This is a genomic window from Undibacterium sp. Ji83W (assembly GCF_049340385.1).
Classification (GTDB): Bacteria; Pseudomonadota; Gammaproteobacteria; order Burkholderiales; family Burkholderiaceae_D; genus Undibacterium.
Map to the genome: position 1 here is coordinate 170,896 of NZ_JBMPOZ010000006.1, position 115,343 is coordinate 286,238.

Consider the following 115,343-nt stretch of genomic DNA (forward strand, 5'->3'; position numbering starts at 1 on the left):
TTTGAACCAGACCCTGGAGGCCGCAAATATCGATGATGTCGGTGGTCTCTCATCCACAGAAAAACAGGCCAGGGTGCGCGACCTGTTGACGGCACGCTCAGGTGTTTTCCATGCTGCAGCCAACAGTGGTGACGACCTGGCAAATGCACCGGCACGTGGTTCACAAACGCCAGGCAGCTATTTTTTGTATAACAACTGGGACTTCAATGTCGCTGGCACCATACTGGAAAACGCCACCCACAAAAGTGTCTATCAACTCTTTGATGAAGACATCGCACAAAGCCTGCAATTACAGGACTACAAACTCAGCGCGCAAAAGAAATTTGGCGACAGCAGTAAATCCATACACCTGCCCTACCACTTTCTCTTGTCCACCAGGGACATGGCACGCATAGGTTTGCTGGCCTTGCATGAAGGCAACTGGAATGGCAGGCAATTGATACCAGCAGACTGGATGCGTTTAACGACCAGTGTTTTCACCCCGTCATCCGACATGCACCCGGCCAGCACCGCAGCACGCCATGTCGCATATGGCTATATGTGGTGGGTACTGGAAGAACCCGGCGAATCACCGCTGCACGGAGGCTATATGGCCTGGGGTTTGCATGGGCAATATTTGCTGCTTATCCCCAGGCTGGATATGGTGATCGCCCACCAGCGCCGCGTGCCTGTGGATGGTAAATGGGATGTGCCTAAAGTGGATAAAAATGCGTTTATCCACATGGCGAAAATTCTTGCGCAGAGTTGTTCGTGATATCAATTAATGTGAGCCTGATATGAATTTAAAACTTGAACCTGGCACGCTGGACGATGCGGCGCATCTGGCTGAACTGCGCGCCCTCGCCATGCGCCCAAGTCTTGAGCGCGTAGGGCGCTTTGATGCAGAAAGGGCGCGGCAACGGCTCCTGCAAAATTTCACAGCGGAGTACACCAGGTTAATCAAGCAAGATGGATTACTTGCCGGGTTTTTAGTGCTGCGTCCGCAGGACAAGGATCTCTTGCTTGACCACTTTTACCTGCACCCGGATTTCCAGCAACGTGGTCTGGGCAGTGCAACTATGGAGCTAGTACTGGCAGAAGCTGACACACTGGGGAAGATCATCCACGTTGGCGCCTTGCGTGACAGTGATGCCAATCGTTTTTACCTTCGCCATGGTTTCGTTTTGCGTGAAGTAGCGGAGTTTGATAATTACTATTTGAGGTATCCACAGCATGTACCACTTAGGGGTGTATAGCCTTGCGTATTCGCACGCTTCATTTTAAGGTAGTTATTGATATTTTTCAGCCTCGGGTGTGCGTGCGATTACGTTGCACTAATCGCACCTACGCAGGCATAATGCACTCAATTCAACTCACGAGTATCAAGGAAAATATGATTCGTTCCCTTATCGGAATTTATATATTGTTGGCGACGTTTTCTGTCCAAGCCGACACACTAAAATCAAAAGCCGAACTTAAGCCGTTATCTGAAAAAATCATGGTGCAACTTGCAAAGGGCGACGCTGCAAATGCCTTTAAAGTGATTGAACAATTTATGTCTATTCCAAGCAAGGAAATATTGACCAGTTCTCTTGAGTCACTATCACAGCGGAAAAAAAACGATTCACGGTATGGCGCGCCAGTTGGCTATGAATTGATTAAGGAAACCAACATGGGCGATTCGATCATACGACACCAATACATCGAAAAGCGAGAGCTCCACGTAATTGTATGGACGTTCTATTACTATAAAACACCTAAAGGCTGGATCTTAGATACGTATACCTGGAATGACGGAATTCAAACTTTGTTTCAACAATAGTTTCGGTATTGATTTTTCAATTTTTCTACATGCGTAGCTGCGAATAGCCACGCATATTCGCAAGCATGATTTTAAGAGGGCCAGTAGTATTTGTGGACTAGACATGCGTGCGATTACGTTGCACTAATCGCACGCAACAAGCTTTCAAAGGACCTATTCTCAATAGCAGATGGTGAAACTGTTTGTCCAGTCTTGCTCGTGAAGTGAATTATGGTTTTCACAGATAATGGACGACACCCAAATGCGTATCCAGCTTTGCTTGTTCTTCTGCATCCAGCGTTGCCCTGTGTACCCTGATGGTATAGCCGCCATGCATGGCGCCATCGTGATTAATCATCCAGTCTATGATTGCTGCATTTTCGACACTGAAAGTGTCGCCAATTTCATGATCACGTAGTTCTGCGGGTACTTCAAATAACTCGCCTGTGAAGCCTGTATCGCTGCTTTCAACTACTCTCAACCACACATACATATTGCCATTGGCAAGCGCGAATTTGGTTTTGATCAGGGGAAAGAATTCTGCAGCAGTATTGCTGTCGATAAGTTTGCGGAAGTGTGGCAATGATTGCCGGGCATCTGCAAAAGCTTGCTGCATGCTTGCATCATTTGAGTTAGTCATGGAGATTTTTGCGCCGGGGTCGAGATCGGGCTTGCGGCCCATTTCTCTTCTGCACATTTGCCAGTCATACCAGCAATTTTCTGGATCGATATCATCATAGCCGCGAGATTCGGCAAGTGCGTCAGCATGGGGTTTTTCCATCATCATGGCGCTGGCATTGTCTCGAATTTTTATCACTTGCTCATACGTTAAAGGACTGCCTTTCTTGTCTTCAGCATTGACCAGAATCGCGACCAGTGCCGGGATAAAAACGGGAACTAATTTTTCTTCACTCATGTTGATTCCATCGCACGCAGGATTGCCAGAATGGGAAATTCTACTCTGGCAATCCTGCGTGCATGGAAATTATCTATGCAAAGAAAAATTTTATTGTGACAAATTATTTCTTGGGCGGTGGATTATTGTCCTTGCCTTCCGGTGGGCGAGGTGGATGTTCGGGGCGGGCAAACAGGCCTTTGGGTGATGTGGTGCAAGTGGCAGAAATCTTGCCTTCGCGCGGTGTGGTGATTTGCACGACAGCGCCCTCTTTCTTGCCTTTGCAATCTTCATAGGCTTGCGGTGGCGGTTCGCGGGGTGGCCTGTCATCTTTGCCCGCTTCAGGCGGCTTTTTCTGATCGCCGCCTGGAGGTTGGGCGTGGGCGAGCAGGCTGGCACCTAATGCAGCCATGAAGATACTGGCACGGGCCAGGTTTAGTAAGTTTTTCATCCTGTTTCCTTTTAAGGGTGTTGGTGACAGGATAGATCTTAAGCAAAAACTATGAAGGAAAAGTGAAGATAAGCGCTTCTTTACATAGCTTTACCTTGTTACGCTAACACTTATCCTGTCGTATCTCCCGTAAGCATCAAAAGCAGTAATGTCATAACGCCCGGCTTCAGGGAATTCTATGATCTGCGACTGGTTCGCCAGCTTGTTGGCTACCAGATGACCATTTACCATCCAGCTAACTTCTGCCTGAGAGCCACGGATTTCCAGTCTGGCTTTGGGCACTTCCTTGCCGCTGGCCCTGTGCAGGATTTCGCCATCGCTGAGGCCGACTATCTTGATGATTTCATCGGCATTGTAGATCGCTGCACACTCTGCTGCCCAGGCTGGTGGCAGGGCGACTTTGCGCAGGCCGGCGTCCAGCCAGGGTTCGAGGGCGGAGGGCCAGCGGGCCGCTTGCAATTTATCCATGGGGCGCTTGCTGCATTCTGGCGCTACCCGCAGGCCGCTCTGGTTATCGACAAAGTAAGTGAAAATCGGTGAGGCGGTTTTCAGGCGGTCAGCAAAACTTGGTGGTGCTGCACCATTCAAGACCCAGGCAGTGCGTTGCAGCGGGCAGAGTTTTTCTGGTTGTTCACTAGCGCGCGTGCCCAGTGGCCAGCAGATTTTTTCCTGGCTGACAGTGGCTGGTGGCGCAGCCGGGCTGGTGCTGCGGCCATCGGGTATGGCGGTGAATATATCCACCAGCAAGGGTGCAGCCACATTCGCGCCAAAGAAGCCGGGATTGGGTGTGCCATCTGGCCGCCCTACCCAGACGCCTATGCTGTAACGATTGCTGACGCCGACTGCCCAGGCATCGCGAAAACCAAAGCTGGTGCCAGTCTTCCAGGCGATGCCGCGGTAGCTGCCATTGCCTTCGACGGCGCGTGCCACTGGCCCGCCAGTTTCCAGTATGTCGCGCACGATGAAGGCTGCACCTTCACTCATCATCCTTTGTTCCTTGCGTGCTGCCGCTGGTGTCATGCGTGGCACGGCGGCCATGCCCTTGCGTGCGAGGGAAGAATAGGCACCGACCATGTCTTCGAGTTTGGCTCCTGCGCCACCAAGTATCACGCTCAGGTTGGGTGTTGCGCCACGCGGGAATTCCAGCTTAAGGCCACCACGCCTGAGCATGGAGACAAAATTCGATGAGCCCAGTTGTTCCAATACTTCGACCGCCGGGACATTCAGGGATTTCACCAAGGCTTCAGAAACGCTGACCGGGCCGTGGAAGTTTTGCTGGAAATTGCCAGGCTGGTAGCCAGAAAAAGATTGCGGTGTATCGGACAATAAAGATTCTGAATGGATCAGACCTTCATCGAGTGCAAATGCATACAGGAAGGGTTTCAGGGCAGAACCTGGTGAGCGCGCAGCCCGCACCATATCAACGTCGCTGAAACGCTCACGATCACTGAAGTCTGCTGAACCGGCATAACCCAGCACTTCAAACGTGGCATTGTCCATCACCATCGCAGCCATCGACACATGCGGTGGCAATTGCCGTATGCGGTCGGCCAGCAGGGTTTCCACGGTTTGCTGGATTGCTGTATCGACCGTGGTCTGGATGACGGTTTGCTGGTTTTTGCTGCGCCTGGCCTGCTGCTTCATGCGCAGTGCCAGCAAGGGCGCAAGTAAAGGTTCACGCACCACCTGCGCCGTAACAGGCTCGGTCAGAGCGTCGGCAATGATGTCCTTGCTCCAGTTGCCCTCCATTCGACGTATCACCTTGTCACGCGCCACCTGGGCACGTTGTGGATAACGGTCAGGGCGCAAGATGGACGGTAATTGCGGCAACACCGTCAGCAGTGCTGCCTCAGCATGTGTGAGGCGGCTGGCGGGCTTGCCGAGGTAGGCGCGGCTGGCAGCCTCTACACCTTCGAGCACGCCACCCATGGGGGCATAGTTGAGGTACAGGTTCAGGATTTCTTTTTTCGAATAATGCGCTTCGAGTTGCAGCGCGCGGGCAATCTGTTTCAGCTTGCCACGCACGGTATGCGGGGTGGGATCAATAATGCGCGCCACCTGCATGGTGATGGTGGAACCACCGGACACGATCTTGCCATTGTGCAGCCATTGCCATGCTGCCCGCGTTAATGCCAGCGGGTTGACACCAGGGTGCCACCAGAATGCGCGGTCTTCATACTGCGTCAGTGCATCGACATAATAGGGCGAAACTTCTTGCAGGCTGATGGCGTGACGCCAGATGTGGTCCTTGTCAGGAAAGGCCCGCAGGGGCGTGCCGTCGCGGGCCAGGACTACCATGGCGTAGGGGGAATCGCGACCGGGTTTAGGAAGGGGGAAGCTTAGGTCGGCGATGATGAAAGTCAGGGCGATGGTGATGATTGCTGCGCATTTCTTTTTATGAATGAGCAGAGTTTTACGCAGGGAAGTGAAGTTGGCGTACTTCTTGAAATTGAGCGTCATGCGGTGGAAATTTTTTATTAATCTCGGATATGGAGAAATCAAATAGACGACAAGTGAGTAATGTGGATGTTGGTCAAATTGATCTTGTTTTGCTGTTGCTGCTGTTTTTGACTTTGATTTTTCTCTTGATCTTCAACCGCTTGGGACGTAGCAATTTGTGCTGGAGCGCAGCGCAAGCACCCGAAGGGCAAGTCTGCGGTCGCCTTTCTTTGATTCCTTTCTTTGGCGAAGCAAAGAAAGGAATTCGGCCGCGGGCCGAGACCCGGCTGGTATCTGCGAAGGGCAATCGCTTTAATCGAAGTACGGTAATGCAACGAACGCCGCTGGGCTCCAGCCTTCGCTGGAGCGACGTCTTTATAATTGCCGTTCATAGACGAGCGTTTCTCCGTTTTTCCTCTGTGTCTCGGTGCCTCTGTGGTGAGGGGTTTTAGGTCTAACCATAATGAACGAATACGCTATTCAAAAGCCCAGTGTTGGGCTGGTGAAGCGTAGCCCAACCTACGTTCCTCAATGTTGGCTACTTCCCACTCTCCACCACAGTCAACACATCCGTCCCACCCGTTTGCCCATACAAATCCGGCCTGTACATATCTTCTGCATACAGTGGCGGGATGACGAATTTACCTGGGGTCACTACCCGCACGCGGTAGAACAGGTTTAACACATTCCAGTCCATGCGTACTGCTGCCACAAACCTGTCATCACGGAACTCTACATGCTTGATGTGCGGGTCTTGCATGGCTTCTGCGGGGTTCAGTTTGTCTATCGTGACCACACCCATCTGTTCACCCTGGACGATGTTGGTGTTTTCGATTTCCAGGCCAGCCGGGATACGATCGACGATCATGCCTGTGCCCATGGCGTTGCGGCTGCGGGCTGTTATGCGCATGATGATGGTTTCGCCTACTTTCAAAGGACGGTTACCGATTTCTGAACCATCTGGTGCATACATCTTGCGGCTCAGTTCTATGACGTCGTTCTTCGCAGGTGGCAGCTTGACCGGGTTGCCGTTCATGGACAATTCCACATACAGATTGTCCTTGCTGTTGTTGCTCAGTTTGACACCGGATGACAATTCACTGGCCTGCAATTCACGGAACAGTGTGGCCTTTGCTGACAATTCATCGGTCTTGCCAGCAATCGCCAAAGTGCCTGTCCATGGCGCCGTTTCACCAGTGCTGTAAGTACGGCCAACCAGGAACAGGGCGAGTTTTTCCTGGGTGCTGTAGTAGCGGTGTTTTTCCATCTCGTTGGCGATGACACCGATCAGGTTATCGCGACCATCCAGCTTGATCTGGTGCCTGTCCAGCAAGGCATAGGACAGGGCAGCGTCACGCAGGTTGCTGCCATAGTCATACCACCAGTAACCATTGTCACGGCCTTTCTTGACACCTTCAGCCAGGGCCACATCGCTGCGTGCCTTGTCACCCATTTGTTTGAGGGCGATGCCCAGTTGTATCAGGGCCAGGCCAGACTGTGCATTACCACGCGCATCATGCATCTGGCGCAGTGTTGCCAGCGGTGCCTTGTTCTGACGTGACAGCACATATGCACCTGCTACCAGTACACCAAAGTGGCTATTGTCACGCACACGGTTTTCTTCCCACAAGTTACTGGTGCCAGTAGTAGTCGTTGTTGCTGCTACCGGTTTGGGACTCGCAGGCATGCGTGCTACCCCGTCCTGCAAACCACGCAGCAAAAAGTCGAGTGCCTTGTTATACATGGCATCCGGCACACCAAAGCCCTGCTCACGTGCATCCACCAAAAAGCCGGTGACATAGGCAGACAGCCAGTACTCATACTCCGACACATTACCCCACAGGCTGAAGCCGCCATTCGGTGCCTGCATGGTTGCCAGGCGGGCGATAGCCTTGTCCAGCATTTCTACCCTTTGCTCGCGGGTATAAGGCTTGAGTCCAAAGCGTTTGGCGGCTTCTTCATCAATGAATACATGCGGGTAAGCGGTGCTGGTGGTTTGCTCGGCACAGCCGTAAGGGTAAGTCAGCAAACCCTGGATGGCAGCGCGGATGTCGATAGGTGCCTTGTTCGAGACCACCATGTGCGCCAGTAGAGATGCCTTGTGCAAGCCTGCCAGATCAGCCTCTTTGATATCCAGAGATTCACCGGCTTTCACCGTAAAGCGTTTGGTGATCTGGGTCTGAGGCGTTGGTGCCTGCACCGTCAGGGCAAAGCTGCGCTCCATCTTGATGCCAGAGCCGCTGATGTTGACGGTGATGGTATGCAAACCCGGCACAGGTTTGGCTTCAATAGGGAAGCGCAGGGTTTGTTTTTGCTGATCCTTGAGGCTCAGGCTGCGTTCAGCCTCAGTCAGTTTCAGGGCTTCGCCGCCATTGATGCTGACTTTCAGGTTTTGTCCTGCACCTGAGAGATTATGCAAATCCAGCGCGACGATGGCAGTGTCACCAAAAGACAGGAAGCGTGGCGTCGCCAGCTCGGCTATCAGCGGTGCTGCGACTGTCATCTCGGCGTTCTTGGCACCAAAACGTTCGCCACCAGCTACCACGGCCATCAGGCGCAAGGTGCCGTTGAAGTCGGGAATGGCCAGCGGTATCTCGGCTTCACCCTGCTCATTCAGCTGCACAGGTCCACTGAAGATGTCGATGAGTTTGACCTTCTTAGGCAAGCTCTTGGTTGCCTTCGGCGTGTTATCACCACCAAATTTTAGCTTGCCTTTCTGGCCCTGCATTTTTTCTATGAGACGGCCATAGATATCATGCTGGTCCGGGCCATAACGCAATTTGGCAAAGAAGAAGGCATGCGGGTCAGGAGAGACAAACTTGGTGATGTTCAAAATGCCCACATCCACTGCCGACAAGGTCACCATGGTTTTCTGGCCCTTGGCTTCTGGTACCTTGATTTTTACCTTGACGGTGCTGTCAGGCAGCACTTTGACTGGTGCTTCCATGGTCACGGCAAATTTGCGGTCTGCCCTGTCCAGCGGGATATGTGCGACACCCAGTGCACGTGCCGGTGTCACCTTGTCACCTTCATTGCCAGGGCGCAGAACCACGGCAGAGACATACAGGTCGTGGCGTTTCCAATCTTTGTTGAGCGGGATATCAATCGTCGTTGCATCTGCACCGACAGACATGCGTTTTATCCACAGGGTCTTGTCACCTTCTACCGTGATCAGGGCTTCGCCTTTATGCGGTGGGGTAATCGTCAGGCGTGCAGTGTCGCCATCCTTATAGACGGGCTTATCGAGCTTCATGGCAACCTTGTCGGGACGCACGCCCTGGCTTTCATCACTGCGCGCGCTCCAGCCTACATAGAAGCGATACACAGCTTGCATCTTGGTGTCCGGGTCCAGCACTTCGAGGCGATAGCGGCCATAGCGTACCGGCAGGCGCAATTTGCCACGGCCATTGGCAGGTACGGCAACGGCACTGGTTTCTACCAATTCATCGGTTTCGGTAAAGCCAGATTGCCAGCCGCGCTGGTCTTCAAAGCGCCAGTAGTAATTGCGGTCTTCACGGAACAGGCGTACCGGCAGGGTCGGTGATGCCTGCAATTTGCCATCCCTGTCTGAACGTATGACTTCAAACTCTACCGGGCTGCCTTCAGGCGCATATTCACCTGTGAACATGGGGCGCAGGCCAACCAGTACGGGGGCTGGCCAGACTACGCGTTCCATACTGCGTACAACAGGACGGCCACCGCTTTCCAGCAAGCTCAGGGTAGTGCGCACGGTGAAAGGTGAGCGGCGTTTGGCGATGGGTGACAGATCAACATCGACGGAGGCCTTGCCTTCATCATCCAGTTTGCTTTCGTCGAGTTCAGTACGGGTCTTGGCTTCGTTTTCAGTGACGTCACCAAATTCAAAACCTGGGTATTGCTTGGCCAGCGGATTCTTATTGCGTTCAAACTGGGCTACACCCAGCAGGCGGTTACCTGCTGCCGGTGCGCCATACAGGTAATTACCAACCACATCAACACTATAGTCACTGTCAGCAGCCAGCGTTGCCAGCTTGCTGCTCAGGTCCAGCTTCATGCGTTCTGGCAGGAATTCTTCTACACCGAAGCGGAATACTGTGCCCGGTACCTTGTCGGCAGGATCTGCGCGTAATTCCAGAGTCCAGAAACCGGTAGGTGCATCGGCCGGTAATTCTATGCGCTTGACGAGGTAGCCGCCAAAGCGCTGGTCTGGCCGCCAGGTGGCGGTGAACTGGTCCTTGCCATCCGGGCGTTTCAGCCTGGCTTGTATCGCTTTGGCAGGCACGGTGCGGCCATCGGCATCGCGGGCGAGTACCGATAAATCAAATTGTTCGCCGGGGCGATACAGATTACGGCCAGAATAGGCAAACAGGCGCGTCGCCTTGAATGGTGAACCGGTGATGTCGTATTCAGACAAGTCGAGTGCAGGCTCTTTCAGGGCCAGTACAGAAATCTGATCCCCCTTGCGTGCCATCAAGACCTTGGCTGTCTTGGGTTGCTCGGCAAAAGTGACGTGACCATCACCATCGGTATCAGACTTGGCCAGCACCTTGCCTGCTTCATCCATCCAGGATACTTCGACACCGCTGACGGCTTTGCCATCAGTCAAAGAACTGACAAAGGCGTCCGCTGACTTGTCATACAAACGCGTATGCAGGCCAAGGTCGGACACATAGAAATACGTGGTCTGGTATTCATACCTGAAGCGGCCTGGCTGGCTCATGACGGCGACGTAAACACCGGGGTCCTTGAGTTCCTTGATGTCTTCTACCGAGATATAAGTAACGCTGCGTTTATTGGCTTTTTGCTCGGTCATGAAGCGACCCAGATACACGCTCTCTGACATCTTGCGCAATTCATCAAGCTGGTAAACCTGGACAGCACCTTTCAGACTGCTGCGCCGCCAGTCGTAGTTATAATCGCTTTCACCTTCGCCCTCTTCGCCTTCGTTTTTTGCCGCATCGGCTTTTTTGGGTTTGCCATTGATGACGCTGTCGAGGAAGCGTGGCAGCTGGTCATTTTTCACGCGCAGGAATTGCACATCCACTTCCGGTACATTCACTGTAACTACAGGCAAGCCACCATTTTGCTTGGCTGGCAAAACCATGCCATTACTGGCGAAATAATAGGACGGGGACACCGGCGCAGAGACTATCGAATAGCGTGCTTCGCTACCAAGGGTCTTGCCATTGCGGGCAGGCAGGCCCAGTTGCACCTGGACTACATAGCGGGTTTGCGGCTTGATATGCGGGAAGTACAAGAGGCGCGGGTTTTCACCAACCACCCAGGCACCGGCTACTGGCTTGCCACCCTTGCTGTCAGTATCTTCTGCGGTGGTACTGACGGTGCTGACTTTGCCCTTTTTGGGTTGGCCATCATCGTCATAGCCATTGTCTTCATCGTTGTTATTGGTCTCGGCTTTTTTCAGGTCAGCTGCCGAGGGCGGCATCTCAAATACCTGCAGGTATTTTTCATAGGTCTTGCTGCTGTCGAGAGGAATGCTGAAGGTCAGCGCCAGGGCGGGTGCACCATCAAGGCCACGGTCTGCTGCATCGACCAGGGTGAGCGGGGCATTCGGATCATCATTGATCACCAGGCCGCCCACAGCATCAGGTGCGCCGGGGCTCTTGTTCTTGTACCAGTATGCGCCGCCTATGATAGCGATGAATAAGGCGAACAACATCGCCATTTTGAACGATTTGCTTTGCATGTGGCTTCCCTGAAGTATCGGTGCGAATTGCACATTTGTGCACAAATTTTGCACAATGATTATGACATGGGCATTGTCAATAATTTCACTTGTTACGATATCTTCCGGTGTTACGATTTCTTCCGTGGGGGTAAATGCAACAGCCTATCTCGAAATTTGATTTACCAGAATTTCCATCTGGTTTTGAACTTGGCTTTGATATTTCCATGCGTGTCTGCGATGTAAGGAGCTGCTCCATCTCTTAGCCAGGTTCGATAATCCTTTCTGTAGTACCCAAAAAGCCCTTTGCGCATAAGAACCTGAGCTCCTTGCAAGCCGTCTTTTTTCAGGGTTTCGCAAATAGCGGTACGCTCAAGCTCATACCAAGGCATTTGTTCCGATGTCAGCGCGGTGCGTAAAGGAACAGAAAAATCTGGTATTTCATCAAGCATGCTACGTACATTTGATAGATACGCGAATTCTTTTTCTCGTTCGGGTAAGACATGTCCATCTATTGCAGCCAAAGCCAGTGTTAAGCTGCTTTCAGCATGTGGCTGATTGGGCAGCATTCTTTCGAGCAACTCCTTGTACTCCAGCTTGGGGGCCAGCAAAGCTAGCCAGACACCGCAATTTGCCTCACGCCAGGACGCAGTAAACAGCAAGTCACTTAAGAGCTGCTTGTCCAATGCCATGATCCCACGTTTGCATTCATAGAAAAAATCCAGAGGCTCGCACCGCACAGTCGGATATTGAGAAAGAAATTTGCGGTAAGCCAGTCCGGCAGCATCCATTTGTTTGAGTATACGCACGGGATAATTTGCGACACGCATGTAAGGGATAGCTCTGATGATGTGCCATGCGTCATCAGGGTGATAATGGTGGTTTCCCTTCATGGTCTACGGGCAGATTCTCAGTAAGGGTCAAAAGCTATCTTATGCTTTTGCAAGACATCCAGCATCAGTTGCTTCCATGGTCCGCTCGGTGTCCAGACCTTGCTGACTGATTCATAGGCTAAGGACGGATCTTCCTTGCCGACCACCACTCGGTACAAAAAGACCATGGTGGAGGCGCGCATGTTCACCTGGCAGTGCACCAGCACCTTTTTATTTCCCAGGCCTTGCAGGATGGCGGCAAAGGTTTCGTAATCGCTGACGGCTGGCTTGTTGAAAACTATCGGGATATTCACAAACAACATGTTCTGCCGACCGACGATGATGTTCTCTTCACGCACCGCATCAGAGACATGCGGTGGAGCCAGGTAGATGACGGCTTCATAGCCTTGCGCAGCCAGACCTTCCAGCGCTTTGGCAGTGGGCTGGCCTGAGCTGGTCAGTTGTGCGGTGATGGGGACAACATTCGGTGCATCAATGTTTTGAGCATGGGCGCTTGTGGACAAGCCTGTACATAAGGCTGTGGACAAGCCCAGAAAAGCGGTGCATAAGTATGTAGATAAGTATGTTGACAAGCCTGTGGATATGCCTGTGCACAACATCCTGTATCGCACGCCCAGCCTGCTTATTCCTTCGGAGGCTTGCTTCCATCTTCCTTGAATATGTTGCGTTGTGTTGTGAACCATACCCAAGTCCCCCATGCTCCGTATATCATGCCTATCGGCAATAAAACCCATTCCCACCATGCGAGGTGCTTGTCGCTTATTAGCATGCCAATACCAGCAATGACCAAGAATGGTCCAATCAGCCAAGGTGGCAGCCATTTTTCCCAAGGTAACAGGGCTGGTCCCATGTTGATCTCCTTTGCGTTTAAAGTTGCTCATGCGGGATTGTCCTGCACCAGGCTCAGCAAATTCGCATCACGGCTGATACGCCATTTGCCATCGGCCTGCAAGCGCCAGATACTCAGCACATTACCGGCACGCCGCATTTGCGGGCCAGCCTGCTTCGGGATGATCTCGACTTGCAGGTAAGACCAGGTATAGGCAAGATCAGCCTGCACGACAATTTCCTGTATCTGCGAACTGGAAGCGATGTGATGTGTCTGCAATATGTTGCGCAGGTTCTGGGTAAATTGTTCGCGCCCCTTCATGGGCGGATTGCCTGCTACCAGGAATACCACTTCTTCATCCATCAGATCGAGCAACTTATCCACATCCCCGGCAGCCGTGGCTTCCTGCCATAGCTGGATATTGTTGAGTATGGTGGTGGCTGCTTCACTGGCTTGCCCAGTTCCTTCATTGTGCATGGCTATCCTTTTGATGTTTTGGGCTGAGGCAAGCGCAGATCTGGCTTATTTGGGCGGCGGCACCTGGGTTTGTATGATTTGCCCCAGGTCCTTGCCTTGCTGCGCCAGCAGGCTTTCCAGTGCCGGCATCAGCGGCCCCAGGGTTTCTGCCAGCATATTGCGTACTGTATCGACCACGACTTGTGTGGTTCGTTCAATTTCTATATTCAGGCTGGCACCGGTTTTTTTCTCGGCAAAGACGGTCATGCGCAGGGTCTCGGGGATCAGCCAGACTTCAAACCAGCCTTCCTGGCGATTGACTTCGGCTATCGTCAGGCTGGCACCGTTGATGGCGATATAGCCTTTGGCAAAGATATAGCGCAGCCATTCTGGTGGTACAGCGATGCGTATCACGTAATTGTTTTCCAGCTCGCGTATCTGGGCGATATGGGCTTTGAAGTCGATGTGGCCAGACAGCGGGTGGCCACCGATCTCGGCACCATCTTTGGCGGCGCGCTCTACATTGACGCGGCCATCCTGTGCATATTCACCAAGGGTGGTAATCGCCAGGCTTTGCTGCATGACATCAAATTCTGCGGCATTGTCGCCGTGCAGGGCAGTCACGGTCAGGCAAACACCATCGACGGCGACGCTGGCACCGATTTCCAGGTCTTTGCAAAAACCGCCAGGGAATTCCAGCTGATAAGTGCGCAAACCGGTCTTGTCATTGAGTGCTGCGATGCGGGCTATGCCCTGTACTATGCCTGTGAACATATTTTATCTTGTTGAGGTACTTGGAATGACTATGATTGTAAGCCATTCGTGCTCTGGCGATATTTTTATGCCGCCAGCGGTAATTCCACCATGAAGTTGCAACCCTGGCCGACCACGCTTTCACAATCGACCTTGCCGCCGCAGGCTTCACTGAGTTTCTTGACGATGGACAGGCCCAGGCCGCTGGAATGTTCGCCTGCTGTCGGCAGGCTGGACAGCTTGGAGAATTTTTCAAACAAATGCTGTTGGTCAGCTGTGGATAAGCCCGGCCCTTCATCCCTGACCTGGAAAACACCAAATCCTGCAGTGCTGGTGACATTCAGCCAGATGCGCTTGCCCAGCGGTGAATACTTGACCGCATTCGACAACAGGTTATCAATGATTTGTACACAGGCATCAAAGTCTGCCCTGATCATGACGCCATCCTGTATGTCGAGTATCACCTGCAAGTCTTTGGCTTTCAGCATCTCGGTATATTGCTGGGCCACGTCCTGCAAGATCTGGCTCAAGTCCAGGCTTTGTAATTTCAGGTGCAGATGGCCAGAGTCGAGGGCATTCACATCCAGCAAATTGCTGATGATGCGCATCATGCGCTGGCCGCTATTGCTGATGCGTTCCAGATAATGCTGGCGCTGCTGTTCCGGCATGTCTTGCTGCAATTTGCGCAGCAAATCGCTCATGCCTATGATGCTGGTCAGGGGATTTTTCAAATCATGGGCAGCAATGCCAAGGAAATCATTCTTGTCCTTGTCCAGTTTTTGCAGGCTGGCCACGGCTTCTGCCAGTTCAGCAGTGCGCTGCCTGACTTTGGCATCGAGCTCCTGTTCAGTACGCTGGGATATTTCCAGCAGTGTGGCCTGGGTCTGGGCATGTTCTATCTTCATCAGGCTGATGTGATAAGCCTGGGCCAGCGCCAGCAAGATGGCTTCGACTGCTGAACCTATCTGGAAACCATATTCAGTTGCCCAGCTTGGCTCCAGTACACCCATATTGCGTAGTGCCACCAGCGAAAGCCCGGTAATCCAGGTGGCCGATGCCAGGAAGACGATGTAGCCAGGACGATAACCGCGCAAGCCCACCAGCAGACACACAGGCAAGATCACCATCATCAGGGCGAAGCCTGTCAACTGCATGAGCGGCGCGACCAGCTGGTAATAACCCGCCAGTACGGCCAGTGAAACACAGGCGCAAATGATCTGGGTGAAAATGAACAGGCGATTGATGCGCGGCATTTTTTCATGCAGGCGCAAAAAGCTGGCGATGAACATGGTAGAACTCATGACCACCAGCGGCGAGAGAAAGCTGGGCAGTATATCCACCAGTTCTGGCCAGTCAGGCAGGATGTACATGGCAACATGGCCGTTCAGGCTCATCCCCGCCAATAAGGCTACGCAAGACAAAAACAGGTAATAGCGCAGCGCAACATCACGGTAAGAGATGGCCAGCAACAGGTTATACACAATCATGGCCAGCAAGACGCCATAATAAATGCCCATGAAAATGGACACCTGGTTCGAACTCTCTACAAAGGCATGTGATTCCCACAGGCTGGCGCGCAAAAAGACTGCGCTGCTACTTTGTATGCGCAGGTACAAGTGGTGTACCTGGGTATCCGGCAATTGCAGCATGAACAGCGGGTAGCGGTGACGCAGTTCCAGGCTGGAAAAAGGCAGGCGATCACCGGCACGGTGCACTGTCATGCTGCCGTCAGGGCTGACATGGTACAGGCGGATATCGTCGAGTATGACGGGTGATAACTCCATTAGCCATTGCTGGGCACTATTAGCGCCGCTGCGCTGCACGTCCAGCTTGAGCCAGAATGCGGATGTTGAAAACGAGGCACTCAAATTGCCGTGCAAGGGCCGGAACTCTGTCGTGCTGGCCGGTTTGAGGATGTCTGCTATCTGAAGTTGTGCGCTTTTGTCTTCATAGATCTGGAAGGCAGAGCGTAAGGGAATTTCATTTTTGCCATTGTCCAGCTTTAAAATTGCCGCGTGTGCACCCGTTCCGCAGATGCCCAGGCAAAATGCGAGCAAAAACAAGAGTCGGAAGCAAGTGTTACGGACTTCGGTCATATCTAAAGCTGAAATGTCATGCTGCTAAACTCCTGGACTGGCCAGTTTAATAAAGTCAACACCAGGCTTGAAAGCCAGTCTTAAAAACCGGATTTCAGACTAGCAAGTTTTTCAAGCTGCCGCAATAGTAAGCAAATTCGTGCTTTTTCTCTATCCTTGTTTTTCGACTCTGATTTTCGACCCTGATGTAAGGATGAAATTCTTTCCACGCTTCAGGTGTCGAGTTTCAGGTGTCAAGTTTTACTTCATGTTCCAACTCGGTAATCAGATTGGAGTGTGTCATATCCACCAGATTGCGGCGTATCCATTGATGTGCGGGGTTGCGGCTATCGCGTTCATGCCACAGCATGTCTACGTGTACATCCGGCATGGCGAAAGGTAATTCTTTCCAAACCAGGGCTTCGGTCATGCCTGTGGCAGCGACCAGATGGCGCGGCAACACCGTCAGCAAATCAGAATTTGACACCACGCGACCACTGGTAAAGAATTGATTAACTGTTAATACGATGCGTCTTTCACGTCCCATCTGGCTCAGGGCTTCATCCACCAGGCCATGGGCGCGGCCAGAAAAACTCACCAGTAAATGTTTGGCATTGCAGTAGTCATCCAGCGTCAGTTTTTTATTGGCCAGGGGATGATTGTGACGCATGACAACAACATAGTGGCCGGAATACAGTCTTTCATGGCGAATCGCACTATTGGCTGCACCTTGCCCACCCGTAAGCTGGGCGACAACGCCAGGGAAAAAACCAATAGCGATATCAATATCGCCACGCATCAGCATAGGGCGCGGTTCACGCGTGGTCAGCGGCACCATGCGTACATTCACGCGAGGCGCTTCTTTTTCCAGGACATTCACCAGTGTGGGCATCCACAAGGCAGCGGTAGCGTCCGACATCGCCATCCTGAAGGTAGTTTGTGCTTGTGATACATCAAAGCTGGTCGGGGCAATCGCACTTTCCAGGGCGGACAGTGCCTGGCGTATCGCCGGCCACAGGGTTTCAGCGCGCGGCGTCGGCTTCACGCCATAGGCTGTGCGTATCAATAACTCATCTCCCAGCGAATGACGCAGGCGTTTCAGGGCATTGGAGACGGCGGGCTGGGTCATGGCCAGCTTGTCTGCCGCACGGGTCAGGTTTTGCTCGATCATGACGGCATCAAAAACACGCAGGAGATTCAAATCCAATGTCAGAAAATTCACGTTATTTGCTCCGATTAATAAATTACCAATATTTACCAACAGTTATTCATGAACAGCATAATTGATATGGTAAATCAAAATTAGAATTATATGATGCACTGCAATATTATGACGTCATTACAAAGTGTTTTAAGTGTTTAAAAAGAGTGGAGTAAATCATGACTTTCCTAAATATCGCATTCCCGGCAGCCAGTGCCCTGCCAGTTTCACAAATCGCTATCAGTGCTGTTGTTGGTGCTGCCCGTCCATTGCTGGGTCTGGGCATCCTGGCCACCATGCTCATCGTATTCAAGCCTATGTTGATGGGCATGTTGCGCGCTGCCTTGCTTGTAATCAGCCCAAAACAGTCCCGTGAAGAAAAAACAGCTTCACGTAATCTGCGCAATATGCTGACTATCCGTCGTATCGCCAATGACCTGGATCGTAGTTCGCCAAACATGGCAGCTGAATTGCGTGCCCTGGCTGCGCGTGGCTAACCGCCCGTGGCTAACCGCCCGTGGCTAACCGCCCGTGGCTAACCGCCCGTGGCTAACCGCCCGTGGCTAAACAGTATCACGATTAATTTATTGTCGCTATGCAACAATCATCTGTATATTCTCTGGCTGCTGCTTCAGTCCAGGCTCAGGCAGCAGGGCAGAACCTGCGCCAGCCACGTGTAGTGGCTGGTTCCAGAAGTCTGGCGTCCATGTTGCCTACCATCCTGACCACAGGTTTGGTGAGCCTGGTGGCAACAGCGGTCTTGCGCCTGATGTGGATGGGCTGGGGCCATGATTTTGTTGCTGCCTGGATGGAAGCATGGCTGACTGTATGGCCTATCGCATTTCCGGCAGCCTATATCAGCAAGCCCCTGGTGAATAAATTGTCGCGCATGCTGAGCAAGCCTGTGCCAACTGAACATGTGCTGGGTACCAATGCCATCATGCAGGCGTCTGAGCAGGCAACTGCAAAAAGTGGTTTGAAACGCAAGCCTGTCTTGTTGCCCGTACATCGCTGATTGATCGTTGACCCATAGTTGACCGTGCGTAGTGCATTGAAAAGCCGCAGCTAGCCTGTGGCTTTTTTGCTTTTGGTGTCTGAGGGCCCAAAAAACAAGAACGCGACCGTAGTCGCGTTCTTGTTATTACCCGCAGCTTAAAACTCAGGCTGCCAGACGTTTTTCCAGGGCGATTCGGGTCGCTTCCAGGTCGGCTGGCAAATGGTAAGCCAGTTTTTCAAACAGCTCGGCATGCAATTTCAATTCTGCATCCCAGGCGGCTTTGTCGATGGAAGTGATGGTATCGAACTGCGCTTGCGTGAAGTTCAGGCCTTCCCAGTTCAGGTCGGCAAAAGTTGGTGTCACGCCAAAGATGTTTTCCACACCATTGGCCTGGCCTTCTATGCGCTCCAGCATCCATTTCAAAACGCGCATATTGTCGCCAAAACCTGGCCAGACAAACTTGCCGTTTTCATCCGTACGGAACCAGTTGACGCAGAAAATGGCTGGTTGTGTTGCGCCCGCGGCTTCTATCTTCTTGCCCATGTCCAGCCAGTGCTGGAAATAGTCGCTCATGTTGTAGCCCATGAAAGGCAACATGGCAAAAGGATCACGGCGCACCACGCCTTGCTGGCCAACGGCAGCAGCCGTGGTTTCAGAACCCATGGTCGCAGCCATGTAGACGCCTTCTACCCAGTTGCGGGCTTCTGTCACCAATGGCACGGTCGTTGAGCGGCGGCCACCAAAGATGAAGGCCGAGATAGGCACGCCAGCCGGGTCATCCCAGGCTGCATCAATGACAGGGTTCTGCGTTGCCGCCACCGTGAAACGCGCATTGGGATGGGCGGCTTTACGGCCTGTCTCTTTGGCGATTTCCGGGGTCCAGTCCTTGCCTTGCCAGTCTATCAGGTGCGCTGGTGCTTCCTTGCTCATGCCTTCCCACCAGACGTCGCCATCATCGGTCAGGCCGACATTGGTGAAGATGGTGTTGGCTGTCAAAGACGCCATGCAGTTGGAATTGGTGGCGGTATTGGTGCCAGGTGCCACGCCAAAATAACCAGCCTCCGGGTTGATCGCATACAAACGGCCATCCTGGCCAGGTTTGATCCAGGCAATATCGTCACCGATGGTGGTGACTTTCCAGCCCTTGATGGCGGGGATCAGCATGGCGAAATTGGTCTTGCCGCAGGCAGACGGGAAAGCCGCTGCCACATAATGCTTCTTGCCTTCTGGGGATTCGACACCGAGGATCAGCATATGTTCAGCCAGCCAGCCCTGGTCACGGCCCATGGTTGAGGCGATACGCAGTGCAAAGCATTTCTTGCCCAGCAATGCATTGCCACCGTAGCCAGAACCAAAAGACCAGATTTCGCGGGTCTCTGGATAATGCACGATGTATTTGGTGTTATTGCAAGGCCATGCCACATCAGCCTGGCCTTCAGCCAAAGGTGCGCCTACAGTATGTACGCAAGGGACAAAATCGCCATCCGTGCCCAGTACGTCATACACAGCCTGGCCCATGCGCGTCATGATGCGCATATTGACGGCAACGTAAGGAGAATCAGACAACTCTACGCCGATATGAGCGATGGGCGAACCCAGCGGACCCATGGAAAAAGGCACGACATACATGGTGCGGCCACGCATGCAACCATCAAACAGCGGGTTCAGGGTGGCGCGCATTTCTGCCGGTGCCATCCAGTTATTGGTCGGGCCTGCATCTTCCTTGTTGGCTGAACAGATATAGGTGCGGTCTTCGACACGGGCGACGTCCGAAGGGTCAGAACAGGCCAGGTAACTGTTGGGGCGCTTGGCTTCGTTCAGCTTTTTCATGGTGCCAGCGGCAACCATTTGTGCGCACAGACGGTCATACTCTTCTTGCGAGCCGTCACACCAATAGATATTGTCAGGTTTGGTCAAAGCCGCCATTTCGGCGATCCAGTTGATCAATTTCTGATGTTTCACGTAAGCGGGTGCGTTTAATGCAGCCACACCTTGCATGATGGGTTGATTCACGATACTACCTCCAATGCCATTTCAATAAAAAAATCGGTGTAGCGGCACGGCAGGATCGTCGTTAGATTGTGGCGATGCGATCGCAGGAGCGCTCAAGCAAGGCGAACACCATAGCGGCGGTTCTGTCGGATAATACGAAGACAAGAGGGTGTCTTGGCTCCTGGCTTGCGCCCGGCAGGATGGCGCGGGGCGGAAGAATCAAAAAGCTACGTAGGCGAACATTGTACACGCGAGTCTGGCAGGAAGCGAATTTTGCGTCAGTTTCATTATCATTGTTTTACGTTTTATGAAAGTGAAGATTTTTCAACTGAGGCATGAATGAAAACAAGAATAAAGATTTTCCCTGATTTTAGAGAATGAATAAGGATGAACCATGAAAATAGCCATACTTGATGATTACCAGGACGTAGTCCGGCAACTGCCTTGCTTTGACTTATTGAAGGATCATGAAGTCAAAGTCTTCAATAATACTGCCGTGGGCATAGGCCAACTGGCGATACGTCTGCAGCCGTTTGATGCCGTGGTACTGATACGTGAACGCACGCGCCTGACCCGCGCCCTGATGCAAAAATTGCCAAATTTGAAGCTCATATCACAAACCGGCAAGGTGGCAGGCAATATTGATATGGAAGCAGCGGCTGAACTGGGTATTACGGTGCTGGAAGGTATCGGTGACCCAACCGCACCAGCCGAGTTGACCTGGACCCTGATCATGGCCGCTTCGCGCCGCCTGACCAGTTATGCACAGCTCTTGCAGGAAGGTGCCTGGCAAACCGCATCCCTTAATCCTGCGCATAACCAACTGGGACGGGTTTTGAAGAAGCGTACCCTGGGTATCTGGGGCTACGGCAAGATCGGCAAGATGATCGCAGGCTATGCCCAGGCCTTTGGCATGCAAGTCATGGTCTGGGGACGTGAACCCAGCCGTGCACAGGCAGCCACGGATGGTTTGCTGGCGGCGGCATCCAAAGAGGCTTTTTTTGCTGAGTGCGACATCATCAGCATGCATCTGCGTTTGAATGATGCCACCCGCGACATCGTCAGCCCGGCTGATCTGGCCCTGATGAAGCCCGATGCCTTGTTCGTCAACACCAGCCGCGCAGAACTCGTACAGGCAGGCGCGCTGGAAGCTGCGCTGGACGCCGGTTGCCCTGGCTTTGCCGCAATTGATGTTTTCGAAAGTGAACCTGTTGCCATTGATCATCCACTGCTGCACAGGGAAAATGTATTGGCCACCCCGCACCTGGGTTATGTAGAGCAAAGCAGTTATGAATTGTATTTCCGCATCGCCTTTCAGAACATCCTCGACCATGCTGCAGCATCCTGATCTTTAATGTAAGACATTGCACGGGCAGCATGCGCTGCCTGTGCAAGTCCAGCGACTCAATCGCCGGTTTCCCACATCTCCAGCAGCCCCACGCCTGGCAAACGCCATGTTCCAGAATGTATGCCTATTGTAGCTTTAGCTTGCTACACGGTTACCGACTTGTAGTCTGTGTAATCTCTGGTAACAGCCTCTTTGTAGCCAAAAAAACAAAGCTAGAATCAATACGCTTTACATCATCAGAAGAAATCACAAGAAAAAATCAGAAGAAGAAATACAGGCATGCTTTCAGCGTCTGGTCCAGGCCGGGGCTGCGATGTTGCGTGTCTTACCGTAATCCCCCGAATGACGATTCTATCCAGCTCAACAAGTAGCAAACTCCAGGGAGCATTTCATGAAGTCCGTATTCAAAGCAGCCGTGCAACTCGTATTTTCATTCCTGTTTCTTTTTGCCGGTAACAGTTTTGCGCAAAGCCCTGCGCTGCCAGCACCCGACTGTGCAAGCAAACTGCCAGTCGCCAAAAGCCACACCATTGCTTACGTTAATCAGAATCAATCAGGGCAGATTACGTTCTGGGAAAGTGATAATTTCTGTTATGCCGACAAGGCAGTTTGGTGGGAACCGGGTTCCGCTGCCTACCTGACCCAACGCGCTTCTGTCTACAGCCCGGTTGATCCAGCGACTGATCCGGTGGGTACCAAACGACCGGTCATTATTTTTACCCATCCTAACGGCCAGACAGAAAAGTTCATATTCAAGGACAGCAGTACACCTAGCGACAACCCTTATGCGAAGTCGACATTATTCCAGAGTGTGCTGGTGCAGGCATTGAATGCTGGTTACACCGTGATCACACTGGAATTCAGGCATCCGGTTGCATCCTATGACGTCAACATCAATCCCGCTCCTGGTAATACCGACATTCGCGACGGCATACAATTCATGCGCTACAACGCAGAACAGTTGCATATAGACCCTGACAACCTCTTTTTGGTAGGCCAGTCACGCGGTTCATTGAATATGCTGTGGGGTATCAAGGATAATGCGGCCAGCAGCGATGCCCAACGTCCATGGCGTTCAGCGTCTTCAAAAGCCAGTGCCATCTGGGACTACCAGGCACAGACTTGTTATGACCGTGCCACAGTTGAAAATACTTTTGTGCTGCCCTCTTCTTATGCCGTCTTTGAAGCGGATCCAAAGTTCCCGCAACCACCGGGCTACAAGGCTGGCTGCTCACTGGGTGCAGTGGGAAATTCTTCTTCCATTCCACCCATGGTGCTGATGTACGACGAAGCACCGGCGAGTGTCAGTGCAGTGAGCTTGCAGAATTATTGTTCTACTGACTGGCCCAATCAGTATTGCTGGAAAAAATTGAAATGGCATGATGCAGATAACATCTGGAATACCTGGTTTGATGAACATGACGCCAACTTTGGCGTGGCGATGAACCAGGCATATGGCAGCGCTGGTGCCAGTACAAAAATACAGGCTTGCTATGGCGTTGCCATCACCTACGATGATCCCTCAGGTCCATGGAATGGCTATCGCGGTTTCACCAATTTCTTTGATCAACACCGGACTGTGCCAGTATTGAATGCTGCTGCTCCTTTCCAATGTCCGCAGGTAAAGCATACACCGCCCAATGCATGAGTTACTACTCCAGGCTTGCCCCAGTCCAGGGAGCAAGCCTGGGGAGGCTGCAACAAATGAACTTGCAGTCTGGCCGCCATTTCGCATCAGTCATAACGCCCTGGCCAGGGGGCTTCGTACCAAGGCAAATGCAAACATCTTTAAGCTTTAACGGCTCGCGGGAGCTGCGAGAATCGGAAGTCGCAGTGGCTCGCGCCGCCAGCCAGGGTTTGTGTCCTTTCCAGGTGGATGCCTCGCGCTGCATAGGCAACGAAATCCAGCCCACAAATGTTCGGCAAGATTTCTTTATCTCCATGACAAGCGGCGAATTTGCAAAAGCCGCAAGCTTTGTAGTTGATGCCAAATTCAAAGTCGTCACCCGGACCCGGTTCGACGAAATCGTAAACAAAATCTCCCGGAAACTCTTCCTGATGGTTTTTTGTCGCGCTTTGTGTGGCATGTTCGCGCAGCAAAGCCTGATTCTCTGACGACATGAATTGACGTCCTGCGGCGAGACGTTCCGCTTGGGGCACGGTGAGCAACTGCGCCTTGTAGGTTTCTCGCTCGATGTCGCCGATCACGGACAGCGACACGCCGTGTCGCCGCAGCACCCGGCTGATGGCCATAAAGCCCATGAGCCGCATGAAGAAATCGCTCATACGACTTGCTGCACCGCCGACATAGGGCATTTGGGTGAGCACGATGTCGAATTCGCCCATCACCTCCTGCTTGATCCCATCAATATTGACCAGATGCGTGCGCTCGCACAACATCGCTTCAGCAAGGTCAAGGCGATGGCGCATGGCGGCCTCCATTGCTACGCGATGCGACTCGTAAAAGGGATGGATGATTTCAGACATCGGACGCCTTTCTGACACAATTAGCCTATGACATACTTACTGGACAACCCATCACCATATTATCACCAAAAAAATTTGCCAGGACCGACTCCCCGATGGTTCTCTTTTCCCTCTACCAGACAGGTTTTATGAGATTCAATGATCGTCAAGCGGGTCAGCCTGTCCATTTGCTTTTCTTGCAAAAAGGGATGGCCGATGTGAACGTATGCCCTCACCCGCATTGCTTGCATATCGTGTTGACGGTTGATTGCCGGGAGATACTGAGCTTTTCATATGCGCACCAAGGGTGCAATCTGATTCTACACTTGCCAGCCCGATCCGGTCCCGCCGATGATCCGCGGAACAACCTTGCGAAGGTGGTTGGCAAATTCAAGCAAGTGAGGTGACTGGTGGCCAGTGCGCGACCAGGTTGCTTCAAAGCTGATCGTGACCTTGTGGCCAGATTTGTCGGTGATCGGAGATGAAGCCTGCCCGCTTGCTGTCACTTTCGATTGTGGCAGTATCGCTGATCCGATACCCAATGCAGCCCACTCCTCCAGCACCTGGTAGCTCATGGCTTCGCCAGAGTATTCCTGGAGCTTGCGACGCTGGCTGCGAAACAAGGCGCGGGTCGCGCGCGACAATCCGCAGGCGTCTGGCACCATGACATAGGTTTCATTTGCAATGTCTTTGAGTTGTACCGAATGCGGGGCTCGCCCGCCCGACCACACTGCGCATCGGGGGATGAAGATCAGCGGTTCTTCATACAGGAATGTAGCGACCCACGCTCCTTTGTGAACATTTGCCACGCCAAAAACAAAATCCAGGAGACCTTCACCCAGCATGCGGTAAAGGTCCGTCATGTTCATCTCGCGCAGCACCACGTCAACGTCAGGGTTGCGCAGACGGAACGGCTCTATCATCAGGCCCAAGAGGTTTGCACTGATCAGCGGCGACGTGCCGATGCGTATCAAACGCTTGTCTGGATTGAGGAAAACCTGAGTCTGCTGAACCAGGCTGGCCTGCGCGCTCAGCACTTCATTAATGTAGGGCAAGACGTGCAGCCCAAAGGGTGTCAGCGCGACCTTTCGGGTCGTGCGAACGAACAAGCGTTCTCCCAACTCGTTTTCCAGTTGCGCGATGCCGTTCGACAGCGTTGGTTGGGTCACGCAACATTCCGCCGCAGCGGCCGTGAACGAACCGGTGGAAGCGATGGCACTGGCAAAGCGAAGTTGGCTGAGATTCATTGATCATTTATAGCATATATGAATGAATTATATGCGAAAAGACAATTTCCGAATGAATCTGGGAATCAGTAAGCTTCATGCATGTCGGCATCCTGCTGGCGGAAATCTCAAGGAGAATGAAGATGGTTTATTTGCAAATCGGTCTGGATGTCGCGGCGAAGGATAGGCCCGCGGCTGCTGCGATCTACACACAATTCAAAGGCTTGTTCCTGGATCAGGTGAAGGGTGCTTTTTCCAAGGACCTGTTGATCCGGGATGAGGACGTGCAGGTCTTGCACAGTTTCGATTCGGTCGAGAGCACCAGGGCCTACCTTTCCAGCACACTCTTTAACGAAGACGTGGTGACGGCACTGAAACCGCTGTTGCAAAGTCCTCCTGATGTGCGTATCTACGCTGCAGCCTGAGTCACCGAAAACTGCCCCCGCATCATTTCACCAGGAGAACCTCATGACGAACAGCTTCCAATACGCGATGATCAAATCTTTATCTGCCATACTTGTCGCATCAGCCTTCGCGGTACCAGGCTTTGCATTTGCCGAAAAGGCCTACCTCGAAATCACGCTCAAGGTCGATCCAAAAGACCGGGCTGCTGCCGCAGCGATCTACTCGAAACTCAAGCAGCCATTCCTTGGCAAAATTCCGGGTGCGAAGTCGAAGGAGCTTCTGGTCCGTGATGACGACGTCCAGGTGCTGCATGGGTTCACCACCCGAAAGCAAGCCGAAGCTTACCTAAGTAGCGACCTTTTCACGAAGGATGTTGTAGTCAGCCTCAAGCCTTTGCTAAAAGCGGACCCCGAGGTCCGGATTTATTCGGCTGACTGACGCGCACTCGTAATGAGACGGAACGATGACACATCCAAAGGCATCGTACTACACTCGGCTGGGTTGCATTGGTAGCCCAGTCCAGTGACCGGTGTCTTGTGGCATTTGCTTGCAATGACGTCGGCGAACATGCCCGGGCCACCGCTATCTTTCGTTCTGAGCCAGGCGAGGTGTTTCCGTCCTATGCGCTTTTGCAGACGAGGAGATCATGGTGCTTGATGAAGAGTTCGCGGATCAGCGCGGCATCGATCCTGGGATGACGAGTTTTGATGCAGTCAGGTGAATACGCCCTGATTTTGACGGTTTTCCAACATGTAGCAAAATATTTCAAAATTAACATTGCAAATACTTTAATTTTGTAAAAAATGCACTAAACTCTAGCATCAAAGCCAGCGCACAGGGGCTAGCACTCGTGAGTAATCAATTTCTAGCATTTGGAATATTTTTTATGATTGCTGCCGATCAATAATTCCTGAAACTGGCTATTGCCTCTGCACCTCTGCGAACACCGAGCTGCGTCCATATCAATTGATGTTGGGAGAGCCTTGCGATGAGACTATTGATGCCACATTCTGCAATATTAAAGGGCGTGCTCGGCATGCTGGCCCGGCATGAGCTTAGCGCCAATCAGCGCAAGCCTCATGTCAGGCTGCTTATCTATGTGGCCTTGCCGTGTGCACTGTTGCTGGCGCTGGCAAATTATTTGCAGTCTGGTTATCCCCTGCCTGGCATGATCGTCGCCATCACGGCCCTGCTCATGTTGGGAACCGCTTTTTTCCTCTCCAGCCAGGAAAAATTGCTGGCATTGGCCGAATCCCTGCTCTTGCTGTTTGCCCTGCTAGCCAGTGTTGCCCTGGGTTTGCTGGGCGGCATTGCAGGTAGTGGTATCTTGTGGATTTATGCTTTCCCCTTCCTGGCATTGTGGCTTAAAGGCCAGAAACAGGGCGCGCAATGGAGCCTGGTATGGCTGCTCGCCATGGCATTCAGCATGCTGGCGGGTAGCAGCATTTTCCCTTTTGCCTATGCCTACGATGAAAAGTTCGTGCTGCAAGCCAGTGCGGCACTGCTGTTTTATTCGGGCATTGCGCTGGCCTATAATTTTAGCCGTAGCCAGCTGGAAGAAAAACTGTATGTCAGCGAGCAAGGCATACAGGCCAAGACCCGTGACTACATGGCCAAACTGGAACAGGCTGCCTATCAGGATGGGGTAACTGGTTTGCCCAACCGCCTGCGTTTGCTGGATATTCTGGGCAGGGAAATCAGCGCCGCCCAAGAGCGTGGTCATACCCTGCTGGTGGCACATATACGCCTGAAAAAGATGTTCGAGACGGCCAACATCATAGGTACAGATGCCAGCGATAAACTGATACGCAATATAGCTGCAACCATGACAGCCACGGTGGGTTCACGCGGTATATTTGCCCGCATCAGGCGCGACGAATTCGTCTGTATCTACCGCAAGCATTCAGAAGATATCAGTGCGACGGAAATCATCAAGGACGTGCTGGCCTTTCGTCTCGAATACAAAATCAATGATTATGCAATTCATATAGACCATACCATCGGTGTTGCCAGCTTCCCCAGCCATGCAGGCGACGCTGAAAGCCTGTTGCGAAAGGCGGCGCAGGCCATGTTGCAGGCGCAGTTTGCCAATCAGGGCCTGGCTTTTTACGATGAAAGGCTGGATCAACAATTCAGCAGGCAGCAACTACTCTTTGCGCAATTGCATGAAGCCCTGCAAAAAGGCGGACTTAGCCTGCATTACCAGGGCCTGATTGATTTACAAAGCGGTGCCGTCATCGGTGCTGAAGCTTTGGCGCGATGGATAGATCCGGTATCCGGCCCGATAGCTCCCTCAGAATTCATCCCCATTGCAGAAAAATCTGGCCTCATCAAACCATTCACGCTGTGGGTCATGCGTGAAGCCTTTGGCCAGCTTGCCAGATGGCGTGCCGAAGGTCTGGACCTGTTTGTCTCTATCAACCTGTCATCACGGTCAATACTGGACAAGCAACTCGTCGATGATTTGTGCGGCTTGCTCAAGGAATTCAATTTACCTGCCGAATACGTAGTGCTGGAACTGACCGAGGCCAGCTTTGCCGATTCACCAGAAACTGCACTGCAAACCATTTTGAGCCTGCACAAACTGGGCTTCCGCCAGTCTATTGATGATTTTGGTACAGGTTACTCTTCACTGTCCTACCTCAAAAACCTGAAGATAGATGAACTCAAGATAGACCAGAGCTTCATGCGCAGCATGGCAACAGATGCCAGCAGCCGTGCCATTGTGCAGTCGACCATACAACTGGCGCATAACCTTAATCTCAAGGTAGTGGCCGAGGGCATAGAAAACGCCAAAACCGAGCAACAACTAAAAGACATGGGCTGCGACATCGCCCAGGGCTACTATTATTGCAAGCCCATGCCTGCCGATGTATTCAACCAGTGGGCACGCTCATGGCAAATTAATCGCAGGGCAGTGTTGTCGGCTTGAGAGCTTCTTTTTGCAATCCCCTGTGAAAAGGCTTAGCATGCGGGTTCGTCTCCATTATTTGCCATTCCCATGCCCTATTCACTGCAAAAGAAAATCAAACAATTCAGCCTTGGTTTGCTGATCTGCCTCATGTTCATGGCGGCTGCCATTTCTACCCTGGGTTTGCGGGACCAGGTCGTGGTAGCAGATGTAGTGGTGGTGCCGGGCAATACCGTTAATCCTGATGGCAAGCCATCAGAGCGCCTGCGTGGCCGTCTGGACGCGGCGCTGCGTTTGTATGCTACGCAGCAATGCAAAGCCATCCTCGTCAGTGGCGGTGTTGGTGAAGAGGGGCATGATGAAGCCGCCGTCATGAAAAAATACCTGGTCGATCATGGGGTGCCAGACGCAGCTGTCTACACCGATAATCAGGGCATCACCACTTTTGCCACGGCAAAAGCTGCAGCAGCCCTGATGAAGGAGAAAAACTGGAAAACCAGCATGCTGGCCAGCCAGTTTTTTCATATAGCCCGTTTTCAGCTGGCGATGAAGAAGTATGGCGTGACGCCAGTAGGGCATGTGCATTCTACGCATTACGAAGTGCGGGATGCCTATTCGCTGGCACGCGAGGTGCTGGCGTATTTTGAGTATACGTTCAGTAATCCGCAGGTGCAGTGAGCTTGCGGGGATACAGACTTAGTATCTGTTGAAAGCCATATTGTCAGATTCAGGGTAATCGTAGTAACGTCATTCTACAGGGGGGCGTTAATACGATTTCAGGGGGAAGAAAAATACTTTCTAGGCATGCCTTGCCAATAGTTTCCCAATCTTCGCATCCTTTGTCAGGTGCATCCCAAAATACTCCAGCAACATCGCCCTGTATTCATCTTCACCATGAATAGTATGTACGTGCCGCCCCACCCCATCCGTGACTATGCACTTGTTATTAGAGATACTGACGCGCCCCGCTAAAGTAGCAATAGAACAAATCGATTTTTGCGTAAAATGCGATAAAGGTGAAGTCTGCTGATACTCACACATTTCAAAAAAATCTTCTATCGCATGAGCCTGCAAACTGAAGCGGTATTGTGCATGCCCTGTACCATCATCCTTAGCCTGCATGAGTACATAATGACTCTCACCATCCGCAAGCAGATAATAATGCAGGCCAAGTTCATGCACACCCTCACTACCTAATCGCAGGGGCCTACGGAAGCAATCGCCAAAGCCCACATCGGCCAGATAGTCTTGCCCATCCAGATGCACCAGCAAAAGCATGTGGTCAAAGTCTGGCCCATACTCCTTGCCGTTATGGACGCGCGCCGCCAAGCGGCTGACGGTAAATCCTAATGTTTCCAGTAACAGGGCAAAAGCCTGATTCAATTCATAGCAAAAACCGCCACGGCCCTGGAGCAATAATTTACCCAGCAAGGCATCCGTCGATAAATCCAGTTTCTTGCCAAGGCTGATATCGAGGTTTTCAAAAGCAATCTGTTGCAGATGTGCCTGATGCAAAGCTGTCAGCGTCACCAGATCCACGGCGCGTGAACCATGATATTCCAGTCTGCGCAGATAAGCATCGACTTGCGTTTCATTCAGCATGCAGAGCCCCCGTGAACCTGTCCAAGACAAGCGCATGCTCGGCATGAATGAATTCATCCTGACAGCTTGCATACAACATGCCTTCATATCCCATGCCGAGATAATCAAAAGTATGCTGAAACACTTGTTCAAAACAGGCAGCAGGTATGGCATCGTAACCGGTGCTTAGCACTGCGGCTTTCTTTGTGCGCAATTGCCGCCCCAGGTCTTTTTCAATTTTCAACAAGTCGGAAATCCTGTCCATGAAAGTTTTCATGACAGCACTGGGTGCATACCAATAGATGGGCGTTGCCAGTATGACGCGGTCAAAGCTGAGTACCTGTTTCATCAGCGTCAGGAAATCATCGTCGCGGTTCTTGAATTCATAATCAAAAGGGGCGATCTGATATTGATTAAGATCGATGATGCTGGCTTTGAGTTTGCTGGCAACGGCGATGGCGAGTTCAGCAGTATTACCTGTGCTTCTGGAGCTGCCAACGATAATGACGGTGCGGGTTTCAGGCATGGTTGTAATACACAATCAACAAGAAAGAAACCTGAATATACTCCGGTATGGCAATCCTTGCATTTCTTGCAGACCAGGCCCCTGCCGCAACTAAGCAAGTGACCTGTATCCATCGAAAGCAGTTTCATTTACTTATGCTTTTCTCTGCCAAGAAATCAGTTAATGGTTTGTGGTTTATTCACATAGCCACGCAAGGCATCCTGCAAACTGCTGGTCGATATCTTGCCGAGTAAATGCTCCAGTTTATCGCCATGCAATTGATGCGGACGTTGCCACAGATAGCGCATTTTGATAGCGGCACGCAGCATGGGAGAAAACCAGCCTATGCCCTGCATCAACAACCAGGGCATGGCTTTGGCTTTCAAAGAACGGCCACTCAATTGCTCCAGTGCGACATGCACGTCCTTGCCAGTAGCAGTAATACCGGGGTAATGCATGGTGTCAAATGCGGGCAGGCGCTCACGCTGCTCGGCAACGCGTACAAATGTCGTGGCCAGATCAGGCAGGTAGGCCCAGGCATGTGGCAAATCATCTGGCCCCATGTGGGTAACCACGCCTTTGGTGAGTGACTTGGTGATAGCCATGTCCAGCCAGGTGCCAGTGCCACCGATAAAATCACCCGCGCGTAAAATCACGCAGCGCAACCCTTGCTGGGTGGCAGCAGCCAGGGTTTCTTCCATGGCGACGCGTTGTGCCGCCTTGGAAGTATTGGCGACAAAGGGAGTATCTTCCGCCAGCACCGCTGGCAAATCAGCCCCGAAGTTATATACATTGCCAGGCACCATCAACAAAGCCTGGGTGGCGGTGGCGATGCGTATGACAGCATCTGTGGTTGGCGGCAACAGAGTGTCCCAGCGGGTATAGTCGGGATTAACAGCATGTATCACCACATCCACGCTGGGTACGGCAGTCAGTATGCGGGCAGTATCAAGTACATCGCATTGCAGGAACTCTATATTTTGTACTGGCTTGTCATAGCCAACTGAACGTGCCTGGGCTATCACGCGCCAGCCTGCTGCGGCAAAAGCCTCAACCGCAGCCTGTCCCAGGCGGCCTTTGGCACCGAGTACCAGTACTGAGGGTGATTGAGCATTGCTCGTTTTAGATGCAAGATTCATGAAAGGCTCCGGTGATGCGCTTGTTGGCAAAAATAAGTAATGCAGGCATTCTCAATCTGGCAGGATGTATTTACAATCGACATAAATACATAAGTTCTATTCAAATTTGAATGCCTTGATTTGCATTTTTTCGCCGTTTTTTGCGTATCTTTTGCCTGTCCTCATGATGGAGTAACATGTCCAAGCACACTTTCGACCCAAGCCAGACTGACTGGAACCTGATACGCAGCTTTGTCGCGGTCGTAGAGCAAGGCTCGCTGACACGGGCTGCCGAGGTGCTGGGCCTGAGTCAGCCCACGCTGTCTCGTCAGATTGCAGAACTGGAAGGCAGCATAGGTGCGGCCTTGTTCGAGAGAGTGGCGCGTGGCCTGAAATTGACCAGTATCGGTGAAAACCTGGTCGAACCTGCCCGTTACATGATGGCGGCAGCGCGCTCACTGGGCATGGCTGCGGCAACCCAGGATAATGGCTTGCGCGGTACGGTCAGGATCACCGCGAGCGAGATGGTTTCCGGCTTTGTCTTGCCAGTCTTGCTACGCCAACTGGCTCAGTTGCATCCGGAAATCCAGATAGAACTCGTCGCCAGCAACCAGGTCAGCAATTTGCTGGAACGTGAAGCCGATATCGCCATACGCATGATACGGCCAGCACAGTCTGCCCTGATTGCCCGTCATCTGACAGACTGGCCTATAGGCATGTATGGACACAAAGATTATCTGGCAGGCTTGCCAGTCTTGCCATCAAAAAACCAGACAGCTACACTGGCGCTGATGCAAAAATTTCGCTGGCTGGGGCTGGATCAATCCGACCAGTTTATCGCTGGCTTTCGTGCGGCTGGCATACAGATAGACCGCAGTTTCTTCGACTTCCGTTGCGATAACTATCTGGTCAACTGGCAAGCCATACAGCAAGGCCTGGGTATAGGTATTGCCATGCGCTGGCTGGCAGAGCGAAATGCTGACCTGGAACAGGTATTGGTAGAACAGGAACTGCCATCCCTGCCGGTATGGCTGACTACGCATAGGGAACTCAAATCCAGCAAGCGCATACGGACGGTATTTGATTTTCTGGCGGAAGGTCTGTTACAACACCGGTTTTAGCAACCACACATCAAGTACTGATCAATATCGAATAAATACCAGCGCCCGCCTGCATTGACGAATATCACTCGGTATGCGGGCTGATGGGTGACGCTGTCGAGCATTACCCCTCGGTGCCAGGCTTCGGCGATGACAAAATCTGCGATACCATCCTTGTCTATATCTATGGTCGTGATGCTGGCCTGCGAAAAATGCTCGAAGGTATTCGACTTCGCTTTACTATCGTATTGCAGTTTGAATGGTGCTTGTGTCGTCACTTTCGCTGAACCATGCAATGGTGGCAGATCGGTGCGAGTATAGAAATACAGAATCGCTTCATCTTTGGTACTGGGTTTCAAACTTTCCAGCTTTCTTTGCGCCAGACTCTTTACAGGTTCAGCTTGATCTTCAGATCCTATGAAGCGAAAACCCTGTTTGCAGCTATCCACACCCAGGCTATATTTCAAATCCGAGCTTGCCGATTTGATGCGGCCATCCAACATCAGCATATTTTTTATAACGGGCTTTTGCAGGAATACATCGACCTTGCCCAGATCCCACCAACCGATCACATTGATGCCTGCAGGCTCATAGTTATCCCAGTAAGGGCCGCTGACAGGCTTGATCGCATACGGTATCTGATATTGCCTGGATATTTCTTCGGGGTTGGCAGAAGGCCTGCCCAGTTCATCCAGTGATTTGAAATACGAGGGCGCAGCTGCTGGCAAATCCAGCTGCCGCAACATGACCAGCACCCCAGTATAAAACAGGGATGAATGCAAACGAACGGTAGCGTCTGTCGTTTTTTTACCTGGTATTTCTTCCGACTTTGCCAGTTTCAATAATTCTTCCCATGGAGCCGGTGGTTTGAAATAGGGTGAAGCTGGTTCGATGACACCCGCCATCATTCGCTGCTTCATGGCTTCAAATTCAGGGATAGGGAAACGCTTTAGCTCTGGCCGTTTGTCCCAGACAAACTTGCTGTCTACTGTCTCCAGCAACTTTTGCTGTGGACTGAGCATGGTTTCCTGGAAATAGGAACCGGCATCTTGCAAGCGCCTGAAGCTGGGGGCCATCCAGAAAGTGCGCGCCGGGAAGTAATTCGTGCTTTCGCTGCTGCGGTTATAGCTATCGACAAAATCTTCTAGCCGCAAAGCCTTGTCTCCCAATAAATTACAGGCAATAAACCCCTGTTGCCCCTCACCCCAGGTGATGGCACAGAATTTCGCGCTGGATGCAGCGGCATCCATTTGCACCTGCGTATTTGCGACCAGATGCGTCAGCACTTCAGCATTCGCTTCTGGTTTTGCGCGCACATTGACCCAGGAGCCATGTACCCAGCGTGTTTCACCGGCTTGTGCCTGCCCGAAATTACAGAGCAGGCCAGCGACCAATAATAAAACAGAGCTAAGGGATTTTCTCATTGTCACTTCAGGCCATGGATTGCACATACTCAAACGCGGCCTGTGCCAGTGTGGGAAATTTCTTGCCATGCGTTGCGCTCAGTGCCACCCATTCTTTCATGGGGCGGCCTTTGCCTGAGGGGTCCCATAACACAGCGTCAGCCAGTGCAATCGCCTTCGCATGGGCATCACCTGTCAATTTGAATACTACCGTCTCTTTATGCAATGCGACAAAGGCTTTGCCATTGATTTTGAGACATACTTTGCCAAACATCTGACCGGGTTCTGCTGAGGCTGCTGTCGTCAGTTTGTTGACCAGTTTTTCATATTCGGCCTGTGCATCGCTCATGTTTCACCTCATCGCATAATCTGCTCATGCTAACTCAACTGATGGTAAAAACATAGGATCGGTTTGCCCCTGATTCAGGCGCGGGGTCAGGCGCTGGCATCCAGCCCAGCGACTCGTAAAGGCGGATAGCGCTGTGCATACTGTCCCAGGTGTCGAGATACAGGGTTTTCAAATCCCTTTGTTTCGCTTGCGACATCAATGCTGTCAACAAGCTGCGCCCTATGCCTTTGCCACGATAGCGGTGATCAACATGAAAGCCAAACACTTTTGCCTCTTGCGTATTTACCATTTCAAGAGCCTCAAGCGCTATGCAGCCACACACCTGCTGATCAAATTCGGCAACCAGCTCGATGAGATTTTTACTGGTGGGCAAACCCGCTGAACCTATGGCGGCATCCAGGCCATCAAATTCAACCACGAGATTGAAACTGGCAAGTGATTCCTGCACCAGCCTGCGTATCTGCAGATTATCTGTCTCGCCCGCACTTCTTACGACTAACATGATTACTCCATCTGACTAATTTAATCCTGATCCTCTTGTCAGAATATGATGGAGTATGCAGCAAATATTATATGGTTCTCTGCTTCGCAAAAAATATCACAAAAAAAAACAGCGCAGTTTCCTGCGCTGTCTTCAACCGTAGTTTCGTTTTATACTTGCTTCAACCTGCACCGAGATAAACGAATTTGAACAGGAATATTGCAGCTATCGCCCAGACAATGATCTTGACCTCTTTGGCACGTCCACTCAACAATTTCAGGACAGCAAATGCAATAAAACCAAATGCTACACCGGTTGCAATCGAATAAGTAAAGGGCATCAACAAAGCAGTGATGGCTGCAGGTACGCTTTCTGTGGTGTCTGTCCAGTCGATTTCAACCAGTTCACGCAGCATCAGGCAAGACACATAGAACAGGGCAGGAGCGGTAGCACAGAATGGAACGACGCTAGCCAGCGGCGCAATAAACAAGCAGGCCAGAAACAGCAGACCAACAGCCACGGCGGTCAAACCTGTACGGCCTCCTGCTTCCACACCGGCCGCGCTTTCTATATAAGCCGTTGTGCTGGAAGTACCCAAAAAAGAGCCTGCGACGATGGCCGTACTGTCAGCCAGCAGTGCCTTGTTCAGTCTTTCCATTTTGCCGTTGACCAGCAAACCGGCACGGCTGGCAACGCCCATCAAAGTACCTGTTGCATCAAACAATTCCACCAGAAAAAATACCAGTACGACATTCAGGATACCAACGGAAAGTGCCCCCATGATATCCAGCTTGAACAGTGTAGGATCGAGCGAAGGCGGCATGGACACAACACCGTGGAAGGTATTACCGGCAAAGAAAAAACTTAATACCGTCACGCTCAGTATGCCGATCAGGATTGAGCCTTTGATACGGTAGCGGTCTAGCGCCACGATGAGGAAGAAACCCAGTATAGCCAAAATGGGCTGTGGCTTGTGCAAGTCACCAATACCAACCATGGTAGCGGGATTGGCAACCACAATGCCGGAATTTTTCAGTGCGATCAGACCCAGGAACAAGCCTATGCCCACCGTGATGGCGGTACGTATGGAATGCGGTATGCCATTGACGATCATCTCGCGCAGGCGGAACACACTGACTGCTACAAACAGGCAGCCCGATATGAAGACCGCACCGAGAGCCGCCTCCCACGGTATGCCCATGCCCTTGACGACTGCATAGGTAAAGTAGGCATTCAAACCCATGCCTGGTGCCAGCGCCATGGGATAGTTGGCATACAGGCCCATGATCATGGTACCGATTGCGGCAGCCAGACAGGTGGCGACAAACACGGCATCCTTGGGCATGCCAGCATCGCCAAGGATAGAGGGATTGACGAAAATGATATACGCCATGGTCAGGAAAGTCGTCAGACCCGCCAGTAATTCTGTACGTACATCGGTACCGTTTTCTCTTAATTTGAAAAATTTGTCGAGAAAGGAAAGCTGCACAGGGCTGTGACTGACAGGCCTGTTGCTATCTTGTGCAGCCGGAATTTGCTCGGAAGTTAACACGTTTGTCTCCTCAATTTTGGATATACCAATTGAACATAATTAGAATTTGTGAAAGGACGATATCCTAATTTTTTCAAAGTCCAAGCTGAGGAATATCTATAGATGCTATTTGAATTTGAATATGTGTATGGTTTTCATTAACTCTTTAACCAATAATCTGGCTGCGCGTAGATTGCTTTCAAAGCATCAATAAAAAACCTGGTCTTCACAGGCAAATGCCGTTGTTGCGGGTACACAGCGACGATGTCGTATTGTGGCAAGGCATAATCATCGAGCACGGTAATCAATTCGCCAGAGATCAGTTGCGACTGTATCTCCCAAGAAGAACGCCAGGCCAGACCCAGGTCTTCGCATGCCCAACGATGTAGTAGTTCGCCATCATTGCAATCCAGATTGCCAGCCACCTTGATGGTCACAGGTTTGCCGTTTTGCTGGAAATACCAGCCGCGCTGTTGCCCACCCTGCAAGTTGAACGCCAGGCAATTGTGTTGCGCGAGGTCTTCCAGTGTGCGCGGTATGCCATGTCGCTCAAAATAGGCTGGCGTGCCACAAACCACACGGCGGTTGCTGGCCAGCTTTACGGCGACGAAATTGGGGTCGATATTGCCACCTATGCGTATGCCCAGGTCATAACCTTCACGTATCAGATCGACCACCCTGTCAGTCAGGTTGAAGGAAATCTGTACGGCAGGATTGGCTTTGACGAATAGCGGCGCATGCGGTGCCACATGCTTGCGCCCGAATGCAGCGGGGGCTGAGACGATAAGATGGCCGGTGGCCTTGTGTCGTCCTTCAGATACCAGTTGATCGGCATAGCCAAGGTCTGCCAGCAATTTGCGGCAATGATCGAGGTAGACCGTACCCTGCTCTGTCAGCGTCAGATGACGGGTACTGCGGTGCATGAGCTTCACGCCCAGGCGCTTTTCCAGCGCATCAATGCGGCGGCCCAGCATGACCGGGGTAATGTTCTGGCCCAGGGCAGCACGGGCCAGGCTGCCTTTTTCGACGACATCGACGAAGGCTTCGATTTGGGTGAGTTTGTCCATTTTTGGTCCCGGCATAATTTGCTAAAACCCCTCACCACAGAGGCACGGAGGCACAGAGTTAGCACGGAGAAAATCTTGAGATGGTTCATTATTCCATACTTTTTGTATTGAATAAGGCGAGAATTTGTCGTCTTATCAGTCGCCCTTTTTGCCTTTAGCATGTGTTTCAAGATCTGCATACACACGACTAATAGCAAAACTGGAGAGCAAAATGGCAAAGATGACGGCTGCACAGGCGGCGGCTTATGTGTTGGAAAAAGAAGGCGTGCACCAGGTGTTTGGGGTGCCGGGTGCGGCGATTAACCCGTTTTATGCGGCACTTAAGAAGCAAGGAACCATCAAACACATACTGGCACGCCACGTTGAGGGTGCTTCCCACATGGCAGAAGGCTATACCCGCGCCCAGGCTGGCAATATCGGTGTCTGCATAGGTACATCCGGCCCGGCAGGTACGGACATGATTACCGGCCTGTATTCTGCCCAGGCAGATTCCATACCCATACTCTGTATTACTGGTCAGGCACCAAGGGCACGTTTATACAAAGAAGACTTCCAGGCTGTCGACATTGAATCCATCGCCAAGCCTGTCACCAAATGGGCGGTAACAGTACGTGAGCCAGCACTGGTGCCCATGGTATTCCAGCAAGCTTTTCATATCATGCGTTCTGGCCGCCCTGGCCCTGTGCTGATTGATTTGCCATTTGATGTGCAAATGGCCGAGATAGAATTTGACCCTGACACTTACCAGCCGCTGGAAGTGTATAAGCCCAAGGCCACCCGCGCCCAGATAGAAAAAGCGCTCGCCATGCTCAATGATGCAGAGCGCCCGCTGATCACCGCCGGTGGCGGCATCATCAACGCCAATGCCTCTGCCTTGCTGGTTGAATTTGCCGAGCTGACTGGCGTACCTGTCATACCTACCCTGATGGCCTGGGGGGCGATAGCGGATGATCACCCGTTGATGGTAGGCATGGTCGGCCTGCAAACCAGCCACCGCTATGGAAATGCCACCATGCTGGCATCTGACTTTGCGCTGGGCATAGGCAATCGCTGGGCAAACCGCCACACTGGTTCCATCGATGTGTTTACCAAGGACAGGAAGTTTGTCCACGTCGATATAGAACCTACACAAATCGGCCGCGTATTTGGCCCTGACTTTGGCATCGTCTCTGATGCAGGTGCGGCATTAAAACTTTTCATCGATGTCGCCAGGGAATGGAAAGCCGCAGGCAAACTCAAGGACCGTTCTGCCTGGGTAGCCGATTGCCAGCAACGCAAACGCACGATGCTGCGTCGCACGCATTTTGACAATGTGCCGGTGAAGCCGCAACGTGTTTATGAAGAAATGAACAAGGCCTTTGGCCGCGAAACCTGCTATGTCAGCACTATAGGCCTGTCGCAAATCGCGGCAGCGCAATTCCTGCATGTGTATTACCCGCGGCACTGGATCAACTGCGGCCAGGCTGGCCCTCTGGGCTGGACCATACCGGCAGCATTGGGCGTTTGCGCGGCTGACCCGCAGCGCCAGGTGGTTGCCATCTCGGGTGATTATGACTTCCAGTTCATGATAGAAGAACTGGCAGTAGGCGCGCAATTCAAGTTGCCTTACCTGCATGTGGTCGTCAACAATTCTTACCTGGGTTTGATACGCCAGTCGCAACGTGGCTTTGACATGGATTATTGCGTGCAACTGGCTTTTGAAAACATCAATGCACCAGAATTGAATGGCTATGGCGTCGATCACATCGCCGTCGTTGAAGGCCTGGGTTGCAAGGCCATACGTGTGACTGAGCCTAGCGCTATTGCGGATGCCTTTGCCCAGGCCCAGCGCTGGATGCAGGAGTTCCGCGTGCCTGTGGTCGTTGAAATTATTCTGGAGCGCGTGACCAATATCGCCATGGGCTCCGAGATCAACAATATCAATGAGTTTGAAGAGCTGGCGACGGAAGATGGTCATGCGCCGACAGCAATTGCCTTGCTCGATTAAACAGTTAGCCAAAAATTTCCAGGTGCCTGGCCTCCCCGTCTGGCACCCCGTGAACTCCCGTAGCTATGCTGCGGGAGGCTTACGGTCACTCATCTACAAGGATATGCGATGACCAGACTGGCCGCCAATCTCAGCATGTTGTTTACCGAACATGCATTCCTCGACCGCTTTGCCGCTGCTGCGCAGGCAGGTTTCAAGGCTGTGGAATTTCTGTTCCCCTATGCTTTTGAAGTAAAACAGATCGTAGAAAAATTGCAGGAAAATAATCTGCAACTGGTGTTGCACAACCTGCCCGCTGGCAACTGGGATGCAGGTGAACGCGGTATCGCCTGCCACCCTGACCGTGTCGAAGAATTCCGCCAGGGCGTGGATGTTGCCATCGCCTATGCAACAGCTTTGAATGTCACGCAACTGAATTGCCTGGTCGGCATACGTCCGGCGAATTTCAGTACACAGGAAGCAGAGCAAACCCTGGTCATTAACCTGCGCTATGCGGCTGACAAACTGAAGGCCGCAAATATCAGCCTGCTCATCGAAGCCATCAATACCTTTGACATACCCGGCTTCTTTTTATCCGGCACGCAACAGGCGCTGGACCTGATACGCGCTACCGGTTCAGACAATATCTTCGTGCAATACGATATCTATCATATGCAGCGCATGGAGGGTGAGCTCATCAATACCATCAAGAACAACCTGACCATGATCAAACACGTACAACTGGCCGACAACCCAGGCCGCTTTGAGCCGGGCACAGGTGAAATCAATTACCACACCATCTTCGCCGCACTGGACGACATGGGTTATCAGGGCTGGGTGGGTTGTGAATACAAACCGCAGAACGGCACTGTGGCTGGACTAGGCTGGATCAAATCGCACGGTCTCTAATATCTTAAGATCTTAAGACCTTAAGACCTCTCAACACAGAGGCACAGAGACACAGAGAAAGGCATGAGGAAAAACAAAAGCAGTATTTCATTCTCATTCCTTTTTTGAATGAAAGGGGTTTCTCTAAGTTTTTCCTCTGTGTCTCTGTGCCTCTGTGGTTAATGGTTTTCATCACTTACTAACATATTATCTGGAACATTTATCATGGCTAAAATTGGATTTATAGGTTTGGGTATCATGGGCGCACCTATGGCCGGGCATTTGCAGGCGGGTGGGCATAAGCTGTATTTGCACGACATCAAGAACCCGCCGTTTGAATTGATAGAACGTGGTGCCACCGTCTGTACATCGGGTGAAGAAGTCGCCAAGCGTGCGGACATCATCATCATCATGGTGCCGGATACACCGCATGTAGAAGCGGCGCTGTTTGGTGAAAACGGTGTTGCTGCTGGCCTCGACGCTGGCAAGATCGTGGTGGATATGAGTTCTATCTCACCGATTGCCACCAAGGACTTCGCAAAAAAAATCAATGCTCTGAAATGTGACTACCTCGATGCGCCAGTGTCCGGCGGTGAAGTCGGTGCCAAGGCGGCAAGCCTGACCATCATGGTCGGTGGCCCGGAAGCTGCCTTTGACAAGGTCAAACCCCTGTTCGAACTGATGGGCAAGAACATCACCCTGGTCGGTGGCAATGGCGATGGCCAGACCACCAAGGTCGCCAACCAGATCATCGTTGCGTTGAACATACAGGCGGTGGCTGAAGCCCTGCTGTTTGCATCAAAGGCTGGTGCCGACCCGGCCAGGGTCAGGCAGGCACTGATGGGCGGCTTTGCTGCATCGCGCATACTGGAAGTGCATGGTGAACGCATGGTCAAACGCACCTTCAATCCCGGCTTCAGGATAGAGCTGCATCAAAAAGACTTGAACCTGGCCTTGCAGGGGGCAAAAGCCTTGGGTGTCTCTTTGCCAAATACCGCGGTGGTGCAAGAATTGATGAATGCCTGCTCGGCGAATGGCATGCGCGGTCTTGATCATTCAGCCCTGTGCCGGGCGATAGAGATCATGTCGAATCATGAGATTGCCAAGGCTTGATCGTTGTTAGCCTTTAACGGTGGATGCACGAAAAAAATTCACCTGGCAATGTCCTGTTTAAAGGCATACTTGATTTTGGCTCCTTCCCTTTCAAGGGGAGATTTGTGGGAATTCGCAAAGCATGCTTTGCGCCACAAATTTCCAAGCCGCTTGCAAGCGGCGCGGTGGAATGGTTGGGATGGGGATGGGTTTCTTTTGCAAATTCATTTGCCTTTGATCGACCGCACCCCATCCTCACCCTAACCCTCCCCTTGAAGGGGGGGGAATGAAGTCCCAAGTTTTTTAAGCATCACCCGTTTTCAAGAAAGCCCCGAAATGATCGCCCTAGCCCCACGCCAGTTCTTGCTCGACCTCTACACCAGCGCCGTTGCCGCCGTCAGCGCAGAGAAGTGCCTACCCGCCTTTTTGCCAGCACCACCAGTAAAAGGCAGAACATTGGTCATCGGTGCCGGTAAAGGCGCAGCAGCCATGGCCAAGGTAGTGGAAGATCACTGGCAGGGTGAACTCTCGGGCCTGGTGGTAACACGCTACGGCCACGGTGCAGACTGCCGCAAGATAGAAGTGGTAGAAGCTGCCCACCCTGTGCCCGATGAAGCAGGCAAGCAGGCTGCTGCACGCATACTGGACATGGTGCAGGGGCTGAGCAAGGATGACCTGGTACTTTGCCTGATTTCTGGCGGTGGCTCAGCCTTGCTGGCCCTGCCTGCAGATGGCATCAGCCTCGAACAGAAGCAGGCCATCAACAAGGCCTTGCTGAAAAGTGGTGCAGCAATTTCAGAAATGAATTGCGTACGCAAGCATTTGTCGGCCATCAAGGGTGGCCGTCTGGCACTGGCTTGCGCCCCGGCACGGGTGGTGACCTTGTTGATATCTGATGTACCCGGTGATGAACCCGGCATCATCGCCAGCGGCCCCACCCTGCCCGATGCTACGACTTGTGCCGAGGCGCTGGCGATCTTGCGCAAATACAACATCGCTATTCCAGCAGAAATCTTGCAGCATCTGGAAAGCGGTAAGGGTGAAACACCCAAGCCGGATGACGCACGTTTTGCAGGCCACAGCCATCATGTCATTGCTACTGCTCAAGAGGCACTGGAAGCCGCCGCAGCCACGGCACGTGCAGCAGGCATCACGCCCTATATTTTGTCGGATGGCATAGAGGGCGAAGCTCGCGATGTTGCTCTGGTGCATGCAGCGCTGGCCAAGCAGGTAGCCAAACATGGCCAGCCATTCCAGAAACCCTGCGTATTGATTTCTGGCGGTGAAACCACGGTCACTGTGCGTGGCAAGGGACGTGGTGGCCGCAACGCAGAATTTTTGCTGAGCCTGGCAGTTGCACTAGACGGCCATGCAGATATCCACGCCATCGCCTGTGATACTGATGGCATAGACGGCTCGGAAGACAATGCCGGAGCGGTGTATGCGCCAGATTCAATCGCCCGAGCAGTAGCAAAGCAGATACGCGCCCGCAGCCTGCTGGAGAACAATGATGGTTATGGATTTTTCAGCGCACTCGATGACCTCGTCGTCAGCGGCCCTACACGCACCAACGTCAACGACTTCAGAGCCATCCTGATCTTGTAAGACACAATCTAAATATTCAAAGGCAGCAAAACCTCACGGCGCATCGCGCCGCGATGGCTGTCGCCTTAAACAAATGAAAGTAAGCCATGAATCGCAGCCGCAAAGCAAAGATTGTCGCCACCCTGGGCCCTGCCAGCAATAGCAGGGAAATGATCAAGGCACTGTTTGAAGCCGGTGCTGATGTATTCCGCTTCAACTTCAGCCATGGCAGCCATGCCGACCATCAACAGCGTTGCAATATCGTGCGTGAAATCGAGGCAGAACTGGGCCGCCCCATTGCTATCCTGGCAGATTTGCAAGGGCCGAAGCTGAGGGTAGGGCAATTCAGTGCGGGTAGGGTGATACTCACAGCCGGACAGGAATTCATACTCGACAGCGATACCACACCAGGCGATGCAAACCGGGTTTGCCTGCCGCATCCTGAATTGTTCGCCGTCATCACCGCCGGGCAAGCACTATTGCTAGACGACGGCAAGCTACGCCTGCAAGTCATGGACAGTGATGCAAACACCATACGCACCCGCGTCATTAATGGTGGCGCCCTGTCTGACCGCAAGGGCGTGAATGTGCCAGATGCAGTATTGCCTATACCGGCACTGACAGAGAAAGACAAACGCGATCTGGCATTCGCACTGAACATGGGAGCAGACTGGATAGCCCTGTCCTTTGTACAAAGGCCGGAAGATGTGGAAGAAGCCAAAGCCCTGGTAGCAGGACGCGCAGGCGTGCTGGCCAAGCTGGAAAAACCGGCAGCTCTGGACAGGCTGGAAGAAATCGTCGCCGCGTCAGATGCCATCATGGTAGCGCGTGGTGACCTTGGTGTAGAGCTACCACCAGAACGCGTACCCGGTGTACAAAAACGTATATTGCGCGTCTGCCGCAGCCATGGCAAACCGATAGTCATCGCCACCCAGATGCTGGAATCCATGATAGCTGCCCCGGTACCCACCCGTGCCGAAGCATCTGATGTTGCCAGCGCGATTTATGATGGTGCCGATGCTGTCATGCTGTCGGCAGAATCTGCCAGTGGTGCCTACCCTGTCGCTGCAGTTGAGATCATGGACCGCATCATCTGCGAAGTAGAACGCGACCCGTTGTATAAAAACATGATCGCCGCCCAGCATGAAATACCGCAGAATAATAAAGGCGATGCCATCTGTGCTGCGTTGCGTGAAGTCACGCAAATTGTTGGCGCGGTTGCTACCGTGACTTACACCACATCCGGCCATACCAGCTTGCGTGCCGCTCGTGAAAGACCGATGGCACCGATACTCAGCATCACCCCAAAAATAAATACCGCACGCCGCCTGGCGCTGGTCTGGGGTGTACATTCCAGCGTCAGTGATGTTGTGCCCAACGAAGACATACTGGTCTCCACCGCCTGCCGCACGGCCTGGCAAGAGGGTCTGGCGCAGGTCGGCGAGCAAATCGCGATTACTGCTGGCGTGCCTTTCGGCCAGCCAGGGTCTACCAATCTATTGCGGATAGCCGAGATCTGGCCGCAACATTAATCTGGTAATGAAGCAATGCTCAGACTGCTCTGGTGTATGGCGATGCAAAAAAGAGTTGACTCATGAGAATGGGTCTTCATCTCACCAAAATCGCCACCACTTTTTTTCTTCTTTTGTGAGTTTGAAAAAATGGTATTCCGGTTCAAGATCCGTCTCCCAGGGGCAAACTGAGAAGTACTTTTGCAAGTACTCATAAAGCATGCGCGAAGTCAGGCCGTATTCAGAAACTTCGATTTCCCTGTCGCCCTGATAATAGACTTTGTTACGTTCTTCCGGCGGGACATCATCTTCTTCCAGATAGTATTTGGCTGATAACCACAGGTTCTCAAAATCCTTGGGAGTGCCACTCTCCATGAGTGGTGGCAGTCGAGGTACCCCCGTTGTTTGCAAGCGCGACCGCGTCCTCTTACCCTGCTCTATGAAGGCATAGCCAAAACTGCCGCCCGACTCATACTGACAGAAGATCAGTATTTCATCTGGCGAACCCAGGATTTTATACAGATCAGTAGCATCTTTTTGCTGATCTTCCAGATACTCCCAGACCAAATCGTCATTACTGATAAAACATACATTTCCAAAATTCTGGACCATGATGTCATCATGGCGTCGTATATCAAACTCCCTGGAGTTGGGATGCGATATCAGCGCTACGGTTGATTTGCATAAAGCCGCTATCAATGACGGTAAATCATTGGCAGCAGCTGTGCGCCTGAAAGCCAGTCCTGCCTGAGCAACACCCATGTCTATCCTTGTCTTTTAAAATTGAATGACAATACCGTCGTCGGTATCACTCCCAGACATTGACATCCGTGGCTTCATGGAAATCGGGGCGCTGGGGATTGACGACGCAAAACCTGTGTCCTGTCGGGGCCTCCATGACGATCCAGCGTTCCATGAGCTTAACGACTTTGGCACCGAGTTTTTCCAGACGCTGGACCTCTGCTTCCTTATCGTCGGTTTCTATATCGAGATGTATGCGGCTGGTGTGTTCGACCTTCTGCAACAACATTTTTGGGCCTGTGGGTGTGGCTTCAAGAACGACGTATTTTTCATCCGCATCCCCGGCAGGGTAACCCAGCGCCCCGGCCCAGAAATTGGCTCCCGGATTGATATCATCCACCTGGCAATCAATTACAAAACATGCCAATCGACTTTTATGCATCTTGATCTCCTGTGACTTGTTTATTCCGTTTGCCTGATCGAATTCAGGCATGCATAAAGGATAGCAAAAAAACAGGATGTTGACCGGACTGCTTGGTGCGTCTTCTGGCAAAAACAAAAAAAAGGGACAAACATCCAAGATGTCTGTCCCAACACTCAATTGCTTTTTATAGGTGGCTTTCCGTTTTGTGTAGGCCTTGTTTACGCAATTTCAGTTTGCTGCTATCAGTCGTAAGTCGCAGACACACTCACACCAGAGAAACTCTGTCTGGCGTTGAGCATGATGTAGTACCAGCGATTGGCGGTTGGATTGCTGATGGTCACGCTTTCATCATTACCGGCCTTGACTGAAGCGTAGTCATAAATACCTGTACTTGGATATTTATCCATGGATACATACAAGTCCACGTCACCCGTACCACCGCTGGTAGTCAGCTTGAGGTTTTTTGCACCGGCAGGAACCATGATGTAGGTATAGGCTTGCGTGCTGGAAGCAAAATTACGCTTCACGCAGTTTTTAGCCATGTAGCTACCGGCAGGGCAATCAGGCAGGCTGTTATCAACAGGCAATGGTGGCTCACCTGCGGTGGTGGCAGCAGCAACCCATGCTGTGAACTCATTGTCATAACGTGTGCCTATATTGCTCATATAGGTTTGGTAGCTATCATAATCACCAACACGGAACTTGGCGATGACTGCATCAACATCACTGCGGTGTTTTTCCATCATGAAGCGGGTGGCCATGTAACCCCAGCTATAGGCACGTGTCACATAATCAGACATGGAATAAGTGTTACCAAAAATCTGGCTCAGCTTATAGGTCCCTGTTTTGGCAACGTCTATGGCTTTCTGGTTATTGTTCTTCAGTGACAGGTATTCGGCTATGCCTTCTATCCACCAGACGGTAGGCTTGGCTGTACCTGCACCAAAATCACCTTTCATGTCGAAACGGCCATCGAGATAATGGACGTATTCATGTTGCAAATTCCAGACCTGGAAAACTGGGCGCAGCCAGGACGCTTCGTGTGCAACGAAACGTGCCTGGTTCCCGACAACACTTGGGTCGCCTTCCAGATACATGCCGCCATTATTGGTGTCGATACCATACAGTATGGAGGCGTATTTGCTGTAGTTGGTATAGTCATCAAACACGACTACTTCCAGCGCAGTGTTGTTGTCACCGGCTACTGGCTGACGCTTGCTTTGCAACATGGTGTGGAAATAATTTTCCTCGGTTGCCAGCATGGAACATGAATCCTGCAACTGTGCCGTAGTCATATCCTGTGCACGGATTTTCAGGCTGGGGCTGCAAGTGTAGTTGTTTTTGAGGATGGTATTGGCCAGCGTAGTCTCATAATTGCAAGTGCCGTATTCTGCGCAATTGGCATTGTCATAGTACTTGACTGCAGATGCAGCATTGAGCCACAACATGCTGTCGTTGCCAGTCATGCTGGAGTTGCTGAGTTGGTACTTGACCATGGGTTTGACCGTAGGCTGCAGATTGGCGTACTGCATGAAACGGAAAGCTTCATTCTCGGTATCGCTGAGTTGATACTCAAGACTGGTGCCCAATAATGCTGCCTTGTTGTTGACGACAAAATTGTTCAAAGCAGTCGCATAGGACACATCATTACGCAAGACAGGCAAAGCATCCGGGCGTGAATGACCATAGAACAGGATGGTCAACGCAGCCGTATAGGCATCAGCAACAGTAGATGATTTCAAGGCATCTGTAGCTGCCGGATTGGATGATGTGTTGGTATAACGAGTGATGATGTTTTTGACGCTGCTCAGGTAATAAGCTTCATCATGCAGGTTGGTCACCAGCTTCAAGGTCTCGGCTGCCGTGCTTGGGCCAACGGTGTTGGTCTTGAACAATTGATTACCATCCACCAGCTGTTTGATAGGCCCACGCATGCTGGTCAGATAATTCGCCGATGGTGCCGGTATCGTATTGCCGCCAGCCAGATAGTAACCGGCGCGCAGGTAAATGATCAGGTTGACCAGCGCCATATTGGTGGCATTGTAGTTCGTCGCTTCTTGCGCAAAACGATTGATGACAGCAGTGAAATTGGCTGGAGAATAAACCTTCGCTGCATCTGTTGCATTCAATGAAAACAAACCGTAATGGCATTCATAGCTGGGCAAATTGACGATGTAAGTCGCCAGTGCATCGCCACTGTAGTTAGCCAGCGTCGCCATGTTTTTACAGTCATCTGATGGTGGTGGTGCCATCAGGTTTTTTTGTTTATTGACGATGCCCAGATCCAGGCGTGCCCCATTTGTTGGCGGCAGATTGAATTTCTTTTGTTCTGCTGTCGGTGGCAAACTCTGTCTTTGATGTGGCATCGGTGCTTGCTTCAAACGCGCATGGTCTTCTGCATCTGCAGCGTGAACCAATTGCGTGAACCCTGTGAAACTAAGTGCCAATACTCCCGCCATGCTTGCTATTTTATTTGGATATAACATGTAATACGTCTCCCTGATTGTTTAAGAGCTTCAGGCAATACCATCCCCTTCAGGCTTTTTCATTCGATAGCTTGTAAGCTATCGCCGCCTGAATGACTTGAAGAAGGTCTTTACCAGCCCCATATATGTGGAAGCAGCAGACATGCATTTTGCATGCCGCTGCTCCCCTGTCTCAATGTCTGAACACTCCCTATTTCTTAGCGCCAGACATTGCATGTACCAAATCACATTTTTTAATTTGCATATGATTCGGTTGAAATATATTAGTAATATATTTTATAAATATCTAGGTGGAAATTAACAAAACCATAAAATTGGGTGCTTGTTCGTCAATGCGGAATTTAGGGCCGTAAGTTATTGATTGGAAAGAATAATGTTTTGAAAAGTTGTAATTAGACGTAACAAGACAAAATTTTCTTAAGTCATGAAAAACTTTTTACTTCCAGCGGGTTTACCTCGTTGACATACACCCCCCAAGCAAATTATGCTCAAGGCATGAATACTTTCTCGACATCCGTTTTGCATGCAGCTCAACATCAGTCACATCGCTGGCTGGGAGAGCTATTGCTTGGATGAATGTTAAGCCCCATCACTAAGAAAGCCCTCTCAGCCTGCACAGAGGGCTTTCTTATTTCTGCTAACGGCAGGGCACGACGCTCTTGCCCGGCAGGTATGTTGCAATGCAGTGATGGAGTGAAGTATGGAATTAAGAATAGAAGAACAAAGCCGTGGTACACGTATTCTGGTTGGTGACGAAGTTAAAGAAAGACGCCGACTCTTGAATGCCCTGATCGGTATTGCCGAAGCGAATGGCTTTAACGAAATCATGTTGCCTTCGCTGGAACCAGCGAATATTTATGTCAACAAGGCTGGTCCTGAAGTGCTGTCGCAGATGTATGTCTTTCCCGATAAAAAAGGCAGATCGCTGTGCCTGCGCCCCGAGGCTACTGCTACTGTACAACTGCTTGCCGATAAACACTTCAAGCAAAAGAAAAATCAAAAGCTCTGGTATTTCGAACGCTGCTGGCGTTATGAGAAACCGCAGGAAGGGCGTTACCGCGAATTTTTCCAGTTTGGTGTAGAAATCATCAATCCTGATAATCTTTCCTGTCGTGAAGAACTGCTGGCCATGGCAAAGCAAATGGTGGCTTTAAAGACCAGTGCTTATGAAGTTGCCACCTCAGTCAAACGCGGTTTAGCCTATTACACTGAGGCAGGCTTTGAAATTTCTGTTCCTGCACTCGGTGCGCAAAAACAGGTCGTCGGCGGTGGCAGCTATAAACAGGGCATAGGTTTTGGTCTGGGTTTTGACCGGCTGATGTTGTGTAATAAATAAAATCCACGTTTAAAAAGAGGCTTGCCTGCCATCTGTGCTGCAAGCCTCTTCAGACGATAACTTGTGCAGGTCTCCCATTTATCCCCCAAAATTACCGTTGGACCACGGCAAGATACTGTTAGTCGCAGCGGACTGTAAGCTCTTAAAAGTGCCTGCTATTCTGCTTACATGGATGCAGCAAGTCATCCAGCAAACAGGAGAGAAAAAATGAATTCTCAAACAGAAAAAAACGAAAAAACAGAAGACACATCTTTGGTCACCGTCGAAACAGCAACTAACAGGAGCGATAACATGAACAATACAAACAACAACCCAGTTCTGGCCTTTGTAAAAAACCTGGCTGAGACGCTGGCATATGTAGGCCGCGAAGCTTTTGACTGGGTATTGCAGGCATCCTGGAAGAAACTCTTGCTGACTTCTTTGCTGACTTTGATCACTGGCGGCATATTGCATTTATCATCGCTGGCAAATGGCCTGGTGTTTGGCGCTATCATCGTCAAATTGTTTGCTGACAAAGACAAGACAGCAACAAACCCGCAAACTGAATAAGCCGCTTTGAAAAAATAAGCGGAGAATAGAAAGCTAGTATGAAACATCGCGACGATAACAAGGTACTCGACCTGATCATGGACATCACCGATACGGTGACCGTGGTCTGGTGGAAGTTCTTTGACTGGCTGGCTGTAGTTCCCTGGACATCTTTGCTGGGCATCTCGCTGGTCGCCGTTATAGTAGGAGGCGCGCTAGGGTTGGGGGGGCTGATGCCAGCGCTGGTGTTCGCTTCCTTCATCATCAAGAGTCTGGCGGGCGGCAAGCGCAGTGCAGAGATCGCCGCCACTGCAGCCGCAACCCGTGCCGATGTCGAAGCACTGGAACGTAGGCTGCTCGAAGCAGAGATGGCAGCCTTGCAGGCGCAGATAGAACCGCACTTTTTATTCAATACCCTGGCCTTGATAGGCCAGCTCATAGAAACCAATCCGGCACAAGCCACCGTAGTGCACCAGCACCTGATCAAATACCTGCGCTCGGCCATGCCACAAATGCGCGACAAGGGAAATGGCAAGTTGGGCCAGCAAATGGAAATGTGCCGTGCCTACCTGAACATCATGCAGGCACGCATGCAGGAGCGGCTGACTTACGATATAAACTTGCCGTCTGAACTGGAATTCCTGCCCTTCCCTTCGATGATGATACAAACCCTGGTGGAAAATTCCATCAAGCATGGCCTGGAACCCAAGACCACAGGTGGCCATATCAGCATCACGGCCAAAAAAGTAGACGGACAATTACTGGTCGAAGTCAGCGACAATGGCATGGGTTTTGACATGCATGCCGACGATGGCATGGGCCTGACGAATATACGTGAGCGCTTGAAAGTGCTGTATTCAGGCAAGGCACAGCTGGTTATCGAGGCACCGCAAACGGGCGGTGCAGTCGTCGGCATACTCGTGCCTGTAGACAGTAAAGCTTAACAATATTATTCTTATTGATTCTGCAATCCACCACCAGGTAATAGCATGTCCGCCACCGCAATGATAGTCGATGATGAAAGCCCGATGCGCGACCAGTTACGCGCACGCCTGCAACAAGTATGGCCAGATTTGTCCATCATTGCCGAGGCTGCCAATGGCATAGTCGCGATAGAGCAGGCGGAAGAGTTAAATCCCGACATTATCTTCCTCGACATACGCATGCCAGGCAAGAATGGCATAGAAGCCGCCAGCATCCTGGCCAAACAGGCGCTGGTGGTGTTTGTGACGGCCTATGACGAATATGCGATACAGGCATTCGAGCGCGGTGCCATGGATTATTTGTTGAAGCCGGTAGAGGCCGACAGGTTGGCCGGTACTTGCCAGCGCCTGCAAGAAAGACTAAAGCAACGCGAGCAAGAAAAAACAGCACCAGCAAATGCCGCCAGCGACCAGGCAAAGCAGGTCGAACAAATGCTGACACAATTAATGCAGCAGCAAAGCCAGAAGCGCGAATACCTGCGCTGGATACAAGCCAGCGTCGGTACCAGCTTGCGCATGGTCAGCACCAAGGAGGTCTTGTTTTTCCGTTCCGACGAAAAATATACCCTGGTGCAGACTGAGCAGGCTGAATACCTGATCCGCAAATCATTGAAAGAGCTGGAAGACGAACTCGACCCCAAAGAATTCTGGCGCATCCATCGCTCTACCCTGGTGCGCGTCTCTGCGATTGCAGAAGTCACCCGCGATTTCCGTGGCCGCCAATTGATAGGCTTGAAGGGCCATGCAGAAAAACTGGAAGTCAGCCGCAATCACACACATTTATTCCAGCAAATGTAATGTTTTCGTGAATTGGCGCATGAGCAGATCAGGCAAGACATAGTGCCATCTTTTCGAATCTGACCAGATCAGCCTGAAATTCAGGCTTAGCCCCGTTTATAATCAGATATTCCGGCAATAATCTGGCTCCAGACCCGAACTTGTCATGAATTTGCCACCAATCCCATTATCAAAGTACATCCACCCATGCAAGAGTCAACAGCAAGTTTGAAAGAAAGAATACGTGAAGCGACTCAAGAAGCTTCATCACGCATCAGAGATGCCATACGTGAAGCCACTACGGGTTTGATAGACCGGGACCAACTGGCAGAACTCATGATACTGGGCGCAGTGGCGCAAGAGCATTTGCTGGTGGTTGGACCGCCAGGCACGGCAAAAAGCGCAGTCGTACGGCGTGTTGCACAAAGTCTGGGTGGGCAATATTTTGAATATCTGCTGGGCCGTTTTACCGAACCTTCAGAATTGTTTGGCCCCGTCAACCTGACAAAACTACGTGAGGGTACGGTAGAAACCGATATTGCAGGCATGCTGCCAGAAGCAGAGATTGCCTTCCTTGATGAAGTCTTCCTTGGTTCAACTGCCATCCTCAATACCTTGCTGGGCGTACTCAACGAGCGCCAGTTCAAGCGTGGCCATACCCGTATCAAATGCCCCTTGCGCATTTGTGTAGGCGCAGCCAATGGCTTGCCGGAAGATGAGGGCCTGGCCGCTTTTGCTGACCGTTTCTTGCTGCATGTCTTTGTTGAACCAGTACCGGATGCGCGCCTTGAAGATTTGCTGGAAGGTGGATGGCAAGTCAATCACCGCACGGTAGCCCCCAAGGCAGACCTGGGCAGTCTTGATATTTTGAACCGTGCAGTGCCTCTGGTAGACATGGCAGAAGTACGCAGTGACCTGGCCCAGGCCATACGCCAATTGCGCCAGGCCAATGTTTTATTGTCAGATCGCCGTATCGTCAAGGCGCAACAACTGATCGCCGCAGCGACAGTGCTGGCTGGCCGTCATGTCGCGACCAGGGCAGATTTATGGCCGCTGGTGTATGTCATCCCCACCGCGGCAGGACAGCGAAATGCGCGGGAAGTATTGCGCGACTTGCTGGCGCAAGCCCGCCACCCCTTATTGCAGGCAGTGGTAGAAGAAGCAGTACAACAACCGCTGGCACGCATAAGCCGCCTGGCAGAAACTGCGGATAGTTTGCTGGCGAATACAGATACCGACGATTTCCAGCAATCTGCAGAAGCCTTGTTACGTGAAATTGATGCCAACTTTGTCAAAACAGATTTGCCAGCAGAACTGGATGACCGACGCCAACAACTGATCGCTGCCCTGGAACCAGACTGATGGCAGTATTGGAATGGATAGCCAATGAGCATGCCCCCGTACCTGCAGGCCTGATTGCTATTGCCGGTGTGGCCAGGCAGTTGCTGCATAAACTGCAAATGCTGGCACCAGAAGACTTGAGCAGCCTGTCGGTAGTCGCCAGCCGCGATTTGCTGGTCGTACTGGGGCCACCAGATATCTTGCCATGGCTGGATGGTGTGCAATATTGCGCCCCGCATCCGCAAGCGCGTGATCTGTGGTTACCTACCCATACCAGCACCAGCCTCTCCGCCGATCTGGTGCAGGCTGCACTGGCAAGGCGTCTGGGTGTGCAGCCCATGCTCTTATTGGACGAACCGGAGCAAATTATCCCGCTGGGTGATGCTGCCTATCTGTCAGCTGATTTGCTACTCTGGCTATTGCAGGAGCTGGAATGACACTACAGACCTTGCAAGCGCAGTTGCCGCTACCAAAGGCACTGGAACCCTGGCGCGACTGGCTGACACTATTCCCGCCCGAACTGACAGATGCCATCGGCCAGATGCTGTTGCGCCTTGATCCCCTGGTCGGGCGCTTAAAGTTTGCTTCACAACGCACAAATGATGAACCTGTCGGCATAGGTAATATCGTGCAACGTGGGAATTATGACCGCTTGCTGATGACAGAGTGGTTGTTTGCAGACGCCGAGCCAGATGAATTCATACGACGTGCAGCAAGTGGTGAACTTTTATTCTTGGGGACAGAACCAGATATACGCCTGCGCTCGCAATTGTGCATTGCCTTGTTTGATGCTGGCCCCATGCAATTGGGTGAGCCGCGCCTGGCCCATATCGTCCTGTTCATCCTATTGTCACGTCGCGCAGAAGAAGCGGGCGCACAATTTAAATGGGGCATATTACAAAACCCTGGCGTCTTGCATGAAACTCAAGGGCGTGAGGCAATGAAAGCTCTGCTGACAAGCAAGAGTTTGCGTAACGCCACGACGACTGAACTTGCCAGCTGGGATTTGCTGCTAAAAGAGCAGGACAAAAACCTTTGCGATTGCTGGCAAATATCAGATGCCCACACTGCGCGCATCAAACGTGCGACCAACCTGTTCAATATCAAAGTTGATTTGTTCAGTGGTGACCAGAGTCGCAGCCTGAACCTGCAGTTAAGCCAGCGTAACAACCAGCGCGACGTCAAACTTGAGCTGCCCAAAGAAGATGTCGCCATACGTATCTTGCGTGAGCCATTCAAACGCATAGATGGCCTGGCCCATGTACGAAATGGGAAAAGCCGCCCCTCACTCAAGCAGGCACCACGCTTTGCCAGCAAAGGCTGCTGGCTGGCAGTACCGCAACTGGATGGCAACATCATCATCTACAACGTACCGCAATCCGTGCGGGCAGCGCCGGGCAAGTTCCGCACTGTCAGACAGCCTGCAAAAGGCAGTATCCTGGCCGCGGGGGTAATGGGCAAGAATCTGGCTTATATTTCAGCCGATGGATTAGACTTGAGTTTTTATGGTTTCCCCAGCCAGCATTTTTCTCACAAGAAAGTAGTTGTCCAGAGACCTGAAATGAAATATTTCAGGGCACCAACTGGCGGCACGCGCTGGTTGCCGACTTACTTCATGGAGTCTCAACATAAATCCGGCAGCATTGCCCGCGTTTTTGTACAGGATATTGACCAGCATCTGGTTTGCTGGGAATCGTCCTTGGCATTACCACTGGTGACAGGCAAGCCCAAAACCTTAAGGCCAGAGCCTACCGAGCCACACTTCAAATCTATCGCCAGCAATGTCATAGGTTCTGATTTCTTTGCTCATCGCCTGCTGTATGCAGTGATCGAAAACGGCACGACAAAAATTTTCCGCTGGCACGCTCATGAAAATGCGCCACTGGCAGTTGGGAGCATCCCACATATTGGACTAGGTGTTTTCTTTGGCAATGAAGTGTCGTGGACGCATGCCACCAATTTTGAGCATGGGCTGCTGGCATTGCAAATCAGTGAAAATGAATGGTGGATAGGAACATCGAAAGCACATATCAGAAAAACTATTTCTGCTTCTGTGAAAGTCCTGGGAGTTCTTAACAAATTGCATGATGGTGAAGACGATTTCGGCCTGGTGGTATTAAGTGCCGACAAGCACAGCATACAATTCGTGAGCAATACAAGACAAGTTGATCTTCATCACTCGGCTGAACCCATTGCCAAAATCAGCATGGACGCAGTCAGTGGCCGTCTTGCCTGGATCTTGCAAAATACCCTGGACATCAAAGTGCGCGGATTGAATGAAGAAGCCTTGTTACTCAATGTGACAGTGGACGGAGTATCCAAATGAAGCCTACTATACGACGCCCCTTGTTTGACGGCACGCGTGAGCTTCGTGGAATCTGGTTTGACCCGGATTTGATCGGCGAAGACAAAGCACAGTCACGCATCTTGCATCACTGGCGGCCAGGCTCAAGGCTATACAAAGTCTTAAACGGATATTTCCTCGAATTTTCAGAGAAGAGATATCTGCATTGTGCCGGGCTGGACGGCCTGGCAATTGCAGAAATGAATGGCGTATTGACCAGCGCACCGTTGCACGCTGACGAGTTTGCTGCTATCGCCAGCAACAGTTTTTGCCTGGTAGCGGGTGCACAAATCCACACGGCGACACTGACGCTGGCCGATAGAATTGATCCCTCAGCATGGCTGGACCTGAGTGCGATCAGCTTGCGCAAACCGCTGAAATTTCCAAAGGCAGGAGGACAATCCCGGATTGACGAGCCTGCGCCAGGCAAAGGCATACGTGACATACTGGGGGACGCGATTCCGCAAGCCAGTGACCAGCAAAAAGCTTTTCTTGATGAAGCTGCAGAACTCATTGAAGGAGGCAAGCTGCCTGATGATGCTACCCAGAGAAAATCCTGGTCGCAAAAAGTCGGGCCTGTTGCACTAGGTGCACTGGGTTTGATGGCCAGTTGGCTCAGCAATCTGATCGATTCTCGCAGACCGGCTAAAGATCATGCGTGGGGCAACTCAGGTGCCCCGGAAAAACTCTCTCCTCTGGCACAAAAACTGGCTGATTTTGCCGCAAAAATGGCAAGCATGACCGGGATGTCAAAATTGCTGGGCCAGCGCCAGGCAAAATTCCTGCGTGAGATGATGGAGATGTTTGAACGCGACGACTTGAACGAGGCATTACGCCATGCAGTTCCACTTGATTCCCTGCAAAAGAAGAATACCCGCCAGGCATTTGGCACACCCAGGAGACGCGACAGCCTTAGCATCAGCAATAGTAGCGGGCTGGGCTCCAGCATCTCGGTTGCCAGTAACGTGCAAGAACATTTACGGCAATTATACCGCCGCACTTTTGAGCGCCTGGACCGTGAAGGAAAAATCGATGAAGCAGTATTCGTCCTGGCAGAATTGCTGAAATCAGGTACGGAAGCCGTCAATTACCTGGAAAGCAAAGACAGGGTGCGACAAGCTGCTGAATTGGCCGACACCCTGGAGTTGCCGCCAGAAATAAGGGTAAGGCTATGGTGGCTGGCGGGTGACTTTTTGCGGGCGGCAAAACTCGCACGCCTGTTCAACAGTTTTTCAGAAGCAGTCCATTTACTGGAAAAGAAGCACGCCAAAGAAGGCCGCGAATTACGCAAGCATTGGGCACACGCAATGGCGGCAAAGGGTGACCTGGCTGATGCCGCTGAAATCTTATGGCCGCTGGAAGAAGAACGCGAACAGGCACTGTCATGGTTATCCCAGGCTGAGCGTGCAGGCGGCATACTCGGCGTACGTGCGCTGACCAGGAAATTGTCTTTGCAAGTATCAGACCTGAAACAGAGTGAAGCCAGCATCAGGCATATACTGGATATGGATAGTGAAGCAGGGGCACAATTGCGTGCCAGGCTGGCCCTGGAATTAATCACACTCAAAGAACGCTCAGCCGCCAGCACCAGGCTGGCGGCTGAAGTCTTGCGCCATGTTTTGGCGGAGCGTTCTGCAGGCTTGAACCAATTGCAAAAACAGGACATTAGCCGCCTGAGTGAGTTTGCCGATGCAGCCATAATGCGAGCCGACCTGCCCGCCCTGAATTTGCCCATGGATATGGCAACCCTACCCTTCATCGCCAGAACCAGCCCACTTGAAATGTTGTTTGAAGAACGTGGCCTGATGCGTATCCATGATGCCTGCCGTTTGCCGGATGGACATTATCTGCTGGCCCTGGGGGAAAGCGGCGTCAGCGTAGTCAACCAGGTCGGCAAACAACTGGCGCACTACCCCATACCGGCACATCACCTGGTATTGTCTGACAATGGCCAGCGCGCACTGGTGCTGGCGAAACGAGACAGCACCATGCGCATCAGCCGCATTGATCTGCCCAATCGCAGTGTTGCTGACTGGCTGACCCTGCCAGTTACATTCTGGTCGCGCCGCTATGACGGCATACACTGGAATGTGGTGATGAATAATCGCCTGCTGGCCATAGATACCAGCGTCGACAAATTACATGTAGTCTGGCAAATCGCTGATTTACCAGGGAAAATATTTTCTTATTCAGAAAACACACATGCCCAAACCTTGTTGATTGCTGCGTATGACGGCATAGAACAATGGCGCTACCTGCTGCCCAGCCGCCGTCTTACCCAGCGTGATTCCTGGGCTTTGCCCGATTCAGACGTATGGCGCATGCTGCCAGTCGACAATGCTGACGAGCCCGCCAGAATCTATTTGAAAGCCAATGAAAACAGCAACGCCATCTTGCTGGCAAAATCCAGTCTGGTAGCTGGCTTCGAAGTGAACACCGGCGTTTCACAACAAGCCCCGGAGGTTCACCTGGAAGATGGCATGATCTTTGTCGCATCAACTAATGATGAGATTACCCTCTGGGAAGTAAAGACCCTGGCACAGGGAAAAACCTTGCTAAAATTGGCTTTACCTTCTGCCGACCATCCCGGCGTACATGTACAGCGCGAATACATCATGCTGTTTGACCGTGCAGGACGGCTGGTGGAAATTAACCGTTCAAATGGCCTGGTCAGGGCGATGACTGTTAATTGACGATGGAGTAGTTTGCCAGCGTTTGATCAGTAACAAGAAGATTTTTTCCAGTTGCCATGAAAAATACATCCATGTAGAAACTGGGAAAACCAGATACCTGATACGCAAATCATTGAAAAAACTGGAGGCCAGCCGCAATCACCTCCATATTTTTTCAACAGATATGATATCGAAGTCAGAGAAAAGTGAAAATCACTTGATGATATTGTCATCCGCCCTGAAATAGAATTTTACAGGCGCCAGATCTGGCGCTTTTTTCTGATAAGGATAATGAAATAGCTCAGCCGCCAAGCGCCCATTATTTGCACTGGGAACCAGCATGACATTCGAGCCTTTGGCGATACCAAAATAGTTTTTCTTGTCACAGGTCTCGAAGGGCTCGTTATGCCCCCAACGCGCAGGACAAGCGGCCTGCCAGACCACGTAGCCACTCCAGTTGAGAATATTGCTGCGGCACTCCATGCCAAAACTGCGTACAGAAAATGTCAATATCGAGGTATAGCCATCGTGTCCCTTTAAAGTCAGGTAGGCTTTATATTGCCTGGGACTAAGCTCCTCTTCTTCAAATTCGACGCTGGCCTTGGTACCATTGCAATCCAGTTCCATGGGTTTTGGTGGTGCGGCAAAAACTGTTTCCGAATAGATTGCAAAACAAAAGAAACAAAAAATTGCTTTGTAAATAAAACGAATACTCATAGGGCTTTGATCTTTCTTGAAAGCTTAATTTTACGGGATAATTTTCGTAAATCTTCATCCGTATCATAAGCAAGTTCTTCCACAATCTCGTCAGAAAGTACACCATTTCTATTTAGCAGATCTATCACGCTCCATCTATGCATTGCACAATTCATGCCGTAGTACATGGCTTCCAAAGGTGCCTTGCATTCCGCATCCGGATTTGCCTCAAAGATATCAATCAGGCCAGCTACCAGATCATGTATGTGATGGAAATTGTCTGAACGTTGTATGATCTCAAGTAAAATTTTCGCATCACCAGCTTGATAATTATTGATCAGCAATCTTAAGTAATCCCAAGGTGTTTTTTCACTGGAAAATTTTTTAAGTGCCAGTGCCCGGATATCATCAGCTTTGAAATAACTGAGCGCATTCACAGCATTCATTATCCGGCGATTTTTTTTAATATTCTTTTTGCTCGCCAGTTCCAGCAAGGGAGCATAGTCAAATGGGAATTTTGTTTTGTCGAAGAAGCGTAGATATTTATTTTTTTTGTTGTTATCTTTTTCGGTCAGAATATTTCTGGCGACTTGCTCTATATCTGCCGGGTTCATACCCTCAGTACGATATTGCCAGAATCGTGCAAACCGGCTATCTTCATCAACGATCTCTTCAATATCTGCAAGGGTATACGGCACAATTTTACTGCGTCTGTATTTCTTTCTTGGCTCAACCAACAAGATCAAATCAAGATAATTTTTTATCGCTGGATTTTGACCAGCGGCTTTAGCCAGTTCTGCGTACACATTGATAGATTTATTTTCTTTTTGAAAATCATCGACGCGCCAGCGATCTTCGTAATCTGCTCTCTCTCGTTCTGGAAGTTGTCCCACTTTTTCAGCGGCCATGATCAGGCCTGCCATGCCTTCGATTTCCAGTAACACATCCCTGGCATAAAGCTCATAGCCATTGCTGAAAGATTTTTCAAATCTCTTTAATAAAGCCTTTTTCGCTCCCGCAATACCATCATGATGAAAATACAGGACGAGATCACTTAATTGGTCCATCCCATAGTCATTACGTTTTTTTGCACTGAACTTTTTAATGATGGTACGAATCAGTTCATCTTTTTGCCGCGATTGTTTAATCAGGCTGTACAGATATACGGCCCTGCTGCCTTCACATTGCCTGTCATAGGCGAGATTGTTGACCGTGGCAGCCAGTATCTGCGCAGAGAAATCTATTTGTGGATGGGCTTTCAAAAGCAGCATCGCCCTGCCTGTGCCCAGTTTCAGGGAATGGAGGAACTGCTTTTGCAGTTCTGCGGTTTCGACAGGATTTAATGAAATCTGTTTTTGCACTTATAAATAGAAGGTGAGAAATGGCCTGAAATCAGGTCAGTATTGATGGAATTTCTTGAGACTATAGCAGAATGGAGTGCTAACAATTCACATACCCTTGAAGCGGTATTGATAGCGCTGGCTCACTGGCAGGCGAGCGCTATGTTCGCGTAGACTCAGCCAGAGTGCGGCATCAGCATCGCGATTAACGCTGGCAATGCGTTTGACGGCGACCAGATAAGCGCGGTGGATTTGCCAAAAGCCTGCTTCTTCCAGCGTATCTGCCAGTTCTTTCAGAGGTGTGCGTATATGTGCTTCTATTTTGTCTGTTACTACGCGCGTGTATTTCAGTTCGGCACAAAAATAGATAACTTCGCTGAGATCGATAAAGTGTATCGTATTGCCAACTGCTGCCTGCAACCAGGCGGGTGACTGCGTTTTCTTTTGCGGTTTGTCCTGTATCTTCTGCATGAAATTACTCAGATCAGGCGGTGGCGTACCCAGGCGTTCACGCACGCGGGTGATGGTGCGTGCCAGTCTTGCGGGGCTGCTGGGTTTGACGACATAGTCCAGCGCGCCTTCTTCAAATGCAGCGATGGCATGTTCCTGAAATGCCGTGACAAATACGATATGGGTGCGGGCCGCAAAAGCTTTGGCAACTTCCAGGCCGTTCAAGCCTGGCATGCGTATATCCAGAAATGCAACGTCCGGTGACATTTCCCGGGTCAGTCTGAGCGCTTCATAGCCATCGCTGGCTTCAGCCACGATTTCAGCTTCTGGCCATAGCAAGGCCAGCGATTCGCGCAACTCTGCCCTCAGCAAGGGTTCATCATCTGCGATCAGCAAGCGTGGTTTTCTGTCGGGATTATTCATGGTTCAGTTCAGATCGCAAATTCAGTGGCAAAATCAGTTCTGCCATGGTGAGCTGGTCGGCTTCCATGCGCAATTCAAAGCTGGCCTTGTCGCCATACAGGGCATGCAGGCGCTGGCGCAGATTGCGCAAACCTACGCCACTACCCAGCACTTTTTGTTGAAGTCCCGCGCCGTCGTCACTGACGGTGATGTACAGTCTTCCTGCCTGTTCGCGCGCTTGCAGCATGATTTTCACTTGCCCTGGCTGGCATTCAACGCCATGTTGTACGGCGTTTTCCACCAGTGACATCAGCATCATGGGCGGTAAACTTACGTTATTCAAACCTGGTAAAAAATGCATCTGAAAACTCAGGCGTTCGCCAAAACGTATGGCCATCAATGCCAGGTAATGCTCTGCCAGTTCAAATTCTCTTTCCACGGTAGACATGGGGCTGCGTAAATCTGGCAAGGCACTTTGCAGGTAGGCGATCAGGTGGTCCAGCATCTGCACGGCCTTGTCTGGGTCATGACGTGCCAGATAACGGCTATTAGCCAGGGTATTGTAAAGAAAATGCGGTTCGACCTGGGCTTGCAAAGCCTTCAGCTCTGCCGCCAGTGCCAATTGTTTCAAATTGGCGATCTGTAAGTCACGTGACTGGATCTGCACCCGCCACAAAGGCCATCCCAGTAATACGCCACTGAACACGATAGTACTTGCAAAAGCCTGCAAAGTATTCAAACCATGCAGCTCATGAGCATCCACCCACCAGTGATACGTGCGTACTGCTATCCAGACTGTCAATGCAGTGAGCGACAACAGACAACACCATATCCACAGCCAGTTGCGGCATTTGCTAAACAGTCGCAGACTAAGCAGCAGAGTCCATGCCGTCATACATAAAGGGAAGGCCAGTAAACCAAGCAAGCCCAGCCAGGCATGGGCCTGCCATTGTATCGCCAGCAAAATCACGCCCGCCAGCATGCATATGCTTAGCAGGAACTGTGATCTTGAAAAGCCCAGCATATTAAACACTACCGATGCAGCGTCACTGTCTGGCATGCTGTGGCTATTCTTTTCAGATGATCTGGTCCACAGCACGCGCTTGCCTGCTGTAGCCAGGGTATTCAACAAAGCCAGATTCATAAGCTGGGTTTAGTCGGCAAGGATTTGGTCGGCTTCATTTTGTCGACAGGTACATCCGCGCCTACCACTTCCAGTTTCAAGTCGTCCAGCCAGACCTGGCCTTTACCGTCATCAATGACGCCAAAAGCAATGGCTTTGGCATCGGCAGGTACATCCAGCACCACGCTGCGTAATTGCCAGTCTGTCGTGCCTTTGATGGGTTTGTCTTCACTATTATAAAAAGGGTATTCTGACTTTGACTTTGTATCAATACGCATCCACAAACCGGCCCAGCCATCCACATCTTTGGTTTTTACCCTGGCCTGAAAACGCACACGTTTGTTGAGATACTGATCCGCAGCGATCATTTGCATCAGGGTTCCCCAACTTTGATCTTCACCATTGACATAGCGAATAAACTTGCTGCCTTTACCACTAATGGTTTGACTGCGGTCCAGACCAATCTGGTAGGACTTCGGTGTTTCACCAGCCAGATCCCACGGTGCGGCCAATTTTTCTACGGATTCTGCGGCCAGCGCATATAAAGACGTAGCAGCAAGTATGGATAAAAAAATAAATCTCAGTTTCATGTTTTCTCCTGTGCATGACGACATGTCATGTTGTCACTTTGCCAGAGAAAAAAGCGCTCATGGCTTGCTTGCGACAAGCGCATGATTTTAGCGATAAACGCACCAGCGGCAGGATAAAAGATGTGCCTTTCTTCACATTTCAGCAGCAAATCAGCTTGTTGGATAACTTGAGCGATGGTTTTGCGAATCGTTCAGGCTCGTCAACGCGCTGCTTCTGCCAGTTGATGGGCCAGATGATTATGTTTTTCCAGGACGCGCGGCAAATCTATCGACGTGATCTGCCCCTCCCTGACCACAACATGGCCATTGATGATGCTGTATGCGACATCTGAAGGCGTGCAAAAAACCAGGGCTGCAACCGGGTCATGCCAGGCACCTGCATAACCTGTCTGTTTGAGGTTGAACATGACGATATCCGCCGACATGCCGGGTTTGAGTGCACCTATGTCGTCACGGTTGAGTACCTTGGCACCACCCAGGGTCGCGACTTCCAGCGCCTGCCGGGCTGTCATGGCATCCGGGCCAAAGCCCACGCGTTGCAAGAGCATGGCTTGCCTGACTTCGCCCAGCATGTGACCGGAATCATTCGAGGCGCAACCGTCGACACCGAGGCCGACACTGACACCAGCATCCAGCATTTTACGTATGGGTGCGATGCCAGACGCCAGGCGCATGTTGGAGCAGGGGCAATGGGTAATGCCAGTGCCGGTGCGGGCGAACATATAGATGCCGTCATCATCAAGTTGCACGCAGTGGGCATGCCAGACATCATGGCCTACCCAGCCGCAGTCTTCGGCATATTCTGCCGGGGTCATATTGAATTTCTCACGGCTGTAGGCGATGTCATTGGCATTTTCTGCCAGGTGGGTGTGCAGCGAGACGCCATAGCTGCGCGCCAGTTTTGCTGATTCGCGCATGAGATCGCGTGAGACAGAAAATGGTGAGCAGGGTGCAACGACGATGCGTTGCATGGCGTGGCGGCTGCTGTCGTGATAAGTCTCTATCAGGCGCTGGGTGTCGCGCAGTATGCTGGCTTCATCTTCTACTACGCGGTCTGGCGGCAGGCCACCTTTTGACTGGCCCACGCTCATGGAACCACGTGCAGCATGAAAGCGCATGCCTATCTCTTGCGCTGCCTGCAGGCTGTGATCAAGCTGGCAGCCATTCGGGTAGATGTAGAGATGGTCGCTGCTGGTAGTGCAGCCTGACAAGATCAGCTCTGCCATCGCGGCCTGGGTGGATACCTGCACCATTTCTGGTGTCAGATTGGCCCAGATAGGGTAGAGGTTGGTCAGCCAGTTGAACAGCTCGCCATTTTGCGCCGCCGGTATGACGCGCGTCAGGCTTTGGTACATATGGTGATGGGTATTGATGAGGCCGGGCATGACGACATGATCAGCCGCGTCAATGATTTCATCGGCAGTTTGCGGCAAGTCTGCACTTGAGCCCACCTGCGCGATGACATTATCGATGATGTATACCGCGCCATTGCTGATTTCACGGCGCGTGTCGTCCATGGTGACGACAACGCGGGCATTTTTGATAAGTAAGCTGGCCATAACAAATAAAATAACAGAGAAAATTAATGGTCGGAGCTATGGGCCGCAGCCATGGCAAAAGCCTTGGCTTCAGACTCAGCACCCTGACCGTTGAAAAACAGATTGAGCGTCACTGCCGCGATGGTGGCCAGCAAGATGCCGCTATCGACTATCGTGCCCAGCCAGTGTGGCAAGTGCGAGAAAAACTGTGGTGCCACCAGGGGTATCATGCCTGCCCCTATGCTGACGGCAACGATGAACAGGTTGTGGCGCTGGTGATTGAGCCCGGCATTACCAAGTATCTTGATACCAGTGGCGGCCACCATGCCAAACATGACTATGCCTGCGCCACCGAGCACATACACAGGTATCGATGCCGCCACATGCGCCATTTTTGGGAACATGCCAAACACCACCAATATCACACCCGCAGCTGCGCAGACATAACGGCTGCGCACACCAGTGACACCGACCAGGCCTATGTTTTGTGAAAACGAGGTATAAGGAAAAGTATTGAAGACACCGCCGATGACCGTGCCCAGGCTGTCGGCCCGCAAGCCATTCGCCAGCTCTTCATTGCTGATGCGCTTGCCGGTAAGTTCAGACAAGGCGAGGAACATGCCTGTCGATTCGACCATGGTAACTATCATGACCAGGCACATGCCTATGATGGCACCCAGGTCAAAAGTCGGCATGCCATATTGGAAGGGCATGATGAAGGCAAACCAGCCTGCTTCGCCCAGACCATCAAAACTGACCTTGCCCAAGACCAGCGAAACCACAAAGCCCAGCACCATGCCCAGCAAGACCGAGATATTGCCCAAAAAGCCGCGCAAATAACGTGTCATGACCATGATGGACACCAGCACAAAAAAGGCAATCGCCAGATTTTCAGGCGCACCATAATTGGGATTGGCTTGCATGGATTTGCTTGCCGCATCAAAGATCATCGGCTGCCCGCCCGCTGCCCAGTTGATGCCGACACGCATGAGGGTAATACCGATGACGGTGATGATGGTGCCGGTAACGACAGGTGGAAAAAACCTGACAGCCCGGCTCATGAAAGGCGTGATAATCAAACCAAAAATACCGGAGGCGATGACCGCCCCGTAAATGCTGAGTATGCCCAGGCTGGGGTTGCCCGCCATTGCCACCATGGGGCCAACTGCCGCAAACGTCACGCCCATCATGACGGGCATGCGTATGCCAAACTTCCAGATACCCAGGGCTTGTATCAGGGTCACCAGGCCGCAACAGAATAAATCGGCATTGATGAGGAAGGCTATCTGGTCTTTGGGTAGGTGCAGGGCACCGCCGATGATGAGAGGCACGGCTATCGCCCCGGCATACATCACCAGCACGTGCTGTATGCCCAGAGTGAATAATTTTGCTGCTGGTAGCTTTTCATCTACCGGGTGTATCGCTGTTTGCATCGTCTCTTCCTTGCCTGATGGTTGGTTTATATTAAACACATCACTATCGGGTTCTCTGACGGAACCTCATTCAGTGATGGCTGAAAATGCACATACTGAATTGCTAGAAGCTAAAACGACTGGTAATCGGTGAAATAGAAGAATGCATCATGTGCAAGACTCCTGGTTTGCCTTCATGATGATGGTGTCGTCACAAAGAGCGGCTACAAATACAGCCGAAACATATAGTCCGACTGCGCTTTTTACTGCTGCCTGACGAAGTGCATCCTCCACAAACTGGAAGAAGACATCTCGTCAGGATTGATCTGCGTCGTAAAAAAATGCCGGTGAAAGCATATTCTTGCGTCGCCTCAAACCATGTAGCGTTATCAAACGCAAACATGGCAGCAGGCTCAAGCTCAGTCCTTGTTCTGCATCAGGTCTTCATTGCGAAGCTGATGCAGGCAATACTGAAAGTGGCGCCAGAAATCCTGGTAAAACGGGTACAGAAAAACCTCTCAACACAGAGGCACAGAGGGGGCACAGAGGGCCACAGAGGAAAAGCAAATTCATCTCTGTGCTAGTTACGTAGTGAATGTCACCTTAGATTTTCTCTGTGCACCTCTGTGTCTCAGTGTCTCTGTGGTGAGCTCTTTGGTCTTAATCCCTAACCTTAAAATTCCTTAAAAAATCGAGCAAGATTTGTGCCGAGACTTCTGCGTCGTCGGCGCTCATGGTTTCCAGTGGGTTGTGGCTGATACCGCCGTTGCCGCAACGGGTAAACAGCATGGCGACATCGGTCATTTTGGCTATCGCCATGGCATCATGGCCTGCGCCTGATGGCAATTCAAAGGCTGGCAAGCCTGCTCTTTGCGTAGCGGCTGCCAGTTGCTGCATCAGCCATGGGGCACAGGGGGCCGCCGGGGCAGATACGGCTTTGACTATATTGACTTCAATATTGCGATGCTGGCAGATGGCTTCTATCTTTGCCAGGATGTCATTCACTGCAGCATCGCGAGTGGCATCGTCAGCAGCGCGGATATCGAGAGACAGATTGCAGGAGCCGGGTATCACATTGACCGAACCATGTGGCACCTGTAACTGACCCACTGTCCCTACCAGGGATGTTCCATTGGCGCAGCGCTGTTCTACATACGAAATGATTTCTGCGGCAGCAGCGGCAGCATCCTTGCGCATGCTCATGGGTGTGGTGCCGGCATGGCTGGCAACCCCTTTGAGTTGCACCTGATAACGGCAACTGCCAGCGATGGAAGTGACTACGCCCACCGGCAGGTCACGGCCCAGCAAGACCGGGCCCTGCTCTATATGCACTTCTACATAGCCCAGTATCTGTGCTGGGTCACGTGCGATGGCCGGGATTTGTTTGACATCATGCCCGGCGACAGTCAGTGCTTCACGCATGCTGATGCCGTCTGCATCTGTCTTGTCCAGCAAGGCCAGGTCAAACTGGCCGATGACGGCGTTACTGCCCAGGAAAGTGCTTTTGAAACGCACGCCTTCTTCTTCAGAGAAACCTATGATCTCGAAATTGAAAGGCAGTTTTTCATTTCTTTCGTTGAGGTGCTTGACGATGGCGATGGGCAGCAGGATACCTTCGCGGCCATCGTATTTGCCGCCATTGCAGACGGTGTCATAGTGGGAGCCGGTCAGCAAGGTCTTGGCATCGGTCGCATCAGACAGGTAGCGGCCTACCACATTGCCCACCGCATCGATATGCACATGCATGCCTGCTTCGCGCATCCAGGCAGCCAGTTGCTCTGCGGTTTTTTGATGCGCGGGTGTCATGTAGGCACAAGTCAGGCCATCTTCATCATCGCTCCAGGCGGCCAGGATTTCTGACCATTGCATGATGGTGTTGCCAAATTGCAGAGTGTGCTCGAGCAGATCATTCAGGCGCAGTTCGGCGATGCGGCCTATCTGGCGCAGGCATTCTGCCAGCTCATCTGCCCGCTGGTTCTTGAAGCGGCGCTGGAAGGTGGCGATGATGGCTTCCCGCGTAAAGCCCTTGCCATCCGGCCCTTTGACGGCGAGGATGAAGGGGAAACCAAATTTGCTGTTGTAGTCAGCATTGAGCTTGTGCAGTATCGCGAATTCTTCAGGGCTGCAATTGGTCAGGCCCGCCTTGGCCTGTTCACCTGTGGATTCTGCCGTCAATTCTCCGGCGATGGCGGCCTTGCCTGCCAGCTCGGGGTGGGCACGGATCAGGCCCAATTGTTCTGCCTCTGTCGCCTGGCTGACCACGGTTTGCAAGGCCAGTTTGAGAGCCGTGATGCTGGCAAAGGGGCGGCTGGCGGCTGCCCGTTCAGGTATCCAGGGTGAATGTTCATAGATACCGTGCAGGATGTGCACAAAGTCTTGCGTGCTACAGTGGTTCAGGTGGTCCAGAGTTGTCGTCATAATTGGTCAGGCAATGTGCCTGTTATTGTGCCTATGCTTTAATGTGACCGGTGTTGTCCCGGCATGATGATGAAGCTTAAGCCCAATTCCGGCCTGAAATGTGCTGCTGTCTTCATGATCTGTATATCTTCGATAGTATATTGATAGACTGCTGGCAGTATAAGATTTGGCTGATAGCGCATTTCAAGTCATCAATATAGGAGATCAGTATGGGAAAGCTCAGTACACATGTGCTGGATATCACCGTTGGCAAACCCGGCGTGGGTGTGCAGGTGGAGTTATATGCCGTCTATGCAGGTGAGAAAACCCTGCTGAAGACAGAAACCACCAACCATGACGGTCGCTGCAATGCGCCCCTGCTGGAAGGCGACAGCCTGAAGCCCGGCCTGTATGAGCTGGTATTTGCAGCAGGTGATTATTTCGACAAGCAGGGCGTAGATCTGCCCAGCCCCAAGTTCATAGACCGCGTGACCCTGGCCTTTGGCGTGGCTGATGCCAGCCAGAATTATCACGTGCCGCTGGTGGTGTCGCCATGGGCGTACTCGACTTACAGGGGTAGTTAAGCCCCTGCGCTGTTCAGGATTATTTGGACATCAGCGACTTGGCTGCCTGGGCTATCTGCTCACGCAGCCACCTGTGTTCTGGTGAATGATGGACGCGTTCATGCCAGAGCTGGTAAAAGCGCAGTGGCGGGAATTTGATGGGGATGGAAAAAGTCTTGAGTTGCAGGCTTTTTTCATAAAAGCTCAGGTATTGCTTGCCCGTCGTCAGCACCATGTCGGATTGCGCCAGCATATGCGGCATAAGGCCAAAGTAGGCCGATTCGACCACGACATTGCGGCGCAGATGCTGGCGCTCCAGATGGGCGTCGATGACGCCATGGTAGCCGGACAAGAGTTGTGAAGGCGCGACATGCGGCAGGCTCAGGTAGTCTTCCAGCGTCATGTCGTCAGTACCCGTGCGCTTGGCATAGGGGCTGTCGGCGCGCATGGCGCAGACGATGGGGTCTTCAAACAGCTTGGACAGGTGCAAGTGCTGTGGCGGCTCATCCCAGTTGGCAATGACAAGGTCAAGGTCGCCATCAGACAGGTGGCGCACATAATCGACTTCCGCCCCCAGGCCATGAATGACGATGCGGCTCCTGGGTGATTCACGCCGCAGGCGCTCCACCACACTGGGCAGGAATTGCACATGCAGGGAATCTGGCGCAGCGATGTGGAAGGTCTTGCTCTCTTGCTGGGCGACGAAGGGCACCTTGCGTTCAAACAACAACTCAGTTTCATCGAGTATGCGCTTGGCAGGCTTGAGCAGGGTTTCACCATGGGGGGTAGGCACCATGCCACGGCCACCGCGCACCAGCAATTGATCGCCTGTCAGCTCACGCAGTTTGCGTAGCGAGGCAGAAATCGAAGGCTGCGGCTGGTTAAGCTTCAAAGCCACGCGGGAGACGTTTTTCTCACTGAGCAAAAGATACAAAATGCGTATCAGATGCAGATCGAGATGATTGGGTAGTTGTGCCATGCTGATGCCTGTCTTCAAACGTATATCGAAATCTGTATTTTTAATATACTTCGTTTTCAATGAAGTTTGTAGGGAAAAAGTTTATCGTTACCAGACTTCATCAAGTTTTTTGCTATTAATGCTGGACCAACGGCATCTGCCCTTGGTCTAACTGCTGTAATAGGAGACATTTACAGAAGATAGATACATTTTGTGGTTTTTTAGCACTGACATCGTGAATAATGGGAATGTATATTCCTTAATAACACTGGTCGCAGCGGAGCTTCGGTTCGCGACCACTTGGGATTTTTTATCCCTCTCGTCTGAAGAGCCCCGCGGAGGCAGACGAGCTTCTAACATGAGAGAAAACATGGAAGCTTTTTTACTTGCGTATGGCACTGAGTGGCTCAACCTGATCGTCCGCTGGCTGCACCTTATTACCGGCATTGCCTGGATAGGTGCATCCTTTTACTTCGTCTGGCTGGACAATAATATCCGCCCGCCCAAGCCCGGTTCTGAACTGGCCAACAAGGGTGTATCTGGCGAATTGTGGGCCGTGCACGGCGGTGGTTTTTATAATCCGCAAAAATACCTGATCGCCCCCAAGGAATTACCAGAAGAACTGCACTGGTTCAAATGGGAAGCCTATGCCACCTGGCTGTCCGGCTTTGCGATGCTGTTCATCGTCTATTACTTCAATGCCTCTGCGATGATGATAGACAAGTCCGTTGCTGACCTGACAAGCTGGCAAGCCATAGGCATAGGTCTGGGCACACTGCTGGTGGGCTGGACTGTATATGACCTGCTGTGCCGTTCACCGCTGGGCAAGCGTGAAGGCCTGCTGGGTATCATCATGTTTGTGTTCATTGTGGCGACAGCATTTGTGTTGTCGAAATTCCTCAGTGGCCGCGCCGCCTATATCCACGTTGGTGCCATGATAGGTACGATGATGGTGGGTAATGTGCTGATGCTCATCATCCCCGGCCAACGCAAACTGGTCGAAGCCATGCAGCAGGGTAAATCGCCAGACCCCATCCACGGCCAGAAGGCCAAGCAACGCAGCGTACACAATAATTACTTTACCCTGCCGGTGCTGTTCATCATGATCAGCAATCATTATGCAATGACGTATAACCATGAATACAACTGGCTGGTGCTGGCTGTCATCATGGCGGCGGGTGTCTCGATACGTCACTTCTTCAACCTGCGCCACAAGGGCATTACCAACTGGGCTTATCCTGCGGCTGGCGTGACTTTATTGCTGGCAGTGGCGATTGCGATTGCTCCAAAGCCACCAGCCAAGCTTGCAGCGCCCGACCCGGCCTTGTCAGCCGCAGAAGCAGCCGCAGCGCAGTTCACTAAAGTACAGGGCATCATTAACCAGCGTTGCGTGTCCTGCCATGCGGCAGCACCTACCCAGCCTGGCTTTGCCACTGCACCCGCCGGTATCAAGCTCGATACACCAGAGCTGATCAAACAGAATGCGGTAAAGGTCAATATGCAGGCCGTGCAGCTCAAGGCCATGCCTATAGGGAATATGACGCAAATGACCGAAGAAGAACGTGCAGTCGTCGGCGCCTGGTTCCAGGCTGGTGCCAAGTAAATCAATAATTTAATGAGAATAAAGACATGAATAACTACGAACAACTCGACGCCTGGATAGACAGCCACTTTGACGAGCAAGTCAAATTCCTGCAAGAACTGGTACGCGTACCAACTGATACACCACCCGGCAATAATGCCCCGCATGCAGAGCGCACCGCTGATTTGCTGCAAGACATGGGTATCAGCGTAGAAAAACACGCTGTGCCTGATAGTGAAGTCAAGGCAGCAGGCCTGCAAAGCATCACCAACCTGCTGGTACGCCGCCAATACGGCCCCGGCAAGACGGTGTTGCTGAATGCCCATGGTGACGTGGTGCCACCGGGTGAAGGCTGGACCAAAAACCCTTACAGCGGTGAAATAGAAAACGGCAATATCTATGGTCGTGCCACAGCTGTCAGCAAATGCGATTTCTCGACTTACACTTTTGCCCTGCGTGCATTGGAAGCAGTTGCCAAACCAAAGGCTGGCACGCTGGAATTGTTATTTACCTATGATGAAGAATTCGGTGGCGAAGTCGGCCCGGGCTGGATGCTCAAGCACAATCTGATCAAGCCTGACCTGATGATAGCTGCCGGTTTTTCTTACCAGGTCATCACTGCGCATAATGGTTGCCTGCAAATGGAAGTGACCGTGCATGGCAAGATGGCCCATGCGGCAATCCCTGATTCAGGTGTCGATGCCTTGCAGGCTGCTGTCAAGATTTTGAATGCCCTGTATGCACAAAACACCCTGTATAAACAAGTCACATCGAAAGTCGAAGGCATCACCCACCCTTACCTGAATGTGGGCACGATAGAAGGCGGCACCAACACCAATGTCATCCCTGGCCGAGTGACCTTCAAACTGGACCGCCGCATGATACCGGAAGAAAACCCGGCAGAAGTCGAAGCGACTTTACGCAAGCTCATCAGCGATACCGCCACTGAGTTGCCCGGCATTAGCGTCGATGTAAAACGCATCTTGCTGGCAAATTCCATGCGTCCATTGCCGGGTAATACACCTTTGGTGGAAGCGATACAAAAACATGGTGGTGAGGTTTTTGGTGAAGCAATTCCTGCACTGGGTACGCCTTTGTATACCGATGTGCGCCTGTTCTCGGAAGTGGGCATACCGGGTGTTATCTATGGTGCAGGGCCACGGACTGTGCTGGAGTCACATGCAAAACGTGCAGATGAGCGTTTGAATCTCGAAGATTTACGCAAAGCCACCAAGGTGATTGCGCGTAGTCTGGCAGATTTGCTGCAATAAAAAATAGCCAGGGCGCACATGGATTTATCCGGCTTTGTCGGCTAGGATGTAAAGGGTGTTAGAAGGTGTTGAAAAACTGTTGGCAAAACTTTTAATGAAATTACATGAGAGACCAATATGAACAACAAAGCTCTTTTTCAATTCTGTACACTAGCCATGCTGGCTGTTAGCACCAACAGCCAGGCTGACGACAAGATCGTTCTTAACTACAATGTGCGGCCACCGTATATTGTCGAAGAGCCGGATGGTTCAGCTTCAGGCTTGACGGCAAACCCGGCAGCCAATGCCTTCAAAAGTGCTGGCGTGGCATTCACCTGGGCCAAGGCACCCCCCAACCGACAGCTGGCCATGGTGCAGGAAAACACACAAAAAACCTGTGCCATAGGCTGGTATAAAACCGAAGAACGTGAAGGCTTCGCCAAGTTCAGTAAAGCTCTGTACCGCGATAAACCTGCCGTCATGATTGTCAACAGTAGTTTCAAGATCAAGGACAATGCCAAGCTGGAAGAAGTATTGACCATGCCAGGCATCAAGATACTCATCAAGGAAAAATTTTCTTATGGCCATTACATTGATACCGCGCTGGGAAAGTTAAAACCACAGACGGTAGTATCCAATGGCACCAACACCCAGATGCTGCAACTGGTTGCCAGCAAATCTGCCGACCTGATGTTCGCCGCGCCAGAAGAAGCAAATTACCTGATTGAGCAATCCAATATGGCGAAGGACAAGTTCAGCCAGTTCAAGGCAAGCGATATGCCTGACGGTGGGGAGAGATATCTTATTTGCAGTAAAAATGTACCAGATGACGTGATCGCAAAATTGAATAAGGCGATTAGTTTTAAATAGACCTTATTTCATGCATGGGGGATGCAGTGCAAGGCCAAGGCGTGTTTGCGCTGCACTGCACCCAGTGTCTTCTGCATCGCTCCAGATGAAGTTAAGGCACCGGATAGTAGCCTTATCTTCAATAATGCGGTGGTCTCTCATCTACCACCGCAGTGCGCTGGCTGGCTGTCACAGCCACTTCCCGTATGCGTGCCACCATCGCAGCGCACAGCGCTTCAAGTTCGTCGATTTTCTTTTGCTGGCGATATACCTGGGTGTTCAGGGTATCGACCAGATCATCCTGGCGGGTCAGGCGTATTTCCAGATCTATCAGTCGTTCTTCTGTTGTCATGATGCGGTTTTCCTTCAAAGTAGGCATACAGTATGCCATACCAGTCTGGTATTGTAGTGGACTGGTATGCTCATCTTACAAGCCGCGCATGCAAGTGGTATGTTCAACTTTGGCAAGAAGTAAAAACCTGTTGACCCATTTTGGACACGCTTGCATGCTATGGGGATGAAAATCGCCTACTCTACTCCTCGCCCCTTGCTGTCATGCCTGCTCGGCATGCTGGTCTTATGTTTCACTTCTGCCAGTCTGGCGAAAGTAGTCAGCAAGCCTGTGGTCATGGCGTATTACGCGCTGGACAAAGAAGATATCAATCATTACGACGAGGGTAAAGTCGCACTCCCGGTAACTGCCATCACGGCAGACAAAGCGCGCATGCTCACACATCTGAATTTCTCGTTCTTGACGCTAAGCGAGGATGGCAAATGTGCGCTGGAGGAGGGCACCAATCTGCAGGCCGCCAGCAAGATATTTCATGCATTGCATGACCTGAAAAAACATAATCCTGATTTGCGCCTGCAGTTTTCCATCGGTGGTTGGGCCTATACCAATGATGATAGCCCCACGGCAGGGCGTTACCGCACTGCTGCTGCGACGGCAGAAAACCGCAAGAAACTGGCGCAATCATGTGTCAGCTTCATGCGTGAATACGGCTTCGATGGCCTTGATCTGGACTGGGAATATCCGCGTGCTGAAGATGCACTGAATTTTGTGGCCCTGCTCAAGGAAATACGTCTTCAACTGAAACAAGCCAAGCCCTCAAATCAATTGTCTATCGCGGTCGCTGGCGGCGCTTTCAGCATGGCGCGCACTTACCTGCATTTGCCGCAAATCGCGGCGCAGGTTGATTACATTAATCTCATGAGTTATGACTTCAATGGGGCTTGGGAAAAACTGACCAACCACAATGCCCACCTGTTTGGCGATGCGCGTGAACCCATGTTTGAAAACCCTTTGCGCAAGTTGCCTTTCAAACCGGGATTGACGCAAAAAGAACTGGAAAAGCGCTTTCCCTCACCCATGGCACTAACGGTGGATGCCACAGTACAGCAACACCTGCATGCTGGGGTACCGGCCAGCAAGCTGGTCATGGGGCTGCCATTTTATGGGCGGGCTTACTTCAAGGTTGAAGCGACAAATCAGGGCTTGTACCAGCCCTTTGTCACGCCTGCCGGTGATACCTATGCAGGCGACCCTGGCTTGCTGACAGGCTGCGATGCCTGCACCGCCCGCAAGGACCCACGCACGCCTGGTTATGGCGAAATCAAGAAACTGCTGGCTGCCAACCTGGGCTACAAATCCTACTTCAGTAACGAGACCAAGGTGCCCTGGATTTATAACGCTGAAAAGAAAATTTTTATCAGCTATGACGATGAGCAATCCTTCGCTTATAAAGTCGCTTACCTGAAAAAATATAAACTGGCCGGTGCCATGTTCTGGCACCTGGGGCAGGATGATGAAGAGAGTAGTCTCTTGCGCAGTTTATACATGCACCTGAACCCTGAAACCAGCTTGCAGGGTGGTGTGCAATATATTTCGAGATAGCAGGAAGAATCCAGACATTGTCAGAAACCGGATTATCCGCCCTGCCTTCTTCATTTCAGCCTTGCAGCAATTCTAAATCCCACGGAATGATAGGCACCCGCCGCGCTGCGTCCTTCACCACGCCCGGTGGATTTGCCGCTGTTTGAAGTCGCATACCATGAGCCACCCTTGACCACGTTGACGCTGGTGCCAGCTTCTGCACCGTTGGATGCAAGGTTCAGGGTAGTGGTCCATTCATAGGCATTACCGGCCATGTCATAGCAGCCGCACCAACTTTTGCCACCTTCATACGTGCCAGCCGGGCTGGTGTAACCGCCATACAAATTCACCAGCGCACGGAATTGATCTGTGTTGGCAAAATCAGCCCAGCTACTATTTGCCGTCGAGTCATATTGCCAGCCGGTGACGCCACCGCTGGCATTCATGCTCAAGACTTTGCTCAACAGGGCCGTGTCATTCGTCAATGCGGTGCTGCCATCATTCAGTGTGGTCACCACGCTATCGTTGTAATAACTGACGGTGGTAAAGGCCGCAGAATTCAAAACATACTGGCTGCAGACTGCATTGCAGTTGTATACCGTCGACAAGGCACCAGTACTGCTGTTGTAAGTGATACCGGCATTGGCACCCCAAGGGAAGCTGTAGCTCGTGTTGTTACCCAGTGCTGCGTATTCCCATTCCCCTTCGGTGGGTACATAGAAATGATAGCCGGGTATCTGGGTTGCCAGCCATGCACAGTAAGCTGTTGCAGCGGTCAGTGACACAAACAATACCGGATGCTGTTCCTTGCCTGCCGGGTAGCTGCCGCCATACCAGTACTGGCCAGCAGTCTTTGCCGTGCTGGGATAATAGCTGCTGCCCTGGGCATTGCAGAATGCCTTCCAGTTGGCGTTGCTGACCAGGTATTTCCCCATCAGGTAAGGCTGGAGTATGGCTACGCTGCTGGTGTCACTCAACACGCCAGTCACCGGATCGGTGGTGGAGCTGGTGGTCGATGTATGGAAGTTGTAGGCAATCGTGCCCGATGCAATCACGGTGACAAACTCGGCCATGGAAGGCAGGCTGGCCGCCGTGCTGGTGCCAGCCGTACGCCAGCTCCAGGGATCTGTCGCGATACTGGATGTGGTCGTTGAGCCAGTTGTGCTGCCAGTACTGGAACCCGTTGTAGTACCAGTTGCAGTACCGGTGCTTGTGCCCGTCGCTGTCGTGCCAGTAGTGGTACCAGTAGTGGTGCCAGAAGTTGCCGCAGTACTGCTGGCTGAACCACCACCACAGGCAGTCAACAGTTCAGCCGGAGCCAGCATGCCCAGGGCCATCCGTAGCAATCTGCGGCGTGATTCAATAGCAGTCGGAACGTGAGAAACTGGTGGCGGATTGTGCATGTTTTTCTCCGTGCTTATCATTTTTTCGGCCAACATGAAGCCATGTATCCAAAAGATACTGCATGGAACATGCCTCGGAATCAGGTGTAAATACTATCCTTTTACAAAGCCGGAGAAATTGGGATTTACCCAGATTTACATCTGTTACGGCATACAAAGGAGCATGGGGAGATAGGTAATGAGCATTGAACCTACCCCGGGGCAGGAGCAGGTCCATTCAGCATCAGATGATGAAGACGTTTATTCGCGGAGTTTGAGTAAGAATTGGAATGACAGGACTTCTGATGACGATTTTTTCAAGTGACGTGCATTGCTCTACGTATGTCAAGGTAGCAGCGAACGCGCCGCAGGTTCCAGCATCAAGATCTCTGGCCAGCGTTGCAGGGATTTATACAAATCAGCAAACACCTGGTCACTCCACTGCGCATCCCCAGACAGACCTTGCAGATAATTTTCATACGCAGCGCGATCAGCGTAAGCAGCAAACCAGACAAAGACATTCACATTTTCACGCACGGGCAAACGCTCAAACGTATTGCGGCTTTTTTCTGTGACAAATCGTCCCATGATATGTGCACCATGGCGTTCAAACATGGGCATCAACTGCTCATTAAATTTGCTGATGAAGTCAGGCTGCACTTCCTGCGCAAAATGGTAAACCGTTGCCACTACGAAGCCCTTACGTGGAGCTGAACTACCCGGAGCTGGCCGTGTGCGTGATCCCGGCATAAAACCACTGCCATGTGTCGCGGGGCGCAGCAGCAACACATCGTCGTTGTCATACAAAGTCGCGTTGGCTTCATTGCGGTAAGCCTGCCAGGTTTTGCCTGAATAAAAATCCGTCAGGGCTTGCTTGCGCGCTTCCATATTGCGAAAGCCGCGTAGCCAGGTGTAGTGGTAGGGATCGTTCACGTCGCGGAATTGCCCCAGCACGCGTATGCCGGTTTCTTCCTGGGTTGCGATGAAGTGTTTCTCAAACAGCGAGATCAGTGCATCGCGCTTACCGGGATAAGTCACATACTGGCGCAACTCTATGACATTGCAGCATTCATCAGTATTGGCGGTGTTGCCAGTTAAGTCAGTTGCACTAGCGGTAGCGAGTGTGCCCAGCAGGGCAGCGCCAGCCAAGGCAAGGGATGAGGTGTTCATTGCTTTTCTCCATGACAATTAATCGCGTGTTAATGCAGTGGAGTCAGCATATGTCGTAATTAGGACGATTTAAGTCCTAATAAAGCTCAATATCTCTAAAGAAAATCAATCAGCAACACAATAAATACATGATTGCTTCCACTTTGCATAAGTCAAAATGGAAATCAGCTTTTGCAGCAATGCCCTTTCATCTGTTTTCAAGTCAGAGATCAACAAGGGTAACAGACAGGTCAAAGCTTGCTCTATCTCATCCAGAGAAAACGCCTGGTCTTCAAAGAGATTGGAAACGCGATGCAAAAAGGAGGCGTCTGTCCTTTTCAACAGGCGGGATATAGCCGGTAGTTCATCAAACTCAATTGCACCCACGATATCTGGGCAGTCTTTTACTTTGTTACTTTTACCAACCATCAGGTCGTAAGCCATTGCTGAACCTTTTTTTTCACAAATCCGTCAAAGAGACAGTGACAACTAATCCTTGAAAAACGCCCTCTGCTGGAATTTGATCCCAGCCAAAATCTGCAAGACTCTTTCATCAGACAAATGACCTATGAAGTCTCCGAGTTGATTCTTGGGTATGGAAGATATCTGCGAGACCACGACTACGCTTTGCTTGATCAAACTGCCTTCGCCCAATTCCAGCAGCACATTGCCCGGCTCAGTTACGCGCTTGAGATTTGTTGTCAGGGCGCAGACGATCACGGTAGCGATGCGGGATTGATTGAAGATATCATCCTGCACAACCACATGCGGGTGGGTAAGGCCGGGGACAGTACTACGCTCTTCGTCTGGATTTGCCCAGAAAATATCACCACGCTTGATCATGGGCTGTCATGGGCAATAACTAAGGGCTTCAAGAAATTATCCACCGCCGCTGTATAGACATTATCCAAACCCAGGTTTTTATTGATATCGGCATGGCTCAGGCTTTGCGGCAACAACAATGCCTGCATGCCCAAGGATTTGGCTTTATCGACGAACACTCCAGCCTGCGCGCAGGGTTTGTCTGGCCTGATGCTGGAGCATACAGCCACGAAGGGTGCTGCAGCCTGTTTCAATTGCAGGGTGGGCGAACTGGCCTGCCAGTAGGCAGGCTCAGTGCCGAAGGCTTCATCATAGAAGCGGTAATGTTTTTGTTCCATGATCTTGTTGATATCGTAAGCTGCGCTATCAAGTGCGATGGTCGCCAGCCAGGCAGAGGCACCGGCCCTGGCGGCAATGGACGGATTGCTGGCGAGCAGGGCAACCAGGTGGGCCCCGGCTGAATGGCCCATGATGATGAAGCGCTTGCTTGAGCCGCCCCATTCTGCGGCCTTGCTCTGCGCTGTTGCCAGGGCCCTGGCGACGTCATCGGCCTGTTCCAGTGGTTTGATGTCGGGCAGCATGCGGTAATTGATAGAGATAAAAATATAGCCCTGGGGTAACCAGTGTGCGGCCTTGTTCTCGACCACACCACGCGCGGTCTTGCTGCCTATCTTCCATGCGCCACCATGCACCATGAAAATGACGGGCATGGCTTTTTGGTTAGCCGCATTCGCAGGCAGATACACGTCCATGGTCTGGCGCTTGTCACTGCCAAAGGCGATATCGCGCAAGACTTTGGTACCGGCAGGTAAGCCTTGCGGCGCAAGGTCTGTTGTTTCTATATCAGTCATCTCACTCTTTTCAGCTACCTGCTCTGCCCGTTGCTCTTTTCTTTCCTGTCGTCTTTCCATGATTTTGTCACGTAGTGTGCCTGCCTCTACCGTAGCCAGAGGCATGGCAAGTGCCAGCGCCAGGCATACGGAACATGCTTGCAGGGCTGGATGACGAATTGCAGAAAGGGTAAATAACTTGGACATGGTGGTGCTCCTGAGACAAACAAGCGGGAATTGTAAGTCCTCATCTTAGAAAATCAGACTGTTTTTGCCCTAGTCAATTTATGCAACAACTTGTAAAGCAAAGTAACATAATCAAGGCAAATGCATGTTGCAGGCGTGCATGCAAGGCTGGGTTTATGCGAATATAGCAGGCATCCACTTCAGGAGTGCTACAGACCATGCTGCAGATTGTCCTGCTGTCCCCGACGCTTTTTCATCGCTGCCATCAGCAGGAGGCCGGGTGCTAAGCTTTGTGCGCAGATTACTTGCGCGACTGGGCCTGGGTTCAGCCTACGCTGATGTGGAGTCACTGCAGGCAGTGACCGTCTTCAGCGCACCGGAAGACATCGTGGCCGAAGAGGGGGCCTGGCAAGCGGGCTTTGATGTTGATTCACGTTTCTACCCCTGGCTGCTGGGTGAATACGGTAAACAGATACAGCATGGAGCGGAAAAACCTTTGCTGATCGCACTTGATCGCCTGGTAAGGGCGGACTTCAGCAATACCCGCCATATCCCACGCGTGCCCAGCGTGTTGCCACAGTTACTGAAAAGCCTGCGTAATGAAAATGTCTCGGTCGATGAACTGGCCAGCCATATCGCCAGGGATGTGACCTTGTTGGCTGAGGTTATCAGTGAAGTGAATAGCTCTTACTACAGCCCGGCAGACAAGATCAGCAACCTGGACAATGCCATACGCCTGCTGGGTATCAATGGCTTGCGCATGCTGGTGGCGCGCACAGCTTTCCGGCCGTTGATACAACTACAGTCGGGTCGTATCACATGCGTGGTCGCGCCGCTGATCTGGGAACAGTCAGAAAAATGTGCGCAGGCATGCCGCCTGCTGGCACAAGAACGTGGTCTCGATGGTTTTCATGCTTTTCTGGCAGGGCTGGTGCAAAACATCGGCTTGATCATTGCCTTTCGCAGCCTTGATCAAATCATGGTGGCCCCGGTCATGCCACTGGCGACAGAATTCCGTCTGCGTTTTTTGCATATGGCACATATCCTGTCTTACCGCATTGCCAAAGAATGGGATTTCCCGGATGCCGTCATGCAGGCACTGAAAGACCAGGTCAGCCATGATGGGCCGCTACAGGATTTGGGCTTGGTACTGAAACAGGCAAGCGATATCAGCAAAATCAGATTGCTGGTCAACGCTGGCGTCATCAGCGCGGATGATGAAGACTTGCATCTGCTTACAGACGCAGAAATGCAGCGCTGTTTTATAGCGCTGCATTTACAGGATAAGGATGATGCTTAGCAGACCCTGAACTCATTTCCACTGCCCATTTTCAAAACAAAAACTTCCGTATTATGTCGATAATGAAGTCGAAAATCTTTGTTTTAAAAACGGGCTGTCGTCAAGAAAAAAGCCGTTTGCAAATACTGACATCCCGTGTGGTTTTGGCGATGACTATCGCGCAAAAAACACATCTTGATCAGCCTTGAACATGTTTGCGTGATGCGGCTTTTTCTGCCACTTGCTGACGTTCAAATTGTTCATCTCTGTCCATCGCCATTTTTTCATCGGCAGTCATTCTTTTAGCACTGATCAATACAGTTTGTGTCCCATCCTGGGCTGTATCAAATGCCAGTTTTTGTTCTTCAGTCATACGCTTTGCAGAGATAGTCACGCTGGCAATATTCATGCTTGCTTCAGCTTTGCCTTGGGTAAAAGCAGCAGAGATTGCCAGTGCGCCAGTCAGCAATGCTGTAGACAGAATCAGGCCAGATTTAAATGTGTTGTTGAATGTGTTTTTCATTTCGTTTTCCTCTTTGTGGTTGGTTGATGTGTGTACTTTAGAGCTTGCGCTGTCAATCCGCGAGGGGCATGCGACGAAATGCAGGAAACTGAGATTGAAGTGTCAAAAACACCTCTCCAACGTTTTTTATGGCGAAGAATTTGATGAGAAAAAACGGCTTGAAAGCATGCTGACGGGCTGGCTTTAGCCTGGACAAGTACTGGCACTATCCGGCAAGACATGGAAGAGCGACGCGAAAACAAAGGCTGCCGACCTATGCTACCAACCTGTATATATGCTTGGCTGCCTGGCTTCGTGCCGGAGAGTGAGGAAGGGATGCGACATTACATCCATGTGAATTGGAAATATGACTTAATGGTGACATTCACATTTCATATAACAGACATCTGATCATGTGATTGGATTAACAAGTTTGCTTCTTTTATCATGAACTTGTTTTTAATCAACCAAGGAAATACACATGATCACCGCTATCGTTTTTGCTCAAATACTGGCAACTATCGTTATGCTGACTGCTGCCCTGACTGACTGAGTCTGATGCTGTCATAAGTAGTAATTAGTAATTGCATACACGCAGTATCTATACAGTTGGGCTAAATCAAGCCTGAGGCATACAGTGCCAGATAAGTAAGTTTCATCACCAGCCTATGCGCGACCGTCTGGCTTTGCAAGAATGCAGCGACGCACAGTAATCATGGCAGGATGCCTGCAGTTGAGGGGTACAATAGCGACTTTAGCTGCTCCCGCCTTTCGCACCATGACTATCCTGCTGACCACCCTGAACGCCCGCTATACCCATGCTTCTCTGGGGCTGCGCTATTTGCTTGCGAATATGGGTGAATTACAGCCAGTCACGCGGATACAGGAATTTGTCACCGGTGCGCGCAGTACAGATATCGTCGAAAAAATCCTGGCACTGCGCCAGCCTGGTGAAAAATTCATCGTCGGCTTTGGGGTGTATATCTGGAACGTCGTTGAAACCACGCAAATCGTCGCTGTCCTGAAACGGGTGGCACCGGATGTCGTGGTGATACTCGGCGGCCCCGAGGTATCGCATGAAACCGGCGATCAGGAAATTATCAGGCTGGCGGATTATGTGATTACCGGCTGGGGTGATGTGAGTTTCCCTGCCCTGTGCCAGCAGATACTGCATGGCCCGCAACCACTGATGAAAGTGCATGCGGGTCTGCAACCGCCTATGGCCGACATACAATTGCCTTACCACTTGTATAGCGACCAGGACATCCGTCACCGCACCCTATATGTAGAGGCTTCACGCGGTTGTCCCTTCAAATGTGAATTCTGCCTGTCGGCACTCGACAAGACGGCCTGGCCGTTTGATATCGACCAGTTCCTGCAAGAGATGGAAGTGCTGTACCAGCGTGGCGCCCGCCTGTTCAAGTTTGTTGACCGCACTTTCAACCTGAATATCAAAACCAGTTTGAAGATCATGCAGTTCTTCCTCGATAAACTGGAGGCTGCACCGCATGACCCTGTGTTCGCCCATTTTGAAGTGGTGCCCGATCATTTGCCCGATGCCTTGAAAGAGGGCATACAAAAATTCCCTGAAGGCAGCCTGCAATTCGAGATAGGCATACAAAGTTTTAATACCGATGTGCAGGCTCTCATTAGCCGCAAGCAAAATAATGAAAAAGCCGCCGAGAACATACGCTGGCTGTGCGAGCATTCACATGCGCATCTGCATGTGGATTTGATCGCTGGCTTGCCGGGTGAAACCATGGAGAGCTTTGCCACTGGCTTTAACAAGCTGGTGGCCCTGGGCCCGCATGAAATCCAGTTCGGTATTTTAAAACGTCTGCGCGGCACACCGATTATCCGACACACTGAAGCCTATCAACTGGCTTTTGATCCGCAACCGCCTTACACCATCCTGGCCAACAAAGACATCGCCTTCGGTGACATGCAAAGGCTGATCAGGTTTGCCCGTTACTGGGACATGATTGCCAATTCAGGACGTTTTTCACACAGCCTGCCTTTGATACTGGCAGACACCGCCTTTGAAAACTTCATGGCCTTGTCAGACTGGCTGTTCGTCAATACTGATGCAACGCACCGCATCGCCCTCGACAAACTGGCGGCACTGGTTAACAAGTGGCTGCTGGAAGTACATGGTGCAAGTAGTGAAGCAGTGCAAGCTGCGGCTTCGCAGGACTATGCCGGGCAAGCCATACACAAGCAAGGCAACAAAGCTGATCCATCAGCACCACAAAGACAGACCAGGAAAGAAGCCGCCAGGGAAGTAGTGGCAAAGGCTTTGCCACAAAGGCAGGCACGCCATATGGCGGCATAGACCTACCGTTTATTTGTCACTGATCAGTATACGGTTGATCTCGCCAGATTTCCTGCCTGCCAGTATCGCTGCATTCAGCTTTCGTATCCATTCTTCATATTGCACACCAGCGGCTGCGAAATGCAATTCATCGACCAGCATGGGTTTGGGCAAGACTTTGAATGCCTGCTCCAGGCTTTTATCGCTGGTGCTGGATTCTTTGCGCAAGGTGCGTATCAATAATTGTTCGACCTCGTCTGCCTGGGCACGGCGATCGCCAAAGATCATCACGTCCATTCTTTTATTGATGAGTTTTTTCAGGCGTGCGCCGTGTGAACCTACATCTTCTTCTACCTGGAACAAGACATTGCGCTGGCTGTCGAATTCATCACCGTAACTGGTGCCACGGATGACGCCGACGGTCTTGCCTTTGAGATCGAGCATATTGTTGTAGGCGAATGTGGCATCGCTGCGTGTTACCAGCCAGACATAATTCGCATAAATGGTTTCTGAAAACTGATAAGTCTGCAAACGCTCACGGTTTTTTGAGAGGCCAAAAACGATACCCTCACCAGTCCTGGCATTGACCAGCAAGCGCGTCCAGGGGTAACGGCGAATTTCAAATTTGATTTGCAGCTGATGTTCAAAATAATTCAGCAGTTGGCGGATTTCATCACGTATGGGCACGATGTCACCAGCTTCATTGCGCAATTCTCGTATCAGCAAGACCAGCTTTTCCTGCTTTACCGTCTCTGTCGCCATGCCCGGACTTGAAGCGAACAGGGAGGTCGCCAACAACAGGCACAAGCCCAGCCACGCAGGCTGCCAGAGTCTGCGCATATGCTCAGTTGTAGCTACTGTAGCCAGAATGAACATGCGGCGCTTTGTTTTGGTTAGCGTTTTTGTTTAGTGCATCATGGTCAGGCGAATTTTTCCAGTAAAGACGCCAGACGCCGGGTACTGGCGATGGCTTCTTCTGTCGTCTCTGCCTTTTCTGCATGGGTGACCACTGCGCTGGTCAGCAAAGTCACAAAAGACCTGTCCAGCGCCTTGCGTGCTGCTGACATCTGTTGTGCTACCGCCTCACAATCCGCAGGCACTGCGGCTTTGGCAATCAGTTTTTGCACACCGCGCAATTGCCCTTCTACCCTGGCCAGGCGGTGTAACAAGTCTTTCTTTTGCTGTTCATTTAAAGCCGTGCCTTGCACTATTTTCAGTGGGGGAGTATCTGCCATGAAAATGCTCCTTAGTGATGGTGTACCTGAGTTTCCTGGACCTAGAACTCATTTCATCAATAGGGATGAGATGAATTTTACATACTACTACCGAGTATGCTACACCACTCCGGTGACTATAGGGAAACGGATATGAACACGCAGGCCTGGTCCAACAATGCCCGCCTCAGTCTGCAAGTCGGTATCTGACAGACTGATGTCACCACTATGCAATTTGACAATGTCATGCACAATACACAGCCCCAAGCCAGTACCGCCGGGATTGGCGACTGAGCTGGCAGAAGCACGGTAAAAAGGCTCGAATACTTTTTCACGTTCGGCTTCTGCTATGCCTGGCCCTGTGTCCTGAATATCGATATGCGCCTGGCCATGCTGCTGATACACACGCAAGACAATGCGGCCACCTTCCGGGGTATAGCGTATGGCATTGTCCAGCAGGTTACTCAGCATTTCATGCAGCAGCAAAGTGTTACCGCGATAGGGGATGTCTTCATCGGCTTCCAGCGCCAGGTCTATTTGTTTGCGCACGGCGGGCATGGCCAGTTCCAGGCACACCTCTTGCGTCAACTGGTTCAGCAAGATATCTTCCAGCTCTGCCACTACCGCACCATGGCCGGTACGCGCCAGTGTCAGCAAGCGATTTGCCAGATGGACCGTGGCATCGGTAGTCTGGGCAATGCTGGCGACGATCTGGCGCATGGCTACCGCATCATTTTCGCGTAGCGCCAGTTCTGCCTGGGTTTTCAATACCGTCAGGGGAGTGCGTAGCTGGTGCGAGGCATCGGCGATGAAACGCTTTTGCCCGTTGATCAGGGTCTGCAGCCTTTCCATATAGGCATTCATGGCATTCACCAACGGACGTATTTCCTTGTGCACGACATTCGGGTCAAAGCCGGACAAATCAGTCGGCTCGCGCGCCTCTACATCTGCGCGTAATTGCATGATAGGGGCGAGTACAAAACGCAAAGCCACCCAGACCATGAGCGCTACCGCCAGCACCAGTGCCGCCTGGCGCAGCAGGGTATCGATGAGGATTTTACGTGACAGGCCACGCCGCGCATCCATGGTTTCACCCACTTCTATCAGGGCTATGCCACGCATCTGATCGTCATACACGGGCTGGTGCAAGGCAGCGATGCGCACGGCCTGGTCCTGATAGTCGGCGTGAAAGAAATGCACCAGGGCAGGGTAGATTTCTGAACGCGGTACATTCTTGGGTAAATCGGGCAGGTCTTCATAGCCAGAAACAAACTCACCATTGACGCCGGTGACCTTGTAATACAAACGTCCCAGGGTATCAGTTTCAAAACTGTCCAACGCGACATAAGGGACGTTTGCCACTACTTTGCCATCGACGATTTGCACTCTCTCTGCCAGCGCCCTCGCCGAAGCCAGCAGCGATCGGTCATACGCCAGGTCCGCAGCATCAAGAGCATTGCGGTACACGGAAAAAGCATTCAGCGCCACCAGCAAGACCAGGGGTATCAATAACCAGCGCAAGAACTGCCCGCGCAAACTCCCCAGTCGATAAGGCCTGGCCATCAGCGTGCTTCCAGCAAATAGCCTATGCCGCGCAGGGTGACGATGACAACTTTGCCGGTGCTGACCGTATCGAGTTTTTTGCGCAGACGGTGGATGTAGATTTCTATCGCATCCAGATTGGCATCGTCATCGAGGGCAAACACTTCATCGAACAGCTTGTCCTTGGATACGGCCTGGCCGGGGCGACTGATCAGGGTTTCCAGCACTGCGTATTCACGCGGGGTCAATGACAGTGGCAGGCCTTCATAATGAAACTGCCGTATTACGGTATCAAAGCTCAGGGCACCGCAAGTCAGGGTCACGGCTTCATTGCCCTGGGCACGACGCAGCAAGGCTTTGACGCGCGCTTCCAGTTCGGCCAGTTCGAAAGGCTTGGGCAGATAATCATCCGCACCAGAATTCAAACCCTGCACCCGGTCATTCAGGCCGCCACGGGCAGTCAAAATCAATACCGGAGTTTTACTGCCACGTGCACGCATACGCTTCAGCACATCCATGCCATCCATCTTGGGCAAACTCAGATCCAGGATGACCAGGGCGTATTCCTGGGTATGCAAAAGCGCATCGGCATCAGCCCCGTTCATGGCGGTTTCCACAGTCAGGTGGGCATCACGCAAGGCCTTGGCCAGCCAGTGGGACAACTCGATATGATCTTCAACTAAAAGTATGCGCATACACAGCCTGTTCGATCCAGATACACGCTAGGCTACCAGCATGATACAAACGCGTCACTATTTCTGTAACTATTTCTGACAAGAAAAATGCACAGCTTTCAATAAACGCATCGTATTCCAAGCGGGCTTGACCTAAGATAAATTTATAAACTTTCTGCCTAACAAGAAAATCTTATAGATTGCATAACAGGAGGCTGGAATGACATCGATATTGACAAAGTTATTGCTATGGCAAAAATTTGTACTATTGAGTGTGATAGCGCTGATTTTGACAGCCATACCAACCGCCCTGTATTACCTTGAATCATCCAAAAACCTGGATGCTGCACTGGCAGAGAAACAAGGGCTGCCAGCCATGACCCTGATACTCAAAACGGTGCAACTGACACAGCAGCACCGGGGATTGTCAGCGCTGGTACTGGGTGGTATTGCCAGCGAAAAAGACAAACGTGAAGCCAAGCAAAAAGAAGCCGACGCTTCATATTCTGGCATGGCAGCCATTGTCAAAACCATCAATGACAAAGCCATCACCGATGCCTGGAACAAGGCTGAACAAGACTGGAATACCCTGCGTGAACAGGTGACCAAAGCCAGTATCGCTGTACCTGCCAGTTACCAGGCGCATAGCGCCCTGGTACCCAAACTGCTGCTGGTAAATGACCTTATCGGCGACTATTACGGTCTCAGCCTTGATCCCAATATAGATAGCTATCAGTTGATACAGGCGATGTACTACATCCAGCCCTATCTGACTGAAGAACTGGGGCGCATGCGTGCCAAAGGTGCGGGCCTGCTGACCAAAAAAGAAGCCACGCTGGAAGACAAGATGGTGGTGTCTGACCTTATCGCCCGTTCCCAGGACCGTACCCAGCAAATGAATAATTCTTTCAATAAGGCCGTGCTCAGCAATCCTGATATCGAGAAAAAACTCGGTGCCGTGATGAAAGAAGCCATAGGGCAGGCCACAGGCGCGATGAAACTGGCCACTGAAAAAATTGCCAAGGCCGAGGCACTGGAATTTTCATCTGTCGACTATGTGCAAGTGGCTACCCGAGCCATCGATACGCAATTCCAGCTCAATGCTGATGCGACCAAGGAATTGCACGGCATACTGGATCAGCGCATCAGCGATTTTTACCAGCTCAGATGGACCATGATCATTTCCATGCTGGCACTGATCTGCGTGGCAGGCCTGTTTGCCAGGGCAATTGCACGCTCAGTCAGCATACCGCTGGAACAGGCCATCGTGGTGGCCCAGCATATCGCCAGTGGTGACCTGCGCTTTCCCGCTGACCCCAATGGTCACAATGAAACCGGGCGTCTGTTACAGGCGCTGGAAGACATGCGCGTCAGCCTGATAGGCATAGTCGGCAACGTCAGGGACAGCATAGAGAACATCAATAATGGCACCCATGATATTGCCAGGGGCAATGTGGATTTGTCAGCACGTACCGAGACCCAGGCCTCCAGCCTGGAAGAAACCGCTTCGTCAATGGAACAGATGACAGGCACGGTCAAACAAAATTCTGACAGCGCCAGGCAAGCCAATCAACTCGTCAACGATGCCAGCAAGGTGGCGACCGAAGGCGGTGGCATCGTCGACCAGGTCATCCATACCATGGAAGCCATCAATATCAGTTCCCGCAAAATCTCTGAAATTATCGGTGTTATTGATGGCATCGCCTTCCAGACCAATATCCTCGCCCTGAACGCCGCCGTCGAAGCCGCCCGCGCTGGCGAACAAGGCCGCGGCTTCGCCGTAGTCGCCGCCGAAGTCCGTAACCTGGCCCAGCGCAGCGCCACCGCCGCCAGGGAAATCAAGGGTCTGATAGGCAGCAGCGTAGAACAGGTCGATGCCGGTAACGAACTGGCTGGTCATGCCGGCAAAGCCATGAAAGACATCGTCGCCAGCGTCAAACGCATCACCGACATCATGTCAGAAATCGTCACCGCCACCGTCGAACAAAGCACAGGTATAGAACAAATCGACCTCGCCATTACCCAGATGGATGAAATGACCCAACAAAACGCTGCGCTGGTAGAACAGGCAGCTGCCGCTGCCGAAGGCTTGCAGGAACAATCGCAGGCGCTGGTGCAGACGGTGAGTGTGTTTAAGTTGTAGCAGCATTTTCTGACGACAAAGGGACGCGTAAGCGTCCCTTTTGATTTGTTGGGCCGCAATGTAAAGCGCAATCTGGATAGAGGTTGCATTGACGTTGCCTTTGACTTTGGGGTTGCTTTTGACTTTCGCAGTTCCCATGTGTAGGCGCCGTTTGTGCAGTACAGAAAATGGATTAAGAAGAGCCGCTGTTTGAGGTGTAGCTGGGGTTTCGTGGTGCATGCACCACGCCTGCGTAACGGCAATCGCTTGCAAGCGATTGTGCGCCCTGCAAGGGGAGCGAGTTTCGGATCTTCCCATTTTTTGTACTGCATAAACGGGGACCCCGCAGGGGCGACTACGCCTGGGTCGCCTTTCTTTGAATACGTTCTTTGGCGACGCAAAGAAAGTATTTCGGCTGCCGGGCCGAGACCCGGCATGGTTCTACGAAGGCTAATCGTTTTAATCAAAGTACGGCAATGCAATGAACGCCACTGGAGCGCCAGCCGCTGGATTCCTGCCAAAAGCACGCAGGAATGACGTTAATAAGGTTGTCCCAATGCACCCAACGCGCGGATATTCACGCATCAAAAATCTCCCAAAAGCCCAATCATTGCAAGCAAACTGAAAGCTCCCCGGCTCTATGCTCCCTTACAAAAAAAAATCCGGAGACTACCATCATGAAGCCCTTACGCCTCAGTTTCTTCCTGCTCGCCTGTTTTATCTGCCCAGCCCTCGCCAGCGCAGAAGGTAAAATTGTCATAGGCCAGTCCGTAGAATTATCCGGCCAGGCTACCGGCAAGGAAAACCGCGAAGGTGCGCAATTATATTTTGATGCACTCAACCGCCAGGGTGGTATCCATGGCAAAAGCATAGAATTCATCAGCTATGACGACAAGCGCGATCCTGCGCTGACCAAAGAAAATACCCTGAAACTCATCAATGAAGACCATGCGATTGCCCTGTTTGGTTACCGCAGCACCCCTACCATAGAAGCCATCCTGCCGCTGCTGGACAAATATGCAATACCTTTGATTGCCCCTTTTTCCGGTGCACAAAGCCTGCATCAGCCCCTTCAGCCTCAGGTATTCAATCTGCGGGCCAGCTACCAGGATGAGGCGGCCAAGATGGTGCTCTCGCTGGCAGACCTGAGTATCAGCAAGGTCGCCATCCTGCATCAGGATGACAGCTTTGGCAAAGATGGCCTGCATGGCTTTGTCAGCAATCTGGAAAAGCGCAATATGCGCGCTACTGTCATCGCCAAATACGATAGAAAAGAAATGAAAGTCGATGCAGCCGTTGCCAGTATCGCGGCAGCGTCCCCGCAAGCGGTATTGATGGCATGTACACCGGCAGCCTGCGCTGACTTCATCCGGCAAATGCAAAAACTGGGGCAAAGACCGCAATTTTTGATGCTCTCGAATGTCAATTCCGATGATTTCTTCAAGTCTTTGGGGGCAGAAGGGCGCGGCATAGGTGTCATGCAAGTCATGCCTTATCCACGTGACATAGGCATACCTGTCGTCAAAGAATTACAAAAAGTGCTGAAATCCAGCAAAAATCCGCCGCCTTTGTCCTATGCTGTACTGGAAGGTTATGTTGCCGCCAAATTAATGGCCGAAGCCTTGCGTCGTGCCGGTAATAATCCAGACTCAAAGAAATTGCTGCAGGCACTGGAAAGCATGCGCAATGTCGATCTGGGCGGGGTGGAAGTCAGCTATGGCCCCAAGGACCATGATGGCTCGCATTTTGTAGAGTTGACCATCGTTGGTAAAAATGGCGTGATATTGCGGTAAGCTACAGTTGCAGTTCAATAGACCCACATTTTGTGAAAGCCTACTGAAAGTTTCATTTCGGTATGATCCATGTAACCCTTTAGCCTATGGTCTTAACATGCATATCCGGCCTGCCAATCTGACTTTCCTGCTCTGCAGCCTGCTGGCCAGCCTGCAGGCGGTTGCCGCCAAGCCGGAACCAGCAGCAGAAAAGCATGAAACGGCCACCTGCATAGTCCCGGCCAAACCCGGCGGTGGCATGGACCTGACCTGCAAGCTGGCGCAAGCGGCAACGGCCAGTCAGCCCATGCAAATCAATTACCTGCCTGGTGGTGTAGGTGCTATCGCCTGGACTACCATCATTTCCCAGAGAAAAGCCGAAGGAAATACCCTGGTTGCCTATTCCGGCGGTTCTCTGCTGAATCTGGCAGAAGGCAAGTTCGGCAAGTCTGATGCCAGCAATGTACGCTGGGTGGCCGCTATCGGTACTGACTACGGCATGATCGCAGTGCGCAAGGATTCCCCTTACAAAAACCTGCGTGAATTGATGGATGCCATCAAAAGCAAGCCTGCCAATATCGCCATTGGTGCCGGTGGCACGGTCGGTAGCCAGGACTGGCTGAAGATGGCGCAGATAGGCAAACAGGCAGGCATAGATTCCAAAACCATGCGCCTGGTGGCTTTTGAAGGCGGTGGCGAATCTTTCACAGCCCTGCTGGCCGACCATGTGCAGGCAGTATCCGGTGATGCCTCTGAAGCCAGCCTGCATGCCCGTGATGACAAGATACGCGTGCTGGCCATTTTGTCCGATGCCCGCCTGCCCGGCCCGCTGGCGAATGTACCTACCGCACGCGAACAGGGCTTTGACGTGACCTGGCCAATTATCCGTGGCGTGTATATGGGTCCACAGGTCAGCGACAAGGATTATCAAAAGTGGGTCAGCTATTTCCAGCATGCCATGAATACTCCAGCCTTTGATGAACAAAGAAAAATCCATGGTTTGTTCCCCTTCGCCATGACAGGCAAGGAACTGACTGATTACATACAAAAAGCAGTCGCGAATTACCGCCTGCAAGCAAAAGAATTTGGCATGGTGCGTTGAACGGATTTCACAGATCACATCGCAGCTGCCAGTAGCAAGCCCGTATTACTTCGTAGAACGCAACAATAAACTGATAAATAAGCAATAACAGGAGAAGACAAATGCAAGCAAAAAATTACTTCGTTAAAAGCATGGCTGCCATTGCTGTTGGCAGCATCATGATGTTGAATGCCCAGGCACAGGCACCCGCCGGTTATCCAGCTGACTACAGCAAGATCGTCGATGGCGCAAAAAAAGAAGGCAAGCTGGTTATCTATAGCGCCACCGATACCAAGGCTGTGGAACCGCTGATCAAGGATTTCCGCAGCATGTATCCGGATGTGCAGGTTGAATACAATGACATGAATTCTACCGAAGTGTATAACCGCTATATCTCGGAAATGGCGGCTGGTGGTAATAGCGCTGATCTGATGTGGTCTTCTGCCATGGATTTGCAAACCAAGTTGGTCTCCGATGGTTATGGCATGGTGTATGCCTCGCCAGAAATCAGCGGCATACCCCAATGGGCGATCTGGAATAATTCTGCTTACGGCACGACGTTTGAACCAGCTGTCTTCGTTTATAACAAACGCCTGGTCAGTGCCGATGAAGTGCCAAAGACCCATGCAGAATTTGCCAAACTGATCAACAGCAAGCTGGATAAATTCAAGAACAAGGTCACCACTTACGATATCGAAAAATCTGGCGTAGGCTTCATGTTCATTACCCAGGATAGCCGTGAAAACAAGGAGTTCTGGGAATTGGCCAAAGCCTTTGGCAATGCCGCCGTGCGCGTGCAGTCTTCTACCGGCACCATGCTCGAGCGCCTGTCCTCCGGCGAAAACCTGCTGGGCTATAACATCCTCGGCTCTTACGCCCTGGTACGTGCCGCCAAAGACCCGTCAATAGGCGTACAAATCCCGAAAGATTACACACTGGTGCTGTCACGCGTGATGTTCATCAGCAAAGCCGCCAAGCATCCGAATGCTGCCAAGCTGTGGCTGGATTACACCCTGTCGAAACGCGGCCAGACCATGATTGCCAATGAAGCCAAGCTGTATGCTATCCGAGCTGATGTCAAGGGTGAAACCACGTATTCTGACCTGGCAAAACTGATAGGCATAGGCCTCAAGCCTTTACCGGTGAACCCGATGTTGTTGCAATACCTTGATCAAAACAAACGCCTCGCTTTCCTGAAACAATGGAAAGAAGCTGCAGGCAAAAAATAAGTCTGAGGGCATCGTGCCGGTTTCAAACGGCACGATGTCTACCGGCTCTTCCTGCGGGACATTTACCCCGCACAGCCTTTCTGGCTATTAGCATCCTGAATGAATCTCAACCCTTGATATTGGGCTAAGCATGAGCACCCTGAGTCTACCTCCGCGCAGCCGGTGGTCGCAATTCAACTGGCCGCGTGGCCTGGTTGTGACCCTGACGCTGCTGGCGATTTTTACGCCGCTGTCACTGATCCTGTTCCAGAGTTTTTTAAATGCCCCCTTCTTTTCGCCGGTAAAAGAACTGGGACTGGATTCGTATCGCTTCATCTTTGATGATCCTGATTTCCGCCAGGCATTCTGGAATGGCCTTATCCTGGCATCTGGCCTGGCTGGCATTGCCGTCCCGCTGGGTGCCTTGCTGGCCTTCCTGATGATACGTACCGACTTGCCAGGTCGTAGCTGGATAGAGCCGATGTTGCTGGTACCTATCTTTGTCTCGCCCATGGTGATGGGCTTTGGTTATGTCGTATCCATGGGGCCGGTAGGTTTCTATACCCTGTGGGTCAAGCAAATGACGGGTGTTGAACCATGGAATATTTATTCCTTCTTCAGCATAGTCCTGATCGCTGGCCTGACTCATGTGCCACACGTTTACCTGTATTCATCTGCTGCCCTGAAGAGCCTGGGCTCGGACGTCGAAGAAGCAGCACGGGTAGCCGGTGCCTCGCCTTTCCAGGTTGCCATGCATGTGTCCCTGCCCATGATCATGCCAGCACTGGCCTTTGCTGCTGTGCTGGTGTTCTTCCTGGGCTTCGAAGTCTTCGGCCTGGTGCTGGTGCTGGGCGACCCGGAAGGCCATCTGGTGCTGGCGACTTACCTGTACAAGCTGACCAATAAACTGGGCACCCCGTCTTATCACCTGATGGCGGCAGCGGCAGTCTGCCTGGTCGCCGTGACCATGCCACTGGTGATGGTACAGCGCTGGTTGTTGAAGTCAGCCAATAAATATGTGTCGATCAAGGGCAAGGGTTCACGCCAGAAACCACTGCCACTGGGCAAATGGAAATGGCTGGCTTTTGCTGTTTTGGCTGCATGGCTGATCTTCACTATCGTATTGCCACTGTCCGGCATCGTCCTGCGTGCCTTTGTTTCTTATTGGGGTGAAGGTGTCAAGCTGGCCGATGTGATCACCCTGCAGCATTTCAGGGATATCCTGGAACAACCTTCGCTGATGCGCGGTATCTTCAATACTGTGTTGATAGGCATCATCGGTGGTGCACTGGCTGTGATTTGCTATGCTGGCATTGCGCTGGCGATGCACAGGAAGCCGGACGGCATTACCCGCCTGCTCGATTACAGTGTGCTGGTGCCACGTGCCATTCCAGGTTTGCTGGCTGGCCTGTCTTTCCTGTGGGTGTTCCTGTTTGTACCCAGCTGGCTGGAAGGTGGTCTGAAGGGTTTTGATAATGCCTTCTGTATCTGGCTGATAGAAAACGTCATCCCGCAAATGCGCGCCCTGCGTTCCACCATTTTCTCGGTATGGATTGCTTATTCAGTCGTATGGATGGCCTATGGCCTGCGTCTGATTTCCACAGCCTTGCTGCAAGTTGGCCCTGAATTGGAAGAAGCAGCGCGCGCCGTTGGTGCCAGCCGTGGCCAGGTCACGCGTGACGTGACCCTGCCACTGGTCAAGTTTGGTTTGCTGGGCGCGTGGCTGATGGTGTTCCTGATTTTTGAGCGTGAATATTCAACTGGCGTGTATTTGCTGTCGCCTGGCACGGAAGTCATTGGCGCATTGATCGTTTCGCTGTGGGCGGGTGGTTCTGTTGATTTGGTGGCGGCTTTGTCCTTCATCAATATCACCCTGGTTGCCATAGGTTTGGGTCTGGCCCTGCGCTTTGGCGTGAAACTGAGTCATTGAGCCAGCCACTGATAGCGCAGCAAGAACAAAACATTACATAGCCTTAAAAAATTATACGAGAGCACACTATGTCTGAATTAAGCGTACAAAATTTAACCCTGGAATACGGTTCCGGTGCCACGGCCAACCCCATCCTCAAAGGGGTGTCGATGAACTTGCAGCGTGGCGAGGTAGTCGCCCTGCTTGGCCCTTCGGGCAGCGGCAAGACTACGCTGTTACGCGCAGTCGCGGGACTGGAATCGCCCAAGACTGGTACCATCACGCTGGGTGAACGCGCCATTTTTGATGGCAGCAAAGGTCTGGAAGTACCGGCAGAACAGCGCAACCTGGGCCTGGTATTCCAGTCCTATGCCCTGTGGCCACATAAAACTGTTTTTGATAACGTCGCTTACGGCTTGAAGCTGCGTAAACTGGGCACCAGCGAAATCAACGACAAGGTCAAGGATGTATTGGGTCAACTGGGTCTGGGTCATCTGGGTGAACGTTTCCCGCATCAATTGTCAGGCGGCCAGCAACAGCGTGTGGCGATTGCCCGTGCGCTGGTGTACAACCCGCCAGTGATATTGCTGGATGAACCCTTGTCCAATCTGGATGCCAAGCTGCGTGAAGAAGCACGTGCCTTCTTGCGTGAACTGATCGTCAGGCTGAATTTGTCTGCATTGATGGTGACGCATGACCAGGGCGAGGCAATGGCGATATCTGACCGCATCCTGTTATTGAACAATGGCGTAATAGAACAGCAAGGTACGCCGCAAAGCATGTATGAAACGCCGGATACCCTGTTCACTGCAGAATTCATGGGTAGCAATAACAAACTCAAAGGCAAGCTCGTCCAGCGCAATGGCGACACCGCCACCATCAGCGTCAATGGCGAACAATTGAAAGCCATCGTACGCGGCAAGAATGTTGGCGAAGAAGTCACCGCCATCATCCGTCTGGAAAAAGTCAAGATTACCGACAGCCATACCGAAAATGCCATCAAATTGCCATTGACTACCTGCATGTACCTGGGTGACCGCTGGGAATGCCTGTTTGGCCAGACAGAAGGCGGCTTGCGGGCGTATTCGCCATTCAAACTCAGTCCAGGTGAGTATTACCTGCAACTCGATGCTGACAAACTCTGGTTATACTAAAAATAGCCACGCTACTATCGAGCTAAGCCCCGCATTGGATAACAATGCGGGGCTTTTTTGCATTCAGGGCAGGAATTTTGCTCAAGACTGTATACTGAGGACTTATTTCATCTTATTTGCCCCGCATGTACTCAAGATGTCTAATTTCCGCAACCGCCTGCTAACAGTCTTTGCCATGCTGGCTTGCCCCTGGCAAGTGGCCAGTGCGGCCGCGCCAGCAGCTGGCGTAATATCACCCCATGGGCAAGACATCTGGTTCTGGCTGACGTTGACCCTGCTAGCCCTGGCTATCATTACTGCGGCTTATACCTGGCATGTGCGCGCCCTGAAACGCCAGAAGTGCGCACTGGAAACTGAAATCAGATTGAGGACTGTGGAAATACAGGCACAAAAAGAAGAACTCGAAAAAATCAACCAGGCCTTGCTGAAAGTGAACAAGCGGCAAGAAGCGCAACAAAGCGAGCTGACACGCTTCCTGGCCGTTGCCAGCCATGATTTGCGCCAACCCATGCATGCGCTGAATCTTTATCTCGGTGCCTTGTTTAATTTTGAGCTGCCAGCCGCTGTGCGCCCTGTCGTGAACAACCTCAGAAACTGCGCACGTACCATGGATGACATGTTTGCGAATCTGCTGGACCTGTCACGCCTCGATGCGCAAATCGTCGAACCACAATTACAGGAATTTGCGATTGCCGAAGTGCTCGGCAAACTCGACGTGGAATTCACTCCCCAGGCGATAGCCAAGGGCCTGCATTTTGAAATCCATCACAGCATGGCCATCGTCAATAGTGATGCCGACCTGGTCGAACAGATACTGCGCAACCTGATTGCCAATGCGCTACGGTACACTCCAGATGGCCAGGTCGTAGTAAGATGCATGGAGTTTGACCAGCAGTTGCAAATCGCAGTTGAAGATACCGGCATAGGCATTTCAAAACATGACCAGGAAACCATCTTTGAAGAGTTCTTCCAGGTAGAGTCAACATCAGAATCCAGACGCAGCACCGCAGGCATGGGATTGGGCCTCGCTATCGTACAAAGACTGGTGCGTCTCTTGCATATCCCCATCAAATTACAATCGCAACCTGGCCAGGGCTCGACATTTGCCATCAGCCTGCCACTCGCTGCCAGCCAGGAATTGACAGACAAGCATGGCCGCAGCAAGGCCAGCAACAGCGCCTCCCTGCTGCAAGCCCTGATTGTCGTGATTGATGATGATGAAAGCATACTGACGGCCATGCGCGCCTTGCTGGAGCGATGGGATGCACGCGTCATCACCGCTACCACAGGTGCTGACGCGCTGGCACTATGCAGCGAAGAAATCAAGATTCCTGATTTGCTGATCTGTGATTATCGTCTGAAACTCAATGAAAACGGCATCAACGTTATCGCCAATCTGCGCGAAGAATTCAATCATCATATTCCTGCAATACTGATTACTGGTGATGCCTCGCCCCAATTGTCAGGTGATGCAAAAGCAGCCAGACTGATATTGATGCACAAGCCCATACAGGCAGAGAGTTTGCATGAAACCCTGACGCAATTGCTCAATGAAGCGAAAGAGTAAAAGCACAAGAGGTAACACGCACATGAAAAGAATTTACATCATGTTTACGATTTTCACCCCTATTTTTTAGAGAATATTTACGCCGCGACTGCTAATCTTGTTTTGTGTCAAACAACACGAGATTACGATGAATCAGCACCCAGACCACGCCTATACCACTGAAAATTATTCAGACGTCTTAACATCCTGCAAACGCGAAAAATTTTTATTTGAAAATAATCGCGAACGCAAAACTGCTTATGCCCTGCACCAGCCTTTGATCACCTATAAAACGCCAGCGAAATTAGTACAAAATGATTTCGTCATGCGTATCACGGTAGACTCAGCCAGCATTACTGAATTACGTCATCTGATACTCAAATCCTGCGGTGAGCTGGTCTTGTTCATGCGCGTCAAACCGATAGACCATGCCAGCAAAATGAAGGTATGGCTGTGCCTGAGCAAGTCCTCGGTCGACACCATCATCAGCCACATCATGCGCGCTCTACCGCAAGCTGAATTCGGAAAAATCACACCGCTGCTGGCGGCCTGATTTAACTACACCGACTAATTTACCTTTTCTTAAAAAGCATACTATGTCTATCTATGAAGGCATCTGGGTTCCGCTCGTCACGCCGTTTAAAAATGGCAAACCTGAACTGGATAAAGTACAGCAACTGGCTACGCAATTGATGGCTGCAGGCATACACGGCCTGGTGGTCTGCGGCACTACCGGCGAAGCTGCAACACTGGCTGAAAATGAGCAAAAGCAACTACTGACTGCCGTGCTGGAAGTGACGAAAAATTCCTGTCCTGTGCTGATGGGTATCAGTGGCAGCGATACGCGCTTGCTGACAGAAAAAGTGCAGGCCTATGATGACCAGCATCTGCAGGGTTTTTTAGTCAGTGCACCGTCTTATCTGCGTCCTTCGCAAGAGGGTGCGCGCCTGCATTTTGAAACTATCGCCAAGGCGACTGAGAAAGATATCGTCCTGTACAACGTCCCCGCCAGGACGGGGGTGAATATAGACCTCAGCACCGTCATCGCGCTGGAAAAGCAAAAGAATATCGTCGCCATCAAAGAGAGCAGTGGCAATCTCACGCAAATGATGGGTCTGGTAAATTGCAGTCACCTGAAAGTTTTATGCGGTGACGATGCCATGTTGCTCGATACACTGAGCATGGGCGGCCAGGGCGCGATTTCTGCTGCGGCGCATGTCAGGCCTGATCTGTTTGTGCAATTGTATGAACTCATGCGCGCTGATTATTTTCCCGAAGCGCAAGCTCTGTTTGCTGAAATGCAGAATCTCATACGTCTGTTGTTTTCAGAATCCAATCCAGCACCCGTCAAGGCAGCACTGGCGATGCAGGGTTTGATACAGGAAGAACTGCGCTTGCCCATGACAGCCATGTCCCTGGCCGGAAAAATAAAGCTCGCGCATGAGCTGGAGAGACTGACCGATTTGCCTTTGCCCGTCAAAGCCAGGAGTTTGCCCAGCCCTGTCACCCACAATATCCGTACCCTGCGCATGGTGCGCTGAATATTTTCATCCATACACAATATGATCATCACCATTGCACATGGCGCGGGAGACTGCGCCAAATCCATCGTGGCCGACAATCTCGCTACCTTGCGAACACTGTCAGGCAGCAAACTCATCTTGCTTGATAACGATGCCCGTCATTCATCATTGGACTGGAGCCGCGCCCGTCGCCGTACGGCTGACTGCACACCCGTGACCGTGCGCAGAGTCAGCGGCAAGGGCATGCAGGCTGAACTGGAAAACCTGGGTTTTCATTACCAGGATATCGTCATTGATGCAGAAGCACGCGACTGCATGGGCAGCCGCAGTGCCTTGCAGGCAGCCCATGTCACTATACTGGTCATCGACCTTGATCAACTGGAGCAGTTGCATGAACATGAGCTGAGCATGCGCATACAGCTTGCGCAGACAGACAACCCCCGCATGCGCACTCTGGTCGTCATGAGTTGCAGGGATGTACAGGCTGCTGCCGATAAAGTGGCCAGGGTAAAAGATTTCGTCAGCAAGCTGGACGCTGCAGAATTATTTCCCTACCCCTTATTCTGCGGTGGCAGTTTTCATCAGGCCTATCAGCACGGCTTGTCAGTCTGTGAATACCCTGCTGCCCATCCCATGACGATCAAGGCCATGCAAGCCTTGTCCAGCAAGGTGTTTGCCAGCCACTGAACATGTGCGATAGCAGAATGCCGTACGCAATGAAACGCCTATTTATTGTTCTAGCTGCATACAGCAGCATGACTTTGTCTGGCTTTGCCGTGCTTGCCTATTTGCAGATACAAGACCTGAGATTACAGATAATTTCTGGACTGATATTGCTGGCATTTGCTATCTGCATATTCATGGGAATCAAGCCGATGAAAAAAGTCACTGAACAGGGTTTTAACATCTCTGTTTGTTTACTTACTGCGGCATCCTTGTCTTCAATCTTACCATGTCAAGCCAGTAGAAATAGCTGGCTGATGGAATGCGTGCTGGCGATTATCTTTACCAACTTCATGCAGGTATTTTTAGCACATCCGGGTAAACAGCATTTTCTCCAAAAGAACTATGGATTGCTACTCACAAGTTTGCAAAAGTTGCTGGCCCTGATATTGATTATGCTGGCAACACAATACCTGCTGGCTGGCATGCATGCGCAATTCTCCCCGGGATTACACCTGCCATGATTGTGGTGATAGTGACTGCAGACTTTGCATCAGCAAAGTTGAGCACAGCCGCCAGACTGGCTGAGCGCCGGGCACTGGCAGGCAGAAACGTATTACTGCTAAAGCAAAATTGCGAGAGAAAACAGGCTAACCAGTATCGGAATGAAACTGAGAATAGTGCATGGGCACGCCTGGAGATAAAAGCGGGGGCCAAGCCCAGCGTACTTTCTTGCTGTGCAGTAGCTGCAGAGCTGGCACATGAGTGCGCAGATTTCCACGATATCGTGATGGATATTCCCAAGCCATTTTATGCAGATGCAGCCATTGCTTTATCTTGCAGTAACCTGCTGATCTGTCATACAGAACTGGATGCGTGGAATAAGGAAAAACAGGCGAAACTCTATAAATGCATCAGGCTGGCACGCAGTACAAATAAGGATTTACCAGTGCTGATCACGGTAGATAAAATCGATTGCATGCAAAGCCAGAAATTTGTCAGCCAGTTATCCCAACAGCTTTCCCATATTAAATTCATTTACCTTGATCAAGCGCATGATATGCCGCTGGCACAGCTTTACAGGGCAATCTATTTGCCGTGATTGCCTTGTTCCATATTTACAAATAAAGCCAATCAAAAAACGAGGCCTGAGTTTTGTAGGGTGCGCCATGCGCACCATTTCTCGTACACTCACACAATTTTGACAAGGGAAACGGTGCGCATGGCACACCCTACAATGTTAATCAGGACTTATTCAGAACGTTTTGCTAACCGTGACGACCAACGCTGTCTTGCCCAGGAACTTGCCATTGGCTGGCGATGCATAAGCGACTTCACCGGCATTGGTGCCGATGACGGCTACTGTACCTGTGACTATGCCAAAGTCTTTTGTCAGGCCCAGCTTCCAGTCTGTATAACTGTAAGCGCCATTGTTCTTCACTTGCTGGCGACCGGCATGCAGGTTCAGTGTCAGGCCAGTGGCCATTTCCACGTTCGCACCCAGATCCAGATAACCACTATTTTTACTGTCGGCAAAACCGAACAGGTTAGTCACGGAATGTGAATACTTGGCATAGGCCGGGCCATAAGAAAGCTGACCATAAATTTCTGTCGTGTTGGCACTTACAGCCAGTCCATTTGATGGATAGACATAGCTGAGTACGCCGACGTCATAACTGATGTCCTTAGTCACCTCACCGCGCTTGCCGGCATACAGATCAATTTCTACATCACCACCACCACCGGCATCTTTGGTCCATTTGATGGTGGATGCCCATGTGCCGATATAAAAGCCGCTGGGGTTATGAGTATAGTCAGCACCACCCTGCAATGCTGCCTGCAGGCGTGTTTGCGAAATGCCGCGATAACGATAGTCAGAAGTCACTGCTGCATTGAAGCTGACTTCATGCTCAGGCTTGGCATCTTCTGCGCTGGCGTATCCTGCAAAAAAGACGGTGCTGATGGCTGCTGCCATGATGAGTTTTTTCATTTGAGTCCTCTCAAAAAAGTATTTGCAAAATTTAAGGATGCAAAAGTCCCACCGGCAAGCAAAGGCTGCTGCCAGTTATTCAAATAGGCTATGTGGTTTTAAGTTGGGAGCAGGAGGCGATAGCCTATGGCTGTCTCCGTCAACAAATAACGCGGCTGCGCCGGGTCATCTTCGAGTTTCTGTCGCAAATGCCCCATGTAGATGCGCAGGTAATGACCGCTTTCGGAATGGCTGGGCCCCCAGACTTCGCGCAATAATTGCGGGTTGGTGACGACACGGCCAACATTGGTGACCAGCACCATCAGCAGCCGGAATTCTGTCGGTGTCAGCTTCACCATCGCCCCGGCCTTGGTAACCAGGCGGGCTTTCATGTCGACCTTGACATCACCAAACTGGACGATGCCATCCAGATTGACACCAGGCTGGCGCTGACGCCGGAAAGTGGCGCGTACGCGCGCCAGCAATTCACCGACACCAAAAGGTTTGCTGAGGTAATCGTCGGCACCGGCATCCAATGCCTTGATCTTGTCCTGTTCACTGACGCGGGCAGACAAGACGATGATGGGTACGTTAGACCATTTGCGCACATCCAGGATGAAATCGATGCCGTCGCCGTCTGGCAGGCCCAGGTCAAGAATGATGAGGTCAGGCTGGCGCGTACCGGCGTCCACCAGGCCACGTTGCAGGTTGATTGATTCGTGGACTTGCCATTCCTCTTCTTCCAGCGCATTGCGGACGAAGCGACGGATTTGCGGCTCATCTTCCACCAGGAGGGCAACTGGCATTGCTTGGTTAGTTGTATTCATTTTTTTGTTTCTGATTATTCTTCCAGGTCTGGCATCGCTGGTGGTGTACCCAGGGGCAAGGTGAAGACAAAGCAGGCTCCACCATCGGGCGAATGTCCAGCATGCATGCTGCCCTTGTGGGCCGCAATAATGGCACGACAAATTGCCAGCCCCAGGCCAACGCCGGGCAGGGCAGATTCGCGTTCGCCGCGGGTAAATTTTTCAAATATGGCTTCTTCACGCCCGGCTGGCAAACCCGGCCCGTTGTCATAGACCTTGGCTTCCAGCATGCTGCCATTGAGTTCTGCCGAGATCGTGATAAGTGAATTTTCTGGCGTATATTTGCAGGCATTTTCCAGCAGGTTGCACAATACCCGCTCTATCAGCACGGCATCAAAATTGATGAGGGGCAAAGCCGCTTCCAGCCTGGTTTCCACTTTATGTGTTTGCAATTGCGTACTGCAGATGCGCAGGGAAGTGCCGACCACTTCTTCAAAAGTCTGCCATTGCAGATTCAGTTTGACTTCACCGCTTTCTATCCTTGCCATGTCAAGCAGATTGGTCACCAGGGCAGACAGGCGCAGGGTCTCGTCACGCAGGGCCTGCGCCATATGCAGTTGCGCATCTGCCAGTGCGGGTTTGGACATGGCCAGTGATTCCGAGATGCCTACCAGCGAAGTCAGCGGCGTGCGCAAGTCATGCGACAGCGCAGCCAGCAGGGAATTGCGCAGGCGCTCAGATTCCATGTGAATCAGGGCATCTTGCGCGACCTCGATATAGTGCACACGTTCGAGCGCTATCGCCGCCAGGGCGGCGAAGGTATCGAGTTGCTGCCTTTGCTCGGGGATCATGATCCAGCGTTTGCTCTCTGGCTGTATCGCCAGCAAACCACGGGTACGCATGGGTGCTACCAGCGGCAGGTAAAAGAAATTACTGGCGGGCAGGGTGTCTGTGCCTATGCCTGCTGCTTCCACCTTGTCGAAAGCCCATTGTGCGATGCCCATGTCCAGGCCGCTCACCGTATTGTTGGGAGGCAGCAAATGCCCGCTATCATCCGGTAACAACAGGGTTGCCTGGGCACGGAAGGCTCTTTGTATGATGAGCTGAGTGGTTTCTGAAATCTGTTCTGCCAATAAAACCCCGGATAAGTCACGGGCGAATTCATACAAGGCACGCGCCCGCGATTCCCTGTGGGATGCCACCCTGGCCTGATAACGCAAATCAGCAGTCAGATGACCAGTAATCAAACCCACCAGCAGCATGACGGCAAAGGTCATCAGATATTGCAAATCGCTGACCGCAAAAGAAAAACGCGGTGGCACAAAAAAGAAATCGAATACAGCGATACCAACAATGGTGGAAAGTACCGAAGGGCCACGCCCGAATTTCACGGCCACCAGCACCACCGTCAATAAAAACAGCATGGCAATATTGACGAGATTGAATACCTCAAATAAGGGTGTAGCAATCAGGCCGGTGGCAGCACTGGCCAGCACCGCGTAAACATAACGCCAATGCCGTGCGGGTATGCGTGGACTGGGCAGCTCACTGGCACTGCCAGACGCTGCATTTTTTTCATGATCATTATCGGTAGCACTAGTGCGGCTTTGTCCAACCTCAATCAAATCCAGATCGGGTGCATAGGCCGCAATATCATGCAGATGCGTCGTTTGATGCCAGGCAAATCGCCATTTGCTTGCTTTACTGCGTCCCAGGACTATGCGTGAAAAATTATGGCTATGGGCATAGTCAACGATAGCCAGTGCAATGTCCTTGCCAGTCAATACTGCTGTCGAAGCCCCCAGGTCTTGCGCCAGCTTCAGGGTTTTCAAAATCCGTTCACGCTGCGCCGATGGCAGCCTTTGCAACTGCGGTGTCTCTACATACACGGCATGCCATTCTGCATTCATCTGGCTGGCCAGGCGGGCAGCACTACGCACCAGGTGGTCAGCATCACCATGTGGGCCTATGCAGGCCATCAGGGCGGCGTCGGTCTTCCAGATCGTGCCTATGGATTTTTCTATGCGATAGGCCTGTACATCATCTTCTACCCTGTCGGCAGTACGGCGCAGGGCCAGCTCGCGCAAGGCGATCAGATTACCTTTGCGGAAAAAATTCTTGGCCGCCCGTTCTGCCTGTTGCAGCTTATAGACGCGGCCAGACTTGAGCCGGGCCAATAACTCGTCAGCCGGAATATCCACCAGTACGACTTCATCAGCCTCATCAAACACCTTGTCGGGCAGGGTTTCATTGACGCGTATGCCGGTGATACCACCGACCACGTCATTCAGGCTTTCCAGATGCTGGACATTGACGGTGGTATACACATCAATACCGGCACTCAGCAATTCATCCACATCTTGCCAGCGTTTGGGATGGCGTGAACCGACAGTATTGGAATGCGCCAGCTCATCCATCAAGATCAATGGCGGGTTGCGCTCCAGCGCAGTGTCTATGTCAAATTCACTGAGGGTCTTGTCGCGGTAGGCGATGGCCCTGGGTGGCAAGACTTCCAGTCCATCGACCAGGGCAGCGGTTTCATCACGGCCATGGGTTTCTATGACACCGACCAATACTTGCTGGCCCTCGGCCACCAGCTTGCGGGCGGCAGTCAGCATGGCGTAGGTCTTGCCTACGCCAGCGGATGCACCGAAATAGATACGCAGCTTGCCACGCGTAGCCCGGCGTTCTTGCTCCTGCACGTGGGCAAGCAAGACATCAGGGTCAGGGCGTTGTTCGCTATTAGTGGCCATATCGGTTTTTCTTGTACTTCTTATCTTGAATTACTTGATTACTTGGAGAGCTTATCCAGTGCCAGATTCAAAGCCAGCACATTCACCCTGGCCTCGCCCAGCAGACCCAAAGCAGGCTGTTGCGCCAGTTGGTCTATGATAGCCTTGACTTGCGACTCTTGCAGCTTACGTTCGCGTGCCACCCTGGCCAACTGGTAATTGGCAGCCGCCAGACTGATTTCAGGATCAAGCCCACTGGCCGATGCCGTCACCAGATCGACAGGGATTTTTGCCGTATTGCCAGGGTCTGCCGCCTTCAATGCCTCGACCCTGCCTTTGATGGCGTCAAATTGCGCCACATTGGTGGGACCAAAATTGGAACCGCTGGATGCCAGGGCATTGTTCGGCATAGGGCCAGTCGCAGACGGTCTGCCCCAGAAGTATTTTGGCGACGAGAAAGACTGGCCTATCAGGGAAGAACCCACAGTCTTGCCACCCTGTACGATGAGGCTGCCTTCTGCCTGATCGTTAAAAATTACCTTGCCCAGACCTGTCATCGCATAGGGATAGATAACGCCAACCACCAGTGTCAGCCCGGCGAGCAGGACGATGGCGGGACGGAAAATTGAACTACCAGTGTCATTGTTTGTAATAGTACTCATGATGATTCCTTATTGAGTGATATAAATTCAGGCAAGATGCAACACCGCCAGGATGACATCAATGAGCTTGATGCCAACAAAAGGCAGGACGATGCCACCCAGGCCATAGATCAGCAAATTGCGGCGCAACAGCAGCGATGCACCGATGGCGCGATATTTCACACCTTTCAAAGCCAGCGGGATCAGGAAGACGATGATCAGGGCATTGAAGATCACCGCAGACATGATGGCCGATGAAGGGCTGGTCAGGTGCATGATGTCCAGCGCTTTGAGCTGTGGATAAGTGGCAACAAAGGCAGCCGGGATAATCGCAAAATACTTGGCGATATCATTCGCAATCGAGAACGTCGTCAGCGAACCGCGTGTCATCAGCATCTGTTTGCCTATCTCGACGATCTCCAGCAATTTGGTAGGGTTGGAATCCAGATCCACCATATTGCCCGCCTCTTTTGCTGCCTGCGTGCCGGAAGCCATGGCCACTGCCACGTCAGCTTGCGCCAGTGCCGGTGCATCATTGGTGCCGTCACCTGTCATTGCCACCAGGCGGCCTTCAGACTGGTAACTGCGTATCAATTTGAGTTTGTCTTCTGGCGTGGCTTCTGCCAAAAAGTCATCGACACCAGCCTCGGCAGCAATCGCCGCTGCAGTCAGCTTGTTATCACCGGTAATCATGATGGTCTTGATACCCATGCGGCGTAGCTCGGCAAACCTTTCCTTGATGCCGCCCTTGACGATATCTTTGAGCTCTATCGCACCCATGACCTTGCCATCATCGACGACGACCAACGGTGTACTGCCACGGCGTGAAATATCATCCACGGTTTTACTGAGTTCAGCAGGGAAGGGGCGACCAAGGGATTCAACGAACTTCTTGACGGAATCTGCAGCGCCCTTGCGTATCTGACGGCTGCCGATATCGACACCACTCATACGGGTCTGGGCAGTGAATTGCACGAAAGTCGCATTCAGGCCGGCCATCTCGCGTTCACGCAGATTATATTTTTGCTTGGCAAAGATGACGATGCTGCGGCCTTCCGGTGTTTCATCTGCGAGAGAAGCCAGTTGGGCAGAGTCAGCCAGTTGTGGCAGAGTCACACCAGGTGCAGGGAAAAAGTCAGATGCCTGACGGTTACCCAGAGTGATGGTACCGGTTTTATCCAGCATCAGCACGTCAACGTCACCGGCAGCTTCAACTGCACGGCCAGAAGTGGCGATGACATTCGCCTGCATCATGCGGCTCATGCCAGCTACACCAATTGCAGACAGCAAGCCGCCTATGGTGGTGGGGATCAAGCAAACCAGCAGAGCGATCAATACAGTGATAGAGATAGGGGCAGAAGCCAAGCCTGCGGCCTTGGCGGCATCGACGCTGAACAGCGAGAATGGCAACAGGGTCACCGTCACCACCAGGAAGATGATGGTCAGTGCCACCAGCAAAATGGTCAGGGCAACTTCATTCGGTGTCTTCTGGCGTTTGGCACCTTCTACCATGGCGATCATGCGGTCTATGAAGGCTTCACCCGGATTGGATGTCACGCGCATTACCAGCCAGTCAGACAAGACGCGGGTACCGCCGGTGACGGCAGAAAAGTCACCGCCAGATTCACGTATCACGGGTGCAGATTCACCGGTGATGGCGCTCTCATCGACTGTCGCCACACCTTCTATGACTTCACCATCGATAGGGATGACATCATTGGCTTCGACCAGTACCACATCACCCTTGCGCAAGTCATTGGCCTGGGCTGGCAACCAGGTGGTGCCGTGTTTTGGTATGGCCAGTTTTTTGGCCATCACGGTCTGCTTCAATGCGCGCAGGGAAGCGGCTTGGGCCTTGCTGCGGCCTTCTGCCAGTGCCTCGGCAAAATTGGCGAACAGGACGGTGAACCATAACCAGATGGAAATGGCGAGGATAAAGCCAGGGCTGGCTTCACCCTGGCTCATCAAAGATTGCACGAACAGCATGCTGGTGATGATGCTGCCTACATACACGACAAACATCACCGGGCTGCGCAATTGCGTGCGCGGGCTGAGTTTTTTGAATGAATCGATGACGGCAGGCATGATCAGGCTGCTGTCAAATAGCGACAAGCGTGACTTGCTGCCGGATATGGTGTCGCCAGCTTGTCCAGCGCCAGGTTTGGCGGCTGTATTGACTTTGCTGTCTATCGACTTTTGTACACTGGTACTAGACATGTTAATCCCCTTAAACTACTGGCGGGTCTGAATGAAAGCGCATTCCAGATGCTGCTGTCACTCAGACTGCTTAAATTATTCTGCGCGTTATTTCGCGATCAGTTGCAGATGCTCAACGACAGGGCCCAAGGCCAGGGCAGGCACATAATTGAGCACACTGATCAACACCACCGTACCAACCAGCAAGGCGATGAACATGGGCCCATGGGTGGGCATGGTGCCGGCATTGGTTTCCAGCCTTTTCTTGCCTGCCAGTGAACCGGCTATCGCCAGCACAGGCACGATCATGGCAAAGCGGCCAAACCACATGGCTATCGCCAGCATGATGTTGTAGAAAGGCGTATTCGCACTCAAGCCAGCAAAGGCGCTGCCATTGTTGTTGGCGGCTGAAGTAAAGGCATACAGCACTTCAGAAAAACCATGGGCACCGGGGTTCAAAATACCGGCCTTGCCTGCCTCTGACATGACCGCGATGGCCGTGCCTGCCAGCACCAATACTGGAGTTACCAGAATGGCGATGGAAGTCATCTTCATTTCATAAGCCTGGATTTTCTTGCCCAGGTACTCTGGTGTACGGCCTATCATCAGGCCAGCGATAAACACGGCCAGTATCGCGAAGATCAGCATGCCGTACAGGCCACTGCCTACGCCGCCAAATACCACTTCACCAAACTGCATGAGCACGATAGGCACCAGGCCACCGATAGGCATGAGGGAATCATGCATGGCATTCACCGCACCGCAGGACGCTGCCGTAGTCACTGCAACAAACAGGCTGGAGGCACTGATACCGAAGCGGGTTTCCTTGCCTTCCATATTGCCACCGGCTTGCAGGGCTGAAGTCGCCTGGTCGATATTCATGCTGGCCAGCACGGGATGGGTCTGCTGTTCTGACAAGATCACGGTCAGTGTCATGGCCACGAACAAGACCGTCATTGCCGTCAATACAGCCCAGCCCTGGCGCATATCACCGACCATGTGGCCAAAGGCAAAACACAGCGCAGCAGGGATCAAGAAGATAGAGATCATCTGCATGAAATTGCTCAGGTAGCTGGGGTTTTCATAAGGATGTGCCGAGTTGGCATTGAAAAAGCCGCCGCCATTGGTACCCAGCATCTTGATGGCTTCTTGCGAAGCAACCGGGCCCATGGGCAAAGTTTGGGTAGTGGCCGTCAGGGTTTCCATGACAGGGGCGCCCTTGTCATCTTTCAAAGGCTGCGCATCAGGGCCGAGCTTGGGCTGGCTATAAGTGACAGGATCAATCAACTGTACATCTTTATAGCCAGAGAAATTCTGGATCACGCCCTGGCCCATGAGGAAGACCGCAAAAATAACCGACAGTGGCAACAGCAGGTACAAAGTAGAGCGAGTGATATCAGTCCAGAAATTGCCTATGGACGTGGCTGAATGACGGCTGAAACCGCGTATCAGTGCAAACACCACGGCAATGCCGGTCGCTGCGGAAAAGAAGTTTTGCCCGGCCAGCACCAGCATCTGGGTCAGGTAACTCATGGTTGATTCACCGGTATAGCCTTGCCAGTTGGTATTGGCGACAAAGCTGACAGCGGTATTGAAAGAGGAATCCATGCTGACATTGGCCAGGCTCTGAGGATTCAAAGGCAACCAGGCTTGCAGGCGCTGCACCGCATACACCAGCAGCGCGCCCAGGGTATTAAAGATCAGCAGGGCGATGGCATATTGCTTCCAGCCCATACCCACTTCGGCTTTAACACCAGCGAGGCGGTACAGGCCTTTTTCCAGCCATCGCAAGCAGCCCATGCCGGGAACAGCGGCCTTGTCATCCGCGATCCTGGCGATGAAACCGCCCAGGGGATAAGACAAGAGCAGCAGCGCGACCAGGAACAATACCAATAAAACAATTGCTTGCGTAGTCATCACAGCTCCTCGGCATTCAACAAGGCTGCGATCAGATAGACGAACAAGGCGGCAGCCACCACCGTGCCCAGGATGTAGAAGGGATTCATGCTTTTGCTCCCAAAGTGTCGCAGGCCAGCACTAACGCCCAGACCAGCAGGAAGAAAATTCCCATGCCTGCGAGATATAAAAATTCCATCAGATATTCCATGCTTTACTCCTTCGTTTTTACACTGTGAAGCATAGTCAGAAGCATGTAAAAAATTCGTAAAGACTTAAACAGGGGGCGTAAACAAGATGTAAAAATTGCGCAAAAAGTGCGTATTGATCTGATGCAACCAGGAGCGAACTGGCACAGGTTCAGATGTTGATCTAAACTTAACTAAAGACACTTAGATGCTTTTCTATTATCGATAAACCTTTGCTAAAGAATGTTGACTTATCAAAAGTTAACTAATGCTTGCCTGGCTTTGCCGCATAATGGGTCTAGCCTTTTAAAGTCTTAATTCATGTACAAGCCCGAGCAATTTGTCCACTCCAGGAAATTCCGCCAGGAAATACGTACCGGTCATTTTCTGTTGATCATGCTGGCCTACTTTGGTGCCGGGCGCATCGGCCTGTCCATCCCCTATGTCAATCCCAACGTCAGCCTGATCTGGCTGCCAACCGGTATCGCCATCACGGGCTTGCTGCGCTATGGCAAGTTGGCAGCAGTTGCAGTATTTATCGCGGCCTGGCTGCTGGAGATTTCGGCGGGTTTTAGCGTACTGGTTGCCGGCAGTCTGGCAATTGGCAATACGCTGGGGCCTTTACTCAGTAAATGGCTGTTGCGCAAGCATGGTTTCAGGCGTGATTTTTCCAGGCGGCGCGATGTCATCGGCTTTGGCATGGCTGTCATGCTGGGCATGTGCGTATCGGCGACGGGCGGCACACTGACACTATGGTTGCATGGCTTGAACACTGATCCGGCGGCAGTCTGGCTGACCTGGTGGGCAGGCGATACGGTGGGCGCCTTGCTGGCGGCCCCTTTGCTATTGTCTTTTTCGCTGAAGTCCATGTCGGGCCTGTCCAAACGGCGCAAGGAAATTTTTGGTTTCCTGCTCGTGTTTACGCTGGCTAACTGGCTGATTTTTGCATCTCCTTATAGTCACCTGCACCTGACCTTCATCATGGTGGGCATCATGATCTGGGCAGCCATGCGCTTTGGCATTACTGGCGCTTCTTGCGCGGTGTTGACGACATCCTTATTCTCTGCCTGGGCCACATCGCACAGCATGGGGCCATTTTATGACGGTGGCCAGGCCAACCTGCTGATACTCTGGGCCTACATGACGACCATGGTGCTGATTACCCTGATCATCACTGCCCTGCAGTCAGAAAGCATAGACGCCACCAGGCAAATACAGGAAGCTTATCAACGCATCAATAAAGTCGCCTCTCGCCTGCCTGGTCTGGTCATGCAATACCGCATACGCCCTGACCATAGCGCTTCCATCCCTTTTGCCAGCGATGCCATCGTGCAAATGTTTGAAGTCACGCATGAAGAGGTCAAGGATGATGCCCTGCATTTGTTTGCCCGCATAGATCCGCGCGATATAGCAAACGGTACAGCACTGATACGCGATGCCATGCGCAATCTGGCACCCTGGCAAAGTGAATTCCGCATGCATCGCAAGGATGGCACAGTGCGCTGGCTGTATCTGGATGGCTTGCCTGAGCCGGAACCCGGTGGCTCCATGTTATGGCATTGTTTCATTACCGACGTCACAGAACGCAAACAGGCAGAACAGGATTTGCGCATTGCTGCCTGTACCTTTGAATCACAGGAAGGTATCTTCGTCACTGACGCCAACTGGATCATGCTGAGACTGAACCAGGCTTTCACCCGCATTACCGGTTATGCCGCAGAAGACTTGATAGGCAAACGCCCGCCTCTGCACAAAACCAAGCTGCAGGACAGGGATTTTTTTGAGCACATCAACATCTCGTTGAAAGAACACCGTTTCTGGCATGGCGAACTGTGGAGCCGCCGCAAAGGTGGTGAAATTTATCCGCAAATGATTACCCTGACCGCCATCACTGATAACCATGGCGAAGTCAGCAATTACATAGGTTCTTTCACCGATATCAGCCGCCATAAAGGCTATGAGGCTGAGATACGCAATCTGGCATTTTATGATTCACTGACGCAGTTACCCAACCGCCGTTTGCTGATGGACAGGTTGCAGCATTTGATCTCCATCAGTAACCGCAATGAAACCCATAGCGCCATCCTGTTTATCGACCTGGATAATTTCAAGACCCTCAACGACACCCGCGGTCATGATGCCGGTGACCTGCTGTTGATAGAAACTGCCAGCCGCCTGCAGACCTGCGTGCGCGACAGCGACACCGTAGCGCGCCTCGGTGGTGATGAATTTGTCGTGGTGCTCGAAGAACTGAGTATAGAAAAAGAAGATGCCCTGCGCCAGGCTGACCGCATTGCCGAAAAAATACGCAAGTTGCTGAGCGAGCCCTATCAGATCACTGACTTTGAACATCATGGATCGAGCAGTATCGGTGTCTGCCTGTTCCAGGGTGGTGATATTACGGTCAAGGATTTGTTCAAACGCGCCGACACTGCCATGTATGAAGCCAAGACCGCTGGACGCAATGCAGTACGCTTTTTTGATCCGGCCATGCAGGCCATACTCGTGGTGCGGATGTTGCTGGAATCGAATTTACGAGTAGCACTGGCGAATAATCAATTTCAGCTGTATTACCAGGTGCAGGTCAATTCTGAAGGCAAGCTCATCGGTGCAGAAGCCCTGCTACGCTGGATACATCCTGATCGCGGTTTCATTTCACCGGCAGACTTCATCCCGCTGGCGGAAGAAACCGGGCTGATTATTCCCATAGGTTTATGGGTACTGGAAACCGCTTGCGCCCAGATCAAGCAATGGGAAAACAGCAAAGAGACCCGCCACCTGACCCTGGCCGTGAATGTCAGCGCCAAACAATTCCAGCAAGTGGATTTTGTCGAAACCCTCAGTGAAATCATCCATAGACACAAGATCGATGCGACCCGCCTGAAGATAGAATTGACCGAAAGTACGGTACTCGACAATGTCGATGCCACTACCGAGAAAATGCATGAGCTGAAAAAGCTGGGTATCGCTTTCTCCATGGATGATTTTGGCACTGGCTATTCTTCACTGGCCTATCTGCAGCGCCTGCCCTTGAACCAGTTGAAGATAGACCAGTCTTTTGTGCGTGATCTCAGCCATGATGAAAACGATGCAACCATCGTTCGTGCCATTATTTCCCTGGGCGTTAACCTGGGTCTGAATGTGATCGCCGAAGGAGTGGAAACCAGTGCCCAGCGCGCATTTTTGATTGCGCATAATTGCTATGCCTTCCAGGGCTATTACTTCTCCAAACCCTTGCCGCTGGAAGGCTTTCTGGCGCTCTTGAAACCGCCTGAGCAAGCGCCGGAATCAGACCAGATTCAATAAACGCACATCAAGCTTGCCATCCTGCATGGGCGGGCACCAGAAATAACTGCCGGTCTGTGGCACGGTGAACTGGAACAGCGCATCAACGATGCCATCTTCAGCACCAGACATGCGCTTCAATTGCACTTCAAACGGATAGAAGGAATTGGCAAAGGCGACGAAATACAGGCCCGCCTTATCCAGCGCAGCCCAGGGCATGGAGCGCCTGAGCATGAAGGCCTCGGGTGTGAAATCTTCTTGCGCAGTACGTTTGACATGGGCTGATTCTGGCGCATCTTCCAGTTCTTCATTATCGCTGCGGCGACGGCCTATGGCATTGTCTTGATCCACCGTTGCCATGGCATCAAAGCGATCAAACTTGTGCGCCCATTGCTGGATGGCGACAAAGCTGGAGCCTGTCAGGCCGGGCGTATCGCCCGCAACAAAAGCAGCCGCCAGGGCAGCATCATCATGTGGGTTCTCAGTGCCGTCTTCATAACCGCTGAGGTCACGTCCTTCCTTGTATTTGAAGGCATCGACCTGCTGCTGCAATTCAAATGCCGGGGCCAGTACAGGCATGAGCTGATGTAATTGACGCACCAGGTCACCGCGCTCATGCTGGCGCAACCAGCACCACAATGCTGCCGGTGTCGCAGGCAGGCGCATGCGGCTGCCCTCTATACCATGGAATTCTTTCATGTCGGCGATCTCGCTGCCCAATAGCTGCAAGAGGCTGGCACCAAAGCCCATGACCAGATTCTGACCATCGGTCTTGCCGGCCAGTGTGCGTACTACGTTCTTGACGGTAGCTGCGTCAGTACCTGCCTTGATATTCAAACTGAGATAAACGGCATGGGCAGGAACTACCTGCAATATGCCTTCCTGGAATAACTTCATGTACTGCTCCACTTTTTAAATTGATCGAATTGCGACAAACTTGTTCTGATAAGCATAACGCATCTTGCTGAAAATTTGATTGCTCGCTACAATCAATCGCGAAGCAAAGCGCTTCAACGTCGCTCGGACGGTTCCGGGCGCCCGTTCTGCTTGTTTGTATAGACAAGCTGGACTACGTACAATTTAAATCATGACAAATACATCTACTCCGCCGGGCCGGGGTTCTGCTGTTGAAGGCTCACCTGCGCCTG

100 protein-coding genes (2 of these 100 only partly in view) are annotated in these 115,343 nt (G+C 51.8%); 46 read left to right on the forward strand and 54 right to left on the reverse strand.

All coding sequences use genetic code 11. From position 1 onward, the window contains the following. From ACO0LD_RS12715 to ACO0LD_RS12725, 3 genes are all read left to right on the forward strand, one after another. Window positions 1-754, forward strand: the 3' portion of a protein-coding gene (locus ACO0LD_RS12715; RefSeq protein ID WP_423007266.1) for a serine hydrolase domain-containing protein. The gene continues 308 nt to the left of window position 1, outside the view; the window shows 754 of its 1,062 coding nt (coding positions 309-1,062); the start codon falls outside the window, past its left edge; it ends in the stop codon at window positions 752-754. 22 nt (window positions 755-776) lie between these two features. After that, a complete protein-coding gene (locus ACO0LD_RS12720; RefSeq protein ID WP_423007267.1) occupies window positions 777-1,235 on the forward strand; it encodes a GNAT family N-acetyltransferase in 459 nt (152 codons plus the stop codon). A 137-nt stretch (window positions 1,236-1,372) separates the two neighbouring features. Next, window positions 1,373-1,801, forward strand: a complete 429-nt coding sequence (locus ACO0LD_RS12725; RefSeq protein WP_423007269.1) for a hypothetical protein — start codon at window positions 1,373-1,375, stop codon at window positions 1,799-1,801. Window positions 1,802-2,018: 217 nt separating this feature from the next. Here the strand turns inward: ACO0LD_RS12725 and ACO0LD_RS12730 are convergent, their stop codons facing one another. The 12 genes from ACO0LD_RS12730 to ACO0LD_RS12785 form a co-directional block, all read right to left on the reverse strand. Next, window positions 2,019-2,696 carry a DUF2314 domain-containing protein gene (locus tag ACO0LD_RS12730; RefSeq protein ID WP_423007270.1) on the reverse strand — a complete coding sequence of 226 codons (678 nt, stop codon included), beginning with the start codon at window positions 2,694-2,696 and terminating at the stop codon, window positions 2,019-2,021. Between the two features lie 103 nt (window positions 2,697-2,799). After that, window positions 2,800-3,126, reverse strand: coding sequence for a hypothetical protein (locus ACO0LD_RS12735; protein WP_423007272.1), 327 nt, complete (start codon window positions 3,124-3,126; stop codon window positions 2,800-2,802). 90 nt (window positions 3,127-3,216) lie between these two features. Further along, a complete protein-coding gene (gene pbpC, locus ACO0LD_RS12740; protein WP_423007274.1) occupies window positions 3,217-5,586 on the reverse strand; it encodes a penicillin-binding protein 1C in 2,370 nt (789 codons plus the stop codon). A gap of 38 nt (window positions 5,587-5,624) precedes the next feature. Continuing rightward, window positions 5,625-5,957, reverse strand: a complete 333-nt coding sequence (locus ACO0LD_RS12745) for a hypothetical protein (protein ID WP_423007276.1) — start codon at window positions 5,955-5,957, stop codon at window positions 5,625-5,627. A gap of 146 nt (window positions 5,958-6,103) precedes the next feature. Continuing rightward, complete coding sequence (locus ACO0LD_RS12750; RefSeq protein WP_423007278.1) at window positions 6,104-11,251, reverse strand: MG2 domain-containing protein; 5,148 nt, start codon at window positions 11,249-11,251, stop codon at window positions 6,104-6,106. A 161-nt stretch (window positions 11,252-11,412) separates the two neighbouring features. Then, entirely contained in the window at window positions 11,413-12,123 is a 711-nt protein-coding gene (locus tag ACO0LD_RS12755) for a hypothetical protein (RefSeq protein WP_423007280.1), read from the reverse strand. A 17-nt stretch (window positions 12,124-12,140) separates the two neighbouring features. Beyond that, a complete protein-coding gene (locus tag ACO0LD_RS12760) occupies window positions 12,141-12,626 on the reverse strand; it encodes a protein tyrosine phosphatase family protein (RefSeq protein ID WP_423007282.1) in 486 nt (161 codons plus the stop codon). 119 nt (window positions 12,627-12,745) lie between these two features. Next, the gene (locus ACO0LD_RS12765) at window positions 12,746-12,973 is read right to left on the reverse strand and encodes a hypothetical protein (protein ID WP_423007283.1); all 228 of its coding nucleotides are present in this window, start codon (window positions 12,971-12,973) and stop codon (window positions 12,746-12,748) included. A gap of 27 nt (window positions 12,974-13,000) precedes the next feature. Then, a complete protein-coding gene (locus ACO0LD_RS12770; protein ID WP_423007285.1) occupies window positions 13,001-13,429 on the reverse strand; it encodes a YybH family protein in 429 nt (142 codons plus the stop codon). Between the two features lie 45 nt (window positions 13,430-13,474). Further along, window positions 13,475-14,182: a riboflavin synthase subunit alpha gene (locus ACO0LD_RS12775; protein WP_423007286.1), complete on the reverse strand. Its 708-nt coding sequence runs from the start codon at window positions 14,180-14,182 to the stop codon at window positions 13,475-13,477. A 65-nt stretch (window positions 14,183-14,247) separates the two neighbouring features. Beyond that, entirely contained in the window at window positions 14,248-16,257 is a 2,010-nt protein-coding gene (locus ACO0LD_RS12780) for a sensor histidine kinase (RefSeq protein WP_423007288.1), read from the reverse strand. Window positions 16,258-16,483: 226 nt separating this feature from the next. Further along, complete coding sequence (locus ACO0LD_RS12785) at window positions 16,484-17,458, reverse strand: LysR family transcriptional regulator (protein WP_423007290.1); 975 nt, start codon at window positions 17,456-17,458, stop codon at window positions 16,484-16,486. 158 nt (window positions 17,459-17,616) lie between these two features. Here ACO0LD_RS12785 and ACO0LD_RS12790 point away from each other — a divergent pair, with 158 nt between their 5' ends. Together ACO0LD_RS12790 and ACO0LD_RS12795 are read left to right on the forward strand one after the other, a co-directional pair. Further along, entirely contained in the window at window positions 17,617-17,934 is a 318-nt protein-coding gene (locus tag ACO0LD_RS12790) for a hypothetical protein (protein WP_423007292.1), read from the forward strand. A gap of 98 nt (window positions 17,935-18,032) precedes the next feature. Next, the gene (locus tag ACO0LD_RS12795) at window positions 18,033-18,452 is read left to right on the forward strand and encodes a DUF2798 domain-containing protein (RefSeq protein ID WP_423007294.1); all 420 of its coding nucleotides are present in this window, start codon (window positions 18,033-18,035) and stop codon (window positions 18,450-18,452) included. 144 nt (window positions 18,453-18,596) lie between these two features. On the opposite strand, the gene ACO0LD_RS12800 is transcribed toward ACO0LD_RS12795, so the two are convergent. Then, a complete protein-coding gene (locus ACO0LD_RS12800; RefSeq protein ID WP_423007296.1) occupies window positions 18,597-20,447 on the reverse strand; it encodes a phosphoenolpyruvate carboxykinase (GTP) in 1,851 nt (616 codons plus the stop codon). Window positions 20,448-20,820: 373 nt separating this feature from the next. On the opposite strand from ACO0LD_RS12800, the gene ACO0LD_RS12805 reads away from it, so the two are divergent. Next, the gene (locus ACO0LD_RS12805) at window positions 20,821-21,774 is read left to right on the forward strand and encodes a D-2-hydroxyacid dehydrogenase family protein (RefSeq protein WP_423007298.1); all 954 of its coding nucleotides are present in this window, start codon (window positions 20,821-20,823) and stop codon (window positions 21,772-21,774) included. A 391-nt stretch (window positions 21,775-22,165) separates the two neighbouring features. Beyond that, window positions 22,166-23,422 carry a hypothetical protein gene (locus ACO0LD_RS12810; protein ID WP_423007299.1) on the forward strand — a complete coding sequence of 419 codons (1,257 nt, stop codon included), beginning with the start codon at window positions 22,166-22,168 and terminating at the stop codon, window positions 23,420-23,422. A gap of 140 nt (window positions 23,423-23,562) precedes the next feature. Here the strand turns inward: ACO0LD_RS12810 and ACO0LD_RS12815 are convergent, their stop codons facing one another. After that, window positions 23,563-24,261, reverse strand: a complete 699-nt coding sequence (locus tag ACO0LD_RS12815) for an L-2-amino-thiazoline-4-carboxylic acid hydrolase (protein WP_423007301.1) — start codon at window positions 24,259-24,261, stop codon at window positions 23,563-23,565. A gap of 299 nt (window positions 24,262-24,560) precedes the next feature. Beyond that, window positions 24,561-25,487, reverse strand: a complete 927-nt coding sequence (locus ACO0LD_RS12820) for a LysR family transcriptional regulator (RefSeq protein WP_423007303.1) — start codon at window positions 25,485-25,487, stop codon at window positions 24,561-24,563. A 122-nt stretch (window positions 25,488-25,609) separates the two neighbouring features. Between ACO0LD_RS12820 and ACO0LD_RS12825 the strand changes: the two genes are divergently transcribed. The 4 genes from ACO0LD_RS12825 (at window position 25,610) to ACO0LD_RS12840 (ending at window position 29,460) form a co-directional block, all read left to right on the forward strand. After that, the gene (locus tag ACO0LD_RS12825) at window positions 25,610-25,891 is read left to right on the forward strand and encodes a hypothetical protein (protein WP_423007471.1); all 282 of its coding nucleotides are present in this window, start codon (window positions 25,610-25,612) and stop codon (window positions 25,889-25,891) included. Between the two features lie 88 nt (window positions 25,892-25,979). Continuing rightward, window positions 25,980-26,309, forward strand: coding sequence for a hypothetical protein (locus ACO0LD_RS12830; RefSeq protein ID WP_423007473.1), 330 nt, complete (start codon window positions 25,980-25,982; stop codon window positions 26,307-26,309). A 562-nt stretch (window positions 26,310-26,871) separates the two neighbouring features. Beyond that, on the forward strand, window positions 26,872-28,803 hold the full coding sequence (locus ACO0LD_RS12835; RefSeq protein ID WP_423007305.1) for a putative bifunctional diguanylate cyclase/phosphodiesterase: 1,932 nt from the start codon (window positions 26,872-26,874) through the stop codon (window positions 28,801-28,803). A gap of 69 nt (window positions 28,804-28,872) precedes the next feature. Next, window positions 28,873-29,460 carry a YdcF family protein gene (locus tag ACO0LD_RS12840; RefSeq protein WP_423007307.1) on the forward strand — a complete coding sequence of 196 codons (588 nt, stop codon included), beginning with the start codon at window positions 28,873-28,875 and terminating at the stop codon, window positions 29,458-29,460. Between the two features lie 120 nt (window positions 29,461-29,580). Here the strand turns inward: ACO0LD_RS12840 and ACO0LD_RS12845 are convergent, their stop codons facing one another. The 3 genes from ACO0LD_RS12845 to ACO0LD_RS12855 all read right to left on the reverse strand — a co-directional run bounded on the left by ACO0LD_RS12845 (window position 29,581) and on the right by ACO0LD_RS12855 (window position 32,007). Further along, entirely contained in the window at window positions 29,581-30,384 is an 804-nt protein-coding gene (locus ACO0LD_RS12845) for an arylamine N-acetyltransferase family protein (RefSeq protein ID WP_423007309.1), read from the reverse strand. After that, complete coding sequence (locus ACO0LD_RS12850) at window positions 30,374-30,889, reverse strand: flavodoxin family protein (protein WP_423007311.1); 516 nt, start codon at window positions 30,887-30,889, stop codon at window positions 30,374-30,376. Before ACO0LD_RS12850 ends, ACO0LD_RS12845 begins: the two co-directional genes overlap by 11 nt. A 155-nt stretch (window positions 30,890-31,044) precedes the next feature. Continuing rightward, the gene (locus tag ACO0LD_RS12855; protein WP_423007313.1) at window positions 31,045-32,007 is read right to left on the reverse strand and encodes an NAD-dependent epimerase/dehydratase family protein; all 963 of its coding nucleotides are present in this window, start codon (window positions 32,005-32,007) and stop codon (window positions 31,045-31,047) included. 176 nt (window positions 32,008-32,183) lie between these two features. Between ACO0LD_RS12855 and ACO0LD_RS12860 the strand changes: the two genes are divergently transcribed. After that, window positions 32,184-33,107 (forward strand): LysR family transcriptional regulator, encoded by a 924-nt coding sequence (locus tag ACO0LD_RS12860; protein ID WP_423007315.1) that lies wholly within the window; start codon window positions 32,184-32,186, stop codon window positions 33,105-33,107. Here ACO0LD_RS12860 and ACO0LD_RS12865 read toward each other — a convergent pair. The 5 genes from ACO0LD_RS12865 to ACO0LD_RS12885 form a co-directional block, all read right to left on the reverse strand. Next, window positions 33,104-34,510: a hypothetical protein gene (locus tag ACO0LD_RS12865; protein ID WP_423007317.1), complete on the reverse strand. Its 1,407-nt coding sequence runs from the start codon at window positions 34,508-34,510 to the stop codon at window positions 33,104-33,106. The genes ACO0LD_RS12860 and ACO0LD_RS12865 overlap by 4 nt on opposite strands. A gap of 7 nt (window positions 34,511-34,517) precedes the next feature. Next, on the reverse strand, window positions 34,518-34,838 hold the full coding sequence (locus ACO0LD_RS12870) for a hypothetical protein (protein WP_423007319.1): 321 nt from the start codon (window positions 34,836-34,838) through the stop codon (window positions 34,518-34,520). A gap of 34 nt (window positions 34,839-34,872) precedes the next feature. After that, window positions 34,873-35,340 (reverse strand): GNAT family N-acetyltransferase, encoded by a 468-nt coding sequence (locus ACO0LD_RS12875; protein ID WP_423007321.1) that lies wholly within the window; start codon window positions 35,338-35,340, stop codon window positions 34,873-34,875. A gap of 160 nt (window positions 35,341-35,500) precedes the next feature. Beyond that, window positions 35,501-36,808, reverse strand: coding sequence for an NCS2 family permease (locus ACO0LD_RS12880; RefSeq protein WP_423007475.1), 1,308 nt, complete (start codon window positions 36,806-36,808; stop codon window positions 35,501-35,503). Window positions 36,809-37,008: 200 nt separating this feature from the next. Next, window positions 37,009-37,917: a LysR family transcriptional regulator gene (locus tag ACO0LD_RS12885; protein WP_423007323.1), complete on the reverse strand. Its 909-nt coding sequence runs from the start codon at window positions 37,915-37,917 to the stop codon at window positions 37,009-37,011. 211 nt (window positions 37,918-38,128) lie between these two features. On the opposite strand from ACO0LD_RS12885, the gene gcl reads away from it, so the two are divergent. From gcl to pyk, 5 genes are all read left to right on the forward strand, one after another. Beyond that, on the forward strand, window positions 38,129-39,904 hold the full coding sequence (gene gcl / locus ACO0LD_RS12890) for a glyoxylate carboligase (protein WP_423007325.1): 1,776 nt from the start codon (window positions 38,129-38,131) through the stop codon (window positions 39,902-39,904). Between the two features lie 108 nt (window positions 39,905-40,012). Next, window positions 40,013-40,792, forward strand: a complete 780-nt coding sequence (gene hyi / locus ACO0LD_RS12895; protein WP_423007327.1) for a hydroxypyruvate isomerase — start codon at window positions 40,013-40,015, stop codon at window positions 40,790-40,792. Window positions 40,793-40,996: 204 nt separating this feature from the next. After that, window positions 40,997-41,884 (forward strand): 2-hydroxy-3-oxopropionate reductase, encoded by an 888-nt coding sequence (gene glxR, locus ACO0LD_RS12900; protein WP_423007329.1) that lies wholly within the window; start codon window positions 40,997-40,999, stop codon window positions 41,882-41,884. Window positions 41,885-42,199: 315 nt separating this feature from the next. Next, a complete protein-coding gene (locus ACO0LD_RS12905; protein WP_423007331.1) occupies window positions 42,200-43,468 on the forward strand; it encodes a glycerate kinase type-2 family protein in 1,269 nt (422 codons plus the stop codon). Window positions 43,469-43,554: 86 nt separating this feature from the next. Next, window positions 43,555-44,979 (forward strand): pyruvate kinase, encoded by a 1,425-nt coding sequence (pyk, locus tag ACO0LD_RS12910; RefSeq protein WP_423007333.1) that lies wholly within the window; start codon window positions 43,555-43,557, stop codon window positions 44,977-44,979. Window positions 44,980-45,060: 81 nt separating this feature from the next. Here pyk and ACO0LD_RS12915 read toward each other — a convergent pair whose 3' ends face one another. From ACO0LD_RS12915 to ACO0LD_RS12925, 3 genes are all read right to left on the reverse strand, one after another. After that, window positions 45,061-45,720 carry a hypothetical protein gene (locus ACO0LD_RS12915; protein WP_423007335.1) on the reverse strand — a complete coding sequence of 220 codons (660 nt, stop codon included), beginning with the start codon at window positions 45,718-45,720 and terminating at the stop codon, window positions 45,061-45,063. 46 nt (window positions 45,721-45,766) lie between these two features. Further along, window positions 45,767-46,141: a VOC family protein gene (locus ACO0LD_RS12920; RefSeq protein ID WP_423007337.1), complete on the reverse strand. Its 375-nt coding sequence runs from the start codon at window positions 46,139-46,141 to the stop codon at window positions 45,767-45,769. Between the two features lie 224 nt (window positions 46,142-46,365). Further along, a complete protein-coding gene (locus ACO0LD_RS12925; protein ID WP_423007339.1) occupies window positions 46,366-48,609 on the reverse strand; it encodes a collagenase in 2,244 nt (747 codons plus the stop codon). A 700-nt stretch (window positions 48,610-49,309) separates the two neighbouring features. Here ACO0LD_RS12925 and ACO0LD_RS12930 point away from each other — a divergent pair. The 8 genes from ACO0LD_RS12930 (at window position 49,310) to ACO0LD_RS12965 (ending at window position 58,611) form a co-directional block, all read left to right on the forward strand. Beyond that, the gene (locus ACO0LD_RS12930) at window positions 49,310-49,945 is read left to right on the forward strand and encodes an ATP phosphoribosyltransferase regulatory subunit (RefSeq protein ID WP_423007341.1); all 636 of its coding nucleotides are present in this window, start codon (window positions 49,310-49,312) and stop codon (window positions 49,943-49,945) included. A gap of 291 nt (window positions 49,946-50,236) precedes the next feature. Then, window positions 50,237-50,494 (forward strand): hypothetical protein, encoded by a 258-nt coding sequence (locus tag ACO0LD_RS12935; protein WP_423007343.1) that lies wholly within the window; start codon window positions 50,237-50,239, stop codon window positions 50,492-50,494. Window positions 50,495-50,532: 38 nt separating this feature from the next. Further along, on the forward strand, window positions 50,533-51,417 hold the full coding sequence (locus ACO0LD_RS12940) for a sensor histidine kinase (RefSeq protein ID WP_423007345.1): 885 nt from the start codon (window positions 50,533-50,535) through the stop codon (window positions 51,415-51,417). Window positions 51,418-51,462: 45 nt separating this feature from the next. Continuing rightward, window positions 51,463-52,254 carry a LytR/AlgR family response regulator transcription factor gene (locus tag ACO0LD_RS12945; RefSeq protein ID WP_423007347.1) on the forward strand — a complete coding sequence of 264 codons (792 nt, stop codon included), beginning with the start codon at window positions 51,463-51,465 and terminating at the stop codon, window positions 52,252-52,254. A 186-nt stretch (window positions 52,255-52,440) separates the two neighbouring features. Continuing rightward, window positions 52,441-53,595 (forward strand): AAA family ATPase, encoded by a 1,155-nt coding sequence (locus ACO0LD_RS12950; RefSeq protein ID WP_423007349.1) that lies wholly within the window; start codon window positions 52,441-52,443, stop codon window positions 53,593-53,595. After that, the gene (locus ACO0LD_RS12955; RefSeq protein ID WP_423007351.1) at window positions 53,595-54,011 is read left to right on the forward strand and encodes a hypothetical protein; all 417 of its coding nucleotides are present in this window, start codon (window positions 53,595-53,597) and stop codon (window positions 54,009-54,011) included. The genes ACO0LD_RS12950 and ACO0LD_RS12955 overlap by 1 nt, the downstream gene beginning before the upstream one ends. Then, window positions 54,008-55,900, forward strand: a complete 1,893-nt coding sequence (locus ACO0LD_RS12960; RefSeq protein ID WP_423007352.1) for a hypothetical protein — start codon at window positions 54,008-54,010, stop codon at window positions 55,898-55,900. The genes ACO0LD_RS12955 and ACO0LD_RS12960 overlap by 4 nt, the downstream gene beginning before the upstream one ends. Continuing rightward, window positions 55,897-58,611 (forward strand): bpX6 domain-containing protein, encoded by a 2,715-nt coding sequence (locus ACO0LD_RS12965; protein WP_423007354.1) that lies wholly within the window; start codon window positions 55,897-55,899, stop codon window positions 58,609-58,611. Before ACO0LD_RS12960 ends, ACO0LD_RS12965 begins: the two co-directional genes overlap by 4 nt. Window positions 58,612-58,803: 192 nt before the next feature. Here ACO0LD_RS12965 and ACO0LD_RS12970 read toward each other — a convergent pair whose 3' ends face one another. From ACO0LD_RS12970 to ACO0LD_RS13005, 8 genes are all read right to left on the reverse strand, one after another. After that, window positions 58,804-59,217: a hypothetical protein gene (locus tag ACO0LD_RS12970; protein WP_423007356.1), complete on the reverse strand. Its 414-nt coding sequence runs from the start codon at window positions 59,215-59,217 to the stop codon at window positions 58,804-58,806. An 86-nt stretch (window positions 59,218-59,303) separates the two neighbouring features. Continuing rightward, window positions 59,304-60,647, reverse strand: coding sequence for a hypothetical protein (locus ACO0LD_RS12975; RefSeq protein WP_423007358.1), 1,344 nt, complete (start codon window positions 60,645-60,647; stop codon window positions 59,304-59,306). Between the two features lie 87 nt (window positions 60,648-60,734). Next, window positions 60,735-61,499, reverse strand: coding sequence for a LytR/AlgR family response regulator transcription factor (locus ACO0LD_RS12980; protein WP_423007360.1), 765 nt, complete (start codon window positions 61,497-61,499; stop codon window positions 60,735-60,737). Then, on the reverse strand, window positions 61,492-62,622 hold the full coding sequence (locus ACO0LD_RS12985) for a sensor histidine kinase (protein WP_423007362.1): 1,131 nt from the start codon (window positions 62,620-62,622) through the stop codon (window positions 61,492-61,494). The genes ACO0LD_RS12980 and ACO0LD_RS12985 overlap by 8 nt, the downstream gene beginning before the upstream one ends. Further along, the gene (locus ACO0LD_RS12990) at window positions 62,619-63,191 is read right to left on the reverse strand and encodes a transcriptional regulator (RefSeq protein ID WP_423007364.1); all 573 of its coding nucleotides are present in this window, start codon (window positions 63,189-63,191) and stop codon (window positions 62,619-62,621) included. The genes ACO0LD_RS12985 and ACO0LD_RS12990 overlap by 4 nt, the downstream gene beginning before the upstream one ends. Window positions 63,192-63,391: 200 nt before the next feature. Then, window positions 63,392-64,750 (reverse strand): 8-oxoguanine deaminase, encoded by a 1,359-nt coding sequence (locus ACO0LD_RS12995; RefSeq protein WP_423007366.1) that lies wholly within the window; start codon window positions 64,748-64,750, stop codon window positions 63,392-63,394. A 23-nt stretch (window positions 64,751-64,773) separates the two neighbouring features. Continuing rightward, window positions 64,774-66,162 carry a nucleobase:cation symporter-2 family protein gene (locus tag ACO0LD_RS13000; protein ID WP_423007369.1) on the reverse strand — a complete coding sequence of 463 codons (1,389 nt, stop codon included), beginning with the start codon at window positions 66,160-66,162 and terminating at the stop codon, window positions 64,774-64,776. Between the two features lie 639 nt (window positions 66,163-66,801). Next, complete coding sequence (locus ACO0LD_RS13005) at window positions 66,802-68,559, reverse strand: allantoate amidohydrolase (protein WP_423007371.1); 1,758 nt, start codon at window positions 68,557-68,559, stop codon at window positions 66,802-66,804. Window positions 68,560-68,768: 209 nt separating this feature from the next. Here ACO0LD_RS13005 and uraH point away from each other — a divergent pair, with 209 nt between their 5' ends. Next, window positions 68,769-69,122 carry a hydroxyisourate hydrolase gene (uraH, locus tag ACO0LD_RS13010; protein WP_423007373.1) on the forward strand — a complete coding sequence of 118 codons (354 nt, stop codon included), beginning with the start codon at window positions 68,769-68,771 and terminating at the stop codon, window positions 69,120-69,122. Window positions 69,123-69,141: 19 nt separating this feature from the next. Here uraH and ACO0LD_RS13015 read toward each other — a convergent pair whose 3' ends face one another. Beyond that, window positions 69,142-70,080, reverse strand: a complete 939-nt coding sequence (locus ACO0LD_RS13015) for a LysR family transcriptional regulator (protein WP_422953855.1) — start codon at window positions 70,078-70,080, stop codon at window positions 69,142-69,144. Between the two features lie 349 nt (window positions 70,081-70,429). Here ACO0LD_RS13015 and ACO0LD_RS13020 point away from each other — a divergent pair, with 349 nt between their 5' ends. The 3 genes from ACO0LD_RS13020 (at window position 70,430) to ACO0LD_RS13030 (ending at window position 73,761) form a co-directional block, all read left to right on the forward strand. Next, window positions 70,430-71,662: a urate hydroxylase PuuD gene (locus tag ACO0LD_RS13020; RefSeq protein ID WP_423007375.1), complete on the forward strand. Its 1,233-nt coding sequence runs from the start codon at window positions 70,430-70,432 to the stop codon at window positions 71,660-71,662. A 26-nt stretch (window positions 71,663-71,688) separates the two neighbouring features. Next, a complete protein-coding gene (locus ACO0LD_RS13025; RefSeq protein ID WP_423007377.1) occupies window positions 71,689-72,912 on the forward strand; it encodes a M20 family metallopeptidase in 1,224 nt (407 codons plus the stop codon). Window positions 72,913-73,029: 117 nt separating this feature from the next. After that, on the forward strand, window positions 73,030-73,761 hold the full coding sequence (locus tag ACO0LD_RS13030) for a substrate-binding periplasmic protein (protein WP_423007379.1): 732 nt from the start codon (window positions 73,030-73,032) through the stop codon (window positions 73,759-73,761). A gap of 118 nt (window positions 73,762-73,879) precedes the next feature. Here the strand turns inward: ACO0LD_RS13030 and ACO0LD_RS13035 are convergent, their stop codons facing one another. Then, window positions 73,880-74,119: a SlyX family protein gene (locus ACO0LD_RS13035; protein ID WP_423007381.1), complete on the reverse strand. Its 240-nt coding sequence runs from the start codon at window positions 74,117-74,119 to the stop codon at window positions 73,880-73,882. A gap of 138 nt (window positions 74,120-74,257) precedes the next feature. Between ACO0LD_RS13035 and ACO0LD_RS13040 the strand changes: the two genes are divergently transcribed. After that, a complete protein-coding gene (locus ACO0LD_RS13040; protein ID WP_423007383.1) occupies window positions 74,258-75,634 on the forward strand; it encodes a glycoside hydrolase family 18 protein in 1,377 nt (458 codons plus the stop codon). Between the two features lie 50 nt (window positions 75,635-75,684). Here the strand turns inward: ACO0LD_RS13040 and ACO0LD_RS13045 are convergent, their stop codons facing one another. The 5 genes from ACO0LD_RS13045 to ACO0LD_RS13065 form a co-directional block, all read right to left on the reverse strand. Beyond that, window positions 75,685-77,016 (reverse strand): formylglycine-generating enzyme family protein, encoded by a 1,332-nt coding sequence (locus ACO0LD_RS13045; RefSeq protein WP_423007385.1) that lies wholly within the window; start codon window positions 77,014-77,016, stop codon window positions 75,685-75,687. Window positions 77,017-77,340: 324 nt separating this feature from the next. After that, window positions 77,341-78,165 (reverse strand): NIPSNAP family protein, encoded by an 825-nt coding sequence (locus ACO0LD_RS13050; RefSeq protein WP_423007387.1) that lies wholly within the window; start codon window positions 78,163-78,165, stop codon window positions 77,341-77,343. 105 nt (window positions 78,166-78,270) lie between these two features. Then, on the reverse strand, window positions 78,271-78,588 hold the full coding sequence (locus ACO0LD_RS13055; RefSeq protein WP_423007389.1) for a hypothetical protein: 318 nt from the start codon (window positions 78,586-78,588) through the stop codon (window positions 78,271-78,273). A 45-nt stretch (window positions 78,589-78,633) separates the two neighbouring features. Next, window positions 78,634-78,987 carry a type II toxin-antitoxin system PemK/MazF family toxin gene (locus ACO0LD_RS13060; RefSeq protein ID WP_423007391.1) on the reverse strand — a complete coding sequence of 118 codons (354 nt, stop codon included), beginning with the start codon at window positions 78,985-78,987 and terminating at the stop codon, window positions 78,634-78,636. Then, a complete protein-coding gene (locus ACO0LD_RS13065) occupies window positions 78,984-80,003 on the reverse strand; it encodes an alpha/beta hydrolase (RefSeq protein WP_423007393.1) in 1,020 nt (339 codons plus the stop codon). Before ACO0LD_RS13065 ends, ACO0LD_RS13060 begins: the two co-directional genes overlap by 4 nt. A gap of 271 nt (window positions 80,004-80,274) precedes the next feature. Here ACO0LD_RS13065 and ACO0LD_RS13070 point away from each other — a divergent pair, with 271 nt between their 5' ends. Continuing rightward, the gene (locus ACO0LD_RS13070; protein WP_423007395.1) at window positions 80,275-81,282 is read left to right on the forward strand and encodes an HDOD domain-containing protein; all 1,008 of its coding nucleotides are present in this window, start codon (window positions 80,275-80,277) and stop codon (window positions 81,280-81,282) included. 178 nt (window positions 81,283-81,460) lie between these two features. Here the strand turns inward: ACO0LD_RS13070 and ACO0LD_RS13075 are convergent, their stop codons facing one another. After that, the gene (locus tag ACO0LD_RS13075; protein ID WP_423007397.1) at window positions 81,461-81,784 is read right to left on the reverse strand and encodes a hypothetical protein; all 324 of its coding nucleotides are present in this window, start codon (window positions 81,782-81,784) and stop codon (window positions 81,461-81,463) included. A gap of 757 nt (window positions 81,785-82,541) precedes the next feature. Between ACO0LD_RS13075 and ACO0LD_RS13080 the strand changes: the two genes are divergently transcribed. Continuing rightward, on the forward strand, window positions 82,542-84,095 hold the full coding sequence (locus ACO0LD_RS13080) for a DUF4080 domain-containing protein (RefSeq protein WP_423007477.1): 1,554 nt from the start codon (window positions 82,542-82,544) through the stop codon (window positions 84,093-84,095). 9 nt (window positions 84,096-84,104) lie between these two features. Here ACO0LD_RS13080 and ACO0LD_RS13085 read toward each other — a convergent pair whose 3' ends face one another. From ACO0LD_RS13085 to ACO0LD_RS13100, 4 genes are all read right to left on the reverse strand, one after another. Next, window positions 84,105-84,914, reverse strand: coding sequence for a substrate-binding periplasmic protein (locus ACO0LD_RS13085; RefSeq protein ID WP_423007399.1), 810 nt, complete (start codon window positions 84,912-84,914; stop codon window positions 84,105-84,107). Between the two features lie 80 nt (window positions 84,915-84,994). Further along, window positions 84,995-85,309, reverse strand: a complete 315-nt coding sequence (locus tag ACO0LD_RS13090) for a metal-sensitive transcriptional regulator (RefSeq protein WP_110254476.1) — start codon at window positions 85,307-85,309, stop codon at window positions 84,995-84,997. 99 nt (window positions 85,310-85,408) lie between these two features. Then, window positions 85,409-86,851, reverse strand: a complete 1,443-nt coding sequence (locus tag ACO0LD_RS13095) for a sensor histidine kinase (protein WP_423007401.1) — start codon at window positions 86,849-86,851, stop codon at window positions 85,409-85,411. Next, the gene (locus tag ACO0LD_RS13100; RefSeq protein ID WP_423007403.1) at window positions 86,851-87,525 is read right to left on the reverse strand and encodes a response regulator; all 675 of its coding nucleotides are present in this window, start codon (window positions 87,523-87,525) and stop codon (window positions 86,851-86,853) included. Before ACO0LD_RS13100 ends, ACO0LD_RS13095 begins: the two co-directional genes overlap by 1 nt. Window positions 87,526-87,724: 199 nt before the next feature. Here ACO0LD_RS13100 and ACO0LD_RS13105 point away from each other — a divergent pair, with 199 nt between their 5' ends. The 12 genes from ACO0LD_RS13105 (at window position 87,725) to ACO0LD_RS13160 (ending at window position 101,584) form a co-directional block, all read left to right on the forward strand. Beyond that, window positions 87,725-89,647 carry a methyl-accepting chemotaxis protein gene (locus tag ACO0LD_RS13105; protein ID WP_423007405.1) on the forward strand — a complete coding sequence of 641 codons (1,923 nt, stop codon included), beginning with the start codon at window positions 87,725-87,727 and terminating at the stop codon, window positions 89,645-89,647. A gap of 656 nt (window positions 89,648-90,303) precedes the next feature. Beyond that, window positions 90,304-91,419 (forward strand): ABC transporter substrate-binding protein, encoded by a 1,116-nt coding sequence (locus ACO0LD_RS13110; protein WP_423007407.1) that lies wholly within the window; start codon window positions 90,304-90,306, stop codon window positions 91,417-91,419. A gap of 97 nt (window positions 91,420-91,516) precedes the next feature. Beyond that, the gene (locus ACO0LD_RS13115) at window positions 91,517-92,500 is read left to right on the forward strand and encodes a Bug family tripartite tricarboxylate transporter substrate binding protein (protein ID WP_423007409.1); all 984 of its coding nucleotides are present in this window, start codon (window positions 91,517-91,519) and stop codon (window positions 92,498-92,500) included. 101 nt (window positions 92,501-92,601) lie between these two features. Continuing rightward, complete coding sequence (locus ACO0LD_RS13120) at window positions 92,602-93,708, forward strand: ABC transporter substrate-binding protein (protein WP_423007411.1); 1,107 nt, start codon at window positions 92,602-92,604, stop codon at window positions 93,706-93,708. A 130-nt stretch (window positions 93,709-93,838) separates the two neighbouring features. Beyond that, window positions 93,839-95,617, forward strand: coding sequence for an ABC transporter permease (locus tag ACO0LD_RS13125; protein ID WP_423007413.1), 1,779 nt, complete (start codon window positions 93,839-93,841; stop codon window positions 95,615-95,617). Window positions 95,618-95,685: 68 nt separating this feature from the next. Next, the gene (locus ACO0LD_RS13130) at window positions 95,686-96,750 is read left to right on the forward strand and encodes an ABC transporter ATP-binding protein (RefSeq protein WP_423007415.1); all 1,065 of its coding nucleotides are present in this window, start codon (window positions 95,686-95,688) and stop codon (window positions 96,748-96,750) included. 136 nt (window positions 96,751-96,886) lie between these two features. Continuing rightward, the gene (locus ACO0LD_RS13135) at window positions 96,887-98,317 is read left to right on the forward strand and encodes a hybrid sensor histidine kinase/response regulator (protein WP_423007417.1); all 1,431 of its coding nucleotides are present in this window, start codon (window positions 96,887-96,889) and stop codon (window positions 98,315-98,317) included. 127 nt (window positions 98,318-98,444) lie between these two features. Next, the gene (locus ACO0LD_RS13140) at window positions 98,445-98,849 is read left to right on the forward strand and encodes a hypothetical protein (RefSeq protein WP_423007419.1); all 405 of its coding nucleotides are present in this window, start codon (window positions 98,445-98,447) and stop codon (window positions 98,847-98,849) included. Between the two features lie 43 nt (window positions 98,850-98,892). After that, entirely contained in the window at window positions 98,893-99,837 is a 945-nt protein-coding gene (dapA, locus tag ACO0LD_RS13145) for a 4-hydroxy-tetrahydrodipicolinate synthase (RefSeq protein ID WP_423007421.1), read from the forward strand. A gap of 21 nt (window positions 99,838-99,858) precedes the next feature. Further along, complete coding sequence (locus ACO0LD_RS13150; RefSeq protein WP_423007423.1) at window positions 99,859-100,506, forward strand: hypothetical protein; 648 nt, start codon at window positions 99,859-99,861, stop codon at window positions 100,504-100,506. Window positions 100,507-100,580: 74 nt separating this feature from the next. Further along, entirely contained in the window at window positions 100,581-101,006 is a 426-nt protein-coding gene (locus ACO0LD_RS13155) for a hypothetical protein (RefSeq protein ID WP_423007425.1), read from the forward strand. Further along, window positions 101,003-101,584, forward strand: a complete 582-nt coding sequence (locus ACO0LD_RS13160) for a hypothetical protein (protein WP_423007427.1) — start codon at window positions 101,003-101,005, stop codon at window positions 101,582-101,584. The genes ACO0LD_RS13155 and ACO0LD_RS13160 overlap by 4 nt, the downstream gene beginning before the upstream one ends. Before the next feature lie 153 nt (window positions 101,585-101,737). Here ACO0LD_RS13160 and ACO0LD_RS13165 read toward each other — a convergent pair whose 3' ends face one another. The 7 genes from ACO0LD_RS13165 to kdpF all read right to left on the reverse strand — a co-directional run bounded on the left by ACO0LD_RS13165 (window position 101,738) and on the right by kdpF (window position 110,832). Then, window positions 101,738-102,472 carry a TorF family putative porin gene (locus tag ACO0LD_RS13165; RefSeq protein ID WP_423007429.1) on the reverse strand — a complete coding sequence of 245 codons (735 nt, stop codon included), beginning with the start codon at window positions 102,470-102,472 and terminating at the stop codon, window positions 101,738-101,740. Between the two features lie 98 nt (window positions 102,473-102,570). Continuing rightward, complete coding sequence (gene kdpE, locus ACO0LD_RS13170; RefSeq protein WP_423007431.1) at window positions 102,571-103,278, reverse strand: two-component system response regulator KdpE; 708 nt, start codon at window positions 103,276-103,278, stop codon at window positions 102,571-102,573. Between the two features lie 14 nt (window positions 103,279-103,292). Beyond that, window positions 103,293-106,010 (reverse strand): two-component system sensor histidine kinase KdpD, encoded by a 2,718-nt coding sequence (gene kdpD / locus ACO0LD_RS13175; protein ID WP_423007433.1) that lies wholly within the window; start codon window positions 106,008-106,010, stop codon window positions 103,293-103,295. Between the two features lie 38 nt (window positions 106,011-106,048). Further along, entirely contained in the window at window positions 106,049-106,651 is a 603-nt protein-coding gene (kdpC, locus tag ACO0LD_RS13180) for a potassium-transporting ATPase subunit KdpC (protein ID WP_423007435.1), read from the reverse strand. 27 nt (window positions 106,652-106,678) lie between these two features. After that, complete coding sequence (gene kdpB / locus ACO0LD_RS13185) at window positions 106,679-108,847, reverse strand: potassium-transporting ATPase subunit KdpB (protein WP_423007437.1); 2,169 nt, start codon at window positions 108,845-108,847, stop codon at window positions 106,679-106,681. Between the two features lie 87 nt (window positions 108,848-108,934). After that, window positions 108,935-110,743, reverse strand: coding sequence for a potassium-transporting ATPase subunit KdpA (gene kdpA, locus ACO0LD_RS13190; protein WP_423007439.1), 1,809 nt, complete (start codon window positions 110,741-110,743; stop codon window positions 108,935-108,937). Then, complete coding sequence (kdpF, locus tag ACO0LD_RS13195; protein ID WP_110254457.1) at window positions 110,743-110,832, reverse strand: K(+)-transporting ATPase subunit F; 90 nt, start codon at window positions 110,830-110,832, stop codon at window positions 110,743-110,745. Before kdpF ends, kdpA begins: the two co-directional genes overlap by 1 nt. A gap of 399 nt (window positions 110,833-111,231) precedes the next feature. Here kdpF and ACO0LD_RS13200 point away from each other — a divergent pair, with 399 nt between their 5' ends. Beyond that, entirely contained in the window at window positions 111,232-114,216 is a 2,985-nt protein-coding gene (locus ACO0LD_RS13200) for a bifunctional diguanylate cyclase/phosphodiesterase (protein ID WP_423007441.1), read from the forward strand. Here the strand turns inward: ACO0LD_RS13200 and ACO0LD_RS13205 are convergent. Next, window positions 114,199-115,092, reverse strand: a complete 894-nt coding sequence (locus ACO0LD_RS13205) for a Dyp-type peroxidase (RefSeq protein WP_423007443.1) — start codon at window positions 115,090-115,092, stop codon at window positions 114,199-114,201. The two genes, ACO0LD_RS13200 and ACO0LD_RS13205, sit on opposite strands and share 18 nt — an antisense overlap. Before the next feature lie 190 nt (window positions 115,093-115,282). Here ACO0LD_RS13205 and alaC point away from each other — a divergent pair, with 190 nt between their 5' ends. Beyond that, window positions 115,283-115,343, forward strand: the 5' portion of a protein-coding gene (alaC, locus tag ACO0LD_RS13210) for an alanine transaminase (RefSeq protein ID WP_423007445.1). It continues 1,193 nt past the right edge of the window; the window shows 61 of its 1,254 coding nt (coding positions 1-61); its start codon is at window positions 115,283-115,285; its stop codon lies off the right edge, out of view.

Bases quoted from the DNA above. Each gene is read 5' to 3' on its own strand.
- ACO0LD_RS13205 (WP_423007443.1), bottom strand. From the start codon at position 115,092: ATGAAGTTATTCCAGGAAGGCATATTGCAGGTAGTTCCTGCCCATGCC.
- ACO0LD_RS12875 (WP_423007321.1), bottom strand. From the start codon at position 35,340: ATGTTAGTCGTAAGAAGTGCGGGCGAGACAGATAATCTGCAGATACGC.
- ACO0LD_RS13200 (WP_423007441.1), top strand. From the start codon at position 111,232: ATGTACAAGCCCGAGCAATTTGTCCACTCCAGGAAATTCCGCCAGGAA.
- ACO0LD_RS12985 (WP_423007362.1), bottom strand. From the start codon at position 62,622: ATGAATCTGGCTTTGTTGAATACCCTGGCTACAGCAGGCAAGCGCGTG.
- pyk (WP_423007333.1), top strand. From the start codon at position 43,555: ATGAATCGCAGCCGCAAAGCAAAGATTGTCGCCACCCTGGGCCCTGCC.
- ACO0LD_RS12775 (WP_423007286.1), bottom strand. From the start codon at position 14,182: ATGTTCACAGGCATAGTACAGGGCATAGCCCGCATCGCAGCACTCAAT.
- ACO0LD_RS13120 (WP_423007411.1), top strand. From the start codon at position 92,602: ATGCAAGCAAAAAATTACTTCGTTAAAAGCATGGCTGCCATTGCTGTT.
- ACO0LD_RS12865 (WP_423007317.1), bottom strand. From the start codon at position 34,510: ATGAGAAAATCCCTTAGCTCTGTTTTATTATTGGTCGCTGGCCTGCTC.
- ACO0LD_RS12945 (WP_423007347.1), top strand. From the start codon at position 51,463: ATGTCCGCCACCGCAATGATAGTCGATGATGAAAGCCCGATGCGCGAC.
- ACO0LD_RS12815 (WP_423007301.1), bottom strand. From the start codon at position 24,261: ATGTCTGAAATCATCCATCCCTTTTACGAGTCGCATCGCGTAGCAATG.
- ACO0LD_RS13115 (WP_423007409.1), top strand. From the start codon at position 91,517: ATGCATATCCGGCCTGCCAATCTGACTTTCCTGCTCTGCAGCCTGCTG.
- ACO0LD_RS13165 (WP_423007429.1), bottom strand. From the start codon at position 102,472: ATGAAAAAACTCATCATGGCAGCAGCCATCAGCACCGTCTTTTTTGCA.
- ACO0LD_RS13160 (WP_423007427.1), top strand. From the start codon at position 101,003: ATGATTGTGGTGATAGTGACTGCAGACTTTGCATCAGCAAAGTTGAGC.
- ACO0LD_RS12915 (WP_423007335.1), bottom strand. From the start codon at position 45,720: ATGGGTGTTGCTCAGGCAGGACTGGCTTTCAGGCGCACAGCTGCTGCC.
- ACO0LD_RS12965 (WP_423007354.1), top strand. From the start codon at position 55,897: ATGAAGCCTACTATACGACGCCCCTTGTTTGACGGCACGCGTGAGCTT.
- ACO0LD_RS12960 (WP_423007352.1), top strand. From the start codon at position 54,008: ATGACACTACAGACCTTGCAAGCGCAGTTGCCGCTACCAAAGGCACTG.
- ACO0LD_RS13085 (WP_423007399.1), bottom strand. From the start codon at position 84,914: ATGCGCAGACTCTGGCAGCCTGCGTGGCTGGGCTTGTGCCTGTTGTTG.
- ACO0LD_RS12750 (WP_423007278.1), bottom strand. From the start codon at position 11,251: ATGCAAAGCAAATCGTTCAAAATGGCGATGTTGTTCGCCTTATTCATC.
- ACO0LD_RS13020 (WP_423007375.1), top strand. From the start codon at position 70,430: ATGGAAGCTTTTTTACTTGCGTATGGCACTGAGTGGCTCAACCTGATC.
- ACO0LD_RS13140 (WP_423007419.1), top strand. From the start codon at position 98,445: ATGAATCAGCACCCAGACCACGCCTATACCACTGAAAATTATTCAGAC.
- ACO0LD_RS13090 (WP_110254476.1), bottom strand. From the start codon at position 85,309: ATGGCAGATACTCCCCCACTGAAAATAGTGCAAGGCACGGCTTTAAAT.
- ACO0LD_RS12790 (WP_423007292.1), top strand. From the start codon at position 17,617: ATGACTTTCCTAAATATCGCATTCCCGGCAGCCAGTGCCCTGCCAGTT.
- ACO0LD_RS13110 (WP_423007407.1), top strand. From the start codon at position 90,304: ATGAAGCCCTTACGCCTCAGTTTCTTCCTGCTCGCCTGTTTTATCTGC.
- ACO0LD_RS12940 (WP_423007345.1), top strand. From the start codon at position 50,533: ATGAAACATCGCGACGATAACAAGGTACTCGACCTGATCATGGACATC.
- ACO0LD_RS13030 (WP_423007379.1), top strand. From the start codon at position 73,030: ATGAACAACAAAGCTCTTTTTCAATTCTGTACACTAGCCATGCTGGCT.
- ACO0LD_RS13080 (WP_423007477.1), top strand. From the start codon at position 82,542: ATGACTATCCTGCTGACCACCCTGAACGCCCGCTATACCCATGCTTCT.
- ACO0LD_RS13050 (WP_423007387.1), bottom strand. From the start codon at position 78,165: ATGAACACCTCATCCCTTGCCTTGGCTGGCGCTGCCCTGCTGGGCACA.
- ACO0LD_RS12850 (WP_423007311.1), bottom strand. From the start codon at position 30,889: ATGCCTGAAACCCGCACCGTCATTATCGTTGGCAGCTCCAGAAGCACA.
- ACO0LD_RS12935 (WP_423007343.1), top strand. From the start codon at position 50,237: ATGAACAATACAAACAACAACCCAGTTCTGGCCTTTGTAAAAAACCTG.
- ACO0LD_RS12840 (WP_423007307.1), top strand. From the start codon at position 28,873: ATGCCCTATTCACTGCAAAAGAAAATCAAACAATTCAGCCTTGGTTTG.
- hyi (WP_423007327.1), top strand. From the start codon at position 40,013: ATGACCAGACTGGCCGCCAATCTCAGCATGTTGTTTACCGAACATGCA.
- pbpC (WP_423007274.1), bottom strand. From the start codon at position 5,586: ATGACGCTCAATTTCAAGAAGTACGCCAACTTCACTTCCCTGCGTAAA.
- ACO0LD_RS12920 (WP_423007337.1), bottom strand. From the start codon at position 46,141: ATGCATAAAAGTCGATTGGCATGTTTTGTAATTGATTGCCAGGTGGAT.
- ACO0LD_RS13005 (WP_423007371.1), bottom strand. From the start codon at position 68,559: ATGACGACAACTCTGGACCACCTGAACCACTGTAGCACGCAAGACTTT.
- ACO0LD_RS13100 (WP_423007403.1), bottom strand. From the start codon at position 87,525: ATGCGCATACTTTTAGTTGAAGATCATATCGAGTTGTCCCACTGGCTG.
- kdpB (WP_423007437.1), bottom strand. From the start codon at position 108,847: ATGTCTAGTACCAGTGTACAAAAGTCGATAGACAGCAAAGTCAATACA.
- ACO0LD_RS12720 (WP_423007267.1), top strand. From the start codon at position 777: ATGAATTTAAAACTTGAACCTGGCACGCTGGACGATGCGGCGCATCTG.
- ACO0LD_RS12805 (WP_423007298.1), top strand. From the start codon at position 20,821: ATGAAAATAGCCATACTTGATGATTACCAGGACGTAGTCCGGCAACTG.
- ACO0LD_RS12770 (WP_423007285.1), bottom strand. From the start codon at position 13,429: ATGCACAATGAAGGAACTGGGCAAGCCAGTGAAGCAGCCACCACCATA.
- ACO0LD_RS12930 (WP_423007341.1), top strand. From the start codon at position 49,310: ATGGAATTAAGAATAGAAGAACAAAGCCGTGGTACACGTATTCTGGTT.
- ACO0LD_RS12990 (WP_423007364.1), bottom strand. From the start codon at position 63,191: ATGAAACTGAGATTTATTTTTTTATCCATACTTGCTGCTACGTCTTTA.
- kdpC (WP_423007435.1), bottom strand. From the start codon at position 106,651: ATGAGTACTATTACAAACAATGACACTGGTAGTTCAATTTTCCGTCCC.
- ACO0LD_RS12745 (WP_423007276.1), bottom strand. From the start codon at position 5,957: ATGAACGGCAATTATAAAGACGTCGCTCCAGCGAAGGCTGGAGCCCAG.
- ACO0LD_RS12870 (WP_423007319.1), bottom strand. From the start codon at position 34,838: ATGAGCGATGCACAGGCCGAATATGAAAAACTGGTCAACAAACTGACG.
- uraH (WP_423007373.1), top strand. From the start codon at position 68,769: ATGGGAAAGCTCAGTACACATGTGCTGGATATCACCGTTGGCAAACCC.
- ACO0LD_RS13065 (WP_423007393.1), bottom strand. From the start codon at position 80,003: ATGTCCAAGTTATTTACCCTTTCTGCAATTCGTCATCCAGCCCTGCAA.
- ACO0LD_RS13045 (WP_423007385.1), bottom strand. From the start codon at position 77,016: ATGCACAATCCGCCACCAGTTTCTCACGTTCCGACTGCTATTGAATCA.
- ACO0LD_RS12885 (WP_423007323.1), bottom strand. From the start codon at position 37,917: ATGGACAAACTCACCCAAATCGAAGCCTTCGTCGATGTCGTCGAAAAA.
- ACO0LD_RS12820 (WP_423007303.1), bottom strand. From the start codon at position 25,487: ATGAATCTCAGCCAACTTCGCTTTGCCAGTGCCATCGCTTCCACCGGT.
- ACO0LD_RS12905 (WP_423007331.1), top strand. From the start codon at position 42,200: ATGATCGCCCTAGCCCCACGCCAGTTCTTGCTCGACCTCTACACCAGC.
- ACO0LD_RS12950 (WP_423007349.1), top strand. From the start codon at position 52,441: ATGCAAGAGTCAACAGCAAGTTTGAAAGAAAGAATACGTGAAGCGACT.
- ACO0LD_RS13095 (WP_423007401.1), bottom strand. From the start codon at position 86,851: ATGGCCAGGCCTTATCGACTGGGGAGTTTGCGCGGGCAGTTCTTGCGC.
- ACO0LD_RS13135 (WP_423007417.1), top strand. From the start codon at position 96,887: ATGTCTAATTTCCGCAACCGCCTGCTAACAGTCTTTGCCATGCTGGCT.
- ACO0LD_RS12855 (WP_423007313.1), bottom strand. From the start codon at position 32,007: ATGAATCTTGCATCTAAAACGAGCAATGCTCAATCACCCTCAGTACTG.
- ACO0LD_RS13015 (WP_422953855.1), bottom strand. From the start codon at position 70,080: ATGGCACAACTACCCAATCATCTCGATCTGCATCTGATACGCATTTTG.
- ACO0LD_RS12925 (WP_423007339.1), bottom strand. From the start codon at position 48,609: ATGTTATATCCAAATAAAATAGCAAGCATGGCGGGAGTATTGGCACTT.
- ACO0LD_RS12810 (WP_423007299.1), top strand. From the start codon at position 22,166: ATGAAGTCCGTATTCAAAGCAGCCGTGCAACTCGTATTTTCATTCCTG.
- ACO0LD_RS13025 (WP_423007377.1), top strand. From the start codon at position 71,689: ATGAATAACTACGAACAACTCGACGCCTGGATAGACAGCCACTTTGAC.
- ACO0LD_RS13035 (WP_423007381.1), bottom strand. From the start codon at position 74,119: ATGCCTACTTTGAAGGAAAACCGCATCATGACAACAGAAGAACGACTG.
- ACO0LD_RS12765 (WP_423007283.1), bottom strand. From the start codon at position 12,973: ATGGGACCAGCCCTGTTACCTTGGGAAAAATGGCTGCCACCTTGGCTG.
- ACO0LD_RS13130 (WP_423007415.1), top strand. From the start codon at position 95,686: ATGTCTGAATTAAGCGTACAAAATTTAACCCTGGAATACGGTTCCGGT.
- kdpE (WP_423007431.1), bottom strand. From the start codon at position 103,278: ATGAATACAACTAACCAAGCAATGCCAGTTGCCCTCCTGGTGGAAGAT.
- ACO0LD_RS12730 (WP_423007270.1), bottom strand. From the start codon at position 2,696: ATGAGTGAAGAAAAATTAGTTCCCGTTTTTATCCCGGCACTGGTCGCG.
- kdpF (WP_110254457.1), bottom strand. From the start codon at position 110,832: ATGAATCCCTTCTACATCCTGGGCACGGTGGTGGCTGCCGCCTTGTTC.
- dapA (WP_423007421.1), top strand. From the start codon at position 98,893: ATGTCTATCTATGAAGGCATCTGGGTTCCGCTCGTCACGCCGTTTAAA.
- kdpA (WP_423007439.1), bottom strand. From the start codon at position 110,743: ATGACTACGCAAGCAATTGTTTTATTGGTATTGTTCCTGGTCGCGCTG.
- ACO0LD_RS12755 (WP_423007280.1), bottom strand. From the start codon at position 12,123: ATGAAGGGAAACCACCATTATCACCCTGATGACGCATGGCACATCATC.
- ACO0LD_RS13125 (WP_423007413.1), top strand. From the start codon at position 93,839: ATGAGCACCCTGAGTCTACCTCCGCGCAGCCGGTGGTCGCAATTCAAC.
- ACO0LD_RS12735 (WP_423007272.1), bottom strand. From the start codon at position 3,126: ATGAAAAACTTACTAAACCTGGCCCGTGCCAGTATCTTCATGGCTGCA.
- gcl (WP_423007325.1), top strand. From the start codon at position 38,129: ATGGCAAAGATGACGGCTGCACAGGCGGCGGCTTATGTGTTGGAAAAA.
- glxR (WP_423007329.1), top strand. From the start codon at position 40,997: ATGGCTAAAATTGGATTTATAGGTTTGGGTATCATGGGCGCACCTATG.
- kdpD (WP_423007433.1), bottom strand. From the start codon at position 106,010: ATGGCCACTAATAGCGAACAACGCCCTGACCCTGATGTCTTGCTTGCC.
- ACO0LD_RS12860 (WP_423007315.1), top strand. From the start codon at position 32,184: ATGTCCAAGCACACTTTCGACCCAAGCCAGACTGACTGGAACCTGATA.
- ACO0LD_RS12780 (WP_423007288.1), bottom strand. From the start codon at position 16,257: ATGACCGAAGTCCGTAACACTTGCTTCCGACTCTTGTTTTTGCTCGCA.
- ACO0LD_RS12970 (WP_423007356.1), bottom strand. From the start codon at position 59,217: ATGGAACTGGATTGCAATGGTACCAAGGCCAGCGTCGAATTTGAAGAA.
- ACO0LD_RS12995 (WP_423007366.1), bottom strand. From the start codon at position 64,750: ATGGCCAGCTTACTTATCAAAAATGCCCGCGTTGTCGTCACCATGGAC.
- ACO0LD_RS13040 (WP_423007383.1), top strand. From the start codon at position 74,258: ATGAAAATCGCCTACTCTACTCCTCGCCCCTTGCTGTCATGCCTGCTC.
- ACO0LD_RS12980 (WP_423007360.1), bottom strand. From the start codon at position 61,499: ATGAATAATCCCGACAGAAAACCACGCTTGCTGATCGCAGATGATGAA.
- ACO0LD_RS13105 (WP_423007405.1), top strand. From the start codon at position 87,725: ATGACATCGATATTGACAAAGTTATTGCTATGGCAAAAATTTGTACTA.
- ACO0LD_RS13060 (WP_423007391.1), bottom strand. From the start codon at position 78,987: ATGATCAAGCGTGGTGATATTTTCTGGGCAAATCCAGACGAAGAGCGT.
- ACO0LD_RS13000 (WP_423007369.1), bottom strand. From the start codon at position 66,162: ATGCAAACAGCGATACACCCGGTAGATGAAAAGCTACCAGCAGCAAAA.
- ACO0LD_RS12825 (WP_423007471.1), top strand. From the start codon at position 25,610: ATGGTTTATTTGCAAATCGGTCTGGATGTCGCGGCGAAGGATAGGCCC.
- ACO0LD_RS12955 (WP_423007351.1), top strand. From the start codon at position 53,595: ATGGCAGTATTGGAATGGATAGCCAATGAGCATGCCCCCGTACCTGCA.
- ACO0LD_RS12725 (WP_423007269.1), top strand. From the start codon at position 1,373: ATGATTCGTTCCCTTATCGGAATTTATATATTGTTGGCGACGTTTTCT.
- ACO0LD_RS13150 (WP_423007423.1), top strand. From the start codon at position 99,859: ATGATCATCACCATTGCACATGGCGCGGGAGACTGCGCCAAATCCATC.
- ACO0LD_RS12835 (WP_423007305.1), top strand. From the start codon at position 26,872: ATGCCACATTCTGCAATATTAAAGGGCGTGCTCGGCATGCTGGCCCGG.
- ACO0LD_RS12845 (WP_423007309.1), bottom strand. From the start codon at position 30,384: ATGCTGAATGAAACGCAAGTCGATGCTTATCTGCGCAGACTGGAATAT.
- ACO0LD_RS12795 (WP_423007294.1), top strand. From the start codon at position 18,033: ATGCAACAATCATCTGTATATTCTCTGGCTGCTGCTTCAGTCCAGGCT.
- ACO0LD_RS13055 (WP_423007389.1), bottom strand. From the start codon at position 78,588: ATGGCTTACGACCTGATGGTTGGTAAAAGTAACAAAGTAAAAGACTGC.
- ACO0LD_RS13075 (WP_423007397.1), bottom strand. From the start codon at position 81,784: ATGAAAAACACATTCAACAACACATTTAAATCTGGCCTGATTCTGTCT.